This window comes from Lentibacillus jeotgali, from assembly GCF_000224785.1.
Lineage (GTDB): Bacteria > Bacillota > Bacilli > Bacillales > Amphibacillaceae > Lentibacillus > Lentibacillus jeotgali.
On sequence record NZ_AGAV01000005.1, the window covers coordinates 57,672 to 173,014 of the forward strand.

The 115,343-nt window shown below is 44.2% G+C and carries 110 protein-coding genes, 3 pseudogenes and 7 riboswitches (1 of these 120 only partly in view); of the genes and pseudogenes, 93 read left to right on the forward strand and 20 right to left on the reverse strand.

Annotated elements, in window-relative coordinates; genetic code table 11:
• Positions 1 to 144 precede the first annotated feature (144 nt).
• From metK to ON01_RS03080, 10 genes and pseudogenes are all read left to right on the forward strand, one after another.
• A complete protein-coding gene (gene metK, locus ON01_RS03040; RefSeq protein WP_010529529.1) occupies positions 145 to 1,344 on the forward strand; it encodes a methionine adenosyltransferase in 1,200 nt (399 codons plus the stop codon).
• A gap of 62 nt (positions 1,345 to 1,406) precedes the next feature.
• Positions 1,407 to 2,117 (forward strand): 5'-methylthioadenosine/S-adenosylhomocysteine nucleosidase, encoded by a 711-nt coding sequence (gene mtnN, locus ON01_RS03045; protein WP_010529530.1) that lies wholly within the window; start codon positions 1,407 to 1,409, stop codon positions 2,115 to 2,117.
• The gene (locus ON01_RS03050) at positions 2,110 to 2,586 is read left to right on the forward strand and encodes an S-ribosylhomocysteine lyase (protein ID WP_010529531.1); all 477 of its coding nucleotides are present in this window, start codon (positions 2,110 to 2,112) and stop codon (positions 2,584 to 2,586) included. The genes mtnN and ON01_RS03050 overlap by 8 nt, the downstream gene beginning before the upstream one ends.
• 23 nt (positions 2,587 to 2,609) lie before the next feature.
• On the forward strand, positions 2,610 to 3,209 hold the full coding sequence (locus ON01_RS03055) for a class I SAM-dependent methyltransferase (protein WP_010529532.1): 600 nt from the start codon (positions 2,610 to 2,612) through the stop codon (positions 3,207 to 3,209).
• Between the two features lie 28 nt (positions 3,210 to 3,237).
• Positions 3,238 to 3,396: pseudogene (locus tag ON01_RS18755) on the forward strand (Lrp/AsnC ligand binding domain-containing protein); the annotation flags it as partial.
• A gap of 607 nt (positions 3,397 to 4,003) precedes the next feature.
• A complete protein-coding gene (locus ON01_RS03065) occupies positions 4,004 to 4,600 on the forward strand; it encodes a TlpA family protein disulfide reductase (RefSeq protein WP_010529533.1) in 597 nt (198 codons plus the stop codon).
• A gap of 128 nt (positions 4,601 to 4,728) precedes the next feature.
• On the forward strand, positions 4,729 to 5,376 hold the full coding sequence (locus ON01_RS03070; RefSeq protein ID WP_010529534.1) for a hypothetical protein: 648 nt from the start codon (positions 4,729 to 4,731) through the stop codon (positions 5,374 to 5,376).
• Complete coding sequence (locus tag ON01_RS03075; protein WP_010529535.1) at positions 5,376 to 6,134, forward strand: cytochrome c biogenesis CcdA family protein; 759 nt, start codon at positions 5,376 to 5,378, stop codon at positions 6,132 to 6,134. Before ON01_RS03070 ends, ON01_RS03075 begins: the two co-directional genes overlap by 1 nt.
• Before the next feature lie 57 nt (positions 6,135 to 6,191).
• Positions 6,192 to 6,367, forward strand: a pseudogene (locus ON01_RS18760) (response regulator); the annotation flags it as partial.
• Between the two features lie 18 nt (positions 6,368 to 6,385).
• Positions 6,386 to 6,970 carry a class I SAM-dependent methyltransferase gene (locus ON01_RS03080; RefSeq protein WP_040912256.1) on the forward strand — a complete coding sequence of 195 codons (585 nt, stop codon included), beginning with the start codon at positions 6,386 to 6,388 and terminating at the stop codon, positions 6,968 to 6,970.
• Between the two features lie 202 nt (positions 6,971 to 7,172).
• Here ON01_RS03080 and ON01_RS03085 read toward each other — a convergent pair whose 3' ends face one another.
• Positions 7,173 to 8,396 (reverse strand): MFS transporter, encoded by a 1,224-nt coding sequence (locus ON01_RS03085; protein ID WP_010529538.1) that lies wholly within the window; start codon positions 8,394 to 8,396, stop codon positions 7,173 to 7,175.
• Positions 8,397 to 8,407: 11 nt separating this feature from the next.
• Positions 8,408 to 8,791 carry a MarR family winged helix-turn-helix transcriptional regulator gene (locus ON01_RS03090; protein WP_083838355.1) on the reverse strand — a complete coding sequence of 128 codons (384 nt, stop codon included), beginning with the start codon at positions 8,789 to 8,791 and terminating at the stop codon, positions 8,408 to 8,410.
• Between the two features lie 210 nt (positions 8,792 to 9,001).
• Here ON01_RS03090 and ON01_RS03095 point away from each other — a divergent pair, with 210 nt between their 5' ends.
• The 5 genes and pseudogenes from ON01_RS03095 to ON01_RS03115 all read left to right on the forward strand — a co-directional run bounded on the left by ON01_RS03095 (position 9,002) and on the right by ON01_RS03115 (position 12,532).
• Positions 9,002 to 9,367 (forward strand): CidA/LrgA family protein, encoded by a 366-nt coding sequence (locus ON01_RS03095; protein ID WP_029328961.1) that lies wholly within the window; start codon positions 9,002 to 9,004, stop codon positions 9,365 to 9,367.
• Entirely contained in the window at positions 9,360 to 10,049 is a 690-nt protein-coding gene (locus ON01_RS03100; protein ID WP_010529541.1) for an LrgB family protein, read from the forward strand. Before ON01_RS03095 ends, ON01_RS03100 begins: the two co-directional genes overlap by 8 nt.
• A gap of 144 nt (positions 10,050 to 10,193) precedes the next feature.
• Positions 10,194 to 10,310: pseudogene (locus ON01_RS03105) on the forward strand (N-acetylmuramoyl-L-alanine amidase family protein); the annotation flags it as partial.
• Between the two features lie 355 nt (positions 10,311 to 10,665).
• A complete protein-coding gene (locus ON01_RS03110; RefSeq protein ID WP_010529543.1) occupies positions 10,666 to 11,598 on the forward strand; it encodes an aldo/keto reductase in 933 nt (310 codons plus the stop codon).
• Positions 11,599 to 11,923: 325 nt separating this feature from the next.
• A complete protein-coding gene (locus ON01_RS03115) occupies positions 11,924 to 12,532 on the forward strand; it encodes a trimeric intracellular cation channel family protein (RefSeq protein WP_010529544.1) in 609 nt (202 codons plus the stop codon).
• Here the strand turns inward: ON01_RS03115 and ON01_RS18765 are convergent.
• Positions 12,476 to 12,862, reverse strand: coding sequence for a DMT family transporter (locus ON01_RS18765; RefSeq protein ID WP_245544968.1), 387 nt, complete (start codon positions 12,860 to 12,862; stop codon positions 12,476 to 12,478). The two genes, ON01_RS03115 and ON01_RS18765, sit on opposite strands and share 57 nt — an antisense overlap.
• A 505-nt stretch (positions 12,863 to 13,367) precedes the next feature.
• Between ON01_RS18765 and ON01_RS03125 the strand changes: the two genes are divergently transcribed.
• From ON01_RS03125 to ON01_RS03135, 3 genes are all read left to right on the forward strand, one after another.
• On the forward strand, positions 13,368 to 15,023 hold the full coding sequence (locus tag ON01_RS03125; protein WP_010529546.1) for an ATP-binding protein: 1,656 nt from the start codon (positions 13,368 to 13,370) through the stop codon (positions 15,021 to 15,023).
• Positions 15,016 to 15,750: a response regulator gene (locus ON01_RS03130; protein ID WP_010529547.1), complete on the forward strand. Its 735-nt coding sequence runs from the start codon at positions 15,016 to 15,018 to the stop codon at positions 15,748 to 15,750. The genes ON01_RS03125 and ON01_RS03130 overlap by 8 nt, the downstream gene beginning before the upstream one ends.
• Positions 15,751 to 15,911: 161 nt before the next feature.
• The gene (locus ON01_RS03135) at positions 15,912 to 17,252 is read left to right on the forward strand and encodes a CitMHS family transporter (protein WP_010529548.1); all 1,341 of its coding nucleotides are present in this window, start codon (positions 15,912 to 15,914) and stop codon (positions 17,250 to 17,252) included.
• A gap of 93 nt (positions 17,253 to 17,345) precedes the next feature.
• On the opposite strand, the gene ON01_RS03140 is transcribed toward ON01_RS03135, so the two are convergent.
• On the reverse strand, positions 17,346 to 17,693 hold the full coding sequence (locus ON01_RS03140; RefSeq protein ID WP_010529549.1) for an acyl-CoA dehydrogenase family protein: 348 nt from the start codon (positions 17,691 to 17,693) through the stop codon (positions 17,346 to 17,348).
• A gap of 245 nt (positions 17,694 to 17,938) precedes the next feature.
• Between ON01_RS03140 and ON01_RS03145 the strand changes: the two genes are divergently transcribed.
• Positions 17,939 to 18,787 carry a hypothetical protein gene (locus ON01_RS03145; RefSeq protein ID WP_010529550.1) on the forward strand — a complete coding sequence of 283 codons (849 nt, stop codon included), beginning with the start codon at positions 17,939 to 17,941 and terminating at the stop codon, positions 18,785 to 18,787.
• A gap of 72 nt (positions 18,788 to 18,859) precedes the next feature.
• Here the strand turns inward: ON01_RS03145 and ON01_RS20020 are convergent, their stop codons facing one another.
• The 5 genes from ON01_RS20020 to ON01_RS03170 all read right to left on the reverse strand — a co-directional run bounded on the left by ON01_RS20020 (position 18,860) and on the right by ON01_RS03170 (position 23,800).
• A complete protein-coding gene (locus tag ON01_RS20020; RefSeq protein ID WP_010529551.1) occupies positions 18,860 to 19,651 on the reverse strand; it encodes a C40 family peptidase in 792 nt (263 codons plus the stop codon).
• 264 nt (positions 19,652 to 19,915) lie between these two features.
• A complete protein-coding gene (locus tag ON01_RS03155; RefSeq protein WP_010529552.1) occupies positions 19,916 to 20,575 on the reverse strand; it encodes an ABC transporter ATP-binding protein in 660 nt (219 codons plus the stop codon).
• The gene (locus tag ON01_RS03160; protein ID WP_010529553.1) at positions 20,572 to 21,636 is read right to left on the reverse strand and encodes an ABC transporter permease; all 1,065 of its coding nucleotides are present in this window, start codon (positions 21,634 to 21,636) and stop codon (positions 20,572 to 20,574) included. The genes ON01_RS03155 and ON01_RS03160 overlap by 4 nt, the downstream gene beginning before the upstream one ends.
• A 69-nt stretch (positions 21,637 to 21,705) precedes the next feature.
• Complete coding sequence (locus tag ON01_RS03165; protein ID WP_010529554.1) at positions 21,706 to 23,082, reverse strand: sensor histidine kinase; 1,377 nt, start codon at positions 23,080 to 23,082, stop codon at positions 21,706 to 21,708.
• 40 nt (positions 23,083 to 23,122) lie between these two features.
• Entirely contained in the window at positions 23,123 to 23,800 is a 678-nt protein-coding gene (locus ON01_RS03170) for a response regulator transcription factor (protein ID WP_010529555.1), read from the reverse strand.
• Between the two features lie 239 nt (positions 23,801 to 24,039).
• A riboswitch (SAM riboswitch) is annotated at positions 24,040 to 24,147 on the forward strand.
• Positions 24,148 to 24,245: 98 nt separating this feature from the next.
• A riboswitch (SAM riboswitch) is annotated at positions 24,246 to 24,371 on the forward strand.
• 239 nt (positions 24,372 to 24,610) lie between these two features.
• On the opposite strand from ON01_RS03170, the gene ON01_RS03175 reads away from it, so the two are divergent.
• The 22 genes from ON01_RS03175 to ON01_RS03280 all read left to right on the forward strand — a co-directional run bounded on the left by ON01_RS03175 (position 24,611) and on the right by ON01_RS03280 (position 45,016).
• Entirely contained in the window at positions 24,611 to 25,780 is a 1,170-nt protein-coding gene (locus ON01_RS03175; protein ID WP_010529556.1) for a thiolase family protein, read from the forward strand.
• Positions 25,777 to 27,720: an acetoacetate--CoA ligase gene (locus tag ON01_RS03180; protein ID WP_010529557.1), complete on the forward strand. Its 1,944-nt coding sequence runs from the start codon at positions 25,777 to 25,779 to the stop codon at positions 27,718 to 27,720. Before ON01_RS03175 ends, ON01_RS03180 begins: the two co-directional genes overlap by 4 nt.
• A complete protein-coding gene (locus ON01_RS03185; RefSeq protein ID WP_010529558.1) occupies positions 27,720 to 28,880 on the forward strand; it encodes a thiolase family protein in 1,161 nt (386 codons plus the stop codon). The genes ON01_RS03180 and ON01_RS03185 overlap by 1 nt, the downstream gene beginning before the upstream one ends.
• On the forward strand, positions 28,877 to 29,290 hold the full coding sequence (locus ON01_RS03190; protein ID WP_010529559.1) for a Zn-ribbon domain-containing OB-fold protein: 414 nt from the start codon (positions 28,877 to 28,879) through the stop codon (positions 29,288 to 29,290). The genes ON01_RS03185 and ON01_RS03190 overlap by 4 nt, the downstream gene beginning before the upstream one ends.
• Positions 29,291 to 29,385: 95 nt before the next feature.
• Positions 29,386 to 30,882, forward strand: a complete 1,497-nt coding sequence (locus tag ON01_RS03195; RefSeq protein ID WP_010529560.1) for a sodium:solute symporter family protein — start codon at positions 29,386 to 29,388, stop codon at positions 30,880 to 30,882.
• A gap of 355 nt (positions 30,883 to 31,237) precedes the next feature.
• The gene (locus tag ON01_RS03200) at positions 31,238 to 32,254 is read left to right on the forward strand and encodes a sodium:solute symporter family protein (protein WP_245544969.1); all 1,017 of its coding nucleotides are present in this window, start codon (positions 31,238 to 31,240) and stop codon (positions 32,252 to 32,254) included.
• 89 nt (positions 32,255 to 32,343) lie between these two features.
• Positions 32,344 to 32,451, forward strand: a riboswitch (TPP riboswitch).
• A gap of 89 nt (positions 32,452 to 32,540) precedes the next feature.
• Positions 32,541 to 33,134, forward strand: a complete 594-nt coding sequence (locus ON01_RS03205; RefSeq protein WP_010529563.1) for a YkoF family thiamine/hydroxymethylpyrimidine-binding protein — start codon at positions 32,541 to 32,543, stop codon at positions 33,132 to 33,134.
• Positions 33,135 to 33,145: 11 nt separating this feature from the next.
• On the forward strand, positions 33,146 to 33,751 hold the full coding sequence (locus ON01_RS03210; RefSeq protein ID WP_010529564.1) for an ECF transporter S component: 606 nt from the start codon (positions 33,146 to 33,148) through the stop codon (positions 33,749 to 33,751).
• Entirely contained in the window at positions 33,738 to 35,333 is a 1,596-nt protein-coding gene (locus ON01_RS03215; protein ID WP_010529565.1) for an ABC transporter ATP-binding protein, read from the forward strand. The genes ON01_RS03210 and ON01_RS03215 overlap by 14 nt, the downstream gene beginning before the upstream one ends.
• Positions 35,317 to 36,096: an energy-coupling factor transporter transmembrane component T family protein gene (locus tag ON01_RS03220; RefSeq protein WP_010529566.1), complete on the forward strand. Its 780-nt coding sequence runs from the start codon at positions 35,317 to 35,319 to the stop codon at positions 36,094 to 36,096. The genes ON01_RS03215 and ON01_RS03220 overlap by 17 nt, the downstream gene beginning before the upstream one ends.
• Before the next feature lie 118 nt (positions 36,097 to 36,214).
• Positions 36,215 to 36,595: a hypothetical protein gene (locus ON01_RS03225; RefSeq protein WP_010529567.1), complete on the forward strand. Its 381-nt coding sequence runs from the start codon at positions 36,215 to 36,217 to the stop codon at positions 36,593 to 36,595.
• Between the two features lie 324 nt (positions 36,596 to 36,919).
• Complete coding sequence (locus ON01_RS03230; RefSeq protein ID WP_010529568.1) at positions 36,920 to 37,657, forward strand: SDR family oxidoreductase; 738 nt, start codon at positions 36,920 to 36,922, stop codon at positions 37,655 to 37,657.
• A gap of 207 nt (positions 37,658 to 37,864) precedes the next feature.
• Positions 37,865 to 38,119 (forward strand): YkvS family protein, encoded by a 255-nt coding sequence (locus ON01_RS03235; RefSeq protein WP_010529569.1) that lies wholly within the window; start codon positions 37,865 to 37,867, stop codon positions 38,117 to 38,119.
• A complete protein-coding gene (locus ON01_RS18770) occupies positions 38,116 to 38,259 on the forward strand; it encodes an FbpB family small basic protein (protein WP_010529570.1) in 144 nt (47 codons plus the stop codon). The genes ON01_RS03235 and ON01_RS18770 overlap by 4 nt, the downstream gene beginning before the upstream one ends.
• 343 nt (positions 38,260 to 38,602) lie before the next feature.
• On the forward strand, positions 38,603 to 39,757 hold the full coding sequence (locus ON01_RS03245; protein ID WP_010529572.1) for a betaine/proline/choline family ABC transporter ATP-binding protein: 1,155 nt from the start codon (positions 38,603 to 38,605) through the stop codon (positions 39,755 to 39,757).
• Positions 39,758 to 39,770: 13 nt separating this feature from the next.
• A complete protein-coding gene (locus ON01_RS03250) occupies positions 39,771 to 40,415 on the forward strand; it encodes an ABC transporter permease (RefSeq protein ID WP_010529573.1) in 645 nt (214 codons plus the stop codon).
• A 17-nt stretch (positions 40,416 to 40,432) separates the two neighbouring features.
• A complete protein-coding gene (locus ON01_RS03255) occupies positions 40,433 to 41,362 on the forward strand; it encodes an osmoprotectant ABC transporter substrate-binding protein (RefSeq protein ID WP_029328964.1) in 930 nt (309 codons plus the stop codon).
• Position 41,363: 1 nt separating this feature from the next.
• Positions 41,364 to 42,011, forward strand: coding sequence for an ABC transporter permease (locus ON01_RS03260; protein ID WP_010529575.1), 648 nt, complete (start codon positions 41,364 to 41,366; stop codon positions 42,009 to 42,011).
• A gap of 91 nt (positions 42,012 to 42,102) precedes the next feature.
• The gene (locus ON01_RS03265; protein WP_010529576.1) at positions 42,103 to 42,660 is read left to right on the forward strand and encodes a GbsR/MarR family transcriptional regulator; all 558 of its coding nucleotides are present in this window, start codon (positions 42,103 to 42,105) and stop codon (positions 42,658 to 42,660) included.
• Entirely contained in the window at positions 42,653 to 43,546 is an 894-nt protein-coding gene (locus ON01_RS03270; RefSeq protein WP_010529577.1) for a beta-keto acid cleavage family enzyme, read from the forward strand. Before ON01_RS03265 ends, ON01_RS03270 begins: the two co-directional genes overlap by 8 nt.
• A 1-nt stretch (position 43,547) precedes the next feature.
• Positions 43,548 to 44,519 carry a 3-hydroxyacyl-CoA dehydrogenase NAD-binding domain-containing protein gene (locus tag ON01_RS03275; RefSeq protein ID WP_010529578.1) on the forward strand — a complete coding sequence of 324 codons (972 nt, stop codon included), beginning with the start codon at positions 43,548 to 43,550 and terminating at the stop codon, positions 44,517 to 44,519.
• Positions 44,520 to 44,542: 23 nt separating this feature from the next.
• A complete protein-coding gene (locus tag ON01_RS03280) occupies positions 44,543 to 45,016 on the forward strand; it encodes a thioesterase family protein (RefSeq protein WP_010529579.1) in 474 nt (157 codons plus the stop codon).
• Positions 45,017 to 45,187: 171 nt separating this feature from the next.
• On the opposite strand, the gene ON01_RS03285 is transcribed toward ON01_RS03280, so the two are convergent.
• The 3 genes from ON01_RS03285 to ON01_RS03295 form a co-directional block, all read right to left on the reverse strand.
• The gene (locus ON01_RS03285) at positions 45,188 to 45,955 is read right to left on the reverse strand and encodes an ABC transporter permease (protein WP_010529580.1); all 768 of its coding nucleotides are present in this window, start codon (positions 45,953 to 45,955) and stop codon (positions 45,188 to 45,190) included.
• Positions 45,952 to 46,680 carry an ABC transporter ATP-binding protein gene (locus ON01_RS03290; protein WP_010529581.1) on the reverse strand — a complete coding sequence of 243 codons (729 nt, stop codon included), beginning with the start codon at positions 46,678 to 46,680 and terminating at the stop codon, positions 45,952 to 45,954. The genes ON01_RS03285 and ON01_RS03290 overlap by 4 nt, the downstream gene beginning before the upstream one ends.
• A 165-nt stretch (positions 46,681 to 46,845) precedes the next feature.
• Complete coding sequence (locus tag ON01_RS03295) at positions 46,846 to 47,343, reverse strand: hypothetical protein (RefSeq protein ID WP_010529582.1); 498 nt, start codon at positions 47,341 to 47,343, stop codon at positions 46,846 to 46,848.
• A gap of 248 nt (positions 47,344 to 47,591) precedes the next feature.
• Between ON01_RS03295 and ON01_RS03300 the strand changes: the two genes are divergently transcribed.
• The 9 genes from ON01_RS03300 to ON01_RS03340 all read left to right on the forward strand — a co-directional run bounded on the left by ON01_RS03300 (position 47,592) and on the right by ON01_RS03340 (position 61,364).
• Positions 47,592 to 49,142: a spore germination protein gene (locus ON01_RS03300; RefSeq protein ID WP_010529583.1), complete on the forward strand. Its 1,551-nt coding sequence runs from the start codon at positions 47,592 to 47,594 to the stop codon at positions 49,140 to 49,142.
• Entirely contained in the window at positions 49,139 to 50,245 is a 1,107-nt protein-coding gene (locus ON01_RS03305; RefSeq protein WP_010529584.1) for a GerAB/ArcD/ProY family transporter, read from the forward strand. The genes ON01_RS03300 and ON01_RS03305 overlap by 4 nt, the downstream gene beginning before the upstream one ends.
• Complete coding sequence (locus tag ON01_RS03310) at positions 50,238 to 51,416, forward strand: Ger(x)C family spore germination protein (protein WP_010529585.1); 1,179 nt, start codon at positions 50,238 to 50,240, stop codon at positions 51,414 to 51,416. Before ON01_RS03305 ends, ON01_RS03310 begins: the two co-directional genes overlap by 8 nt.
• Positions 51,417 to 51,639: 223 nt before the next feature.
• The gene (locus tag ON01_RS03315) at positions 51,640 to 53,136 is read left to right on the forward strand and encodes an amidase family protein (protein ID WP_010529587.1); all 1,497 of its coding nucleotides are present in this window, start codon (positions 51,640 to 51,642) and stop codon (positions 53,134 to 53,136) included.
• Positions 53,137 to 53,271: 135 nt separating this feature from the next.
• Positions 53,272 to 54,237, forward strand: a complete 966-nt coding sequence (locus ON01_RS03320) for an AAA family ATPase (protein WP_010529588.1) — start codon at positions 53,272 to 53,274, stop codon at positions 54,235 to 54,237.
• On the forward strand, positions 54,234 to 55,502 hold the full coding sequence (locus ON01_RS03325) for a DUF58 domain-containing protein (RefSeq protein ID WP_010529589.1): 1,269 nt from the start codon (positions 54,234 to 54,236) through the stop codon (positions 55,500 to 55,502). Before ON01_RS03320 ends, ON01_RS03325 begins: the two co-directional genes overlap by 4 nt.
• A complete protein-coding gene (locus ON01_RS03330) occupies positions 55,499 to 57,688 on the forward strand; it encodes a transglutaminase domain-containing protein (RefSeq protein ID WP_010529590.1) in 2,190 nt (729 codons plus the stop codon). The genes ON01_RS03325 and ON01_RS03330 overlap by 4 nt, the downstream gene beginning before the upstream one ends.
• Positions 57,689 to 57,729: 41 nt before the next feature.
• Positions 57,730 to 57,831: riboswitch (purine riboswitch) on the forward strand.
• Between the two features lie 304 nt (positions 57,832 to 58,135).
• Complete coding sequence (gene guaA, locus ON01_RS03335) at positions 58,136 to 59,671, forward strand: glutamine-hydrolyzing GMP synthase (RefSeq protein ID WP_010529591.1); 1,536 nt, start codon at positions 58,136 to 58,138, stop codon at positions 59,669 to 59,671.
• A gap of 71 nt (positions 59,672 to 59,742) precedes the next feature.
• Positions 59,743 to 59,843, forward strand: a riboswitch (purine riboswitch).
• A 186-nt stretch (positions 59,844 to 60,029) separates the two neighbouring features.
• Positions 60,030 to 61,364: an NCS2 family permease gene (locus ON01_RS03340; RefSeq protein WP_010529592.1), complete on the forward strand. Its 1,335-nt coding sequence runs from the start codon at positions 60,030 to 60,032 to the stop codon at positions 61,362 to 61,364.
• Positions 61,365 to 61,553: 189 nt separating this feature from the next.
• Here the strand turns inward: ON01_RS03340 and ON01_RS03345 are convergent, their stop codons facing one another.
• From ON01_RS03345 to ON01_RS03360, 4 genes are all read right to left on the reverse strand, one after another.
• Positions 61,554 to 62,951 carry a purine-cytosine permease family protein gene (locus ON01_RS03345; protein WP_010529593.1) on the reverse strand — a complete coding sequence of 466 codons (1,398 nt, stop codon included), beginning with the start codon at positions 62,949 to 62,951 and terminating at the stop codon, positions 61,554 to 61,556.
• Positions 62,952 to 63,432: 481 nt separating this feature from the next.
• Positions 63,433 to 63,969 carry a peptide-methionine (S)-S-oxide reductase MsrA gene (gene msrA, locus ON01_RS03350; RefSeq protein WP_010529594.1) on the reverse strand — a complete coding sequence of 179 codons (537 nt, stop codon included), beginning with the start codon at positions 63,967 to 63,969 and terminating at the stop codon, positions 63,433 to 63,435.
• Between the two features lie 90 nt (positions 63,970 to 64,059).
• Positions 64,060 to 64,428: a hypothetical protein gene (locus tag ON01_RS03355; protein ID WP_010529595.1), complete on the reverse strand. Its 369-nt coding sequence runs from the start codon at positions 64,426 to 64,428 to the stop codon at positions 64,060 to 64,062.
• Positions 64,429 to 64,795: 367 nt separating this feature from the next.
• Positions 64,796 to 65,044 (reverse strand): hypothetical protein, encoded by a 249-nt coding sequence (locus ON01_RS03360; protein WP_010529597.1) that lies wholly within the window; start codon positions 65,042 to 65,044, stop codon positions 64,796 to 64,798.
• Positions 65,045 to 65,284: 240 nt separating this feature from the next.
• On the opposite strand from ON01_RS03360, the gene ON01_RS03365 reads away from it, so the two are divergent.
• Positions 65,285 to 65,995, forward strand: coding sequence for an MOSC domain-containing protein (locus ON01_RS03365; RefSeq protein ID WP_010529598.1), 711 nt, complete (start codon positions 65,285 to 65,287; stop codon positions 65,993 to 65,995).
• On the opposite strand, the gene ON01_RS03370 is transcribed toward ON01_RS03365, so the two are convergent.
• Positions 65,992 to 66,426 carry an Hsp20/alpha crystallin family protein gene (locus ON01_RS03370; protein WP_010529599.1) on the reverse strand — a complete coding sequence of 145 codons (435 nt, stop codon included), beginning with the start codon at positions 66,424 to 66,426 and terminating at the stop codon, positions 65,992 to 65,994. The genes ON01_RS03365 and ON01_RS03370 overlap by 4 nt on opposite strands.
• 118 nt (positions 66,427 to 66,544) lie before the next feature.
• Between ON01_RS03370 and ON01_RS03375 the strand changes: the two genes are divergently transcribed.
• From ON01_RS03375 to ON01_RS03515, 29 genes are all read left to right on the forward strand, one after another.
• Positions 66,545 to 67,174, forward strand: a complete 630-nt coding sequence (locus ON01_RS03375) for a DUF2179 domain-containing protein (protein ID WP_010529600.1) — start codon at positions 66,545 to 66,547, stop codon at positions 67,172 to 67,174.
• Positions 67,175 to 67,274: 100 nt separating this feature from the next.
• Positions 67,275 to 67,374: riboswitch (purine riboswitch) on the forward strand.
• 653 nt (positions 67,375 to 68,027) lie between these two features.
• The gene (purE, locus tag ON01_RS03385) at positions 68,028 to 68,519 is read left to right on the forward strand and encodes a 5-(carboxyamino)imidazole ribonucleotide mutase (RefSeq protein ID WP_010529601.1); all 492 of its coding nucleotides are present in this window, start codon (positions 68,028 to 68,030) and stop codon (positions 68,517 to 68,519) included.
• On the forward strand, positions 68,506 to 69,636 hold the full coding sequence (purK, locus tag ON01_RS03390) for a 5-(carboxyamino)imidazole ribonucleotide synthase (protein WP_010529602.1): 1,131 nt from the start codon (positions 68,506 to 68,508) through the stop codon (positions 69,634 to 69,636). The genes purE and purK overlap by 14 nt, the downstream gene beginning before the upstream one ends.
• Positions 69,633 to 70,934, forward strand: a complete 1,302-nt coding sequence (gene purB, locus ON01_RS03395; protein WP_010529603.1) for an adenylosuccinate lyase — start codon at positions 69,633 to 69,635, stop codon at positions 70,932 to 70,934. Before purK ends, purB begins: the two co-directional genes overlap by 4 nt.
• On the forward strand, positions 70,934 to 71,647 hold the full coding sequence (gene purC, locus ON01_RS03400) for a phosphoribosylaminoimidazolesuccinocarboxamide synthase (protein ID WP_029328968.1): 714 nt from the start codon (positions 70,934 to 70,936) through the stop codon (positions 71,645 to 71,647). Before purB ends, purC begins: the two co-directional genes overlap by 1 nt.
• Positions 71,644 to 71,895, forward strand: coding sequence for a phosphoribosylformylglycinamidine synthase subunit PurS (purS, locus tag ON01_RS03405; RefSeq protein ID WP_010529605.1), 252 nt, complete (start codon positions 71,644 to 71,646; stop codon positions 71,893 to 71,895). The genes purC and purS overlap by 4 nt, the downstream gene beginning before the upstream one ends.
• Positions 71,892 to 72,575 (forward strand): phosphoribosylformylglycinamidine synthase subunit PurQ, encoded by a 684-nt coding sequence (gene purQ, locus ON01_RS03410; RefSeq protein WP_010529606.1) that lies wholly within the window; start codon positions 71,892 to 71,894, stop codon positions 72,573 to 72,575. The genes purS and purQ overlap by 4 nt, the downstream gene beginning before the upstream one ends.
• Positions 72,559 to 74,778, forward strand: coding sequence for a phosphoribosylformylglycinamidine synthase subunit PurL (gene purL, locus ON01_RS03415; RefSeq protein WP_010529607.1), 2,220 nt, complete (start codon positions 72,559 to 72,561; stop codon positions 74,776 to 74,778). Before purQ ends, purL begins: the two co-directional genes overlap by 17 nt.
• Positions 74,763 to 76,169, forward strand: coding sequence for an amidophosphoribosyltransferase (gene purF, locus ON01_RS03420; protein WP_029328969.1), 1,407 nt, complete (start codon positions 74,763 to 74,765; stop codon positions 76,167 to 76,169). Before purL ends, purF begins: the two co-directional genes overlap by 16 nt.
• Positions 76,170 to 76,202: 33 nt before the next feature.
• Positions 76,203 to 77,222 (forward strand): phosphoribosylformylglycinamidine cyclo-ligase, encoded by a 1,020-nt coding sequence (gene purM / locus ON01_RS03425; protein WP_029328970.1) that lies wholly within the window; start codon positions 76,203 to 76,205, stop codon positions 77,220 to 77,222.
• Entirely contained in the window at positions 77,219 to 77,788 is a 570-nt protein-coding gene (gene purN / locus ON01_RS03430) for a phosphoribosylglycinamide formyltransferase (RefSeq protein ID WP_010529610.1), read from the forward strand. Before purM ends, purN begins: the two co-directional genes overlap by 4 nt.
• A gap of 85 nt (positions 77,789 to 77,873) precedes the next feature.
• A complete protein-coding gene (purH, locus tag ON01_RS03435; protein ID WP_010529611.1) occupies positions 77,874 to 79,397 on the forward strand; it encodes a bifunctional phosphoribosylaminoimidazolecarboxamide formyltransferase/IMP cyclohydrolase in 1,524 nt (507 codons plus the stop codon).
• A gap of 18 nt (positions 79,398 to 79,415) precedes the next feature.
• On the forward strand, positions 79,416 to 80,669 hold the full coding sequence (purD, locus tag ON01_RS03440) for a phosphoribosylamine--glycine ligase (protein ID WP_010529612.1): 1,254 nt from the start codon (positions 79,416 to 79,418) through the stop codon (positions 80,667 to 80,669).
• Between the two features lie 238 nt (positions 80,670 to 80,907).
• On the forward strand, positions 80,908 to 82,647 hold the full coding sequence (locus ON01_RS03445) for an adenine deaminase C-terminal domain-containing protein (protein WP_010529613.1): 1,740 nt from the start codon (positions 80,908 to 80,910) through the stop codon (positions 82,645 to 82,647).
• A 119-nt stretch (positions 82,648 to 82,766) separates the two neighbouring features.
• A complete protein-coding gene (locus ON01_RS03450; protein ID WP_010529614.1) occupies positions 82,767 to 83,825 on the forward strand; it encodes a DUF3048 domain-containing protein in 1,059 nt (352 codons plus the stop codon).
• Between the two features lie 34 nt (positions 83,826 to 83,859).
• The gene (locus ON01_RS03455) at positions 83,860 to 84,159 is read left to right on the forward strand and encodes a YerC/YecD family TrpR-related protein (protein WP_010529615.1); all 300 of its coding nucleotides are present in this window, start codon (positions 83,860 to 83,862) and stop codon (positions 84,157 to 84,159) included.
• A 212-nt stretch (positions 84,160 to 84,371) separates the two neighbouring features.
• Positions 84,372 to 85,079 carry a heptaprenylglyceryl phosphate synthase gene (gene pcrB / locus ON01_RS03460; RefSeq protein WP_050901103.1) on the forward strand — a complete coding sequence of 236 codons (708 nt, stop codon included), beginning with the start codon at positions 84,372 to 84,374 and terminating at the stop codon, positions 85,077 to 85,079.
• A 27-nt stretch (positions 85,080 to 85,106) separates the two neighbouring features.
• Complete coding sequence (gene pcrA, locus ON01_RS03465; protein WP_425357496.1) at positions 85,107 to 87,323, forward strand: DNA helicase PcrA; 2,217 nt, start codon at positions 85,107 to 85,109, stop codon at positions 87,321 to 87,323.
• 14 nt (positions 87,324 to 87,337) lie between these two features.
• Positions 87,338 to 89,341 (forward strand): NAD-dependent DNA ligase LigA, encoded by a 2,004-nt coding sequence (gene ligA, locus ON01_RS03470; protein WP_010529618.1) that lies wholly within the window; start codon positions 87,338 to 87,340, stop codon positions 89,339 to 89,341.
• 12 nt (positions 89,342 to 89,353) lie between these two features.
• Complete coding sequence (locus ON01_RS03475) at positions 89,354 to 90,568, forward strand: CamS family sex pheromone protein (RefSeq protein WP_010529619.1); 1,215 nt, start codon at positions 89,354 to 89,356, stop codon at positions 90,566 to 90,568.
• A gap of 250 nt (positions 90,569 to 90,818) precedes the next feature.
• On the forward strand, positions 90,819 to 92,087 hold the full coding sequence (locus ON01_RS03480; RefSeq protein ID WP_010529620.1) for a helix-turn-helix domain-containing protein: 1,269 nt from the start codon (positions 90,819 to 90,821) through the stop codon (positions 92,085 to 92,087).
• 14 nt (positions 92,088 to 92,101) lie between these two features.
• Positions 92,102 to 92,242, forward strand: a complete 141-nt coding sequence (locus tag ON01_RS19440; RefSeq protein WP_175284924.1) for a hypothetical protein — start codon at positions 92,102 to 92,104, stop codon at positions 92,240 to 92,242.
• 286 nt (positions 92,243 to 92,528) lie between these two features.
• Positions 92,529 to 94,049: a sodium/proline symporter PutP gene (gene putP, locus ON01_RS03485; protein ID WP_010529621.1), complete on the forward strand. Its 1,521-nt coding sequence runs from the start codon at positions 92,529 to 92,531 to the stop codon at positions 94,047 to 94,049.
• A 208-nt stretch (positions 94,050 to 94,257) separates the two neighbouring features.
• A complete protein-coding gene (gene gatC, locus ON01_RS03490; RefSeq protein WP_010529622.1) occupies positions 94,258 to 94,548 on the forward strand; it encodes an Asp-tRNA(Asn)/Glu-tRNA(Gln) amidotransferase subunit GatC in 291 nt (96 codons plus the stop codon).
• A 12-nt stretch (positions 94,549 to 94,560) separates the two neighbouring features.
• Positions 94,561 to 96,030, forward strand: coding sequence for an Asp-tRNA(Asn)/Glu-tRNA(Gln) amidotransferase subunit GatA (gene gatA, locus ON01_RS03495; RefSeq protein ID WP_010529623.1), 1,470 nt, complete (start codon positions 94,561 to 94,563; stop codon positions 96,028 to 96,030).
• Positions 96,027 to 97,457, forward strand: a complete 1,431-nt coding sequence (gatB, locus tag ON01_RS03500) for an Asp-tRNA(Asn)/Glu-tRNA(Gln) amidotransferase subunit GatB (protein ID WP_010529624.1) — start codon at positions 96,027 to 96,029, stop codon at positions 97,455 to 97,457. The genes gatA and gatB overlap by 4 nt, the downstream gene beginning before the upstream one ends.
• Positions 97,458 to 97,674: 217 nt before the next feature.
• Positions 97,675 to 98,586, forward strand: a complete 912-nt coding sequence (locus tag ON01_RS03505; RefSeq protein WP_010529625.1) for a diacylglycerol kinase — start codon at positions 97,675 to 97,677, stop codon at positions 98,584 to 98,586.
• 93 nt (positions 98,587 to 98,679) lie between these two features.
• Positions 98,680 to 100,065, forward strand: coding sequence for a 23S rRNA (uracil(1939)-C(5))-methyltransferase RlmD (gene rlmD, locus ON01_RS03510; RefSeq protein WP_010529626.1), 1,386 nt, complete (start codon positions 98,680 to 98,682; stop codon positions 100,063 to 100,065).
• Between the two features lie 129 nt (positions 100,066 to 100,194).
• The gene (locus ON01_RS03515) at positions 100,195 to 101,166 is read left to right on the forward strand and encodes a tRNA dihydrouridine synthase (protein ID WP_010529627.1); all 972 of its coding nucleotides are present in this window, start codon (positions 100,195 to 100,197) and stop codon (positions 101,164 to 101,166) included.
• Between the two features lie 194 nt (positions 101,167 to 101,360).
• Here ON01_RS03515 and ON01_RS03520 read toward each other — a convergent pair whose 3' ends face one another.
• Positions 101,361 to 101,594, reverse strand: coding sequence for a hexameric tyrosine-coordinated heme protein (locus ON01_RS03520; RefSeq protein WP_010529628.1), 234 nt, complete (start codon positions 101,592 to 101,594; stop codon positions 101,361 to 101,363).
• A gap of 142 nt (positions 101,595 to 101,736) precedes the next feature.
• Entirely contained in the window at positions 101,737 to 102,012 is a 276-nt protein-coding gene (locus ON01_RS19815) for a phospholipase (RefSeq protein WP_083838338.1), read from the reverse strand.
• Positions 102,013 to 102,178: 166 nt separating this feature from the next.
• Here ON01_RS19815 and ON01_RS03530 point away from each other — a divergent pair, with 166 nt between their 5' ends.
• The 8 genes from ON01_RS03530 to ON01_RS03565 all read left to right on the forward strand — a co-directional run bounded on the left by ON01_RS03530 (position 102,179) and on the right by ON01_RS03565 (position 109,041).
• Positions 102,179 to 103,438 carry a YeeE/YedE family protein gene (locus tag ON01_RS03530; protein ID WP_010529630.1) on the forward strand — a complete coding sequence of 420 codons (1,260 nt, stop codon included), beginning with the start codon at positions 102,179 to 102,181 and terminating at the stop codon, positions 103,436 to 103,438.
• A 261-nt stretch (positions 103,439 to 103,699) separates the two neighbouring features.
• Complete coding sequence (locus ON01_RS03535) at positions 103,700 to 104,263, forward strand: GbsR/MarR family transcriptional regulator (protein WP_010529631.1); 564 nt, start codon at positions 103,700 to 103,702, stop codon at positions 104,261 to 104,263.
• Positions 104,190 to 104,909, forward strand: a complete 720-nt coding sequence (locus tag ON01_RS03540; protein ID WP_245544971.1) for a cysteine hydrolase family protein — start codon at positions 104,190 to 104,192, stop codon at positions 104,907 to 104,909. The genes ON01_RS03535 and ON01_RS03540 overlap by 74 nt, the downstream gene beginning before the upstream one ends.
• Positions 104,910 to 104,938: 29 nt before the next feature.
• Positions 104,939 to 105,874, forward strand: a complete 936-nt coding sequence (locus ON01_RS03545; protein WP_010529633.1) for a glycine betaine ABC transporter substrate-binding protein — start codon at positions 104,939 to 104,941, stop codon at positions 105,872 to 105,874.
• A 122-nt stretch (positions 105,875 to 105,996) separates the two neighbouring features.
• A complete protein-coding gene (locus ON01_RS03550; RefSeq protein ID WP_010529634.1) occupies positions 105,997 to 106,755 on the forward strand; it encodes a GNAT family N-acetyltransferase in 759 nt (252 codons plus the stop codon).
• A 268-nt stretch (positions 106,756 to 107,023) separates the two neighbouring features.
• Positions 107,024 to 107,959, forward strand: a complete 936-nt coding sequence (gene cyoE, locus ON01_RS03555) for a heme o synthase (protein WP_010529635.1) — start codon at positions 107,024 to 107,026, stop codon at positions 107,957 to 107,959.
• Between the two features lie 67 nt (positions 107,960 to 108,026).
• The gene (locus ON01_RS03560; protein ID WP_010529636.1) at positions 108,027 to 108,302 is read left to right on the forward strand and encodes a GNAT family N-acetyltransferase; all 276 of its coding nucleotides are present in this window, start codon (positions 108,027 to 108,029) and stop codon (positions 108,300 to 108,302) included.
• 94 nt (positions 108,303 to 108,396) lie between these two features.
• Complete coding sequence (locus tag ON01_RS03565; RefSeq protein ID WP_010529637.1) at positions 108,397 to 109,041, forward strand: hypothetical protein; 645 nt, start codon at positions 108,397 to 108,399, stop codon at positions 109,039 to 109,041.
• Positions 109,042 to 110,114: 1,073 nt separating this feature from the next.
• On the opposite strand, the gene ON01_RS03570 is transcribed toward ON01_RS03565, so the two are convergent.
• Positions 110,115 to 111,092 carry a DmpA family aminopeptidase gene (locus ON01_RS03570; protein WP_010529638.1) on the reverse strand — a complete coding sequence of 326 codons (978 nt, stop codon included), beginning with the start codon at positions 111,090 to 111,092 and terminating at the stop codon, positions 110,115 to 110,117.
• A 348-nt stretch (positions 111,093 to 111,440) separates the two neighbouring features.
• Here ON01_RS03570 and ON01_RS03575 point away from each other — a divergent pair, with 348 nt between their 5' ends.
• From ON01_RS03575 to ON01_RS03595, 5 genes are all read left to right on the forward strand, one after another.
• Positions 111,441 to 112,184 (forward strand): cytochrome c biogenesis CcdA family protein, encoded by a 744-nt coding sequence (locus tag ON01_RS03575; protein WP_010529639.1) that lies wholly within the window; start codon positions 111,441 to 111,443, stop codon positions 112,182 to 112,184.
• Positions 112,185 to 112,199: 15 nt separating this feature from the next.
• Positions 112,200 to 112,799, forward strand: a complete 600-nt coding sequence (locus tag ON01_RS03580; RefSeq protein WP_010529640.1) for a redoxin domain-containing protein — start codon at positions 112,200 to 112,202, stop codon at positions 112,797 to 112,799.
• Positions 112,800 to 112,915: 116 nt separating this feature from the next.
• Positions 112,916 to 113,062, forward strand: a riboswitch (FMN riboswitch).
• Between the two features lie 201 nt (positions 113,063 to 113,263).
• Positions 113,264 to 114,373 (forward strand): bifunctional diaminohydroxyphosphoribosylaminopyrimidine deaminase/5-amino-6-(5-phosphoribosylamino)uracil reductase RibD, encoded by a 1,110-nt coding sequence (ribD, locus tag ON01_RS03585; protein ID WP_010529641.1) that lies wholly within the window; start codon positions 113,264 to 113,266, stop codon positions 114,371 to 114,373.
• Positions 114,354 to 114,944, forward strand: a complete 591-nt coding sequence (gene ribE, locus ON01_RS03590; protein ID WP_010529642.1) for a riboflavin synthase — start codon at positions 114,354 to 114,356, stop codon at positions 114,942 to 114,944. Before ribD ends, ribE begins: the two co-directional genes overlap by 20 nt.
• Positions 114,945 to 114,985: 41 nt before the next feature.
• Positions 114,986 to 115,343, forward strand: the 5' portion of a protein-coding gene (locus ON01_RS03595) for a bifunctional 3,4-dihydroxy-2-butanone-4-phosphate synthase/GTP cyclohydrolase II (protein ID WP_010529643.1). 845 nt of this gene lie beyond the right edge of the window; only the first 358 of its 1,203 coding nucleotides appear in the window; it begins with the start codon at positions 114,986 to 114,988; its stop codon lies off the right edge, out of view.

Below are 115,343 nucleotides of genomic sequence, written 5' to 3' on the forward strand. Positions count from 1 at the left end.
AACATCTCTCAAACAAACTATTTTACATAATACCTATACGGGTATATAGTATAAGGTTGATAGAGGAATTGTTTCCCATAAATTCAGCAAGTTATGCTATTAAGTAAGAAATGGCTGAACCAAATATGATTTAGGAGGGGTTAGATGACACAAAAATATTATCGCAAACTGTTCACTTCGGAGTCTGTAACGGAGGGACATCCAGATAAAATAAGCGATCAGATCTCTGATGCTACTCTCGATAAAGTGCTTAAGCATGATCCTAACGCTCGTGTAGCATGTGAGACCGTAGTGAATACTGGCTTAGTTTTGGTTACAGGAGAAATGACAACTTCAACATATGTTGATATCCCAAACACGGTTAGGGAAACAATCAGAAGGATAGGCTATAGTCGTGCCAAGTATGGGTTTGATGCGGATACATGTGCTATTTTGACATCCATCGATGAGCAGTCTGCGGATATTTCGCAAGGAGTCAATCAGGCATTGGAGGCACGGAAAGGACGTATGTCTGATGACGAAATCGAAGCGATTGGGGCAGGTGATCAAGGCATCGTGTTTGGATATGCCTCTAATGAAACCCCTGAACTCATGCCGCTGTCTATTTCGTTAGCCCATAAGTTATCCCAACGATTGGCGGAAGTTAGAAAAAATAACATCGTAAACTATCTGCGGCCTGATGGCAAAACACAGGTCACCGTCGAGTATGATGAGAATGATCGACCTAAACGCTTAGATACCATCGTTATCTCGGCTCAGCACCACCCAGAGGTAACGTTTGAACAAATGACAGATGATATGAAGAAATATGTTATTGATGAGACGGTTCCAGAAGAACTTATTGACCCTGACACTAAGTATTTGATTAATCCGACGGACAGATTCGTTATCGGAGGTCCGCAGGGTGATGCTGGTTTAACGGGAAGGAAACTTGTTGTAGACACTTATGGCGGCTATGCTCGTCATGGCGGTGGCGCATTTTCAGGTAAAGATCCGACAAAAGTGGATCGTTCGGCGGCGTATGCTGCAAGGTATGTTGCTAAAAATATTGTTGCCGCAGAATTAGCCGATAAATGTGAAATCCAACTGGCTTATGCGATTGGTGTGGCCGGGCCGGTGTCAATTTCCATCGATACGTTTGGGACCGGGCGAGTGTCGGAGGAACGTTTGATTGAATTAATACGAGCCCATTTTGACTTGCGTCCGGCTGGTCTTATTAAAATGCTGGATTTACGTCGTCCCATCTATCAGAAAACAGCGGCATACGGTCATTTTGGACGCTCAGATGCTGAATTTCCATGGGAAAAAACGGATAAGGCAGACCTTCTTAAAAAGGATATATAAACAGAGATTTTAATTAGACTCTTTCTATTTAATGAGAATAAAACAAGAAAGAAGGTTTATTTATGACCAGAATTGGTATTATCGGAGCTATGGATGAAGAGGTCCAAAACCTCAAAGAACAACTAGGTTCCTATCAAGAAAAGGTTGTTGCCGGGACTCCCTTTTATCAGGGAACAATGGCCGGTCAAGATGTCGTTTTGCTACAGTCAGGGATTGGCAAAGTAAATGCAGCGCTTGCTACAACGATTTTATTAAGCCATTTCCGGCCTGATGTCGTCATCAATACAGGATCAGCAGGCGGGTTTAACAAGAGCTTGGAAGTTGGCGATATTGTGATTTCAACGGAAGTCCGTTATCACGATGTGGATGCCACGGCGTTTGACTATGAATATGGCCAGGTTCCAAAGATGCCTGCTGCTTACCAGGCTGATGGACGCTTGATGAACCTTGCTGAAAAGGCAGCGAAGGAAGGGACCAATGCACACTATGTCGTTAAAGGTCTGATCGCAACAGGCGATTCATTCATGTCCGATTCAGAACGTGTCGCCTTTGTCATGACCAAGTTCCCGGATCTCGAGGCAGCTGAGATGGAAGCGGGTGCGATAGCTCAAGTGTGTTATAGGTTCGAAACACCATTTGTAATCATTCGGTCGTTGTCGGACATCGCTGGAAGGGAGGCACCTGCGAGTTTTAATGAGTTTTTACAAACTGCTGCAACACATTCTGCAGCGCTTATATTAACGATGATCAAGGAGTTGAAGACTAATGAGTAAAGAATTAGCAAACGTCGAAAGTTTTGAATTGGATCATACAGCTGTTAAAGCATCCTATGTTCGTCTTGCAGGAAAAACAAAAGGGTCACACGGTGATATTGTCTACAAATATGATATCCGTTTCTGTCAGCCGAATGAATCCCATATGGATATGCCGGGTTTGCATTCCCTTGAACATTTAATGGCAGGTATCATCCGGAATCATTTGGATAATGTCATTGACATCGGCCCCATGGGATGTCAGACAGGATTTTATATGTCGGTGTTGAATAATGACAGTTATGATGATGTATTAGTGGCCTTAGAAAAAACATTGAAAGATGTTCTGGAGGCTGACGAAGTTCCCGCATGCAATCCAAAGCAATGCGGATGGGCTGCTAATCATAGTCTTGAGGGTGCCAAAGAAATTGCCTCCTGGATGCTGGATGGTAAAGAGGAATGGTCTCAAGTGTTTGCAGGTGAACGTTAATCAAATCGAGGGAGGTAATGATGATGTCAAAAGAACATTGGGATAACAGTTTTTCAGATGAAGATTATGTTTATGGTGAAAGGGAAAATGTATTTATACACGATATGAGCGGTATCATTCCGGAACATTCAAAAGTTGGTTGCTTTGCAGAAGGTGAAGGTCGCAATGCGGTTTATCTGGCCAAATTGGGTCATGACGTAACGTCCTATGATCAATCAACAATTGGCCTTGAGAAAACAAAAACATTGGCTGGCCAAAATAATGTTAACGTCGAAGCGGTTGAAATTGATTTGACGAACGAAAAAGTGAAAACCGATCAATTTGATGCTGCTATTATGGTATTTGGGCACGTTCCGAAACAAGACCAGCCATTCTTAATGGAAAACATGATGGATTCCGTGAAATCTGGGGGTTATGTCATGTTTGAGGTTTACTCTGACGATCAGCTTAACTATCGAACAGGCGGCCCGCCAGCTCTTGATATGTTATATAATCCGGCAGATATTCTGGGTTGGATTAAAAATTACAAATGTATTCATTTTTATTACGGTGAAGCCAATCGGATGGAAGGGAAAAGACATATAGGGCAGGGTCATGTTATTCAGGCCGTGATAAAGAAATGATAAGGATGTTAGGACTCGATGAGGGGAGGAACGAAAAGAGATAGTTGAAGCTCACCGAGTATCGGGAGAAGGATGTTACAGTATGAAAGTGAAAGTTAATACGCAAGAACAATTAAATCTTTTTCTTAATAAAATACTCGATTATGGAAACTATTCTTTGTATCTATCCATACAAGAAATTAAATAATGTGCTTGGTGGAATTTTTAGACTTTAAACCCGGGATGAAAATTAACTTCTATCGGATTTTTCTTGTTGGAAAAGTGCTTTACAGGCGATACTTCCTCAGAAACGAATTCCATTTCGATGGAAAACACGGGTCTATTAATTAGCTCTTACTTCTTTCTCTTTATTGAAAATACATTCTGACACCAATAACGACCAATGATACGGATAGCATTTACAGCACAATTTTCCGGGGAGTCGTTGTGACAGGATTACTCCGATGTTTGTGCCAATAATGACACCGGGGCCTCCATAGGCAGCTATCATCCAGTCAATATTATTGTCCTGCGCCAGTTCTTCACAAAGCTTCTAGGATGGAGCTCGCTAATCAGGAAGGTTTCTAAAAACTTCCCTACATTCTTCATTGTTCTTTAAACTTTTTACAATAACAAGTGTTAATTTCATCAAATTTTCATATTGGTGTTGTACGGTGAATAATGAAGGGAAATCATGGTTCTGTAAAATGAGTATTTCAGGTGAAAACGGAGTTGCTTACGAGGCATCAGGGTTTTCTCTTTAACATCAAGGTTATGTGAATATCAGTATGAGAAAGGTATGAAGGTTACAGACAATGAAAAAAGCGATTCTTGTTCTAGTTGTCGTAGTCATGTTTGGATGGGCTGTTTATGATTTTTCAAGTTCGACCGATGAAACGTCCGTTGAAGAAAATAATAGTTCGGGCGGTGCCAAAATCACATCACCACCGCCTGCCGGGGGAGATAGTCAGGTCGAGGAGTCCGATGAAGTAGGGACTTCTGTTGGGCAAATTGCTCCCGACTTTAAGTTAAGGACACTTGAAGGGGAAACGGTGCGCTTGTCTGATTATCGTGGTGAACGTGTCATCGTCAACTTTTGGGCTACATGGTGTCCGCCATGCAGAGCTGAAATACCCGACCTTCAAAAGCTGTATGACAAGAAGGATGTGGAGATTTTAGCAGTTGATTTGACAGATACGGAAGAAAGCATAGAGGATGTCAGGGCGTTTGCGAAAGAATATGACATGACATTCCCGGTCCTGATGGATGAAAATTCTGATGTTGCTGATACGTATCAGGTAATGGCATATCCGACTTCCTATATGATTGATTCCAGTGGTCATGTACAATACATTGCTATGGGCGCAATGAATTATGACCTTATGGTTCAGGAATTGGAAAAGATGGAATAGCTTCTGATAAGCAATGGAGGGTTTTGCCACACCTTCATTGCCTTTTTCTATTCAGAGAAAGCATATTCATCAAATTTTCATATTGGCAATGTATTATATGGTACGAGTATGAATGGAGGAATCATTTCGTGGTGATAGCAAATAAATTAATGTCAATCGGGATAATGGTATTCAGTATTGGACTCGGGTTTATTATCCTGATTTTTTTGGGTGATTTGTCAAAGGAACAACGAAAGGACTACCTGGAAGAAATGATTTCACAGCTCACTAACCTAATTATTTTTGTCTGGGCAGGAAAAATTATATTGAATTTTCCCGTTTTCATGGAGGACCCACTGTCCATCCTGGCTTATCCCAGTGACTCGGATTCATTTTATCTGGCTGTCGTTTTCAGTGCGGTGTTGTTTTTTTATAAGTCTTCAAAATGGCAATTGGATACACTGTTGTTCCTGAAATCTTTCCTGCTTGTATTACTGACGGCGTCATTTGCATATGAATTTATTCAATACATATGGAACGATAATCAATTTGCCTTCGGGTATCTAATTCTACTGACCATTCTCTTATTATTATTTATTTTTATGCAAAATGGTGTTGCATCAAGTACGTCCATCCTTGTTATATTAACTGTTTGGTTCCTTGGCATTCTATTATTATTGTTTATTCAGCCGTTTGTGACTGTATTTGGCTATATGATCACACCATGGTTTCTGATGCTTGTTTTCGTCGTCGGTTTTTCATATATTCTATATTTGAAAAGAAAGAGGGGATCGTAATGGGTGGAATTGAAGCAGATACAATGTTAGTCGTTGGAATGTTTTTGGCCGTGGGTGCAGGTGCTTTGTCCTTTCTGTCACCATGCGTGCTGCCGATTTTTCCGGCTTATATGTCGTATATCACCGGTATCAGTGTAAAAGAATTGCAGGGAGATCATAATACTAAAATTCGCCGACAGCTGTTAAGTCATTCACTCATCTTTCTGTTGGCGGTTTCCTTGGTATTTATCAGTTTGGGGGCAAGTGCTTCATTTATAGGCAATTGGGCACAGCAATTGCTCGTTGGGGAATCTGGACTGCTTATTCAGCGTATTGCCGGAATTCTTATTATTGTGATGGGATTATTTGTTGCCGGTTGGATTACCATTCCGTCATTGATGAAGGAAAAACGGTATCAATTCTCCAAAAGGCCGGCGGGGTATTTCGGGACATTTTTTATCGGACTTGGCTTTGCGGCAGGATGGACGCCGTGTATTGGACCGATTTTTGGATCAATTTTGCTTCTGGCCGCCAGTAATCCTGGTCAGGGTGTAGTTTACACGATCATGTATGTGATTGGTTTTTCATTACCGTTTCTTTTGTTGACGTTTTTCCTTGGTTCAACGAAATGGATTGTCAGACACAGCCAGGTGATTATGAAAGTTGGTGCAGTAATTATGATTGTTATGGGCCTGGTGTTATTTTTCGGGCTGATGCCGCGTATTTCAGGTTTCTTGCTCGATCTGGTCGAGGGTACATGGTTATCTGAATTGGGATGATAATTCATGAAAGATCAATTTCTACTGTTATAATAGTACAATTAACTTGAGGTGGTCATGGAGAAACAAACCATTCTAGTAGTTGAAGATGACAAGATGATTCGTGAATTAATAACTATTTATCTGGAAAAAGCGGGGTATGACGTTATTGAGGCTGCAGATGGGAAAAGGCTAAGCAGGCTTTTTTGACGTATCATCCTTGCCTAATTCTACTTGATTTAATGCTTCCCAAAAAGAGGTGAATATTGGTGGTGGAAAACAAACGTTTTGATCCTAAGAACGCTGATAAATTAATGAGCAAGAAACGAAAAGCGGAACTACAACCTGAAAAAATAATTGATGAACATTTAAATGTAAATAAAGCGGACAAAGTTGCAGATTTAGGAGCAGGACCGGGCTTATTTACGATTCCTATAGCCAAGCTGACAGAAAGTGACGTCTATGCTGTAGATATTGAACCTGAAATGCTCGAAAGACTTAAAGGGAATGCAGAAAGGGAAAATATTGAAAACATTAAACTAATTGTGAGTGATCTTGAAAATATTAAACTCGCTGATCATTCGGTAACCCGTGTTCTAAACACATTTGTCATTCATGAAGTCACAGATATAAACCAGGCAATTTATGAAATGAAACGCATTCTTAAACCGGGAGGATATTTGTTATTAGTGGATTGGGAAGCAGTTGAAACTGAATCCGGACCTCCGCTTGAAATAAGAATCCCGTCTAAAGAAATGGATAACTTACTGAAAGAAAATGGATTCAATACGGAATTATTCTACATTGATTCAGAACACTATGCCATTAAGGCGAGAAAAGGAGAGAGAATTAATTGAGTAGTTAACCAATAATGTAATATGGTTAAGGCGTGAAATCACATGGCTGATTTAAAACAAATTTAAAGACTGTTTGGAATGGAAACATCAACAAAAGAGGAGATTTTTTAAAAAACAATCTCCCCTTCGGAATATTCTTCGGGAGATAAAACTCACCCAGGATACCAATTGATGCGGATAGCAATTTTTTCATGTGGTAAATTTAGTTCGCCCTGGTTTCTGATGTTGTAGGTTCCATATTTACGGAAATCGAATGTTCCTTTTTTCCATGCATGACATAATAAAGAATTGTCGTAGCAAGGACCATGATACCCATGATGACGTATAGATTGCTGTATCCGGTTAATGGGATGATATATCCAAGTACGTATGGTCCAAATCCAAGTCCGGCATCAAGCGCGATATAGTAGGTTGATGTTGCCAGTCCCATCCGATATGGCGGTGTCATCTTCACCGCAATCGCCTGTGTGGTGGATTGCATATTACCAAACCCGAGACCCATAAGTACACCAGCTAATAATAGCGAGATACTGCTTTGTGCGGCACTTAACAGCAGTAGCCCTGCTCCAAATAGAAGGAAAGCCGGATACATGACCCAGTTTGCCCCTTTTAAGTCCATTAGGCGTCCAGTAAATGGTCGTGATACCAGGATTGCTACGGCATAGACAATAAAGAACAGACTTGCCGCTTCGACCAGGTCAATTTCAATCGCATAGAAATTAATAAAGGAAAGGACACTGGCATAGCCCACCGATATGATGATGAGTACGAGTCCGATTGGTAATGCTTTTGGTTCCACAAAGCCGGAAAGCTTCAATTTCTTTTTACTTTCAGCAGCTGCAATCTTTGGCGGCTTTTTCGTGGCTGGTATTCTAGCAAATAAGGATATAATCAGGCTGATGATTCCCAATGCCAGACAAAAACCAAAAATCACCTGATAAGTCGTATGTGAACTCATATATAGTCCAATGAACGGACCGATTGCCGTTGCAAGAGTAATGCTCATGCTGTAATAACCAATTCCTTCTCCCTTTCGCTCAGCAGGTATCACTTCCGCAACAATGGTTCCTGTTGCTGTACTGGCTGCACCTAAGGCAATTCCATGCAATAAGCGGGTAATCAGAAAAAAGGTAATGCCTCCATCGACAAAGTATAATAGGGACATCAAAACAAAAAAGATGAGACCAAAATATAACATTTTTTTGTTACCAATAGATGTGATCAAACGGCCAATAAATAGCCGTCCGATTAATGTTCCAATAATAAATATGCCTGTTACAAGTCCAGCCTGACTCTCCGATACATGAAACTGCTCTACTGCATAGACAGTCATAGTCACTAATAATAAATAAAAAACTAAATATAAGAAAAAATTTGCTAACGATATGATCATAAAATCTTTCGTCCAAAGCTTCGTTTGTTTCACGAACTATCTCCTCACTTGTTGATGTTGTTTCGGATTTCCTCCATAATTCGAATGGTCTCCAGTTGTTCCTCTTCAGATATGCCTTGTAAAATCTCTTGTTCAAATTGGTCAATGCTGACACGGACATTCTCATAAACGGTTCTGCCAAGCACTGTCAGCTGCATGCGTTTTTCGCGCTTGTCTTTTCCCGCCGCTTTCTCTACATAACCCAATCCTTCTAAACTGGCAAAGGTTCTGGTGACAGTTGGTTTCTCAACACCCTGATAATGGGAAATTTCGACAAGTGTTGCCGAACCAAAATTGTATAAGTAGTATAAAATGGTCCATTGTGCTCGATGCAGGTTATGTTTGTTCAGCTGCGCATTCAATTGATTTTCAAAAGGGCGGTATAACATGAGCAATTGGTGAAAGAACTTTTGTGTAGACTTTATGGGTTACACCTCCTGAAAATAGTTATCAATGATAACTATTACCAATGATAACTTTTGTAGTGTAGCAATAAATTGAGAAGATGTCTAGTGTAAATTAAATGATTTGAATCTAGTATTTTTGCTATACTAGATGGCATTGAATGAAAACTGAGGTGACCTTGATTGGTAAATGCTATGAAAATAGTCCTTCATATTGGAGTGCTATATGTTATGTATATAATGGGAACATGGGTTCAGCAGGTATTTGGCCTGTTTATTCCGGGAAGTGTCATCGGTCTGATTCTTCTGTTTATCCTGCTGATGGCAGGGATCATTAAAGCTCCTTGGGTAGAGGATGGCGCACGTTTTTTCATCAAGCATCTGGCATTGTTTTTCATTCCCGCAACGGTTGGTGTCATCAATTATCTGGATCTGTTTTCAGGGGAGGGCCTGTTGCTGGTAGTCATCGGTCTTGTAAGTACACTCATGGTGATGATATCTGCGGGGCATGTGAGTCAATTACTAATCGAGCACAAAGAGAGGAGTCACAGTAATGAGTAATCTTATCATTGGCTTAACGGCAGTTATTGGGACGATTGTCTGCTATCTCATTGGACTGAAGGTTTACCAGCAATGGCGCTATACGTTCATGGCTCCTGTCATTATTGCTACATTGATACTGGTTATGAGTTTGCTTCTCTTTCAAATTCCGTATGAGACTTATATGATTGGCGGGGGGTGGATCAATCATCTGCTCGGACCTGCCGTAGTCGCCTTGGCTTATCCTTTGTATGAGCATCGGAATACACTCAAACAGCTTACCTTTCCCATTCTTACAGGAACCGTTATCGGTGCAGTAGTAGGCATCTCCAGCGGCATCCTGCTTAGTAAATGGGGAGGGGTGGGTGAGGAAATCATCTACTCGCTTATACCAAAAAATTCAACCACCCCAGTTGCAATGGAAGTGGCATCCGGGGTGGGGGGGATTGAGTCATTAGCTGCTGTGTTTGTCATGATTGCAGGAATTGGCGGTTCTATGCTTAGTTCGTTTGTTCTTAGATTTACCCGTGTCCATCATTATATCGGTACTGGTGTCGGTATCGGAAGTGCGAGCCATGCTATCGGGACGGCTATTGCCATGGAGCGTGATTCGCTGGAGGGTTCGGTAAGTACCATCGCCATGGTGGTGAGTGCAATTGTCGTATCGGTGATTGCGCCATTGTTTGCTGGATGGTGGATGTAGAAGATAAAGAAATCTCAGTATCGATAATCCCAATACTTCCGTTATTTTCCTCAATTTAATAGGAAGTAAACTCTTGTCCAATCGTGAGTCGCTTCCTTGAAATACAATATACTGCACCATATTTAAATGACGAGGGGTGTTTTGATGAAACTCTACCTGGATCCGGGACACGGGGGTTCAGATCCTGGTGCACAAGGAAATGGATTGGATGAGAAGGATATCAATCTGGATATTGCGCGTCGCATCCGGAGCATATTAACGATGGTCAATCTATTTTGAATCTATATGAACGAATGATAAACTCAGCTATGCAAAATCTAGAGGAAATTCTTCAAGAAATAAAAATATCATAAACGAGCCGCAAGCTGCAACTTGTAACTCGTGACAGTTATTTGTTGAGAATGGCGGACTTAAGCAGAGTCGAAAAAGTAATGCAAAGCACATGAGCATAGTGAAGCAGGATATACATACGGGATAATTGTTTTAAAAATCAAAGCTTAGGGAATTAAGAGAAACGGGGACTAATGACTGTTAAAAGTTGCATAAGTGATATTTTATCTGATCTTTTAATTCACCCATAATCTTCACTACTATTCACAAAAGGAGATTGATTAACATGGCGAAACAAGTACAACTTGGTAAATCAGGATTATATGTGAATCCGGTTGGTCTTGGAACAAATGCTGTAGGTGGACACAATTTATTTCCTGATACAGATGAAGAAGCAGGCAAAGAACTTGTGCGGACAGCCATTAACAATGGTGTTGATTTCTTAGATACAGCCTATTTATATGGCCCGGGGCGCTCAGAGGAATTGGTTGGTGAAGTAGTCAAGGAAAGCGGCAAGCGATCCGATTTGGTTCTTGCTACAAAAGTTTCCCCAGTATTTAAGGATGACGGCATGGTCAATGACAATTCACCTGCCTTCTTAAAACAGGAAGTTGAAAACAGTCTTCAGCGGCTGCAAACGGACTATATTGATTTAATGTATATCCATTATCCGGATGAGAAAACACCTGAGGCTGAAGCAGTCGGAGCCTTGAAAGAATTGAGGGATGAAGGAAAAATCCGTGCTATCGGTCTTTCCAATTTCACACCCGACCAATTGAAAGCAGCCGATAAGGACGGCTATGTTGACGTTTATCAGGGCGAATATAATCTATTGAACCGGGAAGCTGAGAATACTATTTTCCCTTATACAACTGAGCAAAATATTTCGTTTATCCCATACTTCCCTTTGGCAGCAGGACTGCTGGCAGGAAAATATGATAAGGATTCACGTTTAAATGACCTGCAGGCGAACTCACCATACTTCAAGGAAGGAGCCTTCGAGCAAAATCTGGCGAAAGTGAACAAGGTGCGCCAAATTGCGGATGCAAAAGGTGCAGACGTAGCACATGTTGTCCTTGCGTGGTATTTAACGAGCGATACTATTGACGCCATCATTCCTGGTGCGAAACGGTCTGAGCAGGTGCTTAATAATCTGAAAACCCTTGATGTTCAATTGACAGATGATGAAATTCAGGAGATTGACCGTATTTTTCAATAAAGGTTGTTATAGGAATAGAAATTTCTGCAGCTGTATTATCCATTTGCCGTGGGTGGAATAGGTATTTCAAGATTGATCAATACGGGTTTGATTTTAAGGGTATATTATATAAAAAGGACGCATTCCGAAGTAAGGGTCTGCGTCTTTTTTTGTTTTAAAACAAAAATGCATTAAACTGTTGAAAACAGGAATTGTTACAATCATGGCGGAAATATTGCGCGCTATTTTAGCCTTCTTGGAAAGTTACTTCCCGTAAGAGTAACCTTCTATGTTTGTATAATGGGTTGCTACCGAATTATAATAAAACAAAAGGAAGATAATCGTGATGACATGGGAAGTTCTTAATATCATAGGCACCCTTGCTTTTGCTATCAGTGGTGCCCTTATTGCAATGGAAGAGGATTATGATATCGTTGGTGTTCTGGTTTTAGGGTTTACAACTGCCTATGGAGGCAGTACAATTCGTAATTTATTAATCGGCATTCCAATCGAATCCGGCCCCATTTGGACACAGGGAAATTTGGTTGTTGCTGTTTTCTTCACGATTATTCTCATTTTTTTAATTCCGGATCGGTGGTGGATACAATATTGGAATAAATGGGGTATCTTTTTTGATGCGATCGGGTTAGCTTCATTTGCAATACAAGGGGCTTTGAGCGCTGTTGGCGTTAATGCGCCGTTGAGTGCTGTTCTCGTTGCTGCTACCTTGACCGGTTCAGGCGGGGGAATGATCCGGGATGTCTTTGCCGGGAGAAAACCGATGATTTTTCGCAGAGAAATTTATGCGCTTTGGGCAACAATGGGCGGTTTAGTGGTTGGTCTTGGCATCGTCCAAGGACCTTGGACAACAGGCGCTCTGTTTGCCGGAATTGTTGCATTAAGGATGTGTTCGGTCCATTATCAATGGAGACTGCCCCGTCATTCTATATCTTAATGATCCGTTGCGGGACCCCTTTGATCCAAAAGAAGCAGCCGCATCAATGTTACAGCCGGTTCTGTCTCCATCGCTGGTAGGTGGCGAACAAGACACCGCCCACAAAAAAATCGACCCAATCATTTCGTGACCGGTAATCGGTTTTTGCAGCAAAATTACTCCCATGATCATGGCAATGAACGGTTCCAGGTTGGATAGTATGGATGCCCTTGAAGCAGCGGCATAACGAATATATTGATTCCAGATAAGTGTTGCTATACCATGGATGACAATTGCCGTTATGATCAAAAGTCCCCATACTTGCCAGCTTCCGCCCAGAATATCAGCCATAGATAAGTTTTGAACATTGCATTGCCCCTCTCTTTCATCATTTCACAAGGATGATAAGGCTGGGGCATTTTTATGCACGATCTTTCCGTTTAGGTCGATGACGTTATTATCATTGGATTCATTATTGATCTTAACCGGCGTAATAGAATGTATTTTATCCTTCCTAAATTCAATATCCCATCTGTTCTCCTGACCATAAAGTTTGGCGTTTCTTAAAAGCATTTATGAATCACTCCTGATGTTATAAAGTTTTCAATAAGAATCATACTGCAAATGCTATTTTCAATTCAAGTTTCCCCACTTAGTAATCCACAAATCCATTCTTCCAAGTTTTTAAGTATGATCCGTTAGGTGAATAGAGGTGACATACTCATCTGCTGCTACTATAATAGAATCGACATAAATAGTTACTGTCTAACCAGGGGCATAAGATAGTTTTCTCCTGTTTTTTTATTGGGGCAGTGGACTGATTCAATATCTTCTCGCCATGAAGGGACCGTACAGTATGACTCATTTTCGTAAGCATAATAAAAAGCAAAATTTGTTGCCAAACGTCAAATTCGGTTTAAAATTCAAAATGGTCGGCTTGATCAGTCTGTTGATCGTTGGTATATTTATCATTTTTGCTGGATTCCTTCAAATATTTATTTCCGATACCATTGAGGACCAGATGGGAAAACGCGCCTTAAGTGTGGCGCAGAGCGTTGCCAATATACCCCAAGTAGAAGAAGCCTTCCAATTGGGAAATCCTTCTTCTGTGATTCAGGAAATTGCAGAACCAATCCGGAAAGAAACAGGGGCAGAGTTTGTTGTTGTCGGAAACAGGGAAGGAATTCGATATTCTCACCCAAACCCTGACAGGATCGGGGAAAAAATGATAGAGGGGAATAACCTCCGTGCTCTTAGGGACGGAAAAGCCCACGTTTCCCGGAGCACTGGGTCCCTTGGATTGTCTATTCATGGAAGGGTGCCGATTCTAAATGAAGCAGGGGATATTATCGGCGTGGTATCTGTTGGTTTTCTTAATGAGGATGTTCAAGGTATTATAGCCAATCAGAGCCAAACTATATGGATTACCCTGTCAGTCATTGTCCTATTAGGGATAGCAGGTGCCATTTTTATTGCGCGTTATATAAAGAAATTATTGTCCCATATGGAACCGGAGGAAATTTCCTACTTATTGCTGCAAAGGGAAGCGATATTGCAGTCAACCCACGAAGGAATGATAGCCATTGACAATAAGGGAATTGTAACGTTGATGAATACAGCCGCCAAACAAATTCTATTTGATAATGAGCACGAACCGGATCATTTTTCCGGGAAACCGATCAGTGAACTATTTCCTCATACCGATTTGACTGGTGTACTGGAGACTGGCGAGAGTCATTACGACAAGGAAATGGTACTTGGAGAGAGTGTTGTATTAGTCAATCGGGTTCCTGTATACAGTGAAGGAACAATTGCCGGTGCTGTAGCCACATTTCGCAAAAAAACAGAAATTGAACATGTAACGCAGGAACTTGTGCAAATTAAACAGTATGCCAATGCGCAGCGTGCCCAGACGCATGAATTTTCCAATAAACTCTATACGATTCTTGGTTTGCTTCAATTAGATGAAAAGCAGGAAGCCATCGATTTTATAAAAAGCGTAAAAAATATCCAACAGGAACGATCTCAGTTTTTGGCACAACATGTAGCAGATCCGGTAGTACAGGGTCTTTTGCAGGGCAAGTTTAACCAGGGAAATGAACTTGGGGTAACGATGACTATTCATCCGGACAGTCAGCTTATCCAGCAATATAAGGGAAAGAAACAAGAGGCTTTAATTACCGGTCTCGGGAATCTGCTTGAAAATGCGATTGAATCAGTGAAAAATGGTCAGGAGAGGGAGCCGCGAATAGCCATCTTTTTTACAGATATGGGGGAAGATATCGTGGCAGAGGTGGAGGATTCCGGCCCTGGAGTTACGGAAGAAGCTGCTCCATACATTTTTGAACAAGGATATTCTACTAAGGAATACGAAAACCGGGGACATGGCCTGGCATTGACCCGGCATATCGTGCATGCCTCAGGAGGCGAAGTTATTCTGGAAGAAGGAGAAATGGGCGGCGCCTGTTTTGTGATGATCATACCCGGAAATGGAGGGCATACGGATGAATGATAATATACAGGTTCTTATTATCGAAGACGATTTTCGGATTGCTGAAATAAACAGGAAATACGTCGAAATGGTAGAAGGGTATACCGTTGACGCAGTGGTAAAGACAGGGGAAGAAGCATTGGAAATCTTGCAAAAATGCAAATCCCGGCCACAGCTGATATTGCTTGATATTTATATCCCGGATGTAAAAGGAATGGAGCTGCTTTGGCAGATCCGTCATAAATATCATGATATAGATATGATAACGGTCACTGCTGCCAATGAGACATCGGCCATTGAAGAGGCTCTGCGGGGCGGGGTTTTTGACTATATCGTGAAACCGGTGGATGCGGATCGTTTTGCTCAGTCTCTGAAGCGATATAAGCGGAGTCGTGAATATTTTGCTGCAAAAGAGACTTTGGAGCAGGAAGCGATCGATTCGATTACAGGCCTAAATCATTCATCGGTTTACAATGCTAAGACAAATGCAAATTTGCCTAAAGGAATTGATCCGATTACATTGAAAGATATCACCGATTTTTTAAAGTCTGTCAAAGGAAAAGGGATAACAGCTGTGGAATTGAGCAAGCAAATCGGAACAAGTCGCTCCACCACCCGCCGGTATCTGGAATATCTGGTTTCCATGAGTGAGGTTACAACCACTTTGAAATACGGAAGTGTTGGCAGACCCGAACGTCAGTATATCATTCGTGAAACTTATGAACAAAATGAGCAATTTAATAAATAAACAACTTATCAGAAGAAGGTTTATCCTTCTTTTTTTTCATGCTAATTTATTAAATAACTCTCAAAAAAGGTATCTTTCCATACTATATTGCTAGCGTTTACATAGCAGGGGGGAGCCGTAATAATAATAAATTTTAACAATATGAAAGAAAGGACGATTCTATGTTAAGTTTAATAGGATTTGCAACCATACTTACGATTGTCTTCTTACTGATCAAAGGGAAAGTCTCACCTATCATTGCAATGGTATTAATACCTGTAATAGGCGCATTTGCCGCCGGTTATGGCTTTAGTGAAATTGGCGAATTTTTTAATCAGGGAATTGATCAAGTAATCAATGTTGCTGTTATGTTCGTTTTTGCGATTCTCTTTTTTGGGGTTATGCAGGATGCGGGGCTTTTTGATCCTTTAATCAATAAGATGATTGCGCTTTCCAAAGGGAATATTATTGCTATTTGTGTGGCTACCGTGTTGATTGCGGCACTTGCTCAAATGGATGGTTCCGGTGCATCGACATTTCTGATTACCATTCCGGCAATGCTCCCATTATATAAACGATTGAACATGGACCCTTATCTGCTGCTTCTCTTAATTGCTGGGAGTGCAGCCATCATGAATATGACGCCATGGGCAGGGCCTTTGGGACGGACTGCTTCTGTTCTAAATATAGATGTTACCGAATTATGGTATCCGCTCATACAAATGCAAATTATTGGGATGGTATTGATGATCGGATTAGCAGTCTTCCTTGGATTCAGGGAGAGACGGAGAATTAAAGAGCGATTTGGACATCAAGTATCTTTCCAGGAGTCTGCAGCTGCACTTGAGGAGTCAACAGAAGAAATGGAGAAAGGGGACGGGAAGGCTTCCTTCACTGAAAATTCACTTGCACGTCCGAACTTAATTTGGCTAAATGCTCTTATTACAATAGGTGTTGTAGCTGTGTTAGTATCAGGGATCATTCCAGCTGGCTTTGCGTTTATGATTGGGCTGAGTATTGCACTCCTAGTCAATTATCCGAAATTGAAAGACCAGACGGAAAGAATCAAGGCACATGCATCAAGTGCTTTAACGATGGCAACGATTATTCTTGCTGCAGGGTCATTTTTGGGAATTCTGACAGGGTCAGGCATGCTCGATGCAATGGCAGAAGATGGTGTGGCAGTCATGCCTGATGCTGTTGGCTCGTATTTACACCTGATTATCGGTCTCTTGGGAGTGCCATTTGATCTACTGCTAAGTACAGATGCGTATTATTTTGCGTTGCTTCCTGTTGTTGAGCAGATCGCATCAGGTTTTGGCACAGATCCATTATCTACAGCTTATGCGATGATTATTGGGAACATCGTTGGGACATTCGTCAGTCCGCTTGCACCAGCGGTTTGGCTGGCACTCGGTTTGTCAGGCTTGGAAATGGGACGTCATATTAAATACTCCCTGCCGTGGTTATGGGGATTAAGCATTGTGCTGTTGATTATTGGAGTACTAATTGGCGTCGTTTAATATCCTTCCTGCTACAGTTATAGGACAGCATGAGGGGCTGACCATGAAGCCGCCTGATTAGTGGCTTTTAGGGTCAGCCCCGATTCTGTTCAACTAACATTCAGTGGGGGGAAGCACCCCACTGATCGATTTATATGCGAAGTTCATGATTGTCATGTCATCCATTGGCGGGTTGTGCAGTCCGGCCCGAATATCACGGTAATAGAGCTGTAGTTTGCTTTTCTTTGAGAGGCTTCGTGCACCAACAATTCTCATGGCCAAATCAACGACATGAACTGCTTTATTTACGACGGATAATTTAACCGCCCCCAGCTCAGGTCCCGTCGTGTTCCGTATGCTTTCATCACTCTTGTCCCATTTATCAGACACGGAGTAAAGGAGATGCTTTGCTTCTAGTAGGCCAAGTTCGATTTCTCCGAGTTTTTGTTTTACATTTGGCAAATCGGAAATGGTTCCTTTAATACTATTAGAGAATAGGTCGTTGCGAAATCCAGCGCAGCCTGTTGTGCAGCTTGCGCTATCCCTAAATAGAAAGCAGGTGATATTTAATCAAAGAAAATTTATCGGAATTATTTATGTTATTATATCATTAATTTTACCTGTATTGTAATTAGAAGCGTCTGCTTGTATATTAATTAAAAAGTAGACTTTTTAAAATCCGACTGACAAAAAAGGGGGGGGGACATATGACACAAAAAATTGCTGTTGTTATACTCCACGGAGCTGGTACACCCAAGGAAGATTTTGCGGCGGATATGATCAAAAAAATTACTGAAGGCTTCGGTAAAAAGCTAAACAAAGAGCATTTGGTATTCGAATCTGTATTTTGGTCTTCGGTATTTGAAAATGAAGAGAATAAATTATGGGAAAGGGTGCATCAGGATGCAGAATTAGACTACCAATTATTGCGCCGCTTTGTCGTTGAGTTTTTTGCCGATGCTATAGCATATCAGCCTTCCTCAGAAGCCAACCACAATTATGACAAGGTACATGCTCTTTTAGCTCAGTGTCTGAACAACCTTCAGGGAAACGCTGGATCAAGTGCTCCATTATGTGTGATCAGCCATAGCCTTGGCTCTGTCGTTGCCAGCAATTATTTTTATGATTTGCAGATGGGGCAAAAGAATATAGGGGAGCTCACAAAACAATATTCCGGGGATACGCCTTTAGAAAAAGGTGAAACACTTTCCTTATTTTACAGTTTGGGGAGCCCTCTAGCACTTTGGTCTCTCCGATTTAATGATTTTGGTGTCCCTATCAACGTTCCGTCTCCTTCAATACATCACTATTATCCAAATATTGATGGTGAATGGTTAAATTTCTATGATAAAGATGATATTCTTGCTTATCCTTTAAAGGGATTAAATCTTGATTACCATAAGGCTGTAACAAAAGATGCAGAAGTAAACGTTGGAGGATTGCTGACGAACTGGAACCCCTTTTCACACATTAAATACGATAGCGATAACTCTGTGATCGATCGTATCGTTGATGGATTGGTTAGAATGTGGTATGAAATCAGTGATGACACATAAATCATGGGGATGTGTGAATTCCAAATAAATGATGGGCTATCTATTATGGACAGCCCATCATTGTTTTGACTATTAATCAAATGATTTAGCACCTAAGTAGTGATTTTGCCAATAGTCTATGTCAAGGTCAGCAGTTGCAACACCAGTATCTTCGGTACCCGCATGGATCATTTTATTGTTTCCTATATAGATGCCGCTGTGCGAAGGTCCACTTTTATATGTTCCTTCAAAGAATACAACGTCACCAACACTAGGCGAATCGACATGTTCACCATCTGAGGCCCACATATCAGCATGTGTTCTGCTTAAATCGGTGCCATTCTGTTCAAACACATAGTTAATGAACCCGCTACTGTCAAATCCTTCACTTGGAGTTTCCCCTCCAGATACATAAGATTCTCCTACTAAGTTCTCTGCAGTAGACACAACATCAGAATCGGACGAATTTGAAGTTATCGTTATGGTTTCGGATTGTGTTTTAGTTTCGGGTTCAGCTTCGGTTTTGCTTCCAGACGAAGATAGGGCTTGTTTCGTTTCAGGACCTACTATTCCATCAACTGTCAACCCATGGTCAGACTGAAAATCTTCTACAGCATCTTTCGTTATAGGTCCGAAGATTCCGTCAAGATTATATGTATAATAACCTTGGGAAGCAAGTTCGGATTGAGCTGACTCGACTGCTTCACCACGGTCACCTTGGTTTAACAGTGTCATTTCTGATGCTTCAATGGAAGAACCAGTATCCGAAGAATTTGCGTTAGCTTTGGCTGACACATTCTCACTTAATGCAGGTGTGAATGCCAAAGATGTGACGAGTGCGGTGGAAACCACGGACGTCTTGATTGGATGTTTAAGTTTAGTCATTGCGAATTCCCCCAACTTAAAAAATTGTCAGCTTGAAGCATTGTCATGTGAGTTTGTCTTCAATAATCAACACGTCTTCAAACTAAAACCCATTGTATCAGTTTATTGATACAAACAGGTTTCACCCATTTTAAACTCTAATTATGGTTGTTTTACATGTAGTCTTCTTTCTGTAAACTTGGGGGGGGAAATAAGACCAAAAGTAGATATTCATGTTAATAAGCCTTCCGCTTGGTTATGTCGGTAGAGCCGGTATAGCGTTCATCATTTTTTGAGACGGCCATCGCGAATTTTCACGACCCGGTCACACATATCCAGGACACGTTCATCATGAGTAACCATGATCCCCGCTTTTTCACGATTTTTTATTTCATCAGCAAGCATTTCGACAACTTCCCGCCCCCGTTTGGAGTCCAGACTCGCGGTTGGTTCGTCTGCAAGGATTAGTTTCGGATCATTTATTAGTGCACGGGCAATGGCGACGCGCTGGCGCTCTCCGCCGGAAAGTTCACTCGGATAATTAGCAGTTCGGTGATCAAGTCCAAAATGCTTCAATAATTCACTGCTTTTGGATTCTCCCTTGTTTTTGGCGATTACATTGATAACTTGAAGCTGATCTTCTACCTTGAGATAGGGTATTAGATTCGCTGCCTGAAAAACAAAGCCAATTTTCCTGAGTCTTTGCCTAGTTATCTTTTGGGCTGATAGTTCTGCGACATCTTCGCCGTCAAGTAAAACCTTTCCGCTTGTTGGTGCTAACAGCGCTCCGGCAATCGAGAGCATGGTGCTTTTACCGGAACCGGACGGACCGATTATCGCAATGAATTCGCCTGATTTCACTTCCAGTGATGCATGATCCAACGCTTTAAACTCTTTGGGACCATCCTTATATACCTTTGATACGTTCTCCATTACCAGTGTCACTTTCCTGCCCCCTCTATGGCTTCAATTGGGTCTATTTTTACAATTTGAAAAAGCGAAACGAGTGAACCAACAATAGAAACAACTAAAATCAAAATAGAAGTCTGCAGCATCTCCCCGACTGTCAGCAGAAATGGCATGTCTTCCGGCAGCAGCACAGCGGTTACCATAGTCAGTCCACCTGCAATGGCCGTACAAAGGAAGGTAATGAGCACAACCTGACCGACTACATTTTTTATTAGGTATAATGTTTTCGCACCAAGCGCCTTTAACACGCCAAATTGGTCTCGTTTTTGCAATGTTATTACATAGAAAAAGGACGCAAGTACAAACGCTGCTATGACAAACATAAAGGTAATCATCATGTTCAATGATGCCTGTTCCTGGGAATAGCTTGGAATCCCTTGCAGTGCTTTCTTTGTCGTTACCACATCATAGGAACCTTCTAATTCATGTTTAATGTCATCGATATTCGTTTCATCTGCTTTCAGGGCGAGGACATTTACGTCCTGTGATTCGCCGCCATCCGCATATACGACCGGTGTATGGCTGTAGCGCTGATTATCGGTAAAACCTGTAACCGTATAGGCACTGACTTCACTGAATGCCAGTTTATCACCAATTTTTACTCCCTCTTTTTTCAGGGAAGCATCGGCTATGACACCATGATCGCGTTTAACTGTGTCACCTTCATTGACAGAAGGCATCAGCATTCCATCCGCTTCGGTAACAAATAAGGCGATATCCGTACTTTGGTCTGTATCATTTACAGATGCATTCATCATTCTGATCGACAGTGGGGTGACGTTATCCACGCCATCCATTTCAGCTGTTTTGCGCTTTATTTCCGGCGGGATAGAGGACTTTGCCATATCCAGTTCCGCATCTGAATCCATCACGATGTAGTCTGCCTGCAAATGCTGTATGGCTGAAGCATTATCTGCTGACAGCCCTTGGGCCAAACCTGATATAATAAAAATCAGCAAAGCTATTAGTACCATAATAAGACTGATTAATACGTATCGGAACTTTGCATAAATTAGTTCACGAATTGCAAGAAACATTTTGACCACTCCTGTTCTCTCCACACGTTAAGTATACGTTTGGAATATGAACAGAGGATGAACAAAAGATTACTCATATGGAATATTGACCGTAAACGTGGAACCTTTTCCGGGCTCACTATCCACCATAATCGTTCCGCGGTGAAGCTCAATTACTTTTTTCGTGATAGACAGGCCCAGCCCTGTACTGTTTTCCGTGCGTGTTCTCGCTTTATCAACTTTATAAAATTGGTCAAACAGGAAGGGAAGGTCTTTTATGGCGATGCCTATCCCCGTATCTTCCACCACGATCCAGGCTCCTGTTTTATCATCGAAGGAACGAATTGTAATCGTACCGCCGGTCTCTGTATAGCGAATAGCATTTTCTGCTAGGTTCATCCAAACCTGGAATAGTAAACTTGGATCACCAGTGACGGTTGTTGGAACGAGGTCCATTTCAATTGTGATGTCTTTTTCCTGCCATTGCCATTCGGTAGCCAGCACGACTTCCTTCAGCTGTTCTGCTGCGTCATAGCGAATCATCTCCATCTCTTTTTCATGGTCCAAGGAAGTGAGAGTAAGCAGTTGTTTGCTAAGTAATGATAATCGCTTGCTTTCTTTTTCGATAATCGTCAAATAATGCGAGCGTTCCTTTTCAGTCAGATTTTCGTCCTTGATCGCCCGGGAGAACCCTTGGATTGATGTGAGGGGTGACTGGATCTCATGGGAGACACTTGAGACAAATTCCTGCCGCTTTTCCTCAGTTCTCTCCAAACTGTCACTCATTTTTTTAAAATCACTTGCGAGACGGCCGATTTCATCGTGTCTGTGTACATCCATTTTTAGATGATAATTTCCGGCAGCTATTTTCTTTGTTGCTTCTGTCAGCTTTTTAATTGGCTTGACAACAAATTGGGTGCTGATTAATACCATTAAGAAACTGAAAAGCAAGGTCAGTATGAGAAGCACTGCAAGGAATATACGCATTTCTCCAAATTGCTGCATGGTATCAGGACGAACAAACAGGGCATATGTTGCTCCATTTACTTCGATTGGAACGCCGATGGTATTTTCAAGATGGTTGTCGAAAAAGCCGGTGACAAATGGCTTCCAGGGGTAATTTCTAATCCCGTGATAAACGTCACCATTCAGAACCTCCTGGATCTCTGATTGTTCCATTTTTGTTGAAGAGAATGATTCCCCGAACGTTTTAGCATCGCCATTCTGGTTGACTAAATAAAACTTGTAGCCAAGGTCAGCTATCGACGTTAAGAAAGCCGGTAAGGACTGGTTACTGTTTCCTTCATAAATGGATTCAATGTTTTTTGCGATATGTGTTATTTTTTGGTCATTTTCGGGTTTTAAATAAATTTGATAGTAAATATTTGTCACAGCAAAAGCTACGATTGCACTTGCAATCATAATTGCCATTGTAATGACAATAATACGCACATAAAGTGTACGCATGTGATGACCTCCAATCTGCCTTGGGAGTTTTCCGAAGCAGTCATTCTTTATTGGCGACGAGCTTATACCCCAGCCCTCTTACAGTCTGAATTGAAAAGCCATGGCTATCTGTTGTGAAACGCTCACGCAGTCGTTTAATATGAACGTCCACGGTCCGGTCGCTCCCTTCAAAATCATTGCCCCAGACAAGATTGATTAACTGTTCGCGCGTAAATGTCCGGTTCGGATAATTCGCCAGTTGGGCCAATAATTCAAATTCTTTTAAGGGTAAGATGATTGTTTTTCCGTTGGCTTGTACTTCATAGCTTTTTCGGTTGATTGTTGTATCCCCGATGCGGATGATCTCTTCACTTATCATCTGAAACCTGCGAAGTAATGCTTTGATGCGATACAAGACTTCTTTCGGTTCAAAAGGCTTTGTAATATAATCATCTGTTCCTGCAAGAAAGGCCTGTTCTTTGTCTTTCATTTCTCCCTTGGCTGTGATCATCAGGACGGGAATATCATAGTCATTCCGGATCTCTTTGCATAGATGATACCCATCCACATTCGGCATCATAATATCGACAAGTGCAAGATGTATATGCTGTTCTTCCAGCTTTGTCAGTGCTTCCTCTCCATCTTGCGCTTCGATTGTTTTATAGTTATCCTTTTGTAAATACAGTCGCAGCAGCTCACGGATATGTGAATCATCATCGACGATAAGAATGGTGATCATGATAGACCTCCTTTGTTACATTTATCGTACCACATATAGGGCGCTTCTCTGTCGAAAAATCGCTTATGTTCCAAACATCACCGTTATAGGAGGGGCTGATAGACAAAACCGATCATGGCTTCACGTGAAGAAGTTGCATAAATATAGTAATTTGGATTTTTTAAAAAGTTTATAAAAAACAATTGACAGAAGAGACGAATTATTTTAGTATAAAATATAATTAATTTTATAGACTTACTTTCTTATCCAGAGAGGTGGAGGGATATGGCCCGCTGAAGCCTCGGCAACAGATTCTTATACAGGAGTACTGTGCCAATTCCATCATGCAATAGCCTGAAAGATAAGAAAAGGTGATGATGGCCATCATAAACCCTTTTCTTATTAGAAAAAGGGTTTTGTTTTATAATAATAGATTTAATAATGAACAATTGAATACTTCGAAAGCTTCTTATCCAGAGAGAGGGAGGGACTGACCCGCTGAACTCTCGGCAACCAGCCAGTGGCATGAAAGTGCACATTACGGCCCGGTGCCAATTTCAGAGGATTTTTTGCCAAAATCCGAAGATGAGAAGGCTGTAGCAAAGTTGTTTTTGTGAACCCTTCTCTTTTTTGGAGAAGGGTTTTTAACTTTTAAGGGGGTGACGCAGAGAAGGAAGTCGGTCAATTACATGCGATATTCACATCAATTAAAAATGAAAGGAGAATAAAAAATGGCAGTAGAAACATTTAAAGCTACAACATACTTAGGGGAGAATTTGCAAGTTGGGACGACAAAATAACAGCCTTTTTTAATGATAGGAGGCAGGTACGATGAAAACTGTTTTATTAGATGGGGTTAGAACACCTTTTGGAAAGTGGAAAGGTGCACTTTCCAAACTATCTGCTGTCGAGCTAGGTACAAGCGCAGTGGCAGCATTATTACATCGTTATCCCGAAGCCAGGAAAGCAGACGGAGCCATACTTGCTCAAGTCATTCAGGCAGGAACAGGCCAAAATCCCGCAAGACAAGTTGCTTATCATGCTGGAATAGATCCGGAAACGCCTGCAATTACACTCAACAACGTATGTTTGGGAGGAATTGCAACGATCGCAGATGCTTCGCGACGGATTCAGTTGAATGAAGGCAATTTATATCTCGTTGGCGGGTTTGATTCGATGACAAATGCCCCACATACCGCGAATATCCGAATGAAAAGCGGGATTGGACATACACAGTTAAATGACACGTTACAAAATGATGGACTATGGTGTGCTTTAACGGATCAATCAATGGGAACGCTCACTGACCATTACAACCATATTTATAAAATACCCCGCCAGGAACAAGATGAATATGCAGCACTATCCCAGCGGCGGGCAGCCGATGCCCAGGCTGGTGGTAAACTGGCAGATGAAATTGCCTCTATAACCGATTTACTAGAAGCAGACGAAGGAATTCGTGTGAATACAACGATTGACAAGCTGAGCAATCTTCCTCCCGCTTTCTCCCCCGAGGGGACGATCACAGCGGGGAATGCTTCGCAAATGACTGACGGCGCAAGTGTGGGCCTTGTTACGTCTGAAGAAAATGCACAAAACTTAAATCAAACACCACTTGCGGAAGTTATTGACTGGCAAGAAGTGGCAGGCCCTGATGCCAGTTTGCAAACGAAGCCAGCAAAGGCCGTCAAAAATTTGCTGGAAAGACAGCATTTATCCATTGACGATATTGATTTGTTTGAAATTAACGAAGCCTTTGCCAGTGTTGTCATTGCCAGCTGCCGCGAATTAGGCGTTAACTATGATCATGTCAATGTCAATGGTGGAGCGATCGCTGTCGGTCACCCGCTCGGCGGTACCGGAGTCCGGCTCGTGCTAACGCTTGCGTATGAGTTGAGACGACGTGGGGGCGGAAAAGGAATTGCCTCTTTATGCGGTGGTGGCGGCCAAGCATTCGCTATCTTAATAGAAGTACCGAAAACGAAAGGAGAATCCGCATGACAACAGAACTGACGCAACAACGTTCCACGATTCTTTGGGAGCCAGCCCGTAAAGATATCGAACAGTCACATATCAACGCTTTTGCAGCATTTGCCAATCAGCCGCTTTTTCCTTATGAACGGCTGCATCACTGGTCCATTGCTCATTTAGATGAGTTTTGGTCAAATGTATGGGACTACGCCGAGATTATTGGCAAAAAAGGGGAGCAAATCTACATACCTTCAGATTCCATGCCTGATGTCCAATGGTTCCCTGAAGCAGAATTGAATTTCGCTGAGAATTTATTGAGAGGCGACGACCAGCGAATCGTTGCCTATGAAGCAGACGAAACGGGATTTCAACGCTCGATTCAATTAAAAGAATTGAAGCAAATTGTTGCCAGCGCTCAGAGCGGACTGAAAGAACTGGGTGTCGAAAAAGGAGATCGGGTGGCAGGGGTAACCATCAATAACATCCAGGGTCTTGCTGCGTTGCTCGCAACGGTTTCACTTGGTGCGGTGTGGACGTCTTGTTCTCCCGATTTCGGTGCAAAAGGCATGATTGACCGTATTGGGCAGGCACAGCCAAAAGTGCTGTTTTCTGTCCTTTCCTATCAATATAAGCAAAAGCCTTTTGAAATGACAGACAAGGTCAAAGAAGCGAGTAACGCAATCAGCAGCTTAACTGCCATCGTCACACTGAACGGTGAGCTTGAATCGGATAAGCTTGATACGCTTACATGGGATTCATTATGTGACAATCAGGCGGAAGTGCCTGATTATATCAGAGTTCCATTCGAACATCCACTGTACATTTTATATACGTCCGGGACGACCGGGCTGCCGAAAGCTATTGTCCATTCTGCTGGCGGCACTTTACTTCAACATGTCAAGGAACACCAGCTGCACTGTGACGTGCACAAAAATGATGTTCTTTTTTGGTATACCAATACCGCTTGGATGATGTATCCGTGGCTTGTGACAGGACTGGCCAGTGAAGCGGCAATCCTTTTATATGATGGCTCCCCCGTGCGAACTGATGATGTCACGCACCTTTGGCGGGTTGCAGATCAAATAGGAGTCACCCATTTTGGGACAAGCCCAAAATATTTAGAAACGCTGATGAAAAACAATGTTGGACTGCAGAGGGATTACCAGCTCGATACGCTCAGGAGCGTTTTGTCCTGTGGTGCACCTCTAAGTGCTGAACAATACGATTGGGTATATCAAACGATTAAACAAGATATTGTGCTTGCATCCATTTCCGGGGGCACTGAAATTATTGGCTGTTTCGTAATGGGCACACCGGTTCACCCTGTCCGCAGAGGTGAAATCACTTGCAAGGCGTTAGGGATGGCCGTTGATGTTCTTGATGAAAGGGGAGCGTCGGTTTATGCCGAAAAAGGCGATCTCGTTTGTACCCAGCCAGCACCTAGCATGCCAATTACCTTTTACGGAAAAGAAGGAGATGAACGTTATCGAAACACTTATTTTTCGAAATGGCCGGGGATATGGACGCATGGTGATTTTGTTGAGCAGACAGTTGATGAAACGTTTATTATTTATGGACGGTCAGATACGACGTTAAATCCCGGGGGCGTTCGGATCGGTACAGCCGAAATTTATAAAGTTGTCGAGCAGCATGCACAAGTCAAGGATTCGATAGTTTTTGGTCTGCCTGTTGATAATGACGAAGAAATAGTGCTATGTCTTGTGGCTGATCAACAAGACGAGCTGTTAATCAAGGATATTCGTCAGCAAATTCGGACGCATGCATCTCCCAGACACGTTCCGAAACGGATTTACTTTGTAGACGAAATCCCTTATACGATTAATGGAAAAAAGGTAGAAGGTGCTGCAAAAACGGAAGCGCTGGGATATGAAGTGAAAAATAAAGCATCTCTAAGCAATCCAGATAGTTTAGCGACTTTTACAAGATTGATAGAAAGGAAGTATTACTAATGTCGCGCAAACCTCACGGGGCAATTATTGGTATTGGCGAGCTGAAACCGGAACGCTATTCAGAAGGGAAGACAACTCTGAGTTTAATCGCGGATTCAGTTCGAGAGGCAATTAAGGATGCTGGTATTTCCAAAGATGTGGTTGACGGATTACTTGTTGGTCCACAGGTTGGCGAGACACCCCAGCACGTTCCTGCAACTGTATCGGAATATTTAGGCATTAATCCGACGATGTCGAATATGGTAGATCTTGGCGGAGCGACGGGGCCGGGAATGATTTGGCGGGCAGCCGCTGCCATTAAAATGGGCATGTGTGAAACCGTCGTATGCGTATTAGCGAACAAAAATGAAAAAGGTGAAACATTGCGTTCACCAAACCGCAATCCCATTCGGGAATTCGATGTACCATTTGGAGCTTTAGGTGCCAATACTTCTTATGCATTGTTGAAGCGGCAGCACATGGAAAAACACGGTTCGACTCAAGAGCAATTCGCAAAAATCGCTTATTGGTCCAGAAAAAATGCCCAGCTCAATCCAAATGCAATTTTTTACGGCAAGCCCTTGGAACTGAATGACATTCTTTCATCGCCGATGATAGCTGATCCGCTTCATCTTTTAGAAATTGTGATGCCGGTTGCCGGTGGGGCAGCAGTAATCGTTACTTCCGAAGATCGTGCGGAACAAGGAAAGCATAGACCCGTTTATCTGAAAGGAGCAGGCGAAAAAATCACTCATCGTGCAGTTAGCCAGGCACCGGACATTGATGATCTGCCATTTCAATATTCAATTCCATATGCCCTTGATCAAGCGGAAATTGATATTCATGACATTGACTTGTTGTCTCTATATGATTGTTATACCAGTGTTGTCGCCACACAATTGGAAAGTACCGGTCTCTGTGGGCCCGGTGAATTTGGCCATTTTATCGAAAATCATAGTTTTGGGCATGATGGAGACTATCCGCTGAATACGCATGGCGGTCAGCTCGGGTTTGGTCAGGCTGATTTAGCCGGGGGAATGTCTCATGTGATTGAATCCGTCTATCAATTGCGCGGTGATGCAGAGCAACGACAAATTCCAAACGCCCGGCATGCACTTGTTACGGGTAATGGGGCAACTCTAAGCGAAACCACAGCACTTGTGTTGGGGGGAGTATCATGAACATTTCGTTACCAAAACCTGTCAAGACATCAATAAGTAAGCCGTTTTGGGACAGTATCGCTAAGGAAAGGTTTTCACTCCAGTTCTGCGATGACTGCAGCCGGGCTATCTTCTACCCCAGGGCGCATTGTCCGCACTGCTTTAGTGATCAATTGACATGGAAAGAGGCATCCGGACAGGGCAGGTTAAAAACATGGAGCATCATTTATCGGACAGGTCACCCTGCCTGGCAGGAGAAGACTCCGTATGTCGTCGGTGTGGTGGAATTGGAAGAAGGCCCTTCAATGCTGACACATTTGCTAATAGAACCAAGTGAGATTACCTATCAAATGGATGTTTCGGTCTGCTTTACGACAATTGAAGGCGAAGTACTGCCTTTTTTCAAGGCAAAAGGAGAGGAGAGGCCATGATCCTGACTTATTTTCTGTTAGTCGCTGTATGCTGGGTGATCGGTATTGTTTTATGGAGAAAAGTTTATGTCGGCAGAAAGGAGGAAAACTGAGGCATGCTAACCAGCTCGAGTGTTTTGTTATGGACGGTTGTTATTCTATTGATCATTTACTTTGCTCTTGTTACTTGGATTGGCAAGCGAGGAAGCGCGCATAGTCAATCAATGAATGGCTTTGCGACAGCGCGGGGAAAGGTAAGTCCTGTGCTGGTTGGAGCCAGTTTTGCTACCTCCTATGCTAGTGCGAACCTGTTTATTGGTGTACCGGGACTTGCTTATCAATACGGAACTTCAGTTCTTTGGTATACGCTAGGTTGTTTTGGCGTCTCCTGGATTGCCTTATTACTATTTGCCAAAGCTTTTTGGCGTTACGGAAAAAAACTCGGACGTGTATCGACACTGCCTGAATGGCTGGGGAGACGTTACAATTCAAAAACGTTACAAGTCCTTGTTACTATATTGATTTTATTTAATGTCTATTATATCGTCGGCCAAAATGTTGGTCTTGCGACGATTTTTGAAACCGTGATTGGCATCCCGTATGAATGGGGTATCGTTATTGGTGTGACAATTACTATTCTTTATATAGGGCTTGGCGGCGCATTTGCTCAAATGATTACTGATGGGATTCAAGGAATCTTAATGGCAGTGACATCGGTTTTGATTATGGTATCGTTGTTTTGGACAATCGGTGGCGGATTTAATATCTTCGGCGAATTGACAGAGCAATTAGCAGCGATTGATCCGAATTTAACTGGCGCAGTCGGGACTGATGGTCCATATAATAGTGTGCTTGCGATTATGGCTGTCCAATTTATGTTATTCAGTTTTGTATTAATGCCTCACCTATTAAACAAAGTTTTATCAATTGAAACCGAAGAAGAGCTTGCTCCATTTACGATGTCTGCTGGAATTATTTTGTGTATCATTTCCACATTAATGGTGCTTGGCGGGCTGGCAGCACGTGTATTGTTCCCGGCATTGGAAAGTGCCGATTCAGCGATACCGATGTACGTTATTGAAGCTTTCCCGGGTGTGATTGCCGCGATAATGATTGTTGGAATTATTTCAGCAATCTTATCAAGTACAGACAGTTTGTATCTAGGAATCACAACGAGTATTGGCAACGACTTTTATCGGTTACTGGCACCACTTTTTTTGAAAGATATTTCAGCTGCTGAGCTGGATCGAAAATCTGTTAAAGCAGCTAAAGGTTCTCTGGTTGCTGTTGGATTGGTATCACTCTATTTTTCATTGGAACGACCGGATTCATTGTCGATTCTGATTCAGTTTAGCTTTTCAGCGATTATCTCAGGGATTATTGCACCGATTACTCTAGGCTATTTCTGGAAGCATGCCAATAACTACGGTGCCATCGCGTCATTAATTACAGGGACAACACTTTATGTCGTATTTACCTCGTTTAATATCGTTGCGAATATTTACCTGGCAATGTTTTTCAGTTCTTTGGCCGGTTTTGCAGTTATGGGAGTTATTAGCGCAATTACTTCTAATGAGAGCGATCAAAACCTCCTGTTAAAAAAATCAGGTTAATAAGCTCTGATCATTAAAGCTTAGTGTAAAACAACAAAAGTCCGGGGTGATGAAAATCGCCTCCGGACTTTTGCTTCTACCTGTAAAGTTAATTTCAATATGCTGAAACAAATGGTTCATAAAACAGATTCTATGTTAATTCTATATTACTGCCTTGAGTGGTAAGTGAAATACTAATTGAGTAAATTTTCGCTTTTACGGCGATATCTTATGTGGTTTTCTGAGTAATTGAATAATCTTCTGCAATATCTTCTATATGCGACAAAACTTGATCCCTTCTATGGTAAATATGTTCGTGCATCGCAACGCGGGCACGTTCAATATCCTGTTCCTCTATTGCATTAAGAATGGTGTTATGTGCTTCGAGAGAGTATCTCATCAGTTAGGTGTTATCTTCTTTGTTATTATCATGCTGATTTACGGCTGGCTGGGTGGAATGCGATCCGTTGCCTATACAGACACCATTCAGGGATTCGCATTGTTGATTGGAGTATTTTTGTTGTTAATCGGTTCGATCATTTATTTTGGCGGGGTGCCTACGTCAACCGATTATATGCGGGCGTATTCTCCTGAAAAAATTGGTATACCTGATGCAGCGGGGGTCAGGAACTGGTTAAGTTTGCTTCTTTTAATTGGAATCGGGGCCGCAGTATATCCTCATGCTATCCAGCGAATATTTGCGGCAAAAAGCGAAAAAACATTGAAGCGCTCATTCAGTAGGATGGCATGGATGCCTTTTGTAACGGCTGGAGTGGTTTTTTTAATAGGGATAATAGGTATTAATGCGTTCCCTGGATTGTCAACGGGGGATTCTGAACAGCTTGTAGGTATGATGGCAAGTACTATAGCGAGTCAGAATGCTCTATTCTATTGGGCAATGATTTTATTGTTTGGTGGCGTTATTGCAGCAATCGTATCGACCGCTGATTCTATATTGCTGACATTTTCATCAATTATTTCAAACGATTTATATGGAAACTACATTAATCCTAAGGCTTCTCAGCGCAAAAAGCTGCTCGTGGGCAAACTGGCAGGTGTGGTAGCTGTAGGTATTCTGATATTAATTGCATGGTTCCCGCCAGCAACACTTTACCAGATTTTTGTCCTGAAGTTTGAATTGCTTATTCAGATTTCTCCAGGGTTTATTCTGGGGCTATACTGGAATCGCCTTCATCCGAAAGCTGTCTTCGCAGGGATGTTCGCAGGAACAGCAGTAGCATCAGTGATGACAGTCTTAGGTCTTTCATGGCTCAATATTGCAAGCGGCTTGTGGGGGCTTCTCTTAAACTTGAGTATTTGTGTGCTTGGAAGTCTTATGATGACTGTCTCTGAGAAGGAAGAAAACGAATCAGAACAAGTCATTAGCGTATAGTAATGCGAACCACTTAATAGACGTACTGAATGCCCTTTACAAAATTCACAAAATTATTTATCATGAAACTACATGAAAACTGCATAACCGATAGGCACTAGGGGGGCTGCCGGAAGTGGCGGCTGAGAGGATTTTGTATCTGACCCTTTGAACCCGAACTGGATAATACCAGCGTGGGGAAGTGCAGTTCACAGTATGATTAATGAACGTGATCATGATATATGTGCAAACTGCATTCCCTCGGGAGTGCAGTTTTTTTGTTAAAAAATTAAGGAGGAGGAGAAACATGAATAGCAACAATTGCGGAACAAGCAGACTTGCAGGGTGCCAGTTCACTTTGTATCCGATGAGTGACAAGTTCGTTGACATTATTTTGGGGGCGCTGGAAGAAGTGGACACGTCGAAGGTTTGGAAGGAAACCGATGACGTGAGCACGTGTGTGCGTGGGAAGATGGTACACGTTTTCGATGTGATTAAGGCACTTTTTCTGCATGCGGCAAAGACAGGGGAACATATAGCGATGAGCGGCACGTTTTCTATCGGTTGCCCGGGAGATTCAGATGCGGATTCCTATATGGATGAAGTGGATACACCGCTAAATGAAACAAAATCAAATGAGTTACTTCAGAAAGCCGGCTGTAAATTTTCCCTTTACCCGATGGGCACAGAGGATTATATGGACGCAATCTACGAACAAATTGATCTTTCCAAACACCGGAACGTTAAGGTGAGTGCTGCTCATTACGCGACGAGACTAGATGGCGAGGTGAAAGATATCTTTCAAGCGTTATATCAGTCTTTTGACAGTGTGCAGGAGAAGGTCTCCCATGTCACCATGTCATTTACTATTTCGGCCAACAGTCCATCCAATAAGGCATAAAGGGGATTTTTATGACGAAGCAATGGAAATTGAAAGAAATTGTCTTGATGTCGATTTTGGGCGTGGTCTTCGGGGTTATTTACCTGGCATTCTTTCTGGTTGGCGAAGGAATTCGGAATATCCTGGCGCCATTGGGTTTGGCACCGTTTGGCTATGAAGTCATCTATGGCGTTTGGTTTATTGTCGCAATAATGGCGGCTTACATTCTCCGTAAGCCTGGAGTTGCCTTCACTGCCGAAGTGATCGCAGGCGTCGTCGAGATCTTGCTTGGTTCGGCGGCTGGGCCTGGGTTGCTTCTTTCAGCCGCCATTCAGGGGGCAGGTGCAGAACTTGTTTTTGCCTTGACCGGGTGGAAGGATTATCGGCTGCGGGTTCTCGTATTATCCGGTATATCGACTGCCGTGGTCAGTTTTGCCTGGCATTTGTATTCAGCCGGGATGATTGCCCTGGCACCGTGGCTGATTATCTCAACGTTGATTGTACGGATTATCAGTGCCGCTCTGATCTCGGGGGTTCTTGGCAAATGGCTCAGCGATCAGCTCGCAAAAACTGGTGTGCTCCGAGGCTATGCTTTAGGGAAAGACTTACAAAGGAAGCGGAAATATGAAAGTGCTTAAGGGATACCAGAAGCCGATAATAGAGGTGCATAATTTTTCCTTTTCCTATGAAGAAGTCGATGAACAACGGTTATTTGATGGTCTTGACTTTAAGCTGAACCAAAATGAAGTAACGCTTTTAATGGGACCAAGCGGATCAGGGAAAAGCAGCCTGGCGCTTTGTCTCAACGGACTCTATCCGGAAGCCGTCGAAGGGACGTCTTCCGGGGATATCTTTTTCCTTGGAGAAAACATCCAGGAATATGAGAAAGGTGAGTTGACCCAGGAAATCGGTATTGTCTTCCAGGATCCGGAAAGCCAGTTTTGCATGATTACAGTGGAGGATGAGCTGGCGTTCACTCTGGAAAATAGAAAGATTCCCGCTTCCGACATTCGTGGAAGAATTGAATCGGTGCTGAGAGCCGTCGGTATGAAAGGTTTTAATCAGCACAAAATTCATGAATTCTCGGGTGGTCAGAAACAAAAAATTGCCCTCGCTGCCGTACTTCTGCTTGAACCCAAATTGCTGATTCTTGATGAACCAACAGCGAATTTGGACCCGGTATCAAGCCTGGAATTTATTGGGCTCGTGGAGGGGATACAAAGGGAACAGCAGATATCTGTTCTGATTATTGAGCATCAGGCTGAGGAATGGCTCCGGCTGATTGATAGGATATTGGTAATGGGAAGCGACGGGCTTCTTTTGGCGAGTAATGTCCCGGAGCGGCTGTTCATAGAAGAAAGGCAACTCCTGGAACGCGAAGGCATTTTTCTGCCTGGAAAATATTCCAATCGCCCTGCCTTTCGAGAAAGGTGGCATTGGGACGTGCAATCCGATGAAAAAGTTCTTTCTGCCCGTGGTTTGTCTTTTTCCCGCGGAAAACAAGACGTATTGAAGAAGGTGAATATGGATATCCGTGGCGGGGAGTTTGTTGCTGTTGCCGGGGAGAATGGAGCAGGAAAATCGACGCTTCTTCAACTATTGGCCGGACTTCTGGAGCCGGGAGAAGGGGAAATCTGCATGTTTGACCGCCCACTTCGAAAATGGCAGGAGAATGACCTGCGGAAGCGGATGGGTTTTGTGTTCCAGAATCCGGAACATCAGTTTATAACTGATACTGTTTATGAGGAGCTGACATTCGGGATGAAACTCAACGGTTATGCCGAAGAAGAAATGAAAAATACCGCTGAAGGGCTGATGGAACAGTTTTATCTGACGGAACACCGTCACAGCAATCCGTTTGCTTTAAGCGGCGGACAGAAGCGGCGTTTGAGTGTGGCGACGGTGCTTGATGAGACCCCTGATGTGCTGTTGTTTGATGAGCCGACATTCGGTCAGGATGCCGCTACAACGGTTGAATTAATGGATTATGTCATGGGGCTCAAAGCGAAGGGGAAGGCAATTATTTTCGTTACCCATGATATGAATATTTTAGACACTGCCGATCGTGTCGATGTCCTGGAACAGGGAAAAGTGGCGTTCTCTGGGCCACCGGATTCTTTATGGCAGGAAAGGAAACTCCTTAGCGAAGCCAGGCTGCTGCTTCCGGCAAGGCTTCGGCAAAAGCAACGGGAAGGTGAGATTTATGATCTCATCCATTAACCCGTCGATTAAGCTGGTTGCCGTCTTGATTCCGGGAATATTGCTCGGACTCACATATGGTGTCTTCACGCCGTTATTGTATTTTATATTTATGTTGATGGTAACTTTCACCATGACCAATATTCCGATTTTGCGCTGGCTGAAACTGTTTAGCCCATTTATCATTCTCGCACTGGGCTTTGCCTGGACGACCATGCTTTATGCCAATCAGACCTTTTCCGGCGGTGAAGAAATCTTTAGCCTATGGGCGTTTGAAGTGACGGCTGGCAGTTTCCAGACAGGGGTGAGTGTTGGACTCAGATCGCTCTGTTTCGGTGCACTGTCTCTGATGTTTATCCTGACAACGGATTCGACGAAATTGATGCTCAGCTTCATGCAGCAATTCAAACTACCACCGAAAATTACATACGGCATCCTGGCCGGTTACCGCTTCTTGCCCGTATTCCAGCATGAACTGCAGATACTTAGACAGGCACACCGCGTCCGGGGTTTCAGCCGGGCGCGTGGCATTAAAGGAAGGCTCAATCAATTCCGGCGTTATGCGATTCCACTTCTGGCAAACGGCATCCGAAAAGCGGAGCGTGTCTCCATTGCAATGGAATCGAAGGGTTTCACCGGTGACACTGACCGCACACATTATCATCGTATGACTGTCGGAAAGCGTGACTGGCTGTTCTTTGCATTAATGGTCGGTGTCTTGATAGCTGTGTTTGCTTTGTCGTATTACTTGGGCTACTTGCAAATATTTGGGAAGCAGTTTTGAATGACTGCCGGATAACTCAATTAACCATCAGGTACGATCCTGGTGGTTTCTTTTTTGAAAAACTGATGATATGGTTATTATGTTGTTATTTTGACGTGGTAATGAAAGGGGTAAAATGATGCCGGTTAATCTGCCTGCAACACAAATCTATAAGCTGAACATTATTTCCGGTGTTCTGTTTTTTCTGGCAAGCTTCATAACAAGTTTAGTGACATCCATTAACTTTCTGACAATGCTTATCCTTACACTCATCGTCATCATTTATTGGATTCTGGCTGTTGTCCTTACCGGGTTATATAAAACGTCACGAAATATTAAGCAAATACATTTGAAAACAGTCATCAGTCTTGTCGTCATAATGATTGTATTTTCTCTTCAACAGCTTATGTTTATTAACATACCATTTTCTGCGAGCTCTTTATTTTTCGCTTTTAGCTTAGTTTTCTTGACATTGCTGCATACTGTGTATTTTCGGCTAAGGTTTCATGGAGACTGGTAGTCAAGTAAAGTCATTGAGATACAGCATGAGATGCGGTAATAATGCTGTAAATTTAATGATGGGATCATAATCATAACTATTAAGCCTCCCACAATTGTGAGAGGCTTTTAATATATCGATAGATAAAATACTAATGTTATCTTAAAGAGGTGGTATTCTGATGGATACTTCCTGATCAGAGGTATGCTGCTTCCAGGATTTTCAGGTTTATTTGAAAAGATAAAGATCAGAACCGCGCATAAATGATCGATTGATCCAGGAGGTTTAACGATAGAATTACAAGGAAATAGTAGCATTGAATCGTTATAAAAGAGGTGTGAATATATGGAATGGAACGGAAAAACAGTTGTTATTACAGGCGCAAGCAGTGGAATTGGCGAAGCAACCGCTGAAAGGTTTGTTCGGGAAGGTGCAAATGTCGTTCTGGCAGCAAGAAGACAAGATAGGCTGGAAGAAATCCGCCAGCGGTTAAATGAATACGAAGGCAGCATTGCCATCAAAACGACAGATGTGGCTTCCCGTCAGGAAGTGGAAGATCTGATTCAGTATGCCATTGACGAATTTAGTCAGGTTGACGTCCTGTTCAATAATGCCGGTCTCATGCCGCTCAGTTATATGAAAAATAAAAAGATTGATGAATGGGAGCGGATGGTTGATGTCAATGTAAAAGGTGTCCTGTATGGTATCGGTGCTGTACTGCCGCATATGATTGAACGCAACGAAGGGCATATTTTAACCACTTCTTCCGTTGCCGGTCATGAAGTATTTCCTTCAGGCGCCGTATACAGCGGTACAAAATTTGCCGCCAGAGTAATTATGGAAGGGCTTGCCAAGGAAGTGACGAATACAAATATCCGAACAACGTCAATATCGCCGGGTGTGGTTGCTACAGAATTGATGGAAACCATTACCGACGAGGATGTTCTGAATAAACAGAAGCAGCGCGGCAGTCAATTCACCCCGCTTCAAGGCATGGATATCGCCAATGCGGTCTTCTACGCAGTCAACCAGCCGCAGAACGTCGATGTCAACGAAGTCATCGTCCGCCCGAATAATCAATAAAGTTGAACTTCATTTAATGGGGTGTTTTTTCCCACTGACAGTTAGTTGAACCGAATCGTTTAAAAATTACTCATTTCTGCCACAATTTCAACAATGATATGCCATAATTCTTCTGTATAGTAGAACATACCCCCTTCGATAGGGGCGAAGGATTAACACGGTTTTCCCATCCCACTTTAAACCGAGCAAAATCCAAGGAGGAGCGAAATGTTTAAACCTGATCGAAACAAGGCCGAGCCTGGTGATATCATCGAGTTTGAACAGAATGGCATGTTAGTGCAGGGTGAAGTTCTGCCATCGAAGACTAAAAATAGTATTATTGCTGATATATCAGGCACAAAAGGCTATGAAAAATTGAACCATGGCTACACGAACACTGTTGTCAGTCACAAAAGCTACAGGATTATTGATCAGACGTCTGATGCAGTGAAAGCCAATCAATTAAGGAGTGTCTACGGATGAGAGCGAAACCTCCAAAGTTTGAGCAACTGGTACAAGAAAACAAACAGGAATTAATGTCTGATGAGAAACAAATCTCTCAAATTGAGCTGCGTCTGGATAAGAAACAGGCAGCGGCAATGAACGAAAAACAAGATGCATAGCGTCTTGTTGTTGTATAAGAACCCTTCCTTTTAAACTATAATCGAAAACAAATAGGAAAAAGGGGCATGATTGAGGAAATTATTTTTCCTTATATCATGTCCCTTTTTTTGTTCTCATTTCGATTATATAAAAAAGGGAGAAAAGTATTAACTGTCAGATATGGTCGAAATCTGAAGAAATTAGCAGGGATTCTACGAAATAAACTTTGTGAACTTTATACAATAAAAATTGCACAGATTTTTGAAATTGTATAAGGATAAATGCTTGTTTGTATGAATGGCTTTTTCCTCTATACTTGTAAAAGTGTTCAAACGGAAAGTAATTTTTGGAGGTGCAATCACATTGTTACAGTTTAACCACGTGTTCAAAACATATTCAGACGGTACATCAGCCGTCAAAGATTTAAACTTAAAAATAAATAAAGGAGAGTTTGTTTGTTTTATCGGTCCCAGTGGATGCGGAAAAACAACAACTATGAAAATGGTAAATCGTCTGATCGACATAACTGAAGGTTCCATTTTGGTCGATGACAAGGATATTAAGGATCAGGATGCTGTCGAATTGCGGCGTTCGATGGGATATGTCATTCAGCAGATCGGTCTGATGCCGCATATGACCATTAAAGAAAACATCGTGCTTGTCGGAACCCTCCTGAAATGGTCGAAGGAGAGGAAGGATGAGCGTGCTCGTGAACTGCTGAAGCTTGTTAATATGCCAGAGGAATACCTGGATAAATATCCGCATGAACTTAGTGGTGGCCAGCAGCAGCGTATTGGTGTTCTGCGGGCACTTGCCGTCAACCCCCCGCTTATTTTGATGGATGAACCTTTCGGGGCACTTGACCCGATTACAAGAGATTCTTTGCAGGAGGAATTTAAAAAACTGCAAAAGGAACTTAACAAAACGATTATATTTGTTACGCACGACATGGATGAGGCGCTTAAGCTGGCAGATAAAGTCGTCATCATGCGTGACGGTGAAGTCGTTCAGGCTGATACACCGGAGGAAATTCTAAGACATCCGGCAAATGAATTTGTAGAAGAATTTCTTGGCCGGGATCGTCTTATTCAGGGTAAACCTGATGTGACAACTGTCGGGCAGATTATGGAAAGTTCTCCGGTAACAGCTCAAACTGGTGCGACGCTCAAATCAGCGATATCTACTATGCGCGACCGGCATGTTGATTCATTGCTTGTCGTTGACTCGAATAATGTGCTGCAGGGTTACATTGATATTGAAGCGATGAACCTGAACTATAAGAAGGCAAACATTGTTGATGATTTGATGGAAACAGACGTGTTTTCAGTATCCGGTGAGAGTCTACTGCGCGACACGGTTCACAAAATTCTTCGCCGGGGAGCAGCATACGTTCCGGTTGTGGATGAAGCTTACCATCTGGAAGGCATCGTAACGCGTGCAACACTTGCCAATTTGGTCTATGACACGATTTGGGGCGACGGCAAGGAGCTCGAAGAAAAGGTAGCAGCAGCGGAATAGGAGGTGTGTAGCAATGATGGAGTTTTTTGCAGAACATGGAAATGAGCTGGTCATAAAAACGTGGGAACACTTTTATATTTCACTGGCAGCTATGTTACTAGGCGTAATAGTTGCAGTACCGCTCGGTGTCCTGCTATCACGGGTGCCGAAATTGGCTGACAGGTTAATTTCATTTGTTGGTATTTTACAGACCATTCCAAGTCTGGCGATTTTGGCCTTTTTCATTCCGATAGTAGGCATCGGAAAAATCCCGGCGATCCTGGCACTGTTTTTTTACTCACTGCTTCCGATTTTACGTAATACGTATATAGGGGTTCGTGACGTAGATCAAGGCGTTGTGGAAGCTGGAAAAGGCATGGGAATGAGTAATTGGCAATCAGTTCTAAAAATGGAATTGCCATTATCACTGCCGGTTATTATGGCTGGGATTCGGCTCTCGACTGTTTATTTGATTGGATGGGCTGCACTCGCCGCATTTATCGGCGGTGGCGGACTTGGTGATTTTATATTTGACGGTTTGAATCTGTATCAGCCATCACTGATTCTGGCTGGAACGATCCCGGCAACGATTTTAGCAGTGATTGCCGATCGTTCACTGGCACTATTGGAAAGTAAACTCACACCTGAGGGATTAAAGGACAGCTATGAAGCAGCATAACGTTGGAGGTGAACGGATTGAAGAGTCGATTAGTTAAAGGATTTGGTATATGTATGTTGGTTGTGATGCTTTCAGGCTGCTCATTGCCCGGACTTGCAGGCACATCACAGGATACAATTAAAATCGGATCGTTGACCCAATCTGAATCGGAAACAATGGCCCAAATGCTCGCCATTTTAATTGAAAGAGAAACAGACGCGCAAACTGAACTGGTGACAAAACTTGGTTCATCCATTGTACAGCATCAGGGGATGCAGCGGGGAGACATTGATATATCAAGCACTCGCTATACCGGTACAGATATAGCGGGAGCGCTTGATATGGAGCCAATTAAGGATCCGGATAAGGCGCTTAAAACGGTAAAACGCGAATTTCAGGATCGATTCAATCAGACCTGGGAAGAAACATATGGGTTTGCAAACAGTTATTCCATTGCTGTTACAGAGGAATTTGCTGCAGAACACGATATTGAGACAATCTCTGATCTTGAGCCTCTTGCAGATGATTTACGATTCGGTGTTGATAATGCCTGGGTTAACCGGGAAGGCGATGGCTATGAAGGATTCCAGGAAACGTACTTTGACTTTGGCAATGTTTATCCGATGAATCTGGGTCTCGTCTATCAGGCGGCAGCAACCGGTAATATGGATGTCGTGCTGGCCTATTCTTCAGACGGTCGAATCAAAGAATATAATTTAAAAGTGCTGGAGGATGATAAGCAGTTCTTCCCGCCTTATGACGCTTCACCGGTGATAAATAATGAAGTTCTGGAAAAATATCCGAAAATCAAAGATATCACTAGGCGTCTTCACAATGAGATTTCCACAGAGGAAATGCAGGAATTGAATTATATGGCGGATGTTGAGCGGGTCAACCCACGAAAAGTAGCCAAACAATTCCTTGAAAAAAATAATTACTTCGAGAACGATCAGGAAGGAGGCGGTTAATGTGGGGACAATACAAGAATTCATCAATTATGTAGGTGCGAATGCTGATTATATTTGGACAGAGTTTTACAGGCATTTTCTGATGTCGATCTATGGCGTGTTATTTGCGTCGATTATATCGATTCCGATTGGGATCCTTATTGCAAAATATGGCAAGCTGAGCAGTTGGGTACTGGCTGCAGGAAGTATCATTCAAACGATCCCGGCATTAGGCGCCATGGCCGTGATTATGATTGTGATGGGGCTTGGTACAAATACGGCGATTACTACATTAGTGCTTTATTCAATTCTACCAATTACCCAAAATACGTATGTTGGCATGAAAAATGTTGACAAGACAGTTATTGAAGCCGGTTACGCGTCCGGTATGACGAAATTTCAGTTGTTAAGAATGGTTGAAATCCCTCTGGCGGTCAGTGTGATTATGGCGGGTATCCGAACGGCTCTGGTTATCGGTATTGGCATAATAGCAATCGGCGCGTTTATCGGTGCCGGGGGACTGGGGGCCATCATTGTGACAGGAACCAATGCTACGGATGGCACGCCCATCATCCTTGCCGGGGCTATCCCGACAGCTATTATGGCCATTTTGGCTGATGTTGTCCTGGGGTGGATTGAACAAAGATTGCAGCCGGGCAAGACAGCTTAATGAAGTGGTATCCAACGCTGGAACAGCAATTTTAATTTAATACCCAAAATGATAAGGTTTAGTTAATCACGTCATAAAAAGGGAGATTGACATGTCTAATCAAAACGAAAAAATTGAAGATGTCAAAACGCAATTTATCGAAAAAATAACCGATAATATGAATGCTTTTGGGGCTCCGACAAGCGTTGGCCGAGTTCTTGGGATCATTTACATGAATGGGGAGCCGATGACACTGGATGAGCTGGCAGCCGAAACGGGAATGAGCAAGACCAGGATGAGCCAGATTGTTCGGGAAATGATCGATATGAATATTGCTGAACGTGTATTTAAAAAAGGTGTTCGCAAAGACTTATATCAGGTTGAAGAAGATTATTACGAAACATTCATTTCGCTATTTACATCGACATGGCAAAGGGCGATCAGCCGAAGCAGACACTTTGAACAACGGCTTAAGAAAAAAATCGATGAGTTAAAGCAGGATCCGGAATTGACTGAAGACAATGAACAGGCAATTAATGAATTACTGACTGAACTCCACGAATGGACGGAATACTATGATTGGATTCGCCGTGTCAATAACTTTTTCGAAAGTGGAGAAATTTTTAAGCATGTACCTAAAAAATCAACAGGAGGCGATAAAGATGAATAAAAACGTCATTCTATCATGTGCGGTGACAGGAGCAGGAGACACCACTGCCAAAAGTCCGCATGTACCGGTGACGCCGAAAGAGATTGCCGATTCGGCAATTAAAGCAGCCAAAGCAGGTGCGACGATAGCTCATGTCCATGCGCGTGAACCGAAAACAGGCGGGTTGAGCCATGATGTCAGTCTGTATCAGGAAATAGTGGAACGGATACGCGAGTCGGAGACCGATGTGATTATTAACATTACATCCGGCGGCGGCGGTGACTGGGTTCCGAGCGAAGATGATCCGACTAGCGGTGGCGAAGGGACTGACATCCAGACACCTGAAGAACGCCATGAACCAGTCGGCAAACTGCTGCCGGAAATGTGCACACTTGATTGCGGGAGCACTAATTTCGGCAACATGCTTTATGTCAGCCCGACTGACTGGCTGCGCAGGCAGGCAAAACTTGTCCAGGAAAGCGGTGTGAAGCCTGAACTGGAATGTTTCGACACAGGGCATGTTCGTTTTGCCAACCAATTGATTAATGAAGGTTTGATTGACGGTGATCCGCTATACCAATTCTGTCTCGGTATACCTTGGGGAGCGGCAGCTGATGCTGAAACGTTGTCCTATATGAAAAGCCGGATTCCGGAAAACGGCAGATGGGCAGCCTTTGGAATCGGTCGGATGCAGTTGCCGATTGTTGCGGAATCCGTTCTGCAAGGCGGAAACATCCGCGTAGGGCTGGAGGACAATCTTTATCTGAAAAAAGGACAGCTGGCAACAAACGAACAGCTTGTCGATAAAGCTGCCGGCATTGTACAAAGTCTGGGATCTGATATCATGACACCGGCTGAAGCACGCAAAGAATTAAATCTTTTAAACCCATATGGAAAGGAAGACTAGCATGACAGCGCAGGAACAATCAATAAAAAACATTACCGTTGTCGGGACAGGCGTTATCGGCAACGGCTGGATTACACGATTTTTGGCAAACGGCTATACGGTTACAGCTTCAGACCTGGATCCGGCTGCTGAAGCACGTACGCGTGATGCTGTTGAAAGAGCATGGCCGAAAATGGAAGAAATGGGGCTGGCAGAAGGCGCTTCGCAGGATAACCTGTTTTTTGAACCGGATATGCAGTCAGCTTTGGCTAATGCAGACTTTGTACAGGAAAATGTACCGGAGCGGGAGGAATTAAAGCGAAGTGTGATCGCCGATATCGATAAATATGCACCAAATGAAGCCGTAATTGCATCAAGTACATCCGGAATACTGCCGAGTACGTTGCAGGCGGATTGTCGGCACCACCCTGAACGCGTCATGGTTGCACATCCGTTCAATCCGGTATATCTGGTGCCCCTTGTTGAGCTTGTCGGTGGCAACAAAACCAGCGTGTCTTTCATTGAAAAAGCAAAGAATTTTTACGATGGTATGAAAATGAAGCCGCTTGTTGTGCACCAGGAAATAGAAGGGCATATAGCCGATCGACTGATGGAGGCCATCTGGCGTGAATCACTGCATATCGTTAATGATGGTGTGGCAACGACTGAAGAAGTTGATGCCTCGATCATATATGGACCGGGACTTCGCTGGGCACTGATGGGGCCTTTCATGACCTTGCACATGGGCGGCGGAAAACAGGGCATGCGCCATTTGCTGAAACAGTTCGGTCCGGCATTAAAATTGCCATGGACGAAGCTGGAAGCACCGGAATTAACAGATGAACTGGCAGATAAGGTGGTAACCGGGAGTGAAACACAAACCGGTGATGTGGAAATGGAAAAACTTGAAGAACGACGCGATCAATTTTTAATTGAGCTGCAGCAGCTGCTGGAAAAATACTGGCCGGGAGCTAACCTGGAAGGCAGACTGTAAGATGATGATAAGGGGGATATACCATGGGTGAAGCGAAGGTAATTATTCAGAATACGGTTCCGAAAAAATGGATTGATTATAACGGTCATATGAATGATGCTGAATATGTCCGTGCATTCAGCTGGGGTGTCGATCGTTTCATGAATCTGATTGGCATTACAGAAGGTTTTCGTGAACGGAACCAGTATACGATTTATACGATGGAGACGCACGTTTGTTACCTGGATGAAATGAAGCTTGATGAATCATTCGAAGTCCACATACAAATTATCGACTATGATGCCAAACGTGCCCATGTGTTTTATGAACTGTTCGGAGAGAATGGCAAACGTGCGGCAACGAGTGAACAGATGCTCATGGGGATCGATCAATCAGCCGGCAGGGCGGCATCATTTCCGGAAGAAATCTATGAAAACTTGAAGGAACTGGCAGAGGACCATACACCTGATGAAAAACCGAAAGAAGCAGGACGCGTGATCGGAATCAAACGAAAATAACCGCGTCATCCAAGTCATACTTGAGTTGACTGTGTAACGACAAAATAAACATTAGGATAGAAAAAACAGCCGCTGATACTGGCCTGCATCAGCGGCTGTTTTTTTATATAAAACTTCTGGAAATATCAGCCAAGAGTCAGGACGTGGGCGGGAGAACCATCCCCTACTAATTTATTCATCATCCTGGTCTACGCTTCCAACCAGCTGCATCCGCTGGTTAAACAGGGCAGGATATGACAGATAGCCGAGCATGATACTGGTAACCACGGCAGTCGTCAGCAGAAGGAATAGAATGAGTAATTGAAAGAGCACTGCCTGCACGGGATCAGCGCCGGCAATGATTTGGCCGCTCATCATTCCCGGCAGCTGGACAAGCCCGATTGTTTTCTGACTTTCAATTGTTGGGATGGTGCTTGCCTGAATGGCTGTGATCAGCTGCGTATGAATTGCCTGCTTTGGTGTTCCGCCGAGCGATAGAATAAGCTCGGTTTCATCGTGATGATCCTCGATTTCCGAAGTAAACCGGTTAAGGAACAAGATAGCAAGCACCATAGAGTTTCCGACAACCATACCGCTTATAGGGATAATATATTGAGCGGTTGCCGGTGTGATGTTCAGCCCGAGCAGAATTGCCTGTGTCAGTATTTCCACAAATATGAAAGTGACAACCAGCTTCCAAACGATCCCCTTGATGCCGGCACCTTTTCGTTGGGCATTGTGAGTGGCGGCCACAATCATAAGGACGACCATCAGTATAATATAAATCATATTTTCGGAATCGAAGACGAATTGCAGAACATATCCGACAGCCAGTAGCTGAATGATGGATCGCACCGCTGCGATGATTGTATCTTTCTCAAGGCCAAGGTTAAGCGTTTTGGATAAAATGAGCGGGATAATTACGAACAACAGCGAGATCGATAATGTCAGAAGGCTCATTCGACTTCACCTCGTACAAACTGTTTCACCCGGTCATTTTGCGGATTTCTAAGGAAATTGCTTTCACCGGTCTCGACGAGCTCCCCGTCCATCATAACCCAGGTATAATGGCCAATTGACAGTGCTTGCTGCAGATTGTGGGTAATCCAAAGAATGGTTGTCCCATACTGATCGTTAATTTTTTCGATGAGTTTTTCAATGTCCTGCCGTGAGACACTGTCCAGTGAAGAAGTGATTTCATCAAGCAGCAAAATATCAGGCCGGTTCACGAGCGTACGGGCAATTGATAATTTCTGCCGCTGTCCGCCAGATAAGTCCTTTATTTTCTTTTGCAAAGACACTTCACTCAAACCGACCATTTTCAGCAAATCATTGGCCCGGCCTTCTTTTAATTCTTTTCCCTGCAATTTTGATGGAAGCTCCAGGTTTTTTTGGACGGTACCGCTGATCATCGTTGCTTTTTGCAGAGCAATCCCGACATTGCGGCGTAATTCGATCGGTTCGTAATTCTCGATTCGTTTCTCTTTGATAATAATCTCCCCAGAATCTGGTGATTGCAGGCCGTTGCAGAGTTTGAACAGGGTTGTTTTTCCCGCACCGGAGGGTCCGACTAACGTTGTGATTTTTCCCTCCGGAATGGCTCCTGTAATGCTTTTAAGAATATGTACGCCATCTGCGGAATAATCGATATGATCAAACCGTATGGCTTCCACGGGAGCTGTCATATTTGTCACGTCCCTTATGCCTGGTAAATTTGTATTCAACTGAATGAACCATGGTACAAATATTATAAAATGCGTTAGAAGTTTTTGGAAGTAAAGTGACGAGCACATACTGTTCGCCTGCGTATAAGCATCGTCATATAACAGCAACTTATTAAGCAAACTCCCCTACGTTTTGGTGCCGCCTAGTTCCAGCCGTTTCAAAAGAAGCCAGCGAATGATGCCGCCAACAATCAGACCGACCGGCAATCCGCCCAGCATCGGTAGCCACATGGGCCCGATCAACTGCCCGAATATCGTAAAGCTTTTTGAGAAAATCAGTCCAACGGTTACAAAATAAGCAGAAAACACGAATGGAACAAAGGCATATGGTTTGCTTTTGCCTTCAGCATCTTTGTATGCATCCCACATGGCAAAAAAATAAAGGCACGGGTAAAACATCAGCCATCCATAGTTTGTCTGATTAATCGCTTCCTGTATTTCACCGTTAAAACTTAAAATAATAATGGCATTGAAGTTTCCGTATATGTTCACAATAAATTCCAGCGTAATAAGTAAAAGACCTTTAAGATATTTATGATTGAGAAGTTGTCCAAATCCGGGCAAGGCAATACTCCATAGCAGTGCTTCAAGTTTATCTTTATTTCTCCCGTTCTTCCTGGCCATTCGTTCTACCACTTACGGCTCGGTTCCGGCTTATTTGTTTCCCGGACACTGCTTTTTAAGGCTACCCTATTTCGTTTATGATATAATCTGCTCTTTTCGCTTATCATCATCGCCTTCTCCTTTCACAAGCACAGACATGCAATCTCGGACTGAGCCTTAGTTTGGCTGGAATGAAAAGTCTTATACCGTATAAATCGTGTATTTTGGGGAAACCAAAGGGAGACGACAGAAGTAAATGAGGTAATGGGATGAGATTCAGCTCATTTTTCAGAAGCAAACACAAGAACAATGAGAATACGCATGAATTTCCGGTTGATCTTAAAAAATCGCTGGATAAAAATCTGGATACATTGAAACAAATGCTGGAAAATCCAAATGATTTGATGATACGTGTATTTTCTCTGGGTCAGACGGAACGGCGCTGTGCCATTGTTTATATTGATGGTCTGGCCGATAGAATGGAAATTAATACGAATGTGATGAAAAACCTTCAGCTATTTGCTTATAAAGAAAATCTTCCAGCTGGAGCAGGTAAGTTGCTGCAGGAGGTGGAAAAAGAGCTCGTCTCAGTCGGTGATGTTACCACGGGCCATGATCTGGATGATGCTGCAAACGGTCTCCTTTATGGAAGTACACTGGTTTATCTGGATGGAGTCGATCAGGTGTTAATCATTGGTATGAAAGGATGGGATACCCGTGCCATCTCAGAACCGATTTCCGAATCGCTGATCAGGGGACCGCGTGAAGGATTCACCGAAAACTACAGGACAAATACCACGATGATTCGCCGCCATATCCGCGATCCGAATTTAAGATTTAAAACGTATGATATCGGCCGGCGTTCCAAGAAAAAACTGTCTGTCGCATACATAGAAGGGATCATTCATCCCGACTTGATCAAAGAGATTGATCGACGGGTTAAATCAATTGATTTGGATGACGCACCAGAGTCAGGTTTTATTGAAGAATGGATTGAGGACAGTTTTCTGTCACCGTTTCCGCAGCTCATAAACACGGAGCGGCCTGATAAAGTTTCCACCGCACTTCTGCAGGGGAAGGCAGGCATTATCCTGGATGGGACACCATTTGCTCTGATAGCCCCGGCGACACTTGGAGGCACTTTGCAATCGCCTGAAGATTATTATGAGCGGTGGATGATCGGAAGTTTTTTGAGATTATTGCGTTATTTTGCGTCATTTCTGGCTATGTTCCTGCCGGCATTGTATATTGCGCTGGTTTCCTATCACCAGGGGATGATACCTTCCCAGCTTGCGTTTTCCATTGCAGCCACCCGTGAAGGTGTCCCGTTCCCGGCATTTATTGAGGCTATCATGATGGGAATGACGATGGAACTACTCCGCGAAGCCGGTGCACGCCTGCCGACAACCATCGGAAATACCATTGGGATTGTCGGCGGTCTTGTCATTGGGGAGGCAGCTGTTCAAGCGGGAATTGTCAGTCCGGTTATGGTAATTGTTGTCGCACTGACTGCGATTGCTTCATTTTCCATACCTGCGTACAGTGTAGCCATTTCCTTCCGCCTTCTGCGCTTCGCTTTCATGATGGCTGCCGCGATTCTTGGTTTGTATGGAATTGTGCTTATCTACATTATGATTAACATTCACATCGTCAATTTGAAGAGTATTGGTGTTCCTTATTCAGCACCATTTTCGCCGACTTTCTTCAGGGACTGGAAAGATCTTGTTTTACGGGCTCCCATTACGATGCGACCAAGAAGGCCATCTTTTTTGCGGACAGATGACAGCAAATCTGCCAATAAGGGGGATTCCAGTCAATGACGCGCTTTGAGTATTCTGATGATTATATTAGTGACAAGGAAATTCTGATTGCTGTCCCTTCCATTATGATTGGGGTAGGGATTCTATCGGTTCCGAAAGACCTGGCAGAACAGACGATTGGCTCTGATGGCTGGCTCCCTCTAGCGGCAGGCGGCGTTATTGTTATTGCCATGACATGGTTAGTGGCCCGTTTGGCTGCAAAATTTCCGCAGCAAAGTTTCCTTGCCTATTCGTCAAAGATCACCTCCAGACCTGCCGGGATTGCTTTTACGGTGCTGCTCTCTATCCAGGGCATTATGCTGACGGCCTATGAGACACGTATTATAGCAAATGTGGCCGACCAATATCTGTTTGACAGAACACCCGTTGAAGTAGTGGCGCTCGCCTTTTTGCTTGTTGTGGTATATGCCGTGTCAGGATCCCGGACAGGTTTGTTTCGGCTGAATATGATGTTCCTCCCGATCATTTTGGCAATATCACTTATTGTTATGGTATTTACGACAGGATGGTTTGAACCCGGCAATCTGCTTCCAGTTATGAGGACAGATGCAGCCGGTTTTTGGAATGCGATGAATCAGAGTACGTTTTCCTATATCGGGTTTGGCATTCTTTTGTTTTATACGGCATTGGTAAAAAATCCGAAAAATGTTCCGTGGAAAGCTTCAGCCGGTGCTTCGATTGCTGTCTTCCTCTATATTCTGTTCTATCTGATCTGTATTGGTGTTTTCGGTAATTTGGTAACAGCCAACCTGCAGTATCCCACTGTTGAATTGGCGAAGGAGGTTAAAATTCCCGGCGGCTTTTTTGAACGTTTTGAATCATTATTTTTTGTGATTTGGATTATGGCAATCTTTAATACGACAACAATGGCAATGGATGCAGCTGTGTTTGCGTTAAATTCGATTTTTAAAAAGGATCGGAAAATGCCAATTATTTTTCTGCTTGCCCCACTGGCATACTTAATGGGAATGATACCTGAGGACATCAATGAGGTGTCAGCGTTTGGAACATTCACATCCTACTACGGGGCTGCGATTACTGTATCAATTACGATTCTGCTTTATATGATAGCAAAACTCAGAGGTGTTAAAGCCAATGATTAAGTGGATATGCCGACTTCAATTTATCTTAATGATTGCTTTTATGACAGGCTGTTGGGATAGTGTAGAGATTGAGCAGCGAGGCTTTGTGCTGGGGATTGCAGTTGATGTGCCGAAAGAAGGAACAGGCAATGAAAATGCGGCAACAATGACCAACCAGCTTGTTGTTCCGTCAGCTCTCGGGGGACCAACGCAAAGCAGCGGTGATCAAAAAGCGTTTGCCAACTTATCAGCTACCGGAAACAGTATGTTCGCTGTTTTACGGGAATTGAGTACGCAGACAAGCCGTTCACCTTATCTTCCACACCTGCAGGCTATGGTTGTATCTTCGGAACTTGCTGAAAAACCGCATATGTTTGCAAGTATCATGGATTTGTTCCTCCGTGACCATGAAATGCGACGGAGTGTGAGCATCATCATTTCAGAGGGAGAGGCGAAAGAAATGCTTGAAGTGACAACTGAAAATGAAAAAATTCCTGTGATGCATATTCAGTCGACTCTGGAAAACAGTTATAAAAATGCCGGTGTCATCAAACCAGTCCGGATCGGTGAAGTGCACAGTTACCTGCTAAAGCAAGACAGTTATGTGCTCCCGAGGATGGTCAAGCGGGGTGATAAGCTGGATCACGAGGGTGCGGCGGTCTTTCAGGGCTACAGCAATCGCATGATCGGTACACTCGGATCACAAGAAACTAAGGGGTATAATCTGATAACCGGCAGGACTGCGGGCGGGAGTCTTAAGGCTGAAGTAGAGGATCAGCCGGTGACAGTAGAAATGATGAGTCTGAATAGTTCCATCAGGATCACAAACATAGCCGCAGAGCGTGTTGATGTTTCGGTAAATGCTCAGGTGGAAGGGCAAATATCCGAAACATTTGGCACACAAAACGTGACGTCTGAAGAAAATGTAAAGGAATTGGAAAAAAGTATGGAATCCAAAATGAAAAAGCTGATGAATCAGACAATCGAAAAGGTACAGAAAGAATTGCAGGCCGATGTTCTTGGTATCGAAGAAGAACTGCGCCGGCATCACTATAACCATTGGGAGAAGATTAAGAATGACTGGGACCACGGTCAAAACATTTTTGCCGAAAGCACGATAAATGTTACTGCACAGGTTAATATTGACGCACCTGGTGCAGCTGACAAGACGCAAAAACAGAGGAGCAGATAGGATATGTGGGATGTCCTGATAGCGAAATTTCCCGGTATGATGACACTTTTTTGCACATTTTTGGCTTTTGCCATACCTTATGTGACATATAAAGTGAACCAAAAACTGCATAAAGCGGGGGATCCTCCGTGGAAAAAGCAGGAAAGGGAATAATGTATCAGAAAATCGGCAAGTGAAAAACAACATGGTACAATAATGGCAGTAATTAATCAGGAGGGGAACGATGAACCTATACACATACATGCAACTCGATGCGGTCGATATCGCTGAATTGATACGGATGAAAGAAATGACTCCGGATGAATTCCTCAACCTTGCTTTTCAGCGCCTTGAGCAGGTGAATCCCGCTCTGAATGCCGTCGTACATACCCGCAAAGACCGTGTGATGGCTGAAGTGGAGAGTCTGGGTGTTGAACGGTCTTTCTCAGGCGTTCCAATGCTTCTAAAAAACCTTTCCCAGTCACTTGAAAATGAACCGATCACATCTTCATCGAAACTGATGAAGGATCATATCGGCCGTCAGGACTCTAACTACGTCAGTAAATTGCGTGCGGCCGGATTTTTATTTATGGGACATACGAATACACCGGAATTTGGTCTTAAAAATATTACGGAGCCTGAAGTTCATGGACTGACACGAAATCCTTGGAATACGAATTACGCCTCAGGTGGTTCCAGCGGGGGAGCAGCTGCGGCAGTCGCCTCAGGTGTCGTCCCGGCAGCGGGTGCCAGTGATGGCGGCGGGTCGATTCGCATCCCGGCTTCATTTACCGGGTTGTTCGGCTTAAAACCGACACGCGGGCGTACGCCAGTGGGGCCCGGTGCCGGCCGGCAATGGCAGGGAGCCTCCATAGATTTTGCTCTTAGCCGGAGCGTCCGTGACAGTGCAGCATTGCTTGATATTTTGCAAGTTGTTCAGCCCGAAGCAGCGTTTCAGACACCTGCATTTCCGGGTTCATATAAAACCGATATGGCGGTGCCTTTTAAAGGACAGCTGCGAATTGCTTATACGACAGAATCGCCGGTTGGTACACCGGTTTCAGACGATGCACGTGAAGCCGTTGTCAAGACGGTCTGCTGGCTGGAGAAATCCGGGCATATTGTCGAGGAGCAAGACCATGATGTAGATGGCGTCCGGATAATGCAGGATTACTATCTGATGAACAGCGGCGAAATATCAGCGGTTACAGCCCGATTGGAACGTTTGCTGGAAAGGGAACTTACCCCTGAAGATGTTGAAATCGAAACATGGCTTTTGCATAAAGCAGGGAAATCTGTATCTGCGGCGGAATTTTCAGCAAGTCTTGCGTCATGGGATATGGCTGCAGCCCAAATGGAAGCATTCCACCGGACGTATGATTTCTTCATCACACCAGCTGCAGCTTATACGGCACCTGAAGTGGGCGAACTTTCCCATTCATCCGGGGAGCAGCAATTGTGGCGCAGCAAGATGGAGACTGCGAACAAAGCGGAACAACAGGCAATCATCTGGGATATCTTTTTGCCAAGTCTCACTTATACACCATTTACCCAACTTGCCAATCTGACTGGCCAGCCAGCGATGTCTGTCCCGGTACACCTTTCAAAAGAAGGGCTTCCATTGGGTGTACAGGTGATGGCATCCAAGGGTAGAGAATATATGCTGCTTAAGCTGGCTTATCAGCTGGAGCAGTCCGATATTTGGGTGGGGATGAAAGGTAATCCCATGATGACTGTATAAAAAGGAAGGTTTTAACGCATAATGGATTCTAGTATTCCTTAATAGACTAAGTTACATCAGCAACTCTACTTTTACTTCATAGGTCGTTTCTAGTATAGTTAAAATGTAATAGAATGCTGGGGAGGCGTTTACCGGATGATGCAGGATACCGCTATTTACAATGAAAAGATTGAGAGAGTTCTATCGAATATAAATAAAGTTATGATTGGCAAGGAAGAAGAAGCAGCACTCAGCCTTGTGGCGCTTTTAGCCCAGGGTCATGTGCTGCTAGAAGATGTACCCGGTGTTGGTAAAACGATGCTTGTCAGAACATTGGCTAAATCATTGGACTGTGACTTCAGACGTATTCAGTTCACGCCGGATTTACTGCCTGCCGATGTGACGGGGGTATCAATCTATAATCCTAAGGAATTGAAATTCGAGTTTCGTTCAGGTCCGATTTTGGGTAATATTGTGCTTGCTGATGAGATTAACCGTACATCACCAAAGACACAGTCGTCATTGCTTGAAGGTATGGAGGAAATGAATGTCACGGTCGATGGTAATACGATTCCGTTGAAGCGGCCTTTCTTTGTCATGGCCACCCAGAATCCGATAGAGTATGAAGGAACTTATCCGCTTCCCGAAGCCCAGCTTGACCGGTTTATCCTCAAAATGAAACTTGGCTACCCGTCAGCTGAACAGGAGATGGAGATGCTGGAGCGCACCTCCAGGAACCATCCGATTGACGAGATTTCAGCTGTTATGGACAGAGATGAATTGCTGGCTGTGCAGGAAAAGGTTAAGGATGTTTATATTGATCAGAATGTGCAGCAATATATTATTAGATTGGCAACCGGAACAAGGCAGGACACTGCGATCTATCTCGGTGTCAGCCCACGCGGATCGATTGCCTTGATGAAAGCTGCCAAAGCATACGCCTATATTCATGGCCGGGACTATGTTCTGCCGGATGATGTGAAGTATTTGGCACCATTCATATTAGCTCACCGGATTATTCTAAACACCGAAGCGAAATATGACGGAATGACAGCTGACGCCGTTATTGAAAAAATTGTCCGAAATACACACATTCCTATACGAAGGGACTTTGATTCATGAAAGATACGATCAGATTTGCAGGCAAATTGAGTTTCGTAATCTTTCTTCTGCTGCTCCTTTTTTCATTTGCGATGTTCCAGGGTGGATTTGTAAGTTGGTTTTTGTTTTTTGCCACCCTGCCGATTCTCTTATATCATTTGGGGCTATTGTTTTATCCGCTAAAAAACTGGCATGTTACACGAAGCCTTTCCCGCTATGTCACCAGAGCAGGTGGCCGCATTGAGGTAAAGCTTCGCATCAAACGTTCCACTCCGTATCCGCTGTATTATTGTATATGTGAAGAGATATTTCCAGATACACTTCAGAAAGCTGATGACTATCACGAACGACAGCGCTCTCTGGGAAATCCGAAAAAAATGAACATCCCGCGCAGGAACAAAAAGATTGTTTTCCCCGGATTCAGGCGCGATATTGAACTGTCTTATATCATCGACCAAATACCACGCGGTGAGCACCAGCTGCAGGCAGTGCGTGTTCGGACTGGTGATGTCTTCGGAATTGTGACAAAAGAACATGTTTTTTATGTGGATGACAGGATTGTCGCCATGCCGAATGAGCGGCCCATCAGGTTGACAGAAAGCATTAACAGCTATGATCAAGGGTCGGCCTCATCACAATCAGTGCACTTGAAAAATACGAATGTCGCCACAGGCATCAGGGAGTACATGCCTGGAGATAAATTCTCCTGGATTGACTGGAAGCAGACGGCGAAAAAAAATACCGTCATCACAAAGGAATTTGAACAGGAAAAAAGCACGAGTACACTGCTTATCCTGGACGCCTGCCTAAATGAGGGGATAAATGAGCCTGCCTTTGAAACGGGGATTGAACTGACGATGTCACTGCTTGAAACAGTTGAAAAACAGACATCTCAAGCAGGTTTTATGTCAATTGGTGAAAAGACGGTTTACTTTCCGCTGCATAACGACCCAGGCAAACACGATTGGATAAGAAGATATTTGACCAGGATTCAGCCCGGAGGAACGGTTCCGTTTCCTGTTAAATTGAGGGAAGAGATGATGCAAATCACATCAGGAGCGAACATGATCCTTGTCACGACCAATTTGGAAGACCAATTCTACGATGTGATCAAGAAGGCCAGGCAGCGAACTAAAAATCTGGTGGTTGTACTAATTCAGGCCTCGGCACTGATTTCCGGACAGGAGCAGAATATGATTCAAAAGCTCCGGGCAGAAGGCGTTGTGATGAATGTTCTGACCGAAGAAACGTTAGCCAGGAAAATGATAGAGGTGAATGTCGTTTGAAACCAAAAATTCCGTATATATACACCTCACTTTTGTATGCATGTGCGTTCATTCTATTTTTGGAATGGCTGTATCCCGTTAATCAAATCGGTGACGTAACCAATATAACCGTGTTTATACTGTATACAGTGTTTTGTTTCTTTATATCGGCACTCGGGGTGAAATGGTGGCTGTCAATGCCGCTGAAAGGCCTGGGGCTCATGTTTATCATCAACAGTCTGTATATGGCAGCTCCGGTTTTAAGCAGATCATGGTTTGAACAGCTGCTGATGGAAGTTGGCTACAACTTGAATGCTTTGATGACCCAGCAATGGTATGAGCTGACGCCATTATTCCGCAGTGTCTTGTTTTTGCTGCTCATTTGGATGCTGAGTTACCTGCTTCATTATTGGTTTATCGTCATGAAACGAATCTTTGTGTTTGTTTTACTGACCTTTGTTTATTTAAGTTTATTGGATACGTTCACAGTTTATGAGGCAAATGGCGCCATCGTCCGCACATTCATCATATCGTTTGTGGCGCTTGGTATGTCGAACTTTTATAAAGAAATTGATCGCGAGTCGGTCCGTTTCTCATGGCTGAAAAATTCCCCTGCGTGGGGGCTACCCCTTGTCGGTGTGGTCTTGTTTTCAACCTTGGTCGGGTACGCTGCTCCAAAATTTGACCCGCAGTGGCCCGATCCGGTTCCATTTATTCAGAGTGCCGCCCAGAATGCCGGTGGCTCCGGCAGTGGTACGGGCATCCAAAAAGTTGGTTACGGTGAGAATGACAGCAGGCTTGGCGGATCGTTTGTACAGGATTATACGCCGGTTTTCCAGGCAGCGGCTAAAGAGGAACATTACTGGCGTGTGGAGACGAAAGACCTCTATACTGGAAAAGGGTGGGAAAAGTCCGCTGACCCGCAGTATGAACTGCAGGAGGGCGGCGAAGTTGGCCTTGAGACCTTTTCGGGTGATGTTGAAACGGAAGATTTTGATACAATGATCGATTTTCAGAATGAAAGTCATTTGGAAAAACTGGTCTACCCGTATGGTATATCCGAAGTCGAGTCGGAACAGTACGTTGACTTACAACTTGATCGCAGGTATGGAGAGATACGGACAGAGCTTGATGGGGATGGGATGCGGCTTGATCAATATACCATCACTTATGAATCGCCATCGTTTTCGATTGACAAGCTGCGTGAAGTCAACCCTGACGAGGATCCTGAAGCTATATCGGACCGTTATACACAATTGCCGGGCTCGCTCCCTGACCGTGTAGGCGAGCTGGCAGCAGATATTACAGAAGACGATGACAACCGTTACGATAAAGCGCGTACCATTGAATCGTATTTCGGACGGAACGGGTTTACGTACCAGATTAGTAATGTTCCTGTCCCTGATGAAGATCAGGATTATGTCGATCAGTTTTTGTTTGAATCAAAAGTGGGCTACTGTGATAATTATTCCACGGCAATGGTCGTGATGTTGCGGTCGCTTGATATCCCGGCGCGCTGGGCAAAAGGGTTTACCAGCGGCGAAATTATCGAAAGTGGCGACACAACAGATGATTATGATATTTATGAAGTTACGAATGCCAACGCCCATTCCTGGGTGGAAGTCTATTTTCCAGGTTCTGGATGGGTTCCATTCGAGCCGACTCAAGGCTTCTCAAACTTGGGTGAGTTCCATATGAATGTTGACGAAACCAGTCAGGACGACACACTGGATTCTGAAGAAGCACAAACAGCACAGGGCCAGCAGCAAGAGGTACAAGAGGAAGATGAGAGTGAAACATCGGCAGTCCGGAATGATAATAACACGTCTAATTTTGAAATGAACTGGTGGTATTTGCTCATCGGCATAGCGGTTGTTGGATTAATTGTCTGGCTTATATACCGGACGAGATTCCGTTGGCGAACGGCCTATTTATTCCGTAAACTGACACGACGTAAAGATGCTAAGACATTTCAGGATGCATTTCACTGTCTGCTGGAGCTTCTGAACCATAAAGGTATGGCCAAAAGCCCCGACCAGACATTGCGTGAATACGCCAAGCGGGTTGACTTCCGCTACGGGACTCATGAAATGCATCATTTAACGGCCCATTATGAACGTATCCTGTATAAAAATGAGATGAACAATCAGGAAACCGTTAAATTAAGCCAATCATGGAAATATTTAATGAAGCAAATAATGGCTTGACCAACGATTAAATGGTTAGGTAGAATAATGAGTGTTAAAATAGATGATAAATAAGCGCCATTCATATATCCTCGATAATATGGATCGAAAGTTTCTACCGGGGTACCGTAAATACCCTGACTATGAAGGCGGAATTCAATAGGTTGACGTGATATGTAACCTGGATTTCTGCCTTCCTGCAGCTTTTGGCTGTATGCTGGCAGAAGTTCAGGTTATTTTTTGGTTTCGTGAGATGAGACGCCCGGTTCGCTCGGTGTTGTCTCTGATTCGCGCGACACTACCATTATTTCGCGCGAAAAGTACGAAAATCGCGCGACACCCACTGAATTTCGCGCGAGGTCCGCATGAAATCGCGCGTCACCATTCACAATTCGCGCGAGATAATGAGTATTAGGATTCTTCGACGACAAAATAGATGCAAAAAGCACTGGATAGGAGCGGAAATAAATGGAACAGAATGAAATGATTTTAGTACTGGACTTTGGCAGCCAGTATAACCAGCTGATTACTAGACGGATCAGGGAGCATGGTGTGTATAGTGAATTGCACTCCCATAAGATAACGGCGGATCAGGTGAGACAAATGAATCCAACAGGAATTATCCTGTCAGGCGGGCCGCATAGTGTTTATGATGACAACAGTTTCCGTTGCGACCCGAACATTTTCGAACTCGGAATTCCGGTCCTTGGCATCTGTTACGGCATGCAACTGATGGCACTTCACTATGGCGGTGAGGTTTCCAAAGCAGCTAACCGTGAGTATGGGAAAGCTGAAATAACTCTAAAGCAGAATCCAGTATTGTTCGGGGATACGCCTGATAAACAAGCTGTCTGGATGAGCCATGGCGATAAGGTGATAAAGACACCGGAGTCATTCCAGACGGATGCAACCAGTCCATCGACACCGATTGCTGCGATGAGTAATCCGGAGAGCCAATTATATGGTGTGCAGTTTCATCCAGAAGTGCGCCACTCGGAATATGGCCATCAGCTGCTGAAGCACTTCGTTTATGATGTGTGCAGCTGTCAAGGTGATTGGACGATTGAAAACTTTATCGAGATGAAAGTGGACGATATCCGGAAGCAGGTCGGTGGCCGAAAAGTGCTCTGTGCCCTTAGCGGTGGGGTCGATTCATCGGTTGTAGCGGCGCTGATCCATAAAGCAATCGGTAAGCAGCTGACCTGTATTTTTGTTGATCATGGACTCCTGAGAAAAAATGAAGCAGACGAGGTTACGAAAACCTTTCAGGATGATTTTGATATGAATTTCATTAAAATTGATGCCGCTGAGCGGTTTTTGTCGAAGTTAGAAGGAGTGGATGATCCGGAGCAGAAGCGGAAAATCATTGGCAACGAATTTATATATGTTTTTGACGACGAGGCTGACAAAATAAAAGATATTGATTTTCTGGCACAGGGGACGCTTTATACGGATGTCATTGAAAGCGGCACGGACACAGCCCAGACAATCAAGTCGCATCATAATGTTGGCGGGCTGCCGGAAGACATGCAATTTGACTTGATTGAACCGCTGAATACCTTGTTTAAAGATGAAGTGCGCGAACTTGGTCTCCAGCTTGGACTACCGGAAAGTATCGTTTGGCGCCAGCCGTTCCCAGGGCCGGGTCTTGCTATCCGTGTTCTTGGCGAGGTCACCGAAGAAAAACTGGAAATTGTTCGTGAATCAGACGCGATTTTACGTGAAGAAATTGCTGCTGCCGGGCTGGAACGGGACATCTGGCAATACTTCACTGTTCTTCCTGATATCCGGAGTGTTGGCGTTATGGGTGACGCCCGGACATATGATTACACCATTGGGATCAGGGCAGTTACGTCAGTTGACGGGATGACTTCCGACTGGGCGCGAATTCCATGGGATATTCTTGAGCATATTTCAACTCGACTGGTTAACGATGTCGAACATATTAACCGTGTTGTTTATGATGTCACCAGCAAGCCGCCTGCAACAATCGAGTGGGAATGACGAACAATATAAAAATATATTAATGTAACGTTCGTATTTTGATTGACGATGTCGAATTTTTATAGTAATATAGCGATATAATTTAATAGTTGCGTATAATTCGGGAATAGGGCCCAGGAGTTTCTACCAGATCACCGTAAATGGTCTGACTACGCAAGATTGAGTCATGACGATGAACAGTTGAATGTTTCTTCTGATTGCTTTTTCTTGCTTTGTTTGCACTCTTGCCCCGGCAGGAGTGTTTTTATTTTGGCAGTTAAGAAGATAAATCCTTTCTTACTGCATAAGTGCAACTTAGGTTTATCGCCATTAAAGCTTGGCGATAAACCAAGTTTTATAAGGAAAGTAGGGAGAAACGATGAGAAAATATTTTCGTTTTGAGGAATTAGGTACGAGTTACAGACAGGAATTCATGGCCGGCATGACGACATTTTTGGCCATGGCGTATATTTTATTTGTGAACCCGTCAACGCTGGCGCTGGTCGGTGTTGAGGAATTGCCTGAAGGGATGACACGGATTGATCAGGGAGCGGTCTTTACAGCTACTGCGATTGCTGCCGCGCTAGGTACCTTGATCATGGGTGTGCTCGCAAAGTACCCGATCGCTCTTGCTCCCGGAATGGGCCTGAATGCATTCTTCTCCTATACGGTTATATTAGGATTTGGGATCCCTTGGGAAACAGCGCTTGCCGGTGTTTTGGCATCCGGACTCATTTTTATTGTATTGACATTAACCGGCCTGCGCGAAAAAGTGATTAATGCGATTCCTTCCAACCTGAAAATGGCTGTTGGTGCCGGGATTGGTCTTTATATTGCATTTATAGGCTTTCAGAACGCTGGCATTATTGTCGGAGATGATGCGACCCTTGTGGCATTGGGTGATTTAACGTCACCAACTGTACTGCTTGCCATTTTTGGCATTGTGATTTCGGTTATTTTACTGAGTCTCAATGTTAAAGGCGGTATTTTTTACGGTATGATTCTGACCGCAATTACAGGGATGGTTACCGGTCTAATTAACACGCCGGATGGCATCGGCGATATCGTTGGTGAAGTGCCAAGTGTTGCACCGACATTCGGTCAGGCGATTATACACTTTGGTGACATTTTTACGATAGAAATGCTTGTTGTTATATTGACGTTTTTGTTTGTTGACTTCTTTGATACAGCGGGAACGCTTGTGGCAGTGGCCAATCAGGCAGGGTTAATGAAAGATAACAAACTGCCGCGTGCCGGAAAAGCACTGCTTTCTGATTCAGCTGCTACGGTCGCCGGGGCAGTTATCGGAACATCGACGACAACGTCTTATATTGAATCAACTTCAGGTGTTGGAGCAGGCGGCCGTACAGGGTTTACCTCTGTTGTGACAGCGGGGTTTTTCATTCTGGCATTATTTTTCTCACCGCTATTGAGCGTCGTGACGGCGGAAGTGACCGCACCAGCCTTGATCATTGTCGGTGTTATGATGTCCGCTTCTATGAAAAACATCGCCTGGGATGAGTTTGAGATTGCTGTGCCGGCATTTTTGACAGTCGTTACAATGCCGCTCGCCTACAGCATTGCAACCGGGATTGCCATCGGCTTCGTTTTTTACCCAATCACCATGATCTTGAAAGGGCGCATCAAAGAGATTCATCCGGTTATGTACGCCTTGTTTGTGATATTTATTTTGTATTTTATATTTCTGAGCTAGGGACAAGGTGTCTTACATCTTGTTCCCTTCTTTTTATATCCCGCAGATGTAACAAAAGGGACCGGGAGATTTTAGTATAATATTGGGATAAAAATGTAAGGAGACAGCTGCGCACTATTGTCAACGTAGCGGGCAGCTCTCCCCGATTATGTGGTAGCCTGGAAGTGGGTGAATAGTCCCATTGCTTCTTTATGCTATATAATCTTCTTCGGATACCTCTTTGTTTTCGTTTTTTATATAATATTTACCTTTTGTGGCGACAGCTAGCGTCACGGTTATTACTGCGGCCAGAAGTGCTGCGAAAAATGCAGCGGTACTTTGTAAAAATGATCCCATAAAACCTAATGCGGCTGCCGTCCCTAAAGCACTTGCCACTAATAAGGATATAACGCCTACTGGATTCCATTTATACAAATTTTGTTGGCGTGCTTCATAGTAAAGCGGACCGATTTTTAATAGTTTTTTGACAATAACGGCGTCGGTCACCAAGATAGACGCCCAGGTCATGAGGAAGACACCCTGGAAGGTCATGACCGTATCCAGGTGATTGACAATACCCCCAAGCATTAAAATCATAGCGGTTATTCCCGTTACAACTACCCAAAAGCGTCTGCCCGGTGTAAATTTAAAAATATTTTCAAAGAAAGTGGACAGGGATAGGGAACCGCTGTATATATTGGTAATATTAATTCTTACTTGTGTCAGCATTGTAAATAATGCGCCCCAGATTCCAAGGAGAAGTACAATATATACACCAGGATTTGGCTCTCCCAGACGAACTCCAAACCAAATACCAAGACCGCCCATTATACCAAAACAGAAAATCTGTGGAATAAAGCCAATAGCGAATATCCCTATTTTTGTATCTTTTGGCTTTAGAAAACGGGCATAATCTGAGGCAAGCAATGGTGTCAGCCCCATGATTCCATGCTGCATTCCAATACAAAGCAGTAAAGCTGTTCCTCCAACTTGAACCCCCTCCGGCATATAGTTCCAGAAGGTGCCATTATAGGTGGAAGGCGTGAGTGCAGCCATAATAATTGCTGCGATAAGAAATAAGAAGAAAAGCGGCAATGACCATTTTTGCAATTTATCTAATTGCTTAATGCCAAACCAATTTAATGGAATTACAATCGAACCGAAGAAAACAATTAATAGCCATTCCGGAATGGCAGGGAAAAAAGAGTGTACGGCAGCTATGAGAATTAAACCCTCGAGAGCACAATACATGATAAAATTCGTGGCGTAAATAAAAGACGTTAACGAGGCTCCAACATATCCAAATCCGCCACCGCGGGATAACAGGTTCACATTCATCCCCGACTTAGCGGATAAGTATGCAATAAATGTACCTAGAATACCCGCGATAACAATAGCGTATACAGCTGATATGATAGCATTAATTGCCCCAAATTGCAGGGCCATCACACTCCCCATTTGGAAATAAAAAATCGCTGTTGCAATACCAAATGTAATATTTGTAATACTTAGCCAACCCATGTTCCTTTTTTCACGAGGAACACGGTCCAGGGAATAATCATCATTCATTTCTTCGCTGGATTGTTGATTAGTTGGAACAGATTCCATAGTATCACTCCTATTCTTGTTAGTAATGTCACATTCTTTTCCCTTTCGAAATGGAGAACTCAAATTTGCCGCAATGTTATTAAACCTAACACTCGTGTCATAAGGTATCAAACTAAGTATTCTTACGTATTTTGTGATAATAATGCAAAAAGCGTCTTATATCTTCGTATAACTACCTTTAACTCAGTATTATGAGGCAACAAGTTAATTTAAGCGCTTTCTTTATTATTGATGGGCAGGTTATACCAAATTTAATGGTAGGTGGAGGAGAGATTCATTAAGAGTTTTTACTGTTCAGTATGGTGTGAACAGCTCCGGCAGGATGACAAAGGCAAGAGTGCGATATTGCCCAAACCTTATCGGCAGAAGGTGCGCAATATCGGCAGAAGAGAAGGAATATCGGCAGAAGAAGCAAAACGTCAGCAGAAAAAACACCCATATCAGCAGAAGCAAGAGTTCGAGTAAAAAAAGAGGAGCGACTCTACACCTGCTCCCCCCATACTTTCTCAATATATTCATCCCGGCCTGATTCTGCGCGGTCCTTCTGGTAATATGCCTTGTTTTTTTTATAGAAATCCTGGTGGTAATCTTCGGCTGGATAGAAGGTTGCAGCCGGCAAAACCTTCGTAACAATCGGGTCCTTGAATTTTCCGCTTTCAGCAATTGACTGCCTTGATTTTTCAGCGAGCTCCTGCTGTTCGCCATCATGGTAAAAAATAGCTGTTCGGTATGAGCTCCCGCGGTCATGAAACTGGCCGCCATCATCAGTTGGGTCAATCTGCATCCAGTAGATATCTAAAATCTCCTTATACGTTATAACAGAAGGGTCATATGTGATTTGCACCGCTTCATAATGACCGGTCGTCCCGCTCTTCACATCTTCATAAGCCGGATTTGCTGTATGACCGCCGGTGTAGCCGGATACCACACCGTGAATACCGTCCCATTGATCGAATGGCTTTACCATACACCAGAAACAGCCCCCGGCAAACGTCGCATTCTTCAGTTGATCCGTCATGTCTGCTTCCTCCAAATGATTCTGTTTGTTCATCCACTATAACATAAATGCGGTTTGCCCGGCAGAAGTTTTGCACGAACTGACCTTAGATTAAAAGTAGTACGGTCCAAAAAATGTTGCAAGCATTAGGATATGCGCTCCGGCAAAATAGATAATTCGTGCTGGTGCGTGCCAATCGCGTGCCGCCTTTGTTGATTGTGCAGCGATGAAGGTAATTAAGGCGAAAGACAGGATAAAGATATATGAGTTTCCGGTGAATGTTAAAAAATCCGGTGCTCTGGCAAACATATCCTCAATAAATACGAGGTGCCGGAAAATGAAGGCGGCCAGCATCCCGAATGTCTTTCCAAGGGCACGCAGCCACTCATCTTGTTTAAGCCCCGATGCTTTCGCTACGACTGCCGGATTACTGGTGGAAACGAAAATGTCGTTGGTTTCAGCACTGTGTTCAAGCCACATAACGGTTGATTCGTTCAGCCACTGCGGGTCAACTGAACTTTTGGGGGAGTTGCTTTTTCGTTTGGACTGAATCGCTCCGCTGTCTGTTATACTGGCTGAATAGACGTTAAATGCCTGGTTCCCCTAGTACTTTGTTTCCGAAAAGCCGCTCGCACTGAAGAGGAGCTACGGCGATTCATTCTGATATGAAACAGTTATATCACTTGCTTCGCTCAAATTGTCTCCACCGGCGGGGTCGGGAAAGCTCAATGATATCAGCGATGGTTCCTCGTCACTGCCGAGGGAGGTTTCTGCCAAATATGTATAGGATTCAGGTGTAGCCTGGTTTTGTTTTTGGATAGTTTCCAGTATATAGGCAAGTGAGTTGTTATGTATGGCAAAATACCGTCTGCATGGCATCGATTTGGAATGATTCGGCATGAACACGCTTGGCATTAGTGCCGTTTAGCTGATAGACATTGAGTTCCACATCATTGTTGAGGGCTATCTCCGTCATAACCCTGCTCCAGTCCTGTTCCAGCCGTTCCGTTACATCGGAAATACTCTGATTGAGCATCAGAAAAATCCCAGTAATCATAACAATCGATGGCAAAATCCAAAAAAGATGTTTTTTCATTTCCGCCCCTCCCTATCTGTATCATGAATTTATCATAAACTCTTGAAAATATATTTTTTCGCTGGATAATTTATGGTACATTATGATGTAATGTACTAGTTTACCACTTTATCCCGTCTTAGTGGATAATCAGTAAGACCCCCGCTTCAATATTTTGGATTCAATCCCCCTCAAATAACAACGTGTGTGGTTTTGTTTTTCAGGTATTAAAGATACAATATAAAAAAAGAGGTGAATCAAATGACGAAACCAGTCGTTAATATAATCCTGACAGGGAAAGTAAAGCGAATGGGGAGTCCGGATGCCGAAGACCGGATGGAGAGACCATGGAAAAGCGGCATCTTCAAAACGCAAGTAGACGGCGATCAGTGGATTGGATTTGAAGGGTTTGTCAAAGATGAAATAGCTGATAAAAAAGCTCACGGAGGTCCGGAAAAGGCTGTTTTCGCTTATCCAGCAAAACATTATGCCCATTGGCGGGAAGACCTAAATATAGACGATATTGGCGTCGGGGCGATGGGAGAGAATCTGTCGCTTGAAAATGTTGATGAAACATCTGTCTGCATAGGTGATACATACCGGTTCGGCGACAGCATCCTTCAGGTTTCACAACCCCGCAGGCCATGCTGGAAGCCTGCTCGTCGTTTTCGCGTGATGGATTTTGCTTTAAAAATCCAAAACAGCGGGCTGACAGGCTGGTATTACCGAGTGCTGCAGGAAGGCTATGCAGGGGCGGGGATGGAGATGGAGCTTATCGATCGTCCGCATCCTGAATGGACCATTGCTGCCTGCAACGAGGTCATGTATGTGAGGAAGAGGGATCTTGATCTCGCTGAGCAGCTGGCGACATGCGATCTGCTTGCGCCTAACTGGAAGAAGTCGTTGAATAAGCGGCTTCAGGGAAAACAGTCGTCTGATGCCAAGCGCGTGTACGGACCAAATAAGGTTTAGGTCTCATCCGTCAGCCGGATGTTCACCTTATTTCGGCTGCTTTCATCTGAAATGAGCCGATGTAGATGAATTATAACCAGGCCATTCTGGTAGGTAGCATTTATCTTGTCGCGCCGGACTGGGTATGGCAGCGTGATCGTCCGCTCAAAAACACCCTGGAGAATCTCTTCCTTGACCACGGTACCGACTGCATAGCCAATGTCGATATCGCCTTTCAGTTCCAGTGTTGCATGGTCCACATAAATATCAATTTTATTCAGGTCGGTTAATCCGGGAATGCTCGCTACACAAATCAGTTCATGATCTTGCTGATAAATATTGATTTGCGGAATTGTTGGTTTTATAATATTTTCAAATTCATTCCAAAAATTTTCGCCAAAAAAATGATCCATATTTTTCCGCCAGTCAGACATTTGTTTGAAAGGATCCATGATAACACCCCATTTCAATAAAATGTTACGATAATTTATGCATCGGCGCGATAATAGGTGAATATCATGATTCAGGAAAAATCAATTGTCCCGGCTTTAACCGGTAGGAGGTAAAAAGTTGCTCAGTAATGCGTTTGTTATGGTAGCCATTATATTAGTCATCAATATTGTTTATGTGTCGCTTTCGACCATGCGGATGATTTTGACGTTAAAAGGGCGGCGCTACATGGCTGCGTTTGTGAGTATGTTCGAAATCGTGGTTTACGTTCTCGGGCTGGGGCTTGTGTTGGATAACTTGAACGAAATTCAAAATATCCTTGCCTATGCTATCGGTTTTGGTATTGGTGTTATTGTCGGGACTAAAATTGAAGAAAAGCTGGCGCTGGGCTACATTACTGTCAATGTTATTTCATCTGATCCCTATATCGAATTCACACGTCAGCTTCGCGAAAAAGGATATGGCGTGACAAGCTGGTTTGCTTATGGAATGGAGGGTGACCGGCTCGCCATGCAAATTCTGACACCCAGAAAATATGAACTGAAGCTTTACGAAACAATCAAAACGATTGACCCGAAAGCGTTTATTATTTCCTATGAACCGAAACAGATCAACGGCGGCTTCTGGGTGAAACAAGTACGAAAGGGTCGATTGTTCAATAATAATAGCGGGGCCACGGCTCCCCCAGCAGCCCAGCGGTCGGTTGCAAAGCCGGGGAATAACCGCAGTCAGCACCATTTTAACAAATAAGGTGAGTGTTTGTTCTGCAAAAACCGAACATTAAAATTTAATTATATATAATCGTTCGATTTTTGTTGACATCATTAATCCGCCTCTGCTATGATGAGACCATAAAATTCATACGCTGCCTCATATATTTTCGGGAATATGGCCTGAAAGTTTCTACCCGGCACCGTAAATGCTGGACTATGAGGGAGGATGGGACCACTGTGGCTACGCGGCTGTTTGACCTGTGCATGCAGCGTCAGGATTTCAGCAGCCATACGTTTATTTAGTTGTGCTAAGTCTATTCATCTTCTCTCATAGAAATGAGGGAGACGGATAGACTTATTTTAATTTAATCTGTATCTACTTTTATTTCTGTTTAATCCTTACAGTTGGTGTATACTGCGACATAAGTGCTATGTTGATTTCGGCATAGTGTTACTTTCTGCCTCGCAGCCCGTATACACTTCGCCTTCCGGGGGCGGCTGGTAAGCCTCCTCGTGCTGGCGCACTGCGGGGTCTCACCGATGCCTTAGCTCCCCCAGGAGTCTTCGTGTATACGGGCTGCTAGTGAGGAATTATACGCTTTAGTGTTTATTCAAAGCCAATAAATAAATGTACCGAGATTATAAACGCACAACACCAGTGGGGGAAAAACACGAAGACTCCTGCGGGAAAGCGAAGACGATGAGACCCCGCAGTGAGCGGTTTTCTCACGAGGAGGCTCATCGCGAGCCCGCGGAAAGCGAAGTGTTTTTCCGGAACGGCAGTCAACCAACATTTTAAACAATGTCGCAGTTTATGGATTTTGTTCTAAAAACAAGATAGGATTAGAAAATAGCTGCTATTAATTATAAATCGCGAAAAGAGGGATAGGATGGCACGCGTTGGGGTCATTATGGGCAGTATCTCGGATTGGGAAACGATGAAACATACATGCAGCACATTGGATGAATTACACATCCCTTACGAAAAAGAAGTGATCTCGGCACACCGGACACCTGACGATATGTTCACATATGCAAAACAGGCAAGAGAGAAGGGGTTGAACGTCATTATCGCGGGGGCCGGCGGAGCGGCGCATTTGCCGGGGATGGTTGCAGCACAAACGATACTGCCGGTCATCGGGGTGCCGGTTCAGTCAAAAGCACTGAACGGACTCGATTCTTTGCTTTCAATCGTGCAAATGCCCGGCGGTGTACCAACTGCAACGGTGGCAATTGGAAGATCAGGTGCAAAAAATGCCGGTCTTCTGGCTGCCCAGATGATTGGTGCATTCGACAATGATGTTGCTGATAGATTGAAAGATTATCGCGAAAGCATGAAACAATCAGTGAATGAAATGAGGGATGAGCTTGCAGACCAATAAGGTGACACTGCCCATGAAAACAATTGGAATTATCGGTGGTGGCCAGCTTGGACGGATGATGGCCATCGCGGCAAAATATATGGGCTATCAGGTGGCGGTTCTCGACCCGACATCAAACTGCCCGACCGCACAGGTTGCCGACCAGCAAATTACATCAGCTTATGATGATATGGACGGCATACAGAAACTGACTGATATCAGTGATGTCGTTACATATGAATTTGAAAATGTTGATCTTGAGGCGGCTGCTTATATTGAACGAACAGGCAAACTACCCCAGGGTACATATGCACTGGACATAGCCCAGAACCGTGAAAAAGAAAAATTGATTATGAGTAACGCGGGTTTGCCGATCCCCGCCAATCAGATTGTCAAAGACAGTGAAATGTGTGTAAGCGCTCTTGAAAACATGACGCTTCCGGCTGTCATAAAGACAGTCAGCGGGGGATACGATGGCAAAGGTCAGCTAAAGATAAACACGAAGGATGACATTGAAGCGGCATGTGAATTTTCCGATCAGCATGATGTATGCATTATCGAACAATGGGTGCCTTTTGATAAAGAAATATCCGTTATATTTACACGCGGGCAATCAGGTGAGATTACGTTTTTCCCGGTTTCCGAAAACGAGCACAAGGATCATATTTTATATAAAACAACTGTACCGGCCTCCATCAGCTCTGTGGTACAGCAAAAAGCACTTGATGCAGCAGGGAAACTTGCGGAAAAAATGAACATCATCGGAACGTTTGCGATCGAAATGTTCGTCAAAGGTGACAATATTTACCTGAATGAGATGGCGCCAAGGCCGCACAACTCGGGTCATTATACGATTGAGGCATGCACAATATCACAATTTGCGCAGCACATCCGGGCTATTTGCGGCTTGCCGCTGATGCCAATTGAACTGCTGCGGCCTGCTGTAATGGTCAATATTCTTGGTGATGATGTGGAAACGGCCTTGAATGTGCTTCCGGATATGCGGCGTGGTTTCCTGCATTTGTATGGCAAAGAAGCCATTAAACCGAAACGGAAAATGGGGCATATGATCTTTATCGCGGATACATTGGATGAGACAAAACAACAGCTGGCAGTATATGAGGAGGCAAAGCAATGATTGAACGCTATACCCGGGAAGAGATGGGCGCAATCTGGAGCGAGGAAAACAAGTACAATGCATGGCTGGAGGTGGAGGTTCTCGCATGTGAAGCATGGCGTGAATTGGGAATTATTCCAGCTGAAGATGTGGAAAAAATTCGCCGCAATGCTTCTTTTGACGTTGAGCGGATTCAGGAAATCGAACAGGAAACACGACATGATGTGGTCGCCTTTACCCGTGCAGTTTCCGAAACGCTGGGTGATGAGCGCAAATGGGTGCATTACGGCCTCACATCGACAGACGTCGTTGACACCGCCCAATCCTATTTGTTGAAACAGGCGAATGAGATTATCCGTAAAGACTTGCACAATTTTATCGATGTCCTAAAAAATAAAGCAATTGAACATAAACATACCGTCATGATGGGGCGCACCCATGGCGTTCATGCCGAGCCAACAACGTTTGGATTGAAAATGGCGCTCTGGTATGAAGAAATGAAACGCCAACTGGAACGCTTTGAGCTCGCAACAAACAATATTGAATTCGGTAAACTGTCAGGCGCAGTCGGCACTTATGCGAACATTGATCCATTTGTTGAACAGTATGTGTGTGAACAGCTTGGTCTGACACCGGCACCGGTATCGACCCAGACATTGCAGCGCGATCGTCATGCTGCGTATATCTCCAGCCTGTCACTGATTGCAACGTCGATTGAAAAGTTTGCCACGGAAATCCGCGGTCTGCAGAAAACGGAGACGCGTGAGGTAGAGGAGTTTTTTGCAAAAGGACAAAAGGGTTCATCAGCCATGCCGCACAAACGTAACCCGATCGGATCGGAAAACATGACCGGCATTGCCCGTGTTCTTAGAGGGCATATGGTAACAGCGTACGAAAACGTCTCGCTTTGGCATGAACGGGATATATCCCATTCATCGGCAGAACGGATTATTTTGCCTGATTCAACGATAGCATTGAACTACATGCTGAACCGTTTTTCAGGTATCGTAAGCAAACTGACTGTATTCCCGGAAAACATGAAACAGAACATTGATAAAACGCATGGCGTCATTTTTTCCCAGCGTGTCCTGCTCGCACTTGTTGATAAGGGCATGAGCCGGGAAGAGGCCTATGATCTGGTGCAGCCAAAAGCCATGCAGGCATGGGAGACGGGAACACATTTCAAAGTACTGGTTGAGGACGATGAACAGGTTACTACAAAGCTGACACAGGATGAGATTGACGATTGTTTTGATTATACATACCACCTTAAAAATGTGGATGCCATATTCGATCGAATTGGACTTGAGGTGGAATGATGAAAACAGATTTGTTATATGAGGGAAAAGCAAAGCTGGTTTATCAGGTTAGGGATAAAACGGGACACCTCGTGCTGGATTACAAAAATGATGCCACGGCATTTAATGGCGGGAAAAAGGAAGTTTTTACCGGAAAAGGGCGTCTGAACAATGAAATATCCGCTTATATTTTTAACGTTCTAAATGAACAAGGCATTCAGACACACTTTGTTGAAAAGCTTTCGGAAACTGAGCAGCTTGTTCATCAGACGGAGATTATCCCGTTGGAGGTTGTCGTCCGGAACGTGGCTGCGGGCAGTATTACACGACGGCTCGATATTAAAGCCGATACGCCGTTCAATCCGCCGCTTATCGAGTTGTTTTATAAAGATGATGATCTGGGAGATCCGTTGATCAACGATGAGCATGCTTTATTTCTGAGTGATATCAACAAATCCGAACTGCAGGAGATCAAAACGAAAGCATTGGAAATCAATCAGCAGCTTACTAGGATTTTCAAGGCGGTCAACCTTCAATTAGTTGACTTCAAGCTGGAATTCGGGCGGCTGGCAAGCGGGTGTATTGTATTGTCCGATGAAATTTCGCCTGACACGTGCAGGCTTTGGGATATAACAACACATGAAAATCTGGATAAAGATGTTTTCCGACAGGGAACCGGTGATTTGCTAGAAGTCTATCAAAAACTATTGAGTCGACTGGAGGCCAGATCATGAAAAAAGTGACCATTCGTATTATGCCGAAGCAGGGTGTTCTCGATCCGCAGGGAAAAGCCATTCAAACATCGCTCAGTGCGCTAGGATTTTCTGAAGTGGAAGGTGTACAGACTGGGAAGCTGGTTGAACTTTTTCTGGAGGACTCTGAGGATATTAATAAACGAGTCGGCGAAATGTGTGACAAACTATTGGCCAACCCGGTTATGGAAGACTATCACTTTGAAGTGGAGGGGGCTGTGCGTCCATGAAGTTCGCTGTCATCGTGTTCCCCGGTTCGAACTGTGACCGTGATATGTACCATGCTGTCATAGATGTTCTCGGGATGGAGGCTGATTTAGTCTGGTATGAACATAGCAATCTCGAAAACTATGATGCAATCCTGTTGCCGGGTGGGTTTTCTTACGGTGATTACCTGCGTTCGGGAGCCATCGCGTCAGCATCAGATGTGATGCAGCAAATCAAAGCACATGCTGAGGCGGGCAAGCCGGTGCTGGGTGTCTGCAATGGATTTCAAATACTGTTAGAAGCAGGTCTCTTACCCGGCGCTATGTTGCCCAACAAGAATCTGTCATTCATGTGTCACCACGAGGCGCTTGCTGTTGCCAATCATGAAACACGCTTCACGACAAGCTTTGAAAAAGGCGAGGTAATCCATTTGCCGATTGCCCATGGTGAAGGGAATTATTTCGCTGATGATGAAACCCTGTCTGAGTTGAAAATGGAAAATCGGATTGTTTTCACATACGCGAACAACCCAAATGGCTCAGCTGCGGATATCGCCGGCATCATAAACGGTGAGGGAAATGTTCTTGGCATGATGCCGCACCCGGAACGCGCCGTGGAAAAATTACTCGGCAGTAATGATGGCATCAGGCTGTTTCAGTCACTGATCGAAAATTGGAGGGACGCATATGCCGCTAACGCATGAGATCAGTCCGGAAAGTGTTGAACGGGAAAAACTCTACCTTGAGATGGGACTGAGTGATGAGGAATATGCGAAGGTCAAGAATATTCTGCAGCGGCGTCCGAATTTTACCGAAACAGGAATCTTTTCGGTCATGTGGTCGGAGCATTGCAGCTACAAAACATCGAAGCCGCTCCTGAGAAAGTTCCCGGCAGATGGCCCGCATGTTTTGCAGGGACCCGGAGAAGGTGCCGGTGTCGTGGATATTGGTGACGGGCAAGCGGTTGTTTTTAAAGTGGAAAGTCATAACCATCCATCGGCGGTGGAGCCATATCAAGGGGCAGCAACAGGTGTCGGCGGCATCATCCGCGATGTGTTTTCAATGGGAGCACGACCGGTTGCCTTAATGAACTCACTGAGGTTTGGCAATCTGACGACCGGCCGGACGAAATACCTGTTTCAGGAAGTTGTTCACGGCATCGCTGGTTATGGAAACTGTGTCGGCGTCCCGACGGTTGGCGGAGAGGTTCAGTTTGATGATAGCTATGAGGAAAACCCCCTCGTTAACGCCATGTGTGTTGGGTTGATTAACCATGATGATATTCAAAAAGGTGTTGCTTCCGGTGTCGGTAACACGGTTATCTATGCAGGTGCGCCAACCGGCCGTGACGGTATCCACGGGGCCACATTCGCCTCAGATGACTTAAGTGATGAATCTGACGAGGACCGGCCGTCTGTGCAGGTGGGTGATCCGTTTATGGAAAAACTGCTGATTGAAGCTTGCCTGGAGGTTATTCACTCTGATGCGCTCGTTGGGATGCAGGATATGGGGGCAGCCGGACTGACGTCATCAGCAAGTGAAATGGCGAGTAAGGCTGGTACAGGAATCGCCATGAACCTGGATTTTGTGCCGCAGCGCGAGCAGAATATGAATGCCTACGAATTGATGCTGTCTGAATCACAGGAGCGGATGCTGCTTGTTGTGAAACAGGGGCGTGAACAGGAAATCATTGATGTTTTTGAAAAATATGGTTTGCAGGCAGTGGCTGTCGGAGAAGTTACCGAGGAAAAATCATTCCTGCTCAAACAGCATGGTGAGATTGTTACCGATATTCCGGTTGATGCTTTGGCCGAAGAAGCACCGGTTTACCATATGCCGGCCAAAGAAGCAGCTTATGTTAAGGCTTTTCAGCGAATGGAAAATACAGTACCGTATGTCGGGGATCACACTGCAATGCTGAAGCAGCTTCTGCAGCAGCCGACGATTGCCAGCAAGGAAAGTGTCTACGATCAATATGATTCAATGGTGCAGACGAATACAGTTGTAACCCCGGGCTCAGATTCGGCCGTTATACGGATAAAGGGGACGGATAAAGCATTGGCGATCACAACCGACTGTAATTCACGCTACATTTATCTAAATCCGGAAACCGGCGGCAAGATTGCTGTAGCTGAGGCAGCACGGAACATTGTCGCTTCGGGTGCACGGCCGCTTGGTCTGACGGATGGACTGAACTTTGGAAATCCGACCAATCCGGAAGTTTTCTGGCAGATGGAACAAAGTGTGGAAGGCATGAGTGAAGCTGCCCGTCATTTAGAAACGCCGGTCGTCAGCGGAAATGTATCACTTTACAACCAATCAAACGGCAGATCAATTTTTCCGACCCCGGTCGTTGGCATGGTCGGTTTGATTGAATCGCTTGATCATTTAACACCGAGCTTTTTTCAGGAGCCGGGAGACCTGATCTATGTAATTGGGGAAGCAAAGGCTGAATTCGGCGGCAGTGAGCTGCAAAATGTCGTTGAAAGTACATATGAGGGAAAAGCGCCGGCCATTGATTTGCAGGTGGAGGCTGATCGTCAAGAGCAGCTGCTCACGGCAATCCGGGAAGGGCTTGTCCGGTCAGCACATGACCTGGCTGAAGGCGGCCTTGGTGTTACACTTGCCGAAAGTGTTTTTAACGGAAAAGGGCTTGGTTTGGAAGCCGTAGTTTCCGGTGATCCGACGGTTGCGTTATTCAGCGAATCACAGTCGCGTTTTCTCGTTTCGGTAAAACCGGACCAACAACGGCAATTTGAAGCGGCAGTTGCTAATGCCAGTCAGATTGGGAGCGTTACCGATAGTGGTAAGTTCGTTGTAAGAGCCAATGATGGAACTTTAATCGACGAAGATGTCCAAATATTGCATGATTTATGGAAAGGAGCCATTCCATGCTTGCTGAAATGAAAGGCATTAATGAAGAATGCGGCGTATTCGGAATTTGGGGACATGAAAAAGCAGCGGAACTGACATATTACGGCCTTCATTCAATGCAGCACCGTGGTCAGGAAGGCGCAGGCGTCGTGGCCAGTGACGGGAAACAGCTGAAGGCTCACAAAGGGCTTGGTCTTGTCAACGATGTTTTTAAACAAGCCGATTTCAGTGAAATTTCAGGTGCTTCAGCTGTCGGACATGTCCGCTATTCCACTCAGGGCGGGAAAGTCTTTGAGAATGTCCAGCCATTGGTGTTTAAATCACAGACAGAGGGCATGGCTCTGGCGCATAACGGGAACATCATGAATGCTAAATACTTGCGTGGTGAGCTTGAAGGTCAGGGAAGTATTTTACAGACCTCTTCCGATACAGAAGTGCTGGCACACTTGATTAAACGTACAGGACTTGGAATTAATGAAACGTCCATAACTGAGGCGATCAATAAAATTACCGGAGCATATGCGTTTGTTATATTGACCGAGGATAAAATGTATGCAGCGCTTGACCCGAGCGGAATCAGGCCGCTATCGATCGGCAGGCTTGGCGATGCCTATGTGGTGGCGTCCGAAACGTGCGCTTTTGATCAGATTGGCGCAACGTTCGAACGTGAAGTTTTGCCGGGCGAACTGGTGACGATCAGTGACGAGGGAATTGCGTCAACCCGCTTTGCCATGAGAGGCCGGCGGAAAATGTGTGCGATGGAATACGTCTATTTGTCACGTCCGGACAGTGATGTCAATGAGGTGAATGTTCATGCATCACGCAAACGGATGGGGAAAGAACTGGCAAAAGAATCACCGGCTGAAGCAGATATGGTTATCGGTGTTCCGGATTCGAGTATTTCGGCAGCCATTGGTTACGCGGAAGCGAGCGGTCTCCCTTATGAAATGGGCATCATCAAAAATCGCTATGTTGGAAGAACGTTCATCCAGCCTTCCCAGGAACTGCGTGAACAGGGTGTGAAATTGAAACTTGCCCCGGTCCGTGGGATTGTCACTGGAAAGCGGATCGTCATGATTGATGATTCCATTGTTCGCGGAACAACCAGCAAACGGATTGTTCGTATGCTGAAAAAAGCAGGTGCGGCGGAAGTCCATGTCCGGATCGCCTCACCATTGATTCAGCACCCATGCTACTACGGGATTGACATGTCAACGCACGACGAATTGATTGCTGCCAATCATTCGATTGATGAAATAAGCGAGATTATCGGAGCAAACAGTGTGGCGTATTTATCAGAAACAGGGCTTGAGACAGCCATCGTTAAAGATAAGACGATTCATCAGGGCATTTGCATGGCTTGTATGACCGGAAACTATCCAGTGAAGGAAAACTCAGATCAGGAAGCTGTCTATAGAGGCTGAGTTTACATGCAGGAAAAAGGGGTGGGGCAACCAATGGAAAATATGTACAAATCAGCCGGAGTCGATGTTAAAAAAGGGTATGATGCGGTCGAGCGCATGAAAAAGCATATTGAAAGAACCGCACGCAAAGAAGTGCTTGGGCATATCGGCGGATTTGGCGGTTTGTTTGAACTGTCGTCATTAAGCTATCATGAGCCTGTTCTAGTATCAGGGACAGACGGTGTCGGCACAAAGCTGAAGCTGGCAATTGATCTGGAGAAACACGATACAGTCGGCATTGATCTTGTTGCCATGTGTGTGAATGATATCGTTGCCCAAGGAGCACACCCGCTGTTTTTCCTCGATTATATTGCATGCGGCAAAAATGATCCGGCCGTAATTGAACAACTTGTGGCGGGCATCGCTGACGGCTGCAAGAACGCAGGAGCAGCGCTGATTGGCGGTGAAACAGCGGAAATGCCTGGTATGTATGGTGATACGGATTATGATTTAGCTGGTTTTACAGTCGGGATTGCGGAAAAATCCCGTTTAATAACGGGTGAAAACATTTCATCCGGCGATGCAGTGATTGGCTTGGCCTCAAGCGGCATTCATTCCAACGGGTATTCACTGGTGCGCAAGTTGGTGCAGGATTTGGATTTGGAAAAAACGTATGACTGTCTGGATGGACGGCTTGGGGACGTCCTGTTAACCCCAACCAGAATTTATGCCAAATCGGCCGGCGCAGTCATGAATGACATAACAGTGAAAGGCATCTCCCATATAACCGGCGGTGGTTTTTTCGAAAATTTGCCCCGGATGTTGCCAGCCGGTCTTGGTGTGGAACTTGATCCAACGAGCTGGGAGCGCCCTTCAATATTTCCCTTTTTGCAGCAGTTGGGGAATATTGCTAATGAGGAGATGTACGGCATTTTTAATATGGGGATCGGTATGGCAATGATCGTTGCACAAAAGGACGTGGAGGGTGCGTTGAAAATTCTCGGAGAACATGGTGAAACAGCAACAGTGATTGGCAAAGTTGTTTCAAAAGAAGGAGTGCATATGACGTTATGACAAACGCACGGGCAGCCGTATTTGCATCCGGAACCGGCAGTAATTTTCGGGCTATCATGGAGACAGATAATTTGTTATGTGACGTCGTGCTGCTTGTTTGTGACAAACCGGGCGCTGCCGTCATGGAAAAAGCTGAAAAGTTTGGGGTGCCGACATTTATTGTAAACCCGAAAGATTATGGATCGAAAGCTAATTATGAGCGTGTCCTGCTGGAAAAGCTGCATGAAACGGATGTGACGTGGATCTTTCTGGCCGGTTATATGCGAATTGTCGGTCCGACGCTCTTGGGGGAGTTTCCGGCGCGGATCATTAACATCCATCCATCATTATTACCCGATTTCCCCGGTTTGGACGCTATCGGACAGGCATATGAAGCGAATGTGGGCTCAACAGGTGTCACTGTACACTATATCGACGACGGAATCGACACCGGCCCGATTATCGCACAAGAGGAGGTCCCGGTTAATTTAGATGACACGAAGGAACAATTGACAGAACGGATTCAGCAAGTTGAGCACAAGCTTTATCCGCAAGTGATTCAAGAGCTGGTTAAAGAGAATCGCTGATAACCATAAATGAACTCGTGCGAGAGCGGCTCAAGCTCGTGAGACGCATCACCATAACAAACCACTAAAACAAGGAGTTTTTTTCATGAAAAAGCAGGCATTGATAAGTGTTTCCGACAAAACTGGTATTGCCGATTTTGCCAAAGGATTGGCTGAACAAGGTTATGACATCATTTCAACCGGCGGCACTTTGCGAGCAATTCAGGATGCTGGCATCGAGGCAGCAGCTGTTGGAGACGTAACGGGTTTCCCCGAGATGCTGGAGGGACGTGTCAAAACACTTCATCCGGTGATTCATGCAGGACTGCTGGCTAAACGGGATAATGACGAGCATAATCAGCAGCTTTCAAAGCGAGACATTACCCCGATTGATGTTGTTGTTGTAAACCTTTATCCATTTAAACAAACGCTTGATCAACCGGATGCCACCGAAGAAGATATCATCGAAAACATTGATATCGGCGGACCGACAATGCTAAGGGCGGCAGCAAAAAGCTTCCGTGACGTGACGCCGGTTGTTGATCCGGACGATTATAATGACGTTCTGCAAGCCATCCAAAATGATGAGCTTGATCTGACCATGCGAAAAAAATTAGCTGCAAAGGTATTCCGTCACACAGCACAATACGATGCGCTGATTGCTGGCTACTTTACTGATGACGTATTTCCTGAGAACTATACCATTACATATGAAAAAGTCCAGACATTAAGATATGGCGAAAATCCGCATCAGGAAGCGGGGTTTTATAAAGCACCAATTGAATCGCCGATGAGTCTTGCATCCGCCAGACAGCTTCATGGCAAGGAATTATCCTATAACAATATTCAGGATGCGAATGCGGCACTCGGTATCATTGCGGAATATGACAAACCGGCGGCCGTGGCTGTAAAGCATATGAACCCATGCGGTATCGGAATGGCTGCAGATTTGAACACAGCATTTTCAAGGGCTTATGATGCCGATCCGGTTTCGATTTTCGGCGGGATAGTTGCCTGTAACCGGACAATCGATGCAGACACAGCTGAACAATTAAGCGGTATTTTTCTGGAAATCGTCATTGCCCCGGCATTTACCGAGGAAGCTTTCACAACTTTAACGAAAAAGAAAAATATCCGGCTGCTTGAATTGAAAATGGATGAGGCAACAATCACATCTCACAAATTAACAAGTGTAAACGGCGGTGTACTTGTTCAAGACAACGACAACAAGGAAATCTGCCGCAATGATCTGTCATTCCCGACTGAAAAGAAACCGACAGAAGCCGAGCTGGATGATTTATTATTTGCCTGGAAAGCGGTCAAACATGTTAAATCGAATGCCATTGTACTCGCAAGCGACATGCAGACCCTTGGTGTTGGCGCAGGACAGATGAACCGTGTCGGGGCGGCAAGAATCGCGCTGGAACAGGCGGGAGATAAAACAAAAGGAGCAGCACTTGCATCTGATGCATTTTTTCCTATGCCTGATACCGTAGAGGAAGCTGCTAAGGCAGGGGTTACAGCGATTATTCAGCCTGGCGGATCCAAACGTGATCAGGACTCGATTGATATCTGCAACCAATATGGCATTGCGATGGTTTATACAGGCACCCGGCATTTCAAACACTAGAATGGAAGGGGTTTTCCTATGAATCTACTCGTTATCGGACGCGGCGGTCGTGAGCATAGCATGATTATGAAACTGGCTGAAAGTGATAAGGTTGATGCGATTTATGCAGCACCGGGAAACGCCGGGGCCCGTGAGGCTGCAGAATGTGTGGACCTTGATGAACTGGATATTGATGGATTGATAGAATTTGCCGTGAAAAAGAAAGTAGACTTGACGATTGTCGGTCCGGAAAATCCGCTTCTTACCGGAATTGCCGACCGTTTTCGCGAAGCAGGGCTCGCTATTTTTGCCCCGGAAAAAGATGCTGCTTTAATCGAGGGCAGCAAGCGGTATGCTAAAACTTTTATGGAAGAGAACAGTATTCCCACGGCTGCATATGCCACTTTTACGGATGCCGGTGAAGCCAAATCCTATATCGAAAAACAGGGCGCCCCGATCGTCGTTAAAGCTGACGGACTCGCTGCGGGCAAGGGGGTGATTGTTGCAGAGACAGTTCAGGAGGCAACAGATGCCGTTGATGACATGCTTGTTAATGATGCTTTTTCCAAAGCGGGCAAGTCTATTGTCATTGAAGAATGCCTAGCCGGCGAGGAGTTTTCTCTGATGGCGTTTGTTCACGGAACGAACGTATTTCCAATGATACCAGCTCGAGATCATAAACGCGCCTATGACCAGGATAAGGGACCGAATACCGGCGGAATGGGAGCATACGCGCCTGTCAGGAATATTTCCCCGGAAACGCTGGCGTTTTCAGCTGAAAATGTTCTGCAAAGGGCCGCTGATGGAATGGCTGCAGCGGGCCGACCGTTTACCGGTATTTTGTATGCGGGGTTGATCATGACGGACAATGGACCGAAAGTAATCGAGTTCAATGCCCGGTTTGGCGACCCGGAAACGCAAGTGGTCCTTCCGCTTTTAAAAAACGATCTGCTTCAGGTTTTTCTCGATGTTCTCGATGGAAAAGATCCATTCTTACAATGGGAAGAACAATGCTGTGCGGGTGTGGTGCTCGCCGCAAAAGGGTATCCGGGTCGCTATAAAAAGGGTGTTAAGTTACCTGAAATGGATTTCGACGCCCGTTCGTTCGTCGCTCATGCCGGAACGCGGAAAACAAATGACGGAATCGTTTCCGATGGGGGAAGAGTGCTGCTTGCAGGGGCAAAGGGCGCCGGTGTAGAAGAGGCTGCTGAATACGCATATAAATGGCTGGGACAAAATGTGGAATCAGAAGAGTTTTTTTATCGGAAAGATATTGGTGTTGAATATAGTTAATAGACTGGTTATCCTGTCTGTTCCATGATAAAAACCCGCATTCTGTTAAAGGGAAAGCGGGTTTTTATCAGTGGTTAAAGGACCCCGCTGAGCTCCCTTCTCCGGTTTTGTGCAAAGCCTAGTGCGTCCGCTTTTGGTGTTTTGTCACAAAAAATTCATTTCCCTTTTTAAAACAGTACCGTGTGAAAGCGTATTATATGTTACGATAGAAAAAACCATATATTGGGAGCGTTGTTGTATGTCGGAAAACATCTTTTGGAGAAACCGCGAATTAAGAAAACATGTTGCTGTTATTGATGGGGAAGAGGCGCCTACAATAGTACTGAAAAACGGCACTTATTTAAATACTTATACGAAACAATGGCTGCGTGCCAACATTTGGATTTTCAATGATCGAATTGTCTACGTCGGGGATAAACTCCCGGAAAAAAATCAATCAACGGAAGTCATCGACTGTGACGGTATGTATCTGGTACCGGGATATATCGAGCCGCATGCCCATCCTTTCCTGCTATACAATCCTGAAAATCTGGCCATGCATGGGGCTGAATATGGCACGACAACATTTATCAATGATAATCTTATGTTTAATTTTTTAATGGACCGAAAGAAAGCGTTTACTTTGTTGGATAAGTTTAACCAATCACCGGTTACGATGTACTGGTGGGCACGGTTTGATTCACAGACAGCGTTGCAGCATCCTGAGGAATATTTCAATACGGAGACGGTATTGTCTTGGCTCAAGCATCCGTCCGTTATTCAGGGCGGCGAGCTGACAGCGTGGCCGCATCTGCTTGACGGTGACGACCGTCTGCTTTACTGGATTCAGGAGGCAAATCGGCTTGACAAACCGGTTGAAGGTCATCTGCCTGGCGCATCTGAAAGAACATTAACCAAAATGAAGCTGCTGGGTGTTGACGCAGAGCATGAGGCCATGACCGGAAAAGAAGCGATCCAACGTATGCAGCTCGGATATCAGGTCGGTCTGCGTCACTCATCAATCCGCCCCGATCTTCCGAATATACTTGAAGAAATGCTAGCCGAGGGCATCGATACATTTGATCATGTTACGATGACAACCGATGGTGCAACGCCCGCTTTCTATGAAAATGGTATTATGAACGTCTGTGTTGAGATAGCGATTGAAAAAGGTGTGCCGCTGACGGATGCTTACCGAATGGCGTCTCACAACGCTGCAACACATTATGGGCTGATTGATGATATCGGATGTATCGCCCCAGGCAGGGTAGCCAATATTAATATTTTACAGGAAAAACAAAACCCGCATCCGGTCAGTGTTCTAGCAAAAGGTGAATGGGTGAAAAAAAATCATAAAGCGAAAGGCTTTTCCTCAGAAATCGATTGGGGGAAATATGACATTGAGCCGATTGCATTTGATTGGGATCTGACATTGGAAGATATGCAGTTCTCCGTTCCAATCGGCCTTAATATGGTAAATGATGTTATCGTACAGCCATATGCCATCAAAACAGACGTAACACTTGATGTGATTCCGGATAGCACTGATGATGCCTTTCTCATGCTGATTGGCAGAAAAGGAAATTGGCGTGTCAATACGGCGATTAAAGGCTTTACAAATCGGCTGGGAGCATTGGCTAGTTCCTTTTCATCAACCGGTGACCTTGTATTCATCGGAAAAAGCAAACAGGATATGCTGCTTGCTTGGAGACGCCTGAAAGAAATGGGTGGCGGAATCGTACTTGCCCATGAGGGAGAAATCTTATTTGAGCTGCCGCTGACTCTGAGCGGAAGCATGTTTGCCGGAACGATGCGCGAGCTAATGGGAAAAGAGAAGCAGCTGCGGGAATTGCTGGCGGACTTCGGTTATACATTTGGTGATCCGGTCTACTCGATTCTCTTTTTATCAGCAACCCATTTACCGTACATCCGGATCACACAACAGGGTGTTGTTGATGTGAAAAAGCGTGAAGTGCTCTTTCCAGCAACGATGAGATGACGTATAATAAAAGAAAGAATCCTGAGATTTGAGTGTGGTGCGCCCGCCGGAATCAGATGTATCACGAAGCGCGGTGAACATGTATGATCAGAACCTTTTTCAAAAAGGGGTGGAAGGTATTGAGAAAGGTTATTGTTTGCCTGTTGCTGTTCATGCTGTTGTTTTTTGCAGCATGTTCAGATGATAAAGAAAAAAACGCAGGAGATAGTGAATCAAAAGAAAACTCCGTAGCAGAAAAAGAAGAACCTGCAGCCTCGGAAAACATGAATACATTCCCGCTGACAGGAATTCATACCGATCAGCCGGTCAACAATCGGATTGTCAGTGTGATGGTCAACAATCATCGCAAGGCACGGCCGCAATCAGGTCTGAGCAAGGCGGATATTGTTTTTGAAATTTTGGCGGAAGGGCGAATCACACGCCTCTTGGCCATGTACCAGAGCGAAATGCCGGATGTTGCTGGTCCTGTCCGTAGCGCACGGGAATATTATTTTGAATTGGCTGATGGCTATGATTCTATCTACATTTATCACGGGGCAGCCAACTTTGTGAACGATATGATTCAAAACCGTGGAATTGAACACCTGAACGGCGCTGTTTATGATAATAATGGGGAATTATTTAAACGGGAATCATTTAGGAATGCACCGCACAACTCCTATCTGCAATTTGGGGGCGTGTATGAGACAGCAGAGCAAAAAGGGTATAATGTGACGCAGACATATGAGCCTTTACCATTTACTGCTGCAGAGGAAACGGACAACATCTCCGGTGATCCTGCAAAGAATGTTGAAATTGATTATTCCGATCAGCTGACATACGTGGTTAACTACAAATACGATGAAGACAGCGAGGCGTATACCCGTTACAGTGACGGAAAACAATCTGTCGACCTGAACACTGGAGAACCGGTAACTGCCGATAATATTCTCATTGTGGAAGCGCCGCACCAAGTCATTGATGACGCAGGCAGGCGTGAAATTGACTTAACATCAGGCGGTGACGCTTATCTTGTTCAGAAAGGCAAAATACGCCAGCTGAAATGGGAAAAACGTGATGGCAGAATCATCCCAGTAAAGGACGGTAACCCGGTAAAGTTTATTCAAGGCAACACATGGATAAATGTGATACCAACAGAACCGGGAATTAAACAATCAGTTACGGTATCAGATGATTAGAAGTGCGAGCTCAAAAAAGGCAGGTGATGTCATCATGCAAATAGACAAACTGCGCGGAGAACAGCTGGACCAGTTGTTTGACGCGATTCTGTCGTTGAAGGATCGCGAGGAGTGCTATAAATTTTTTGATGATATTGCAACAATGTCCGAGGTTCATTCAATCGCTCAGCGGCTGCAGGTTGCAAAAATGTTGACAGAAGGTTATACCTATAACTTTATAGAAGAGGAAACAAGCGCATCAACTGCAACGATCTCACGTGTGCGACGCTGCATTAATTACGGCAGTGACGGGTATAAAATCGTTCTGGATCGACTGCTTGATCAAAATGCGTAAAACTGTTGCTATCTCCAGATTTGGGGATAGCTTGTTTTATTCGGCAGCCAACGCGCAGGTGCGCACTGCCCTGAACGTTCTCTTCAGGAAATTCCTCAATTTTTATCCCACTTAATCCTAAATTCATAGCGTATTTTTTGGTATACTTTAGAATGAAGGTAAAACGTGTTTTTACAGTGAATACGACTGACTAAATGAATCAATTATTAAATATGGGGGACTTTACGGTGAATGAAATCTTAACAAATTGGGAGCATTTATTTAAACTGGACCCTGCCAAGGAGATCTCGGACGAGGATCTTGATGCGATTTGTGAGTCGGGAACTGATGCCGTAGTGGTCGGCGGCACGGATGATGTAACACTTGATGGGGTGCTTGATTTGCTTTCGCGCATCCGCCGACATTCTGTCCCGTGTGTCTTGGAAATATCCAATATGGCGTCGATCACACCCGGTTTTGACTTCTACTTTATTCCGATGGTAATGAACAGTACGGAGAAAAAATGGATGATGGATCTCCAGCATCAGGCTATCAAGGAATACCGGGATTCAATGAACTGGGATGAGATTCTTATGGAAGGCTATTGTATTTTGAACGAAAATGCCAAGGCTTTTAAAGAGACGAAGTGCGAGATGCCGGATGATGAGGATGTTGTGGCATATGCCTATATGGCGGAACATATTTTTCGGCTTCCGGTATTTTATATGGAGTACAGCGGGACGTATGGTCAGCCTGAACTTGTTAAAGATGTGAAAAAACAGCTTGACAATACAAAGCTCATCTATGGCGGTGGGATTAAAAGTGATTCCCAGGCCCGCGAAATGAAGGAGCAAGCCGACACCATTGTAGTCGGAAACCTGATTTATTCGGATATCAACAAAGCCTTGAAAACAGTTAATGCAGTTAAAGATATGAATTAAAAGCAGTTCATTTAAAGGTGGTGTGTCATGGTGAGTCAGACAATGCACGACTTACTGAACGGACTAAACAAAGAGCAGCAAGAGGCCGTCAAACATACAGAAGGGCCATTACTGATCATGGCCGGAGCGGGAAGCGGCAAAACACGGGTGTTGACACACCGGATTGCTTATTTGCTCGGTGAAAAAGATGTGTCTCCCCGGAATGTTTTGGCGATTACGTTTACGAACAAGGCAGCACGAGAGATGAAAGAACGTGTCAATAAGCTGGTTGGAACAGAAGGCGGGCAAATTTGGGTTTCCACTTTTCATTCCATGTGTGTGCGTATTTTGCGCCGCGATATTGACAGGATCGGATATAACCAAAACTTTACAATCCTGGACAGCGGTGATCAGCTGTCCGTCATTAAACAAATCCTGAAAGATCTAAACATCGACCCGAAAAAGTTTGACCCGCGGGCAATGCTCGGGCAGATTAGCGGAGCGAAAAACGAACTGATTACACCGGAAGAATACAGCAAAAACGTCGGTGACTTTTTCCAGCGTCAGGTTTCACAGGTGTATGAACGCTATCAGAAAACATTGCAAAAGAATCAGGCACTCGATTTTGACGATCTGATTATGCAGACGATTCACCTATTCAAACGCGTCCCCGAAGTGCTGGAACATTATCAGCGCCGGTTCCAGTATATTCATGTGGACGAGTATCAGGATACCAATCATGCTCAATACTATCTTGTGAAACAATTGGCAAGCAGATATCAGAATCTTTGTGTTGTCGGCGATTCCGATCAGTCCATCTATCGCTGGCGGGGTGCTGATATCGCGAATATCCTGTCGTTTGAAAAAGACTATCCGTCCGCACGGGTCATTTTTCTCGAACAAAACTACCGGTCCACGAAATCGATTCTTGCTGCAGCCAACGAAGTGATTCAAAACAATTCCGGCCGGAAGCCAAAGAATCTTTGGACTGAAAATGACGACGGCAGGAAGATTCATTATTTTCAAGGTGCAACTGAGCAGGAAGAAGCGTTATTTGTGACCGATAAAATTCAGGAATTGACCGGAGAAGGATTCTCGCCGAATGATATCGCGATTCTTTACCGGACAAATGCTCAGTCAAGGGCTATTGAGGATACACTGATTAAATCGGATATCGGCTATCAGATGGTTGGCGGCACCAAATTCTATGATCGCAAAGAGATTAAGGATCTGACCTCTTATTTGCGCTTGATCACCAATCCGGATGATGATATAAGCTTCGAGCGGGTTGTCAATGTGCCGAAACGCGGTATCGGGAAAACTTCTGTCGAGAAGCTGCGCGCATATGCAGCCGAACATGCAATTTCGTTTAACCAGGCAGTAAAAGAGGTCGATTTTATCGGCGTTACGAAAAAAGCAGCCAACGCACTGGCGGAATTCGGCAACCTAATTCAATCTTTGTCGCAACAGCAGGAATTTTTGACGGCGACAGATATGGTTGAAGCGATTCTAGAGCGAACAGGCTATGAAGAAATGTTGAAGAACGAACGGTCACTGGAGTCACAAAGTCGTCTGGAAAACCTTGAGGAATTTAAGACCGTCACCCAGGACTTTGAGGAAGGTGCTGAGGATAAAACACTCATCGCCTTTTTGACTGATCTGGCATTAGTAGCTGATATAGACCGTGTTGATCAGGAAGAAATGGATAATGAACCGAAAGTGACGCTCATGACTCTGCACGCCGCCAAAGGACTGGAGTTTCCAGTCATCTTCCTAGTTGGCATGGAGGAAAATGTCTTTCCGCACAGCCGGTCGATGTTTGACGATGAGGAAATGGAGGAAGAACGCCGTCTTGCCTACGTGGGTATTACCAGGGCTGAGCAGCAGCTTTACCTGACCCATGCCAAAATGCGCACGATTTATGGCCGGACGAATATGAATCCGATCAGCCGGTTCATAAATGAAATACCGGAAGATCTGGTTGATGGAATCGAGCAGGCACGGGCGACGATGTATGGCTCGGTCGAAAAATCGGACAGCAAACCATCGCAGCCAAAACGCAGTGCCGGAAGAATGCAGCAGACGACCGGTGCGGAATCACAGGCCTGGAGTTCGGGCGATAAAGCGGAACATAAGAAATGGGGCGTTGGCACGGTCGTCAAGGTTCAGGGAGAAGGTGAAGGTATGGAGCTTGATATTGCCTTTCCCGCACCGACAGGCATTAAACGGCTACTGGCCAAGTTCGCACCAATCACGAAGCAATAGGAGGTGCTTGACGGTTGAATAAACAGCAAGCACAGCAACACGTTAACGAGCTAAGAGAACTAATAAATCAATATGGTCATGAATATTATGTGCTTGATAACCCCAGTGTTCCCGATTCAGAGTATGACCGGAAAATGCAGGAGCTTCTCAAATTGGAGGAGGAATTTCCGGAACTGATCACAGCTGACTCGCCTTCACAGCGTATTGGCGGAGAACCTTTGGATGCCTTTCAGAAAGTGCAGCACAACGTGGCCATGATGAGTCTTGGCAATGCGTTTAATGAAAATGATTTGCGGAATTTTGCCCGGCGCGCCAATGAAGGAACCGATGAGCGAATTTCATTCGTCTGTGAATTGAAAATTGATGGTCTTGCGGTATCACTCACATACGAAAATGGTAAATTTGTCCGCGGGGCCACTCGTGGTGACGGCACAACCGGTGAGGATATTACTAGCAATTTAAGAACGGTTCGCAGTATTCCGCTTTCCATTCGAGAGGAAAATACGATTGAAGTGCGTGGTGAAGCGTTCATGCCGCATAAATCGTTTTTAAAACTGAACGAACAGCGGGAGGAAAATGGCGACGATCCCTTTGCAAACCCGCGTAATGCGGCAGCAGGCTCACTGCGTCAGCTTGACCCGAAAATCGCAGCGAGCCGCAACTTGGACATTTTTCTGTATGGAGTCGGTGAATGGCAAACAGGTACGTTGGAATCACACAGTGAGCGACTCGACTATTTGCAGGAGCTCGGTTTCAAAACGAATCCTGAGTGGCGGCGGTGTGATACGATAGATGACGTGATCGATTATGTTAAGTACTGGGAAGGAAAGCGTCCAGACTTAAACTACGAAATTGATGGCATCGTCGTCAAAGTTGACAATCTTGACCAGCAGGAGGAGTTAGGGTTTACCGCAAAGAACCCACGCTGGGCCATTGCCTATAAATTTCCGGCTGAGGAAGTCATCACAACGCTCCGTGAGATTGAACTGAGCGTCGGCCGGACCGGTGTTGTCACGCCGACAGCTGTATTGGAGCCGGTCAGGGTCGCCGGTACAACCGTTCAGCGTGCTTCACTTCATAATGAGGATTTGATCCGTGAGCGGGATATCAGGCTTGGCGATACGGTTGTTATCAAAAAAGCCGGCGACATTATTCCCGAAGTGCTTCGTGCTGTTGAGGAAAAGCGGACAGGTGATGAGAAGGAGTTTTTTATGCCGGAAGAGTGCCCGGCGTGCGGCAGTGAACTTGTCCGTCTCGAGGAAGAGGTTGCCCTGCGCTGTATTAATCCGAATTGCCCGGCTCAATTAAAAGAGGGACTTATTCATTTTGTCTCCCGTGATGCGATGAACATCGACGGACTTGGGGAGAAAGTAATCAGCCAGCTCTTCCGGGAAGAACTTATTCATACAATTGCTGACTTGTATCGTCTCGAACGTGATGATTTGCTGCAATTGGAACGGATGGGCGAAAAGTCAACCAGTAATTTGCTGCAGGCGATTGATGCTTCAAGAGAAAATTCACTGGAACGGCTGTTATTCGGACTCGGCATCCGCTTTGTTGGTTCCAAAGCAGCCCGAACGCTAGCCAGCCATTTTGAAACAATGGAGAGTCTGCAACAGGCTGCATTTGAAGATATAACCGCGATCAATGAAATGGGCGAAAAGATGGCCGACTCAATTGTTCGCTATTTTGCTGAAGATGAAGTGAAACAACTGCTTTATGAATTGGATGAACTCGGACTGAATATGGAGTACAAGGGGCCCAAAGCTCAGGACGTGGAAGAAGACACTGCATTTTCCGGAAAGACAGTTGTTTTAACAGGGAAAATGGAACACTTCACTCGGTCAGAGGCTAAGGCCTTGGTTGAACAACTTGGCGGATCTGTTACCGGCAGTGTGAGCAAGAACACCGATATTTTGATTGCCGGAGAAGATGCGGGTTCAAAAATGGATAAAGCAGAACAACTTGGCGTTGCAGTTTGGAGCGAACAGCAGCTGAGAGAAGTTTTGGACGGTTAAGGAGTGGGCGATGTGTTTAAAAAAATAGCGATGATCCTGACAGGCACTGTTCTGATCCTGGCAGGCTGTACACCATCGATCAACAATGACGATGAAGTTGTCCAGAACGAAGACAATAACGAACAACAGCAAAATTCAATCGTTTCCAGTCACCAATTGTCGGATGAAGATTATCGGACGATTCTGCCATACCGTCCCAGTGCGTCCCGGGGCGTTATCACGAATCAGATGGGGAACCGAGTGGATATTGATGAGATGGAGACCGGGTTAAGAAGGCTGTCAAAAGATTATTTTGATCCCGAAAAATACTTTTTTGAAGAAGGCCAGTATTTAACATCTGATATGCTATATAACTGGCTGGATACTTACCCGACGGACGAGCAGCTCAAGAACCTTGAGGAAAGGGTCCAAAATGAAGACGATCAGTTTAGTGAAGCAGATTTAAATGGACGAAAACAGGCGTTAAATCCGCCGCTGAATGAAGAGAATGCCACAAAGGAAGATTATGAGAATAACCCAAAATACCTGACACACATTCTGGAGCAAAATTTTTTGAAGAAGAATGATGATAATACAGTGCAACTCGTCGGTGCATCACTCGGTATAGCGTTAAAGTCGGTCTATTCCTATGAAGTTGACGGCAATACCTATCATAAAGAAATTCCAAAGGCGGAAATGATGGAAAAAGGAAAGGAAATCGCCCAGACAGTATTGGAACGTGTCCGAAATATTGATGAAATGAGTAACATTCCCATTATGATTGCCCTATACAAGGAAGAAGCTCAAAGTTCACCGGTACCCGGCAATTTTGTAGCCAAAACAAGTGTTGATGCCGATCAGGCATCGATAGGCGAATGGGAGACAGTCAATGAAGAAAACGTTCTCTTCCCATCTGAAGAAGGAGAAGAAAAATACGCCGATACACAGAAGTTAGTACAAAATTTTGGCACGCGCATCGAAGAGTATTTTCCGGATTATGTAGGGGTGATCGGTGAAGGTTTTTACATCGATGAAGAACTGCAGCAATTGACGCTTGAAATCCCGCTTGAATTTAACGGAAAAGGAGAAGTTATCGGCTTCACGCAATACACGTATGGTCTGGTGGAAGAAATGTTCCAAGATTATTATGACTTGGAAGTAAAAATCAAGTCCAACCAAAAAATGGAGAGCCTTATATACCGAAACGCAGGTGACGATGAAGCCACTGTCCATGTCTATGATTCCTAATCAAAAATATGAATAAGTCAATAGACCTAATAATGTCAAGAATAGCCCTTTTCAGAAAGAAATATGCGGAAAAAGGGCTATTCTTGACTAACTTTCCTCATTTCAGGAAAGTATGCAAGTTGTGGAGGGGTTTATTAGTATATTTACCCTTCAACTTTCCCAATATGAATTTTTGGAATTTATGTTATGATATAAACATAGAATTATTACAAAGTTATTTTAAATTTCAGCTAGTGAGGTGGGTAAAAAGATGGAAATCGGAGCCTATATCAAACTGCACCGAATCAAACAGGAAATGACCCAAGCTGAGCTGGCTGAAGGAATTGTCTCAAGCGCTTATTTATCAAAGATTGAAAACGAAAAAACTGATGCAAGCCTAAATGTGATTAGCTTATTATGCACCAGGCTGGGGATTCAGCTAGATAACGGATCTGATGAAGAGGTAAGAGAGAAACTGCAAAAATGGTATGGCATGTTATCATCTGATTATGATATGAACGAAATGGTTCAAAACTATCAAGAATTGAACAAGGTTATGTATGACAACCATTCAGCTGACAGTCTAGTCATGTTTGAGATTCATAAAGTACGCTATTTCCTGGTAATAGGTAAAATTGATGAGGCTCTGAGACAGGTTAATAAATTAACTGAAATGTCCGATACGTTTGACACTCTGCATCAATTCTACTGGTATAAATTCAAGGGAAACTACAGCACAGCCCAGAATGAATTTAATCAGGCAATGCGCATGTATGAAGCTGCAGAAGAAAAGTTGAATCAGCTGGAATTGCCAGAAGAAGAAGTTGCAGATTTGCAGTACACGATTGCGGTTACACATAGTAAGCTGCGGAATACCCTCGAAGCGATAGATTATGCCGAGAAGGCAATTGCAACTTTTCGGGTTACATACAACTTTAGCCGATGCGCACAATGCCATGTTGTATTGGGGATCTCATACCGTAGAATAAGGATGTATGATAAAGCAATCAAAAACTACAATTTGGCCAAACATTTGGGTGAATTGAAGCAAAACCCACAAATTATCCAATTGACGAACCAAAATTTAGGTTATCTTTACTCGACGGTGGGAGAAACGGAAAAAGCTATCTATCATTATGAAGAGATAATTAAAGAACAAGAATTATTCTTATTTGAACGTATACTTGCAGCGACTTCATTAATTAAGGAATATTATAATATTAATAATTTTGATAAAGCCAAGGAAATGGTTAAAATGAGTCTAAAATTATTACATGAGCCAGAGGATCAAGACACGTTTCAATTATTTTTCTACATTGCCTATACTTACAAATATGCGATCAATCAGGAAGCTTCAAAGTTTGAGTCATTGGTGATTGACGAATTTATACCATATTTGAAAAAACATAAAGATTATGCTAATTTGGTTATTTATGCCAATATGCTTGCACACCATTTTGAAGGGAATAACAGATATAAAGAATCTGTTAAATACTATAAGCTGGCTAATAGTACTTATGAAGAACTAATTAGCCTGTAAAGGGGGGGGATATCATGAAAAAGCTAATAGCAACTGTAGCCTTTGGAACAATGCTTATTGGAGGAATTGCTGCTATGCAAGATGCACCAAATGAGTCTGCAATGGAATGGGAACCAACTGTTTTTTCAGTTAGCAATGATGTCAGCCACTTTTAATCTATAAAGAACATTAATCTTTACCCTATTACAATATGATGTTATTTGCCTGAAACGGTGTGGAAAGCTGTTTCAGGTTTTTTGTGTAATTTCAGGCCGGAAACATGCTTCTGTAAATTATGATTTCAATGGGTGAAACATATGGTATAATAAGACTATTCAGAAAGGGGGGTTAATAATGGAGTATGCCATTTCCGGGGCAACATGGATGTGGATGTTTATCCCAATGCCTGTTGTGGTATTGCTTTCAATTATTACATTGTTTACAGAGGGGAGGAATAAATAAATGGGGCAGGCAACACTGATAGCGTTTATTGTCTATCTTATTGGGATACTTGTAATCGGTATCATCATGTACCGGATGACAAACAATCTGTCCGACTATGTTCTGGGCGGCCGTAAATTAGGCCCTGGGGTTGCCGCCCTAAGTGCAGGCGCATCTGATATGAGCGGATGGCTCTTATTGGGACTGCCGGGCGCTGTTTATGCTGCAGGTCTTGCTGAAGCGTGGATGGCAATTGGTTTGTCGATTGGCGCTTATTTGAACTGGCAATTTGTGGCTAAGCGTTTGCGCATTTATACGGAGGTTTCGAATAATTCCATTACGGTTCCGGATTTTTTGGAAAACCGTTTTAAAGATAACTCGCACATTCTTCGGGTTATTTCTGCACTCGTTATATTATTGTTTTTTACATTTTATACATCATCCGGAATGGTAGCTGGCGCTAAACTGTTTGAGGCATCATTTGGACTGGATTATCAGGCGGCCTTATGGATCGGAACCATTGTTGTCGTGTCGTATACCTTATTGGGCGGCTTCCTGGCAGTTGCCTGGACCGACTTCGTTCAGGGCAGTTTGATGTTTCTGGCATTAATTGTCGTCCCGATTGTAGCGATTAACGAGATGGGCGGCTGGAATACTGCTGTCCAGGCTGTCGGGGACATCAGTTCGACTCATTTAAATATGGTCGAAGGGGTCAGTATAATTGCCATTATTTCATCCCTGGCCTGGGGAGTTGGTTACTTTGGACAGCCGCACATTATCGTCCGCTTTATGGCGTTAAGATCACCAAAAGATGTTCCGATGGCCCGTTTTATCGGTACAACGTGGATGGTCCTTGGCTTATACGGTGCGATATTTACAGGCTTTGTGGGGCTGGCATTCATCAGTACACAGGAAGTGAGTGTTCTGGGTGAGTTCGGTATTTCGGTCATAACAGAAAATGGTATCCAGATGCTTGAAGATCCGGAAAAGATTTTTATTGCCTTTTCGCAATTGTTATTCCATCCGGTAATTGCCGGAATTCTGCTGGCTGCAATTCTGTCAGCGATCATGAGTACAATTGACTCACAGTTGCTTGTTTCCTCATCGGCAGTGGCGGAAGACTTTTATAAAGCCATTTTCAAGAAAGAAGCAGGTGATAAGGAACTTGTATGGGTTGGCCGTATAGCTACCCTGATCATTGCCTTGATTGCCGCGCTTATTGCCATGAATCCTGAAAGTACCGTACTTGAACTGGTCAGCTATGCCTGGGCAGGATTTGGCGCTGCATTCGGTCCGACTATTTTACTGGCCTTATTCTGGAAAGGGTTCACCCGCAATGGCGCGTTTGCCGGAATTCTGGCCGGTGCTGTTACAGTTATTGTCTGGGGCGGCTTCCTGTCAGGCGGCATTTTTGACCTGTATGAAATTGTTCCCGGCTTCCTGCTTAACCTGGTTCTAGCTATTGTTGTGAGTAAGTCAGGGAAACCTGAGGAAGGCGTTGAAGCTGAATACGAGGAAACCATGTCAAAATTAAATGTGTAATAGCTAAATTTAAGGGTAAAATCACCTATCCCTAAAAACCGTGACGTCAGCGGTAAAAACGAACAGCTGCCCCAGAAAGTCCAGGAGCAGCTGTTATTTTTCATTCATTTGCTTAAAGACGCTACATTCTGCTATTATCAATAGTGTCTTTAAATAAATGTAATTATAATAAACGTAAGATAAAATCATTTATATGGAGGTGCCCGGCATGGCTGATATTTCAAAAGATGAGGTCAAGCATGTAGCCAACTTAGCACGGCTTGCCATTACCGAGGAAGAAGCGGATATGTTTACTGATCAGCTTAGTTCGATCATTGAATATGCCGAACAATTAAATGAATTGGATACAGAACATATAGAGCCGACTACGCATGTTTTGGACTTAAAAAATGTTATGCGTAAGGACGAGCCGAAAGAATGGATTTCAAGAGACGAAGCGTTAAAGAATGCACCGGACAAGCAGGATGGTTATTTCCGCGTGCCGTCAATTTTGGAGTAAGGAGGGAAATAGATGTCACTATTTGACCACAGTATCAAACAATTGGAAGGTATGTTACATAAAAAGGAAATTTCGGCTGAAGACCTGGTTGATGCTTCATATAATCGCATTCATGAAGTCGATGACCAGGTTAAGGCATTTTTGACACTCGATGAAGAACAGGCCCGCAGCCAGGCAAAACAGCTGGATGCCGCACCAGATGAAAATGCGCAGTTATTTGCTATTCCGGCCGGCATTAAAGACAATATTGTCACCAAAGGTCTGCGGACCACATGCGGCAGCCAGTTCCTGAAAAACTTTGATGATCCGCTCTATAATGCAACGGTTGTCGAAAAGCTGAACACAGAAAAAACCGTTACGGTCGGGAAATTGAACATGGACGAATTCGCCATGGGATCCTCAACGGAAAATACCAGTTATACCCCAACCCGCAATCCGTGGAATACGGACTATGTACCGGGCGGGTCAAGCGGCGGATCGGCAGCATCGGTAGCTGCCGGTGAAGTGCTGTTTTCTCTTGGTTCAGACACAGGCGGTTCAATACGTCAGCCTGCATCGTTCTGTGGTGTTGTTGGTATGAAGCCAACATATGGACGGGTGTCTCGTTTTGGCCTTGTCGCATTTGCATCATCGCTCGACCAGATTGGGCCAATTACCCGCAGTGTGGAAGACAACGCACGCATTCTGGAGATTATTTCAGGCCACGATAAAATGGATTCAACAAGTGCTGATGTTGATGTGCCTTCTTATACGGATAAGCTGACGGGCGACGTCAAAGGAATGAAAATTGCCGTTCCAAAAGAATATCTTGCTGAAGGTGTCGCACCGGAAGTAAAAGAGGCAGTCATGAGTGCCTTGAAAGTTTATGAATCACTTGGTGCTGAGTGGGAAGAAGTTTCTCTGCCGCATTCCAAATATGCTGTCGCAGCATACTATCTGCTTGCATCATCCGAAGCCTCTGCCAATTTGGCCCGCTTTGACGGTGTCCGCTATGGAGTGCGCTCGGACAAGGCAGATAATATGATGGATATGTTTACTTATTCCCGCAGCGAAGGATTCGGGGATGAAGTCAAACGCCGGATTATGCTCGGAACGTTCGCACTGAGCTCCGGTTATTATGATGCCTATTATAAAAAAGCCCAGAAAGTACGGACACTAATCAAAAATGACTTTGATAATATTCTAAAGGATTATGATGTCGTAATCGGACCAACTGCACCAACGCCTGCCTTTAAGGTCGGCGAAAAAATTGATGATCCATTGACCATGTATGCCAACGATATTCTCACAATTCCAGTTAACCTGGCTGGTGTTCCGGGGATTTCAGTGCCATGCGGTTTTTCTGAAGAAGGACTGCCAATCGGCCTGCAAATCATCGGCAACGCATTTGCTGAAGGTACCGTTTATCGCGCGGCCCATGCATATGAGCAAGCAACTGATCATCATACAAAACGGCCTCAATTGGGAGGTGCCAAATCATGAACTTTGAAACGATAATCGGACTTGAAGTACACGTCGAGCTAAAAACAGAATCGAAAATTTTCAGTCCAAGTCCCAACGCTTTTGGCGATGAGCCTAACTCGAACATCAACCCGATTGACCTCGGCTATCCAGGGGTGCTGCCGGTATTGAACGAAGAGGCGGTCAATTATGCGATGAAAGCGGCACTGGCATTGAACTGTGACATTGCAACCAATACAAAATTTGACCGGAAAAACTACTTCTACCCGGACAACCCGAAAGCTTACCAGATTTCCCAATTTGATCAGCCAATCGGCGAGAACGGCTGGATTGAGATTGAGGTAAACGGTGAGAAGAAGCGGATCGGGATTACTCGCCTGCATATGGAAGAGGATGCCGGCAAGCTGACCCACCAGGATGATGGTCATTCGCTGGTTGACTTTAACCGTCAGGGCACACCGCTGATTGAAATTGTTTCGGAACCGGATATTCGTACACCCGAAGAGGCGTACGCCTATCTGGAAAAGTTAAAAAATATCATTCAGTATACCGGAGTTTCTGATTGTAAGATGGAGGAAGGATCACTGCGGTGTGATGCGAATCTTTCCATCCGTCCTATCGGGCAGGAAGAATTCGGTGTCAAAACGGAGCTGAAAAACCTGAACTCATTCTCATTCGTGCAAAAAGGTCTGGAATTCGAAGAGAAACGTCAGGAGAAAGAACTCCTATCAGGCGGCGAAATCCTGCAGGAAACACGCCGCTACGATGAAAAAACGAAAGAAACCATCCTGATGCGTGTTAAAGAGGGATCTGATGATTACCGTTATTTCCCTGAGCCGGACCTTGTGCCACTCTATATTGATGAGGAATGGAAAGAGCGCATCCGTGCTGAAATCCCTGAATTGCCTGATACCCGAAAACAGCGCTATATCAATGAATTAGAGCTGCCTGAATACGATGCTGCAGTTTTGACCAGTTCCAAGGAAATGGCCGATTTCTTTGAAGAGGCGGTCAATCATGGTGCCGATATCAAGCAAGCTTCCAATTGGCTGATGGGTGATGTATTGGCGTATATGAATAAGCATTACAAAGAGTTGAACGAATTAGCTTTGACGCCGGAAGCATTGGCTACTATGATTAAGCTGATCGAGGACGGTACGATTTCATCCAAGATTGCCAAGAAAGTTTTCGCAGAACTAGTAGAAAACGGCGGTGATCCGGAGAAAATTGTTAAAGAAAAAGGCCTTGTACAAATTTCCGACGAAGGTCAGCTGACTGAAATCATCACGAAAGTGCTCGATGAAAATGAACAATCGATCATTGACTATAAAAACGGAAAAGACCGTGCCATCAAATATCTTGTCGGCCAGGTTATGAAGGTAACCAAAGGCCAAGCGAACCCGCCAATGGTCAACAAGATCCTGCAGCAAGAGATTGATAAGCGGTAAAAAGTTGAAGCGCTAAATAAGGAAAAACGCTAAACAAAACACCAGGTTTCTGTCTGTACTGCCGGGACGAACAGAACGCCATATACGTATTCCAGGACTACTGTCATTTATGGCAGTAGTCCATCATTTTCGGTCAATGACTTTTCAATCTGATCAAAAAGGGCTATGATAGATTTTAGGTTCAAAAATTGATTTGCGTTATTTGAGGGGGAGTAACATGAAGAAAGCCCGCGTTATATATAATCCGACATCCGGGCGGGAAGCGTTTAAAAGGGAACTGGCCACTGTATTGGAACGGTTTGAAGTCGCCGGATTTGAAACCTCAGCACATGCCACCACAGCAGAGGGCGATGCCACAGATGCAGCCAAAGTTGCTGTTGAACGACACTTTGATCTTGTTGTTGCAGCAGGCGGCGACGGTACAATCAGTGAGGTCATTAATGGTTTGGCGGAGCAGGAGAACCGTCCAAAACTCGGAATCATCCCGACCGGAACGACCAATGATTTTGCAAGGGCTCTGTGCATCCCCCGGGACATTGGAAAAGCAATAGATATTATTTTGGAAGGCCAGTCAATGCTTCTGGACATTGGCCGTGTAAATGAACACTATTTCATGAACATCGCCGGGGGCGGCAAGCTGACAGAACTCACATATGAAGTACCAAGCAAGCTGAAAACAATGATCGGGCATTTAGCTTATTATGTGAAGGGTATGGAGATGCTTCCGTCTGTAAAGCCGACCCGGGCACGTATTAAATACGACGGTCATGTCCTGGATGAAGATATTATGCTGTTTCTCGTATCCAATACCAACTCTGTCGGTGGTTTTGAAAAGCTGGCCCCTGATGCACGTCTGGATGATGGCTATTTTGACTTGTTAATTTTAAAGAAAATGAATTTGGCCGAGTTTGTCCGCATTGCCAGTCTGGCCGTGAGGGGTGCCCATCTCGAGGATAAACGGATCCTGTATACGCAGGCTAAACATATTAGCGTTGAAACGGATGATAAGATGCAGCTGAACATAGACGGTGAATACGGCGGGCTGCTCCCTGGTGAATTTACGAATTTGCAGCAGCATATCGAATTCTTTGTACCGGATAAATTTATCGAAAAAGATGACGAAGGATAATCAGGAAGACTGCTTTCAATGGCAGTCTTTTTAATTTACACCAAGGATATGGTAGGATTAGAATCACATAAATGTACGAAAAGGAAGATATCAATGGCGAAACAAGCAGCACCAGTAAAGAAGAATCAGACCATCACACTCCAATTTGAAGATTTGACCCATGAAGGGAGCGGTGTCGGGAAAATCAATGGCTATCCATTATTTGTCCCTTATGCGCTGCCGGGTGAAGAAGGCGAAGTGAAGGTCGTTAAAGTCAATAAGAACTTTGGGTTCGGGAAACTGCTCAATGTGACTAAATCCAGCGAAGAGCGTGTTGAACCGCCATGTGATGTGTATTACAAATGCGGCGGATGTCAGCTACAGCATATGAGCTATGATATGCAGCTCGATATGAAGCAGGAACAAGTTAAGAATGCGATGCGAAAAATCGCCCACCTGGAAGACGTGCCGGTTCATCCGATCATTCGTATGGAAGATCCTTGGCGTTACCGCAATAAAGTGCAGATGCCTGTCGGGGAAAAAGAAGACGGTGAACTGAAAACTGGTTTCTACCAAAAACGCAGCCACCGGATCATTGATGGAATGGAAACGTGCAATATCCAGGATGAACTAAATGATCGCATGGTAGAAGCGGTACGCAGGATAGCTGACCGGTTTGGCATTTCTGCCTATGATGAACAGAATGATACCGGTGTGTTAAGGCACATTGTCGTTCGCACAGGTGAAGTGACAAAGGATACAATGATTGTCATCATTACCCGGACACCCGACATCCCGCATCAGGATGAGCTGGTCAAGGAACTGATCAATACTTACCCGCATATTAAATCGATCGTTCATAATATTAATGATCGAAAGACAAATTCCATTTGGGGCAAAAAATCCAAAGCGATTTGGGGAGAAGACTATATTTATGACACGATCGGCGACATTAAATTTGCTATTTCCGCCAAATCCTTTTACCAGGTCAACCCGCCCCAGACGAAGAAGTTATATGATAAAGCATTGGAGTATGCCAGGATCGGCGGCAATGATACGGTCGTCGATGCTTACTGCGGTATTGGTACAATTTCGTTATTTATGGCGCAGGAGGCTAAAAAGGTTTACGGGGTAGAAGTCGTCCCGGAAGCCGTTGATGATGCCAAGAAAAATGCCAAACTGAATGGGTTCACCAATGCCGCGTTTTATGTCGGCGAAGCAGAAAAAGTCATGCCGTGGTGGACGGCTCAGGGATTGCGTCCGGACGTGGTTGTCGTGGATCCGCCGCGGAAAGGCTGCGACGAGGAGCTGCTGAAGGCTATGCTGGGCATGGAGCCGAAGCGGATCGTATATGTTTCATGCAACCCGTCAACATTGGCGCGGGATTTGCGCATTCTGGAAGACGGCGGCTATGTCACACAGGAAGTCCAGCCGGTTGATATGTTCCCGCAGACACATCATGTTGAATCGGTGTGCTGGCTGAAGAGGGAAGCTGTCTAATTAAAATATAAACTTCCCGGTTAAATAAGCATTTCCTGTCAGTTTGATAAAAAGAGCTCAAGCATGGTATAAGTGTAAAAGAAGCAGAGAAATATTTGTTTTCATGATGAGAGGATTTTAAATTTGGAAATGAAAGATAATTTTTGGCGTCATTTACCACGTCCGTTTTTTGTACTGGCGCCAATGGAAGATGTGACACATGTTGTTTTTCGCCATGTAGTGAGTGAAGCCGCCAGACCTGATGTGTTTTTTACAGAGTTTACAAACACAGAGAGTTATTGTCACCCAGAGGGGATCCATAGTGTACGCGGGCGTTTGACTTTTACAGAAGATGAACAGCCAATGGTGGCCCATATATGGGGAGATAAGCCTGAATATTTCCGGCAAATGAGTATTGGTATGGCGGGTCTTGGCTTTCAGGGTGTGGATATCAATATGGGCTGTCCTGCCCCCAATGTGGCACCCAAAGGGAAGGGCTGCGGTCTTATCCGTCGTCCGGATGTTGCAGCAGATATTATACAAGCAGCAAAAGCAGGAGGATTGCCCGTAAGTGTGAAGACGAGGCTTGGTTACACGAATGTAGATGAATGGCATGACTGGCTGACACATTTATTGGAACAGGACATCGTCAATCTTTCCATTCATCTGCGTACGAAAAAGGAAATGAGCAAAGTGGACGCGCATTGGGAACTGATTCCGGAGATCAAGAAACTTCGTGATCATGTGGCGCCAGATACACTTTTGACAATCAATGGGGATATCCCTGACCGTCAAACCGGATCTGAGCTCGCCCATCAATACGGTGTTGACGGGGTTATGATTGGGCGTGGTGTTTTTAAAAATCCATTTGCCTTTGAAAAGGAGCCGAAAGATCATAACAGTAAGGAATTGCTTGATCTCTTAAGGTTACATCTTGATCTTCATGATAACTATTCACAAGAATTTGAGCCACGTCCATTCAAACCGCTTCGTCGTTTTTTTAAGATATATGTCCGCGAGTATCGAGGGGCGAGTGAATTAAGAAACCAGTTGATGAATACAGAGTCAACTGATGAAGTGCGTGCATTACTCGATAACTTTGAGGGAAAGAATAGGAATTAATGCTGTATGTCAAGACGATAATCTATTTCCCATAATGAATGACTAAAGACATGAACAAAAGACGTTTCAGGTAAGAAATATCTTTTTTCATGTCTTTGTTTGGTTAATCCTTCCCTGTTTTCAGACAGAGATTATTGACGTTTACGTATTAAAGCGGTATAGGTACCTGGACACCATGATAGCAAATTGAATAATTAACGTTGTCTTTCCCAATAATTATTCGCAGCAGCTATGGTTTGAAAATTTATTGCAATTACTTGTGAAGCTGATATTAGACTCTTTGCATTCTGTGAGTATTTAGGACGCAATTTTTTCCTGATCTTTTCAGATGGCTGTGTATATTGTACTCCCTTCTGTGCAAGTGTAATGGCTAATTCAAATCCCTCTTGAGGTGTTTTAGTTTTTAAACTTCTAAGCCATTTTTCCATGGATTTCATCTCCCTTATGATTACCTCATATATAATATATGCCCATTTAAATGGAAAGTTCATAATTTAAAAGTATTGAATTCATGGCTATGTGGGATACAGGGCACAGACAAACTGAAATCCATTCTGATCACTTATTACTTTAACACCTGAAACGCGCTGCAATCCTCATGACATTGTAAATTGTCCTCGCATGCCTACCTTCTTGCGTATAAGGGTTTATCAGCGGGCGGAGATGCTGAAGAAATTGCTGGTCGCAAAAGCATGGTGATCCCCCTTTTTGCAAACATTCATCATGCGCTCTGCAGGCAACATCAACTGCATTAATTGGTGCACCTGGTCCGCTGCATCCTGGACCGCAGTATCGGTATCCTGGGAAAACGCAAAAGCCAGGGTGCGACTTTTTATACTGTGGCATCTCAATTCTCCTTTTCTTTTCGGTTATATTACAATATCGTATGTCTGCGGCGGTGCGGAGGTCTGTTTTAACACCTAATAAAAAAATTTTGACACAAAACCAATCAGCCTTTATTATGATATATGATAAACCCTACTAAAATGATAGGGAAAGGATGTCTTTTTAAATGGATTCATCTGCAAAAGTTCAGCCGATAGATGAAGTGAAAGATCCAGTACAGCTAAAAGGTACTGATTTAAATAAACCGCAAATGCCATTGATCATTGGAGGTCTGATTGTTGGGGCGATTCTGCTGGTTTATCTTATGGCAACACAGGATAGTGTACAGTCATTACTCCTTGTGATCGGTCTTTTGCTTGGGTATACATTATTCCATGCCCGTTTTGGTTTTACATCGGCATTCCGCAGGCTGGCATCAGTTGGAAACGGGAAGGCCCTAAGGTCGCACATGTTAATGCTGGCGGTGGCCGTTACGTTATTTGCACCGATTCTGGCTTTTGGATACTCATTTTTTGGCGGCGGTGTCTCTGGTTATGTGTCACCGGTAGGCGTCAGTCTTTTAGTTGGTGCCTTTATGTTTGGTGTCGGTATGCAGTTGGGTGGCGGCTGTGCATCTGGAACGCTTTACGCGGTAGGCGGTGGGCGCTCTGTCATGTTTATCACGCTATTATTCTTTATTGTCGGTGCAACGATTGGAGCATATCACTTACCTTTCTGGACAGAAGATCTGCCGTCATTTGAACCCGTTTCACTGGCAACATCGACAGGGTTTGGCTATGGCGGTGCCTGGCTATTATCGATTGTATTGTTTGGCCTGATTGCCTGGATTACGCTGGTCGTGGAGAAAAAGAAACAGCCACCGAAAATGGCACCTAAACCAACTGAAGCAGGGTGGAAACGCATTTTCCGCGGTTCATGGCCATTGTTCGCAGCGGCGATTGTATTAGCATTGCTGAACGCCCTGACGTTAATGACACGCGGTACACCATGGGGCATTACATCAGCCTTTGCTCTATGGGGTTCCAAGGTTGCACAATTCTTTGGAGTTGACGTGGCCAGCTGGGGATACTGGCAAGGTGCGAACGCGGCTGCATTGGAATCATCAATTTTTGCTGATTCCACAACTGTTCTCAACTTTGGTGTTATTCTTGGTGCGTTTCTTGCATCGGCAGCCGGCGGTCTTTTCAAATTTTCAAAGATTACCGGCAAAAACGCAGCTGCATCAGTTATTGGCGGGCTGCTGATGGGGTATGGTGCCCGACTGGCATTTGGCTGCAATATCGGTGCGTACTTCGGTGGCATCTCATCATTCAGCCTGCACGGCTATATATGGGGCATCATGGCCCTTGCCGGAACATTCTTAGCGCTGTATCTCAGACCTAAGTTCGGATTATCCGTTCCAAAACCAAAAGACTCGTTTTGTTAAAACAGTTTTCTTAAAAATCGTTGTTTCGAATCCGCTTTAGGCTAACTAACAACAGTCCTTACAGCAACAGCCAAACCTAAGAAATCTCTATTCAGGACCGGCTCTACTACAGAGCCGGTTTTTTCTGTATATATCAACAGTCAGTAACGCAGACTGCAATTTGACAGAATCAGTATCGTTTTGTATAATTTGATTTAACTGTTCAAAACAAATTAAACAAATCGAATAGATTGAACTGATTAAAGAAAGGAAGGTGGATTTATGGAAGCGAATGATGATATCCAAAAAATTGAAGAGTCCAGGGATATTTTGATCAGCGCAATCGCTCAGACGATGGTGATTTATGGTGTCACACCATCCGTGGGAAGAATTTATGGTGTTCTTTACTTTGCGGACAAACCGCTTAATCTTGACGACATTAAAGATCAGGTTGCCATGAGTAAAGGAAGTGTCAGCACAGGCTTGCGTGATCTTCTGGATACCGAAATGGTGATCAAAGTCTGGAAAAAAGGCGACCGAAAAGATCATTATATTGCTGAAAAAGATTTCTTCAAGAATTTCTTTGCCTTCTTCACCAAAATGCTGCGACAAGAGAGGAACATCATTTCAAGAGCCAACGAGCAGGTTGAAGGTACTCTTAAAGATATCGCAGTGAATGGTGATTCTGAAGAAGCGAAAGAGATGGCCCAAGGTGATCTCCAGGATATCGAGCAAACCATGACATACTTTGACTGGACGCTCCGATTGGCTAATGCCATGGAGTCAAGGGAGATATTTAACCATTTTCCAAAATACAAAGGGGGTGACAGCGCTGGACAAGACTAATACTGCACTCGTATTAATCGATGTGCAAAAAGAAAGCGAATTCGGTATTGAGGGCGTGAATACCGTAGTAAATAATACAGAAAAACTGATTGCCGAATGTCGGAAAATGGGCATCCCGATCATATACACCCGGCATATTAACCGTGAGGATAAAATCGGTCTTTCAAATGAGGAACCTTTGACCGAAGAGGACAAACCGGTATTTTACAATAACGGGACCGATGCGGTAGAGATCAAGGACCAGATCAAGCCTGAAAAAGACGACATTATCATTGATAAATACCGCTGGAGCAGCTTTTATGATACAAGTTTAGATCTGATGCTCAGGAATATGGGAATCAAACATTTGATTATGGGCGGATTTGTCACAGACGGCTGCTTGATGACGTCTGTGTTTGATGCTTACTTTCGGGATTATCAGGTGAATTTGGTGAAAGATATTTGCGGCGCTACGAATGAAGGTGCACATATGGCATCGATCATGATTATGGCCAACTGGGTCTATGATCTCGCCATATTTGATACGTCTGAAATGATCAGGAAATTAAATGGTGAATCATACGCGAACTGGGAAGCAACGTATCCCGATCAGCTGCAGTTCACACCCGAAATTATGCGTCAGATGTTTCATGGGTTGAACAGATAAATATTGTTTTATCGCAAAGGAGGAAAACAGTGTTAAAGAGCATGAAACGACTAAGTATTACTGCAATAATTTTGTTATTGATGGTTCTGTCAGCATGTGGTGGCAGCAGTGAAGAGAATGAAGCCTCAGACGAAGGGTCAAATAGCGACAGTGGAGTGGAACTTGGGCAAAAAGAACTGACAATTCCTTACGTTGCATGGGCGTCGGCGACAGCCAGCAACCATGTCATGGAAGTCGTACTGGAAGAAGCCGGCTACGACGTTACCTTGAAGCAGGTTAATTCCGGTGCAATGTATACAAGTGTTTCTGATGGTTCGGCTGATGCAACAATAAGCGTATGGCTGCCCCATACAGACGCGAGCTACTGGGAAAAGTATAAAGAGGACCTGGTGCATCTTGGACCAAATTTGGAAGGAGCACCGCTTGGACTTGTTGTGCCTGAATATATGGATATTAACTCAATCGAAGACCTGAAAGAAAACAAAAATTCGATCGGTGATAAAACAGAATATACGATTACAGGGATTGAACCCGGTGCCGGTCAAATGGAACTGACAAAAGAGGAAGTCATGCCAGAGTATGGGTTAGATGATTGGACATTGCAAGCGAGCTCTTCTCCGGCTATGGCCTCATCATTAGGCGAAGCTATTGAAAATAAAGAGCCGATTATCGTCACACTCTGGTCCCCGCACTGGACATTCTCGGAATATGATCTGAAGTATCTTGAGGACCCAAAAAATATTTACGGTGATCCTGACAATATCAATACCATTGTCCGGAAAGACCTGGATGAAGACGCTCCGAAAGCACACAAAATACTTGATCAGTTTAAGTGGTCAAAAGATCAAATCGGAGAAGTCATGGTAAAAATAAACGATGGAATGGATCCTGCCAAAGCAGCTGAAGAATGGGTGAATAACAATCAGGAAGCCGTTGATGAATGGATGAAAGGCACTAAGGAATAATCCATTTATAAGCTAAAAATGAATAGCCATTGAAAAAGCAGAAACCGAGACAAACAGGTTTCTGCTTTTCTGATATAATAAAGTTTGCATAAGACAGTTTTCATAACAGAAGGGGAATACAAATGAAGAAACCAACTTTTCGGGACATCGAGATTATAGGCGGTGTAATAGCAGAAAACGAACAATACAGGCATTATCATTATCCGGAAATGTTGATCAGATATGATAGTAATTTTATAGACTTTAAACTAATGCCCTCGCTGGCAGAATTCCAACAGACAGAGATATTTTTAAAAGAATTTCATCAGAAGTATAATCAGACACATTTAAAATTTGAATTTCCGGAAAATGAAAAAACGGGCCCTGGATTGCAGAAGTATTTTGAAGATAATGGCTATGATATTGGGTTTATGGAGTTATATGCCATTCAGCCAAATGATTTTCCTTTCCAGCAGGTAAATACAGAAATCCGGGTTGAGGAAGTAACTGAGCACAATTACAATGATTTCATCAGCCTGCAGTATGAAACTGACAGGCAAAACGGGGAATCGTTTGCCAATGAAAAGGTAAAACTGAGTCAAAAGCAGTTTGCTGATAAGAACAACATGAAGGTGATTGCTTACTATCAAGGGGAGCCTGCCGGAACGATGAATGTGATTCTCTCAGATGAGTTCGTTGAAATTGATGACCTGGCTGTCCAGGAGGAATTGCAGCGAAAAGGAATCGGCGGCAGTCTGCAGCGGTTTGTCATGGACAGATTTTATGACCGGACGGTTATCTTGGTAGCTGACGGCCAGGACACAGCACGGGAGATGTATCAGCGGCAAAATTATCAGTATCTAGGGTTTAAATATGAGGTTCAGCGGATTGACGAGGAATGACATTTTTGTGAAGTCGGGCATACGTGACTGAAACATGATATAATACCTATTGTGTCCTATGGTGAATGACTTTCCATAAAAGTAGCATACTGAAGCTATATAGTTCATTCTGCTTACAAAAACGGCACTAAACTTTTACAATATATAAAGAGATATTTTTTATCGGTTATGTTGCATCTAATGCCCGATTGGTTCAACTAGCATTCAATGGGGAAAAGCTTTCCACTGAATGAAGTTTCATTTTATGTCAACTGAAAGGATGAAGAGGATGAGCAGGCAAATTGTCACCTCATCAGATATAGGCGGTATTACATCAGAGAAAGAAAACCAAACATCAATTGCGGTGGATCTGAAATCACTGTTTAAATTACCGGTGCTTATTGCTAATGCTGTACCGATATTTGCAGGATTTTGGCTTGCCGTCTATTTTACGGAAGCTTCTTTTGCAGCAAACTTTGGCATTTTCTTACTGACGATAATTGGCAGTACGCTCGTGATGGGCGGAGCACTTGTCATTAATAACTGGTACGATGTCGATATTGATACTGTGATGGACAGGACAAAAACACGGCCGACGGTTACCGGCAACATCGGGCTTCGGACCGTCCTGTGGATTGGACTTGGGACAAGCATTATTGGTTTAGTTATGTTGGCTTTTACGACACTTGAAGCCGTCATTTATGCGCTTATCGGCTGGTTCACTTATGTTGTGCTGTACACGATGTGGTCCAAGCGCCGTTATACCTTGAACACGGTCATCGGCAGCATTTCAGGTGCAGTGACACCGTTAATAGGCTGGGCTGCCCTTGCACCAGCATCTAATATTGTTCCAATTGTACTGGCACTGATTATTTTTATTTGGCAGATGCCGCACACATTTGCGATTGCCATCCGCAAGTACGATGAGTACAAAGCGGCTAACGTCGCGATGCTGCCAGTTATTTATGGCATGGCAATCACGAAACGTCAGATGGTAGTTTATATAGCATGTCTTTTGCCGTTGCCGTTTTATCTGTTTTCGCTTGGAACAGCATTTGTTGTTATTGCAACTCTGCTTAACGTTGGATATTTTGCCCTGGCGTTCAGCGGTCTGTTTGCCAAAGACACACGAAAATGGGCGGATAAAATGTTTATGGTATCGGTAAACTATTTAATGATTATTTTTGTCGCTGCCATCATCGCCACGGGCCCATGGTTTGGATAATGCTGAAAGATTAAGGCTCAGATAAATTGGGAATTAGTATAGTAAAACTATTCAGGAGGTAATCTTTATGGCAGATATCAAAAAAGGTGACCACAAGTTTTATATCGGCGACGATGAGCAAAACCCGAAAGCAGAGATTACATTTAAGGAAATAGGCGAGCATGAGCTGAATGTCGATCATACGTATGTTTCCGAAGAACTCCGCGGTGAGGGCATCGGCGGCAAGCTTGTTGAAAGAATGGTCGAACATGCACGCAGCGAAGGAAAGAAAATCGACCCGACATGCCCTTATACCAGGAAGAAAATAGAGGAAACATCTGAATACCACGACGTACTCGCCTAATAAGATACCGTCCCATAGCATAATGTGCCAGGGTTACAATGCCCTGGTTTTTTTAATATAATTGAATATAAGCTAGGTGGAAGAGGTTCGGATCATGCAAAAAGTGGCGAAGATCATTTATGAAAGTATCATGATTTTGCTTGTGATGCTTACGATAATAACAATTTGGACAGATGATACGTATAACTCGACAATCAGTTGGATCGTATGGGCAGTGTTTTTTGCTGATTTTACCGTCCGCTTTATTTTATCTGGTTCAAAGTGGGATTTTATCAAACATAATCCCTTTCTTATCATTGCTATCATCCCGTTTGATCAGTTTTTTCAGGTGGCCAGAATCGTACGGATTATCTATCTCTTCCGAATAAAAACAATCACAAAATATTATGTCGTGCCATTTGTCGAAAAGCTGACATTTCAATCGAAGTCACTGATCCTGTCCATTATCCTATTTTTGCTGCTTGCAGAAGCCGCTCTTATCTGGACAAATGAAGGATCTGTCGGGACTTATTTTGACGGGCTATTCGTTGTGTTAGGCTATTTGCTCTTTTTTGGTCACCGGGTTTTTGAGATAGATCAGTCCATTTCAGTCTGGACATTGACAGTGGTTTCAGTTATCGGCATTGCCATTCAGGGACTAGCGCTGCAGTGGGTGTTTAATCGAATTGAGCGTATTTATAAGCGGTTTAAAAATAAGCGTGGACCGCATTCGGACGAACGGGAGGAAGCCAAAAGTTAATCTATGGCGGTGCGCGATAGATGGACGAAGAATCGCTATAGTTTGCCCCATAATCGCTGCAGGTTCCTCAATAACCTCTATAACTTTTAAGTTATAATAGGATCTTCATAAATACACGATTGATATAAACTGCGACATAGTGAAAAATGTGTGCGCTTAAACACCGCTTCGGAAATACACTACGCACACCTTAGGGCGGCTGGTGAGCCTCTGCGTGCTGGCGCACTGCGGGGTCACCTATGCCTCTGCTCCCGCAAGAGACTCAGCGTATTTCCTTCGCTAAGTTTTGTTTCACAGACCAAGATATTTTACGATGGCTAAAGACCGATTTCTCAACCATTAACCTAGCAGGAATATACTCACTTCCGTGGGCTCACCACGAACCTTCTTGCTTTCAAAAAACGCTCGCGTGGGTCTCGAAGGATCGCTGTCCCACAGAAGCCTCTCATATTCATTTTTGCTGCTTGAATGACTCACTTTTCTTCCGATCGAAGTTTTGTGTTGTTCGATCGCATGAAGCGGGCACAAGGATGTGCGGCGCTCTGAACTTCGCGCGAGAGTGGCATGAAATCGCGCGACACTCCTTGGATTTCGCGCGAGAGTGGCATAAAATCGCGCGACACTCTCTTGGTTTCGCGCGAGGGTGACATGAAATCGCGCGACACTCTTGGTTTCGCGCGAGGGTGGCATAAAATCACGCGACATTCCTTGGATTTCGCGCGAGAGGACTCCTCGTACTCAGATGTCGTGAACAAAATACACTGCGCTAACGTGGCGTTGATTGGAGCGAAGGGCAGGAGACTCCTGCGGGAAAGCGGGCGGCTGAAGATCTGAGCAGGGAGCGGGTTTTGCTTCCGAGGAAGCTGAAGCGTTGTCCTAAGGTGTGCGACTGCCAAGCAGCGGAAATCAAACGCTGCAATAGCGAAGTGCATTTCCGAAGCGATGTTATTCCACTCAACTCTGTCTTTACGTCGCAGTTTATGCATTTCGGTCAAAAAACAACAAACTGTTAGAAAGAAAACCCATGTAAAAAGATCTGCCGTCAATGGCAGATCTTTGCATCTAATAGCCCATCACCACAGCGGAGCTTTCTCGACCACGCGTCCTTTCCGTCCTCTCGTTGTTTCAGCCTGGCGGAGTGAATTGATGACGGCTTCTTCTGTCGTCTCGACGACAGCCTGGAAAAGTCTGTTCATGACAGGATGGTCGTCACGGAGAAATGTTTCATTTTCCACAGCGGATCCACTGTTATGGTCAAATAAATTGGCAGTTGAAAATGCAATGGCGATATCACCGCTCCCATGGCCAATATAGCTGCCGGTTCGCCCTAATCCGGCTGCAGTACGATTGGCAAGACGTTTCAGCTGCCGGTCGTAAAGCGGTGCGTCGGTTGCAATCACCATCATAATTGATCCATCAGGTGTATTCATATGAATCCTATTGAAATCGGCGAATAGTGCATGTTCCCGTTTGCCGAAATTGCTGTTCACCAGACATCCGACTGTATAGCCTCTCACCATCCGTGATGATGCCCCGATTCCACCTTTATAACCGTAGCAGACCATCCCTTTTCCTGCCCCGATGGCACCTTCTTCAATCGTCTCCCCGGATGCACGTTCAATTGCCTCTACCGCATGTTCCGGTTTGACAGCCCGAAGACGCATTGAATTCAAATAGCTGTCATTGCACTCGCCAACGACGATATTGATTGAGCTTGCTGTATCGCCGATTTCCGGATTTTCACCAAGCATATATTGAAGCGTTCCCTGCAAGACAGGACCAATACTGAACGTGTTTGTCAGCATAATGGGTGATTCCAGCAGACCTAGCTCGTCAATTTGAACAAGGCCGGCTGTTTTTCCATATCCGTTAATGACAGAGTTTGCGGCCCGGACCTTGTTTCGGAAAAGGCTTTTACTATGAGGTAGTATAGCAGTGATCCCGGTGCAAATGGTATCCTTTTCATTGATTTCTTCATAGAGCGTTACATGACCGACTTTTACTTCCGCCACATCAGTAATGCAATTATTTCTCCCTTTTCGCAGCTGCATAGATGTACCCCTTCATATAATAGATTTAGTAGCATTATAGCAGACTGTTTCCGGTCTGAATAATATAGGTTTTTTCACATAATTGTTTTTTAGTGAATTTGAAATGATTGAAGGACATACGATGGTATCAGATTGGGTTTTCGAAAAGGTTGTTTACATAATGACAAGTATTTTTTAGGCCCGGTTTTATATATTTGCTGTCTGGAGTCTGGGACAAGCCATATGATTATTTATCGCCATATACGGATGTGGCGCTGTATGGTTATATGGTGATCTTATGATTTTTGATTCTTATATCTATCACAAGTTTGGTTGATTTTCTCTATAACAAAAAAAGAAGGTGAAATCATGACAGCCGCTTCAAATTTAACGATTTGGCTGGCATTTGGAGCAGGTATTCTTTCATTCCTGTCCCCTTGCACATTGCCGATTTTCCCGGCGTATTTATCCTATATTACCGGTATGAGTGTGAAGGAACTGAAAGAAAATCAAGATATCAGGATACGCAGTAAACTGCTGATTCATTCCGTTTTTTTCCTGTTGGGAGTCTCTACTGTGTTTCTTGGCCTAGGTGTCGGTATTTCCTTTTTAGGTCAGTGGATTCAGGGGATGCTGACAGGCGATTCAGGTTTATTCATTCAGCGTATTGCCGGTATTTTCATAATTGGGATGGGCCTCTTTGTAGCAGGCTTGCTTAATATCTCATCCTTTATGAAGGAAAAAAGGATGCAATTTGCACGTAAACCAGCGGGCTATTTAGGGACGATTTTTGTCGGCGTGGGATTTGCCGCAGGATGGACCCCCTGCATCGGGCCGATTTTTGCGTCTATATTGGCTGTGGCAGCAAGCAACCCGACACAGGGAACGATTTATACCACTATGTATATAATCGGCTTCGCACTGCCTTTTCTCATATTGACATTTTTCCTTGGGTCGACACATTTGATTCTCCGTTACAGCCAGAAAATCATGAAAGCAGGCGGAGCGGTTATGATTTTTATGGGCATTTTGCTGTTTACAGGCCAAATGACACGGATCTCACAGGTGTTGCTCAAGCTTGTAGAAGATACATGGCTTTCTAATCTGGGTTAAAGGGAGGTTTTAGATATGAAAAAAATAGTGATTATTGTTGTTTTAACAGGAATGTTTGCATGGGCCGTTTATGATCTGACTGCCGATTCACGGGGGGAACAGTCGATTGATGAGAATAATTTTACGGTTGCGGAAAACACAGCAGATCAGGAGAAAAGCGATAAACTGAATGAAGACTCCGGCTCAGATGAAACAGGTCTGGAAGTTGGTGATATGGCACCTGATTTTAAGTTGGAAACGCTTGAAGGGGAAGAGGTTTCTTTGTCCGACTATCGCGGTCAGCGGGTGGTGGTGAATTTCTGGGCAACCTGGTGTCGGCCATGCCGCGCTGAAATGCCGGACATGCAGAAGTTTTATGAGGATAAAGATGTTGAAATTTTAGCAGTTAATTTAACCAGTTCGGAAAGCAGCCAAAGTGGTATTCAGGATTTTGTTGATGCATATCAACTGACATTTCCGGTCTTAATGGATAAGAATTCGGAGGTAGCCAACCAGTATCAAATAAAGCCAATACCGTCATCCTTTATGATTGACTCCAGTGGAAGAATTCAGTTTAAGGCATTGGGAGCCATGAACTATGAGCTGATGGTACAGGAGTTTGAAAAGATGCCATAATTATTCTGCTGGCGTGAAAGATTTCCCTTTATTTTTATAAAGGGAAAAAAACAGGATGATTGTATTCTACTGCTGGCAGGTGCTATACTATAATAAATTTAAAATATGAATGCTTAATATTCCTTCGGGGTCGGGTGAAATTCCCAATCGGCGGTGATGAAGCACAGCTTCCGAGTCCGCTACCCGTGCGGTTTTCCAACCAAGCGGTGGATCCGGTGAAACTCCGGAACCGACAGTGACAGTCTGGATGGGAGAAGGAATTTTTACGGATCGTTTACATAGGTCAAGTGTATGCAATTGATGTTTTCGATTGCGATAAGCTTGGCTGAATTGCCTAATAGTCATAAACGATACGATAAAATTCTGCCCTTGTAGCCTCTGAAGCGAATTCAGGGGTTTTTTTAGTATTTAAATTGAAAGAGAAGCCGAATGAATCCCCGATTGTTTCATAAGGAGGAGTAACCATGAACGATGAACACTATATGCAAATGGCGCTTAACCTGGCCAGCAGTGTTTCAGGCCAAACAGGTCCGAATCCGCCGGTTGGCGCGGTTGTAGTTAAGAATGGCGAAATCTTAGGAGTAGGTGCGCACTTGAAGGCAGGGGGGCCGCATGCGGAAGTTCATGCGCTCCAAATGGCCGGCGACAAAGCAAAGGGTGCAACAATTTATGTCACGCTTGAGCCGTGCAGCCATTATGGTAAAACACCGCCATGTGCTGACTTGATCATAGAAATGGGATTAAGCCGGGCGGTTATTGCCATAAAGGATCCGAATGAAAAAGTCGCGGGGCGCGGGATAGAAAAGTTAGAAGCAGCAGGTGTCGATGTTGAGTTGGGTGTGCTGCAAAAAGAGGCGGCAGCGGTTAATAAGTTTTTTTTCCACTACATCCGGACCAAAACGCCGTATGTAACAATGAAGTCTGCTGTCAGCCTGGATGGTAAAACCGCAACACATACGGGTGACAGCAAATGGGTGACCGGTGAGGCGGCAAGGCGCGATGTCCACCAATATCGTCATATCCATGATGCGATTCTGGCGGGTGTGAAGACGATTCTTGCTGATAACCCAAGTTTGACAGTACGTATTCCGAATGGCGGTAAAAATCCGCTGCGCATCATTCTTGACAGTGACCTGCGCACGCCGACGGATGCAAATGTCGTAAATGATCAACAAGCTGATACATGGATTTTCACTAAAGAGCATATCAGAGAAGAGAAAATGGAACCGTTTAAGGAAAAAAGCGGTGTGAGCATCATTCCGCTTGACTCACTGGATTCTGTCACTGTGCTTAACTATTTGGGAAGCAGGAAGATCATGTCATTGTTCGTTGAAGGCGGTTCTGCAGTTAACGGGTCTTTTCTGGAAAGCGGAAAAATCAATCAGCTTGTGCAGTATATGGCACCTAAACTAATTGGCGGAAAAGACGCGCCTTCGTCTATCGCGGGCAACGGCTTTAGGCATATGACAGAAACACTGCCGCTGGATATCACAAACGTGGAAATGATCGGAGAGGACATTAAAGTCATAGCAGAACCGCAAAAGGGTGATACAGATGTTTACGGGGATTATTGAAGAAAAGGGCACGACCAAACAAATAAAACAAGTATCCGAGAAATCAATTCAAATGACAATCGGATCGTCAAGAGTCTTGAAAGATATTCAAATTGGTGACAGTGTTTCAGTCAATGGTATCTGTCTGACCGTAACGAACTTTACAGATACCAGTTTTCAGGTGGATATCATGCCGGAAACGGTGAAAGCAACTTCCCTCGGGCTGCTTGTGGAAGGATCGCATGTGAACCTTGAGCGTTCGATGCCAGCAAATGGCAGGTTTGGCGGGCATTTTGTCTCCGGTCATGTGGATGGGACCGGAACGATTGTCCGAAAAGAAAAACAGGAAAATGCGATATATTATGATGTGGAAATTCCGGAAGAACTGGTCATTTACTTTATCATGAAAGGATCTGTTGCAGTCGATGGTGTCAGTCTGACAGTTTTCGCCATCAGTGGCAGCACGTTTACGATATCACTTATCCCTCATACAGTGTTCGAGACAGTATTGGGCGATAAAGGCGAGAAGGACATCGTCAATATTGAATGTGACATGCTGGCTAAACATGTAAAAAATATACTCAGCCAGTAGCATCATGTAAATTGATTCCAAAAACAAAGGAAGTGGACAACGTGTTTCATACAATTGATGAAGCGATAAACGATTTGAAAGCAGGAAAACCGGTGATTGTGGTTGATGATGAAGACCGGGAAAATGAAGGTGACCTGGTGGCATTGTCGGAAAAAGCGACACCGGACGTAATCAATTTTATGATTACCTATGGAAAGGGTCTTGTGTGTACATCCATTAAATCGGATTTAGCCGGGAAACTAAAATTGCCATTGATGACGAGTCAGAGTAGTGACCCGTTCAGAACAGCATTCACTGTCAGCATCGACCACAACGATACAACAACGGGTATTAGCACAGATGAGCGTTCGAAAACAATCCGGGCACTGCTTGATCCGAATGTTAATGCGGAAGATTTTA

Bases quoted from the DNA above. Each gene is read 5' to 3' on its own strand.
- metK (WP_010529529.1), top strand. From the start codon at position 145: ATGACACAAAAATATTATCGCAAACTGTTCACTTCGGAGTCTGTAACG.
- mtnN (WP_010529530.1), top strand. From the start codon at position 1,407: ATGACCAGAATTGGTATTATCGGAGCTATGGATGAAGAGGTCCAAAAC.
- ON01_RS03050 (WP_010529531.1), top strand. From the start codon at position 2,110: ATGAGTAAAGAATTAGCAAACGTCGAAAGTTTTGAATTGGATCATACA.
- ON01_RS03055 (WP_010529532.1), top strand. From the start codon at position 2,610: ATGTCAAAAGAACATTGGGATAACAGTTTTTCAGATGAAGATTATGTT.
- ON01_RS03065 (WP_010529533.1), top strand. From the start codon at position 4,004: ATGAAAAAAGCGATTCTTGTTCTAGTTGTCGTAGTCATGTTTGGATGG.
- ON01_RS03075 (WP_010529535.1), top strand. From the start codon at position 5,376: ATGGGTGGAATTGAAGCAGATACAATGTTAGTCGTTGGAATGTTTTTG.
- ON01_RS03090 (WP_083838355.1), bottom strand. From the start codon at position 8,791: ATGTTATACCGCCCTTTTGAAAATCAATTGAATGCGCAGCTGAACAAA.
- ON01_RS03095 (WP_029328961.1), top strand. From the start codon at position 9,002: ATGAAAATAGTCCTTCATATTGGAGTGCTATATGTTATGTATATAATG.
- ON01_RS03100 (WP_010529541.1), top strand. From the start codon at position 9,360: ATGAGTAATCTTATCATTGGCTTAACGGCAGTTATTGGGACGATTGTC.
- ON01_RS03110 (WP_010529543.1), top strand. From the start codon at position 10,666: ATGGCGAAACAAGTACAACTTGGTAAATCAGGATTATATGTGAATCCG.
- ON01_RS03115 (WP_010529544.1), top strand. From the start codon at position 11,924: ATGACATGGGAAGTTCTTAATATCATAGGCACCCTTGCTTTTGCTATC.
- ON01_RS18765 (WP_245544968.1), bottom strand. From the start codon at position 12,862: ATGGCTGATATTCTGGGCGGAAGCTGGCAAGTATGGGGACTTTTGATC.
- ON01_RS03125 (WP_010529546.1), top strand. From the start codon at position 13,368: ATGACTCATTTTCGTAAGCATAATAAAAAGCAAAATTTGTTGCCAAAC.
- ON01_RS03130 (WP_010529547.1), top strand. From the start codon at position 15,016: ATGAATGATAATATACAGGTTCTTATTATCGAAGACGATTTTCGGATT.
- ON01_RS03135 (WP_010529548.1), top strand. From the start codon at position 15,912: ATGTTAAGTTTAATAGGATTTGCAACCATACTTACGATTGTCTTCTTA.
- ON01_RS03145 (WP_010529550.1), top strand. From the start codon at position 17,939: ATGACACAAAAAATTGCTGTTGTTATACTCCACGGAGCTGGTACACCC.
- ON01_RS20020 (WP_010529551.1), bottom strand. From the start codon at position 19,651: ATGACTAAACTTAAACATCCAATCAAGACGTCCGTGGTTTCCACCGCA.
- ON01_RS03160 (WP_010529553.1), bottom strand. From the start codon at position 21,636: ATGTTTCTTGCAATTCGTGAACTAATTTATGCAAAGTTCCGATACGTA.
- ON01_RS03165 (WP_010529554.1), bottom strand. From the start codon at position 23,082: ATGCGTACACTTTATGTGCGTATTATTGTCATTACAATGGCAATTATG.
- ON01_RS03170 (WP_010529555.1), bottom strand. From the start codon at position 23,800: ATGATCACCATTCTTATCGTCGATGATGATTCACATATCCGTGAGCTG.
- ON01_RS03175 (WP_010529556.1), top strand. From the start codon at position 24,611: ATGAAAACTGTTTTATTAGATGGGGTTAGAACACCTTTTGGAAAGTGG.
- ON01_RS03180 (WP_010529557.1), top strand. From the start codon at position 25,777: ATGACAACAGAACTGACGCAACAACGTTCCACGATTCTTTGGGAGCCA.
- ON01_RS03185 (WP_010529558.1), top strand. From the start codon at position 27,720: ATGTCGCGCAAACCTCACGGGGCAATTATTGGTATTGGCGAGCTGAAA.
- ON01_RS03190 (WP_010529559.1), top strand. From the start codon at position 28,877: ATGAACATTTCGTTACCAAAACCTGTCAAGACATCAATAAGTAAGCCG.
- ON01_RS03195 (WP_010529560.1), top strand. From the start codon at position 29,386: ATGCTAACCAGCTCGAGTGTTTTGTTATGGACGGTTGTTATTCTATTG.
- ON01_RS03200 (WP_245544969.1), top strand. From the start codon at position 31,238: ATGTGCTTCGAGAGAGTATCTCATCAGTTAGGTGTTATCTTCTTTGTT.
- ON01_RS03205 (WP_010529563.1), top strand. From the start codon at position 32,541: ATGAATAGCAACAATTGCGGAACAAGCAGACTTGCAGGGTGCCAGTTC.
- ON01_RS03210 (WP_010529564.1), top strand. From the start codon at position 33,146: ATGACGAAGCAATGGAAATTGAAAGAAATTGTCTTGATGTCGATTTTG.
- ON01_RS03215 (WP_010529565.1), top strand. From the start codon at position 33,738: ATGAAAGTGCTTAAGGGATACCAGAAGCCGATAATAGAGGTGCATAAT.
- ON01_RS03220 (WP_010529566.1), top strand. From the start codon at position 35,317: ATGATCTCATCCATTAACCCGTCGATTAAGCTGGTTGCCGTCTTGATT.
- ON01_RS03225 (WP_010529567.1), top strand. From the start codon at position 36,215: ATGCCGGTTAATCTGCCTGCAACACAAATCTATAAGCTGAACATTATT.
- ON01_RS03230 (WP_010529568.1), top strand. From the start codon at position 36,920: ATGGAATGGAACGGAAAAACAGTTGTTATTACAGGCGCAAGCAGTGGA.
- ON01_RS03235 (WP_010529569.1), top strand. From the start codon at position 37,865: ATGTTTAAACCTGATCGAAACAAGGCCGAGCCTGGTGATATCATCGAG.
- ON01_RS18770 (WP_010529570.1), top strand. From the start codon at position 38,116: ATGAGAGCGAAACCTCCAAAGTTTGAGCAACTGGTACAAGAAAACAAA.
- ON01_RS03250 (WP_010529573.1), top strand. From the start codon at position 39,771: ATGATGGAGTTTTTTGCAGAACATGGAAATGAGCTGGTCATAAAAACG.
- ON01_RS03265 (WP_010529576.1), top strand. From the start codon at position 42,103: ATGTCTAATCAAAACGAAAAAATTGAAGATGTCAAAACGCAATTTATC.
- ON01_RS03270 (WP_010529577.1), top strand. From the start codon at position 42,653: ATGAATAAAAACGTCATTCTATCATGTGCGGTGACAGGAGCAGGAGAC.
- ON01_RS03275 (WP_010529578.1), top strand. From the start codon at position 43,548: ATGACAGCGCAGGAACAATCAATAAAAAACATTACCGTTGTCGGGACA.
- ON01_RS03280 (WP_010529579.1), top strand. From the start codon at position 44,543: ATGGGTGAAGCGAAGGTAATTATTCAGAATACGGTTCCGAAAAAATGG.
- ON01_RS03285 (WP_010529580.1), bottom strand. From the start codon at position 45,955: ATGAGCCTTCTGACATTATCGATCTCGCTGTTGTTCGTAATTATCCCG.
- ON01_RS03290 (WP_010529581.1), bottom strand. From the start codon at position 46,680: ATGACAGCTCCCGTGGAAGCCATACGGTTTGATCATATCGATTATTCC.
- ON01_RS03295 (WP_010529582.1), bottom strand. From the start codon at position 47,343: ATGGCCAGGAAGAACGGGAGAAATAAAGATAAACTTGAAGCACTGCTA.
- ON01_RS03300 (WP_010529583.1), top strand. From the start codon at position 47,592: ATGAGATTCAGCTCATTTTTCAGAAGCAAACACAAGAACAATGAGAAT.
- ON01_RS03305 (WP_010529584.1), top strand. From the start codon at position 49,139: ATGACGCGCTTTGAGTATTCTGATGATTATATTAGTGACAAGGAAATT.
- ON01_RS03310 (WP_010529585.1), top strand. From the start codon at position 50,238: ATGATTAAGTGGATATGCCGACTTCAATTTATCTTAATGATTGCTTTT.
- ON01_RS03315 (WP_010529587.1), top strand. From the start codon at position 51,640: ATGAACCTATACACATACATGCAACTCGATGCGGTCGATATCGCTGAA.
- ON01_RS03320 (WP_010529588.1), top strand. From the start codon at position 53,272: ATGATGCAGGATACCGCTATTTACAATGAAAAGATTGAGAGAGTTCTA.
- ON01_RS03325 (WP_010529589.1), top strand. From the start codon at position 54,234: ATGAAAGATACGATCAGATTTGCAGGCAAATTGAGTTTCGTAATCTTT.
- guaA (WP_010529591.1), top strand. From the start codon at position 58,136: ATGGAACAGAATGAAATGATTTTAGTACTGGACTTTGGCAGCCAGTAT.
- ON01_RS03340 (WP_010529592.1), top strand. From the start codon at position 60,030: ATGAGAAAATATTTTCGTTTTGAGGAATTAGGTACGAGTTACAGACAG.
- ON01_RS03345 (WP_010529593.1), bottom strand. From the start codon at position 62,951: ATGGAATCTGTTCCAACTAATCAACAATCCAGCGAAGAAATGAATGAT.
- msrA (WP_010529594.1), bottom strand. From the start codon at position 63,969: ATGACGGATCAACTGAAGAATGCGACGTTTGCCGGGGGCTGTTTCTGG.
- ON01_RS03355 (WP_010529595.1), bottom strand. From the start codon at position 64,428: ATGTGGCTTGAACACAGTGCTGAAACCAACGACATTTTCGTTTCCACC.
- ON01_RS03360 (WP_010529597.1), bottom strand. From the start codon at position 65,044: ATGAAAAAACATCTTTTTTGGATTTTGCCATCGATTGTTATGATTACT.
- ON01_RS03365 (WP_010529598.1), top strand. From the start codon at position 65,285: ATGACGAAACCAGTCGTTAATATAATCCTGACAGGGAAAGTAAAGCGA.
- ON01_RS03370 (WP_010529599.1), bottom strand. From the start codon at position 66,426: ATGGATCCTTTCAAACAAATGTCTGACTGGCGGAAAAATATGGATCAT.
- purE (WP_010529601.1), top strand. From the start codon at position 68,028: ATGGCACGCGTTGGGGTCATTATGGGCAGTATCTCGGATTGGGAAACG.
- purB (WP_010529603.1), top strand. From the start codon at position 69,633: ATGATTGAACGCTATACCCGGGAAGAGATGGGCGCAATCTGGAGCGAG.
- purC (WP_029328968.1), top strand. From the start codon at position 70,934: ATGAAAACAGATTTGTTATATGAGGGAAAAGCAAAGCTGGTTTATCAG.
- purS (WP_010529605.1), top strand. From the start codon at position 71,644: ATGAAAAAAGTGACCATTCGTATTATGCCGAAGCAGGGTGTTCTCGAT.
- purQ (WP_010529606.1), top strand. From the start codon at position 71,892: ATGAAGTTCGCTGTCATCGTGTTCCCCGGTTCGAACTGTGACCGTGAT.
- purL (WP_010529607.1), top strand. From the start codon at position 72,559: ATGCCGCTAACGCATGAGATCAGTCCGGAAAGTGTTGAACGGGAAAAA.
- purF (WP_029328969.1), top strand. From the start codon at position 74,763: ATGCTTGCTGAAATGAAAGGCATTAATGAAGAATGCGGCGTATTCGGA.
- purM (WP_029328970.1), top strand. From the start codon at position 76,203: ATGGAAAATATGTACAAATCAGCCGGAGTCGATGTTAAAAAAGGGTAT.
- purN (WP_010529610.1), top strand. From the start codon at position 77,219: ATGACAAACGCACGGGCAGCCGTATTTGCATCCGGAACCGGCAGTAAT.
- purH (WP_010529611.1), top strand. From the start codon at position 77,874: ATGAAAAAGCAGGCATTGATAAGTGTTTCCGACAAAACTGGTATTGCC.
- purD (WP_010529612.1), top strand. From the start codon at position 79,416: ATGAATCTACTCGTTATCGGACGCGGCGGTCGTGAGCATAGCATGATT.
- ON01_RS03445 (WP_010529613.1), top strand. From the start codon at position 80,908: ATGTCGGAAAACATCTTTTGGAGAAACCGCGAATTAAGAAAACATGTT.
- ON01_RS03455 (WP_010529615.1), top strand. From the start codon at position 83,860: ATGCAAATAGACAAACTGCGCGGAGAACAGCTGGACCAGTTGTTTGAC.
- pcrB (WP_050901103.1), top strand. From the start codon at position 84,372: ATGGGGGACTTTACGGTGAATGAAATCTTAACAAATTGGGAGCATTTA.
- pcrA (WP_425357496.1), top strand. From the start codon at position 85,107: ATGGTGAGTCAGACAATGCACGACTTACTGAACGGACTAAACAAAGAG.
- ON01_RS03480 (WP_010529620.1), top strand. From the start codon at position 90,819: ATGGAAATCGGAGCCTATATCAAACTGCACCGAATCAAACAGGAAATG.
- ON01_RS19440 (WP_175284924.1), top strand. From the start codon at position 92,102: ATGAAAAAGCTAATAGCAACTGTAGCCTTTGGAACAATGCTTATTGGA.
- putP (WP_010529621.1), top strand. From the start codon at position 92,529: ATGGGGCAGGCAACACTGATAGCGTTTATTGTCTATCTTATTGGGATA.
- gatC (WP_010529622.1), top strand. From the start codon at position 94,258: ATGGCTGATATTTCAAAAGATGAGGTCAAGCATGTAGCCAACTTAGCA.
- gatA (WP_010529623.1), top strand. From the start codon at position 94,561: ATGTCACTATTTGACCACAGTATCAAACAATTGGAAGGTATGTTACAT.
- gatB (WP_010529624.1), top strand. From the start codon at position 96,027: ATGAACTTTGAAACGATAATCGGACTTGAAGTACACGTCGAGCTAAAA.
- ON01_RS03505 (WP_010529625.1), top strand. From the start codon at position 97,675: ATGAAGAAAGCCCGCGTTATATATAATCCGACATCCGGGCGGGAAGCG.
- rlmD (WP_010529626.1), top strand. From the start codon at position 98,680: ATGGCGAAACAAGCAGCACCAGTAAAGAAGAATCAGACCATCACACTC.
- ON01_RS03515 (WP_010529627.1), top strand. From the start codon at position 100,195: ATGAAAGATAATTTTTGGCGTCATTTACCACGTCCGTTTTTTGTACTG.
- ON01_RS03520 (WP_010529628.1), bottom strand. From the start codon at position 101,594: ATGGAAAAATGGCTTAGAAGTTTAAAAACTAAAACACCTCAAGAGGGA.
- ON01_RS19815 (WP_083838338.1), bottom strand. From the start codon at position 102,012: ATGCCACAGTATAAAAAGTCGCACCCTGGCTTTTGCGTTTTCCCAGGA.
- ON01_RS03530 (WP_010529630.1), top strand. From the start codon at position 102,179: ATGGATTCATCTGCAAAAGTTCAGCCGATAGATGAAGTGAAAGATCCA.
- ON01_RS03535 (WP_010529631.1), top strand. From the start codon at position 103,700: ATGGAAGCGAATGATGATATCCAAAAAATTGAAGAGTCCAGGGATATT.
- ON01_RS03540 (WP_245544971.1), top strand. From the start codon at position 104,190: ATGCCATGGAGTCAAGGGAGATATTTAACCATTTTCCAAAATACAAAG.
- ON01_RS03550 (WP_010529634.1), top strand. From the start codon at position 105,997: ATGAAGAAACCAACTTTTCGGGACATCGAGATTATAGGCGGTGTAATA.
- cyoE (WP_010529635.1), top strand. From the start codon at position 107,024: ATGAGCAGGCAAATTGTCACCTCATCAGATATAGGCGGTATTACATCA.
- ON01_RS03560 (WP_010529636.1), top strand. From the start codon at position 108,027: ATGGCAGATATCAAAAAAGGTGACCACAAGTTTTATATCGGCGACGAT.
- ON01_RS03565 (WP_010529637.1), top strand. From the start codon at position 108,397: ATGCAAAAAGTGGCGAAGATCATTTATGAAAGTATCATGATTTTGCTT.
- ON01_RS03570 (WP_010529638.1), bottom strand. From the start codon at position 111,092: ATGCAGCTGCGAAAAGGGAGAAATAATTGCATTACTGATGTGGCGGAA.
- ON01_RS03575 (WP_010529639.1), top strand. From the start codon at position 111,441: ATGACAGCCGCTTCAAATTTAACGATTTGGCTGGCATTTGGAGCAGGT.
- ON01_RS03580 (WP_010529640.1), top strand. From the start codon at position 112,200: ATGAAAAAAATAGTGATTATTGTTGTTTTAACAGGAATGTTTGCATGG.
- ribD (WP_010529641.1), top strand. From the start codon at position 113,264: ATGAACGATGAACACTATATGCAAATGGCGCTTAACCTGGCCAGCAGT.
- ribE (WP_010529642.1), top strand. From the start codon at position 114,354: ATGTTTACGGGGATTATTGAAGAAAAGGGCACGACCAAACAAATAAAA.